General features: G+C 41.2%; 110 protein-coding genes and 1 tRNA gene (1 of these 111 running past the window's edge). 41 read left to right on the top strand and 70 right to left on the bottom strand.

The features are described from left to right. From hisIE to LZF95_RS08785, 6 genes are all read right to left on the bottom strand, one after another. On the bottom strand, positions 1 to 61 hold the beginning of the coding sequence (hisIE, locus tag LZF95_RS08810) for a bifunctional phosphoribosyl-AMP cyclohydrolase/phosphoribosyl-ATP diphosphatase HisIE (RefSeq protein WP_233754615.1). 539 nt of this gene lie to the left of the window's left edge; only the first 61 of its 600 coding nucleotides appear in the window; its start codon is at positions 59 to 61; its stop codon lies off the left edge, out of view. A gap of 190 nt (positions 62 to 251) precedes the next feature. Further along, positions 252 to 1,007, bottom strand: a complete 756-nt coding sequence (hisF, locus tag LZF95_RS08805) for an imidazole glycerol phosphate synthase subunit HisF (RefSeq protein WP_233754614.1) — start codon at positions 1,005 to 1,007, stop codon at positions 252 to 254. Between the two features lie 171 nt (positions 1,008 to 1,178). Continuing rightward, positions 1,179 to 1,895, bottom strand: coding sequence for a 1-(5-phosphoribosyl)-5-[(5-phosphoribosylamino)methylideneamino]imidazole-4-carboxamide isomerase (gene hisA / locus LZF95_RS08800; RefSeq protein WP_233754613.1), 717 nt, complete (start codon positions 1,893 to 1,895; stop codon positions 1,179 to 1,181). Positions 1,896 to 1,996: 101 nt separating this feature from the next. After that, entirely contained in the window at positions 1,997 to 2,596 is a 600-nt protein-coding gene (gene hisH / locus LZF95_RS08795; RefSeq protein WP_233754612.1) for an imidazole glycerol phosphate synthase subunit HisH, read from the bottom strand. Between the two features lie 124 nt (positions 2,597 to 2,720). Beyond that, entirely contained in the window at positions 2,721 to 3,500 is a 780-nt protein-coding gene (locus LZF95_RS08790) for a phenylalanine 4-monooxygenase (protein WP_233754611.1), read from the bottom strand. Positions 3,501 to 3,847: 347 nt separating this feature from the next. Beyond that, positions 3,848 to 4,030: a hypothetical protein gene (locus tag LZF95_RS08785; RefSeq protein ID WP_233754610.1), complete on the bottom strand. Its 183-nt coding sequence runs from the start codon at positions 4,028 to 4,030 to the stop codon at positions 3,848 to 3,850. Between the two features lie 220 nt (positions 4,031 to 4,250). Between LZF95_RS08785 and LZF95_RS08780 the strand changes: the two genes are divergently transcribed. The 5 genes from LZF95_RS08780 to LZF95_RS08760 all read left to right on the top strand — a co-directional run bounded on the left by LZF95_RS08780 (position 4,251) and on the right by LZF95_RS08760 (position 9,361). After that, positions 4,251 to 5,612, top strand: a complete 1,362-nt coding sequence (locus LZF95_RS08780) for a hypothetical protein (protein WP_233754609.1) — start codon at positions 4,251 to 4,253, stop codon at positions 5,610 to 5,612. Continuing rightward, positions 5,605 to 6,618, top strand: coding sequence for a glycosyltransferase family 2 protein (locus LZF95_RS08775; RefSeq protein ID WP_233754608.1), 1,014 nt, complete (start codon positions 5,605 to 5,607; stop codon positions 6,616 to 6,618). The genes LZF95_RS08780 and LZF95_RS08775 overlap by 8 nt, the downstream gene beginning before the upstream one ends. Before the next feature lie 110 nt (positions 6,619 to 6,728). Then, positions 6,729 to 7,004 carry a hypothetical protein gene (locus tag LZF95_RS08770; RefSeq protein ID WP_233754607.1) on the top strand — a complete coding sequence of 92 codons (276 nt, stop codon included), beginning with the start codon at positions 6,729 to 6,731 and terminating at the stop codon, positions 7,002 to 7,004. Positions 7,005 to 7,163: 159 nt separating this feature from the next. Then, positions 7,164 to 8,156, top strand: coding sequence for a BF3164 family lipoprotein (locus LZF95_RS08765; protein ID WP_233754606.1), 993 nt, complete (start codon positions 7,164 to 7,166; stop codon positions 8,154 to 8,156). A 482-nt stretch (positions 8,157 to 8,638) separates the two neighbouring features. Next, entirely contained in the window at positions 8,639 to 9,361 is a 723-nt protein-coding gene (locus LZF95_RS08760) for a 1-acyl-sn-glycerol-3-phosphate acyltransferase (RefSeq protein ID WP_306422301.1), read from the top strand. On the opposite strand, the gene LZF95_RS08755 is transcribed toward LZF95_RS08760, so the two are convergent. From LZF95_RS08755 to LZF95_RS08720, 8 genes are all read right to left on the bottom strand, one after another. After that, the gene (locus LZF95_RS08755) at positions 9,348 to 10,004 is read right to left on the bottom strand and encodes a hypothetical protein (RefSeq protein ID WP_233754605.1); all 657 of its coding nucleotides are present in this window, start codon (positions 10,002 to 10,004) and stop codon (positions 9,348 to 9,350) included. The genes LZF95_RS08760 and LZF95_RS08755 overlap by 14 nt on opposite strands. A 187-nt stretch (positions 10,005 to 10,191) precedes the next feature. Beyond that, the gene (locus tag LZF95_RS08750; protein ID WP_233754604.1) at positions 10,192 to 11,559 is read right to left on the bottom strand and encodes a pyridoxal-phosphate dependent enzyme; all 1,368 of its coding nucleotides are present in this window, start codon (positions 11,557 to 11,559) and stop codon (positions 10,192 to 10,194) included. Between the two features lie 534 nt (positions 11,560 to 12,093). Further along, a complete protein-coding gene (locus LZF95_RS08745; RefSeq protein ID WP_233754603.1) occupies positions 12,094 to 13,734 on the bottom strand; it encodes a putative ABC exporter domain-containing protein in 1,641 nt (546 codons plus the stop codon). Beyond that, a complete protein-coding gene (locus LZF95_RS08740) occupies positions 13,727 to 14,443 on the bottom strand; it encodes an ABC transporter ATP-binding protein (protein ID WP_233754602.1) in 717 nt (238 codons plus the stop codon). Before LZF95_RS08740 ends, LZF95_RS08745 begins: the two co-directional genes overlap by 8 nt. Positions 14,444 to 14,506: 63 nt before the next feature. After that, positions 14,507 to 15,433, bottom strand: coding sequence for an aspartate carbamoyltransferase catalytic subunit (locus LZF95_RS08735; protein ID WP_233754601.1), 927 nt, complete (start codon positions 15,431 to 15,433; stop codon positions 14,507 to 14,509). Positions 15,434 to 15,435: 2 nt separating this feature from the next. Next, a complete protein-coding gene (gene pyrR, locus LZF95_RS08730) occupies positions 15,436 to 15,984 on the bottom strand; it encodes a bifunctional pyr operon transcriptional regulator/uracil phosphoribosyltransferase PyrR (RefSeq protein WP_233754600.1) in 549 nt (182 codons plus the stop codon). Positions 15,985 to 16,018: 34 nt separating this feature from the next. Beyond that, on the bottom strand, positions 16,019 to 17,638 hold the full coding sequence (locus LZF95_RS08725; protein ID WP_233754599.1) for a transcriptional regulator: 1,620 nt from the start codon (positions 17,636 to 17,638) through the stop codon (positions 16,019 to 16,021). Between the two features lie 153 nt (positions 17,639 to 17,791). Further along, positions 17,792 to 18,190, bottom strand: coding sequence for an EVE domain-containing protein (locus tag LZF95_RS08720; RefSeq protein ID WP_233754598.1), 399 nt, complete (start codon positions 18,188 to 18,190; stop codon positions 17,792 to 17,794). 227 nt (positions 18,191 to 18,417) lie between these two features. Here LZF95_RS08720 and LZF95_RS08715 point away from each other — a divergent pair, with 227 nt between their 5' ends. From LZF95_RS08715 to LZF95_RS08705, 3 genes are all read left to right on the top strand, one after another. Beyond that, a complete protein-coding gene (locus LZF95_RS08715) occupies positions 18,418 to 20,130 on the top strand; it encodes a helix-hairpin-helix domain-containing protein (RefSeq protein ID WP_306422300.1) in 1,713 nt (570 codons plus the stop codon). Positions 20,131 to 20,200: 70 nt separating this feature from the next. Then, the gene (locus LZF95_RS08710; RefSeq protein ID WP_233754597.1) at positions 20,201 to 20,488 is read left to right on the top strand and encodes a hypothetical protein; all 288 of its coding nucleotides are present in this window, start codon (positions 20,201 to 20,203) and stop codon (positions 20,486 to 20,488) included. A 5-nt stretch (positions 20,489 to 20,493) separates the two neighbouring features. Then, entirely contained in the window at positions 20,494 to 21,156 is a 663-nt protein-coding gene (locus LZF95_RS08705) for a YiiX/YebB-like N1pC/P60 family cysteine hydrolase (protein WP_233754596.1), read from the top strand. Between the two features lie 318 nt (positions 21,157 to 21,474). On the opposite strand, the gene LZF95_RS08700 is transcribed toward LZF95_RS08705, so the two are convergent. The 4 genes from LZF95_RS08700 to LZF95_RS08685 form a co-directional block, all read right to left on the bottom strand. After that, a complete protein-coding gene (locus LZF95_RS08700) occupies positions 21,475 to 24,003 on the bottom strand; it encodes an ATP-dependent Clp protease ATP-binding subunit (RefSeq protein ID WP_233754595.1) in 2,529 nt (842 codons plus the stop codon). Between the two features lie 81 nt (positions 24,004 to 24,084). Beyond that, positions 24,085 to 24,711 (bottom strand): WbqC family protein, encoded by a 627-nt coding sequence (locus LZF95_RS08695; RefSeq protein WP_233754594.1) that lies wholly within the window; start codon positions 24,709 to 24,711, stop codon positions 24,085 to 24,087. A gap of 4 nt (positions 24,712 to 24,715) precedes the next feature. Continuing rightward, positions 24,716 to 25,345, bottom strand: coding sequence for an L-threonylcarbamoyladenylate synthase (locus tag LZF95_RS08690; RefSeq protein ID WP_233754593.1), 630 nt, complete (start codon positions 25,343 to 25,345; stop codon positions 24,716 to 24,718). A gap of 3 nt (positions 25,346 to 25,348) precedes the next feature. Beyond that, a complete protein-coding gene (locus LZF95_RS08685; RefSeq protein ID WP_233754592.1) occupies positions 25,349 to 25,783 on the bottom strand; it encodes a (deoxy)nucleoside triphosphate pyrophosphohydrolase in 435 nt (144 codons plus the stop codon). 85 nt (positions 25,784 to 25,868) lie between these two features. Here LZF95_RS08685 and mltG point away from each other — a divergent pair, with 85 nt between their 5' ends. The 9 genes from mltG (at position 25,869) to LZF95_RS08640 (ending at position 34,119) form a co-directional block, all read left to right on the top strand. Next, a complete protein-coding gene (gene mltG, locus LZF95_RS08680) occupies positions 25,869 to 26,912 on the top strand; it encodes an endolytic transglycosylase MltG (protein WP_233754591.1) in 1,044 nt (347 codons plus the stop codon). Position 26,913: 1 nt separating this feature from the next. Then, positions 26,914 to 27,339, top strand: coding sequence for a thioesterase family protein (locus LZF95_RS08675; protein ID WP_233754590.1), 426 nt, complete (start codon positions 26,914 to 26,916; stop codon positions 27,337 to 27,339). Then, positions 27,335 to 28,315, top strand: coding sequence for a YihY/virulence factor BrkB family protein (locus tag LZF95_RS08670; protein WP_233754678.1), 981 nt, complete (start codon positions 27,335 to 27,337; stop codon positions 28,313 to 28,315). The genes LZF95_RS08675 and LZF95_RS08670 overlap by 5 nt, the downstream gene beginning before the upstream one ends. 196 nt (positions 28,316 to 28,511) lie before the next feature. After that, positions 28,512 to 28,596, top strand: a tRNA-Ser gene (locus LZF95_RS08665). Between the two features lie 368 nt (positions 28,597 to 28,964). Further along, complete coding sequence (locus tag LZF95_RS08660) at positions 28,965 to 30,179, top strand: site-specific integrase (RefSeq protein ID WP_233754589.1); 1,215 nt, start codon at positions 28,965 to 28,967, stop codon at positions 30,177 to 30,179. A 68-nt stretch (positions 30,180 to 30,247) separates the two neighbouring features. Continuing rightward, positions 30,248 to 31,219 (top strand): RhuM family protein, encoded by a 972-nt coding sequence (rhuM, locus tag LZF95_RS08655; protein WP_233754588.1) that lies wholly within the window; start codon positions 30,248 to 30,250, stop codon positions 31,217 to 31,219. A gap of 465 nt (positions 31,220 to 31,684) precedes the next feature. Then, positions 31,685 to 32,410, top strand: a complete 726-nt coding sequence (locus LZF95_RS08650) for a hypothetical protein (RefSeq protein WP_233754587.1) — start codon at positions 31,685 to 31,687, stop codon at positions 32,408 to 32,410. A gap of 3 nt (positions 32,411 to 32,413) precedes the next feature. Beyond that, positions 32,414 to 33,094 carry a hypothetical protein gene (locus LZF95_RS08645; protein WP_233754586.1) on the top strand — a complete coding sequence of 227 codons (681 nt, stop codon included), beginning with the start codon at positions 32,414 to 32,416 and terminating at the stop codon, positions 33,092 to 33,094. 8 nt (positions 33,095 to 33,102) lie between these two features. Beyond that, positions 33,103 to 34,119, top strand: a complete 1,017-nt coding sequence (locus LZF95_RS08640) for a T9SS type A sorting domain-containing protein (protein WP_233754585.1) — start codon at positions 33,103 to 33,105, stop codon at positions 34,117 to 34,119. Positions 34,120 to 34,310: 191 nt separating this feature from the next. Here LZF95_RS08640 and mobC read toward each other — a convergent pair whose 3' ends face one another. Genes mobC through LZF95_RS08625 form a run of 3 tightly spaced genes read right to left on the bottom strand, consistent with a single transcriptional unit; the run spans position 34,311 to position 37,973 of the window. Then, positions 34,311 to 36,299, bottom strand: a complete 1,989-nt coding sequence (gene mobC, locus LZF95_RS08635) for a conjugal transfer protein MobC (RefSeq protein ID WP_233754584.1) — start codon at positions 36,297 to 36,299, stop codon at positions 34,311 to 34,313. Positions 36,300 to 36,318: 19 nt separating this feature from the next. Next, positions 36,319 to 37,605, bottom strand: a complete 1,287-nt coding sequence (locus tag LZF95_RS08630) for a relaxase/mobilization nuclease domain-containing protein (protein WP_233754583.1) — start codon at positions 37,603 to 37,605, stop codon at positions 36,319 to 36,321. Beyond that, the gene (locus LZF95_RS08625) at positions 37,590 to 37,973 is read right to left on the bottom strand and encodes a hypothetical protein (RefSeq protein ID WP_233754582.1); all 384 of its coding nucleotides are present in this window, start codon (positions 37,971 to 37,973) and stop codon (positions 37,590 to 37,592) included. The genes LZF95_RS08630 and LZF95_RS08625 overlap by 16 nt, the downstream gene beginning before the upstream one ends. A gap of 322 nt (positions 37,974 to 38,295) precedes the next feature. Here LZF95_RS08625 and LZF95_RS08620 point away from each other — a divergent pair, with 322 nt between their 5' ends. The 3 genes from LZF95_RS08620 (at position 38,296) to LZF95_RS08610 (ending at position 40,411) form a co-directional block, all read left to right on the top strand. Then, positions 38,296 to 38,583 carry a hypothetical protein gene (locus LZF95_RS08620; RefSeq protein WP_233754581.1) on the top strand — a complete coding sequence of 96 codons (288 nt, stop codon included), beginning with the start codon at positions 38,296 to 38,298 and terminating at the stop codon, positions 38,581 to 38,583. A 177-nt stretch (positions 38,584 to 38,760) separates the two neighbouring features. Further along, a complete protein-coding gene (locus LZF95_RS08615) occupies positions 38,761 to 39,525 on the top strand; it encodes a type IV toxin-antitoxin system AbiEi family antitoxin (RefSeq protein ID WP_233754580.1) in 765 nt (254 codons plus the stop codon). Beyond that, complete coding sequence (locus tag LZF95_RS08610; RefSeq protein ID WP_233754579.1) at positions 39,518 to 40,411, top strand: nucleotidyl transferase AbiEii/AbiGii toxin family protein; 894 nt, start codon at positions 39,518 to 39,520, stop codon at positions 40,409 to 40,411. The genes LZF95_RS08615 and LZF95_RS08610 overlap by 8 nt, the downstream gene beginning before the upstream one ends. Positions 40,412 to 40,702: 291 nt before the next feature. Here LZF95_RS08610 and LZF95_RS08605 read toward each other — a convergent pair whose 3' ends face one another. The 5 genes from LZF95_RS08605 to LZF95_RS08590 all read right to left on the bottom strand — a co-directional run bounded on the left by LZF95_RS08605 (position 40,703) and on the right by LZF95_RS08590 (position 44,466). Beyond that, positions 40,703 to 41,107 (bottom strand): hypothetical protein, encoded by a 405-nt coding sequence (locus LZF95_RS08605; RefSeq protein WP_233754578.1) that lies wholly within the window; start codon positions 41,105 to 41,107, stop codon positions 40,703 to 40,705. Between the two features lie 8 nt (positions 41,108 to 41,115). After that, positions 41,116 to 41,955: an RteC domain-containing protein gene (locus LZF95_RS08600; RefSeq protein WP_233754577.1), complete on the bottom strand. Its 840-nt coding sequence runs from the start codon at positions 41,953 to 41,955 to the stop codon at positions 41,116 to 41,118. Between the two features lie 78 nt (positions 41,956 to 42,033). Continuing rightward, positions 42,034 to 42,126, bottom strand: coding sequence for a hypothetical protein (locus LZF95_RS27760; RefSeq protein WP_368670769.1), 93 nt, complete (start codon positions 42,124 to 42,126; stop codon positions 42,034 to 42,036). A gap of 26 nt (positions 42,127 to 42,152) precedes the next feature. Further along, on the bottom strand, positions 42,153 to 42,884 hold the full coding sequence (locus LZF95_RS08595; RefSeq protein WP_233754576.1) for an RteC domain-containing protein: 732 nt from the start codon (positions 42,882 to 42,884) through the stop codon (positions 42,153 to 42,155). A 4-nt stretch (positions 42,885 to 42,888) separates the two neighbouring features. Then, complete coding sequence (locus LZF95_RS08590; RefSeq protein ID WP_233754575.1) at positions 42,889 to 44,466, bottom strand: terpene synthase family protein; 1,578 nt, start codon at positions 44,464 to 44,466, stop codon at positions 42,889 to 42,891. 276 nt (positions 44,467 to 44,742) lie between these two features. Here LZF95_RS08590 and LZF95_RS08585 point away from each other — a divergent pair, with 276 nt between their 5' ends. Together LZF95_RS08585 and LZF95_RS08580 are read left to right on the top strand one after the other, a co-directional pair. Next, the gene (locus LZF95_RS08585) at positions 44,743 to 45,177 is read left to right on the top strand and encodes a MauE/DoxX family redox-associated membrane protein (protein WP_233754574.1); all 435 of its coding nucleotides are present in this window, start codon (positions 44,743 to 44,745) and stop codon (positions 45,175 to 45,177) included. Between the two features lie 712 nt (positions 45,178 to 45,889). Further along, entirely contained in the window at positions 45,890 to 46,171 is a 282-nt protein-coding gene (locus tag LZF95_RS08580) for a DUF6520 family protein (protein WP_233754573.1), read from the top strand. Positions 46,172 to 46,218: 47 nt separating this feature from the next. Here LZF95_RS08580 and LZF95_RS08575 read toward each other — a convergent pair whose 3' ends face one another. From LZF95_RS08575 to LZF95_RS08565, 3 genes are all read right to left on the bottom strand, one after another. Beyond that, positions 46,219 to 47,568 (bottom strand): RagB/SusD family nutrient uptake outer membrane protein, encoded by a 1,350-nt coding sequence (locus tag LZF95_RS08575; protein WP_233754572.1) that lies wholly within the window; start codon positions 47,566 to 47,568, stop codon positions 46,219 to 46,221. Between the two features lie 279 nt (positions 47,569 to 47,847). After that, on the bottom strand, positions 47,848 to 51,069 hold the full coding sequence (locus tag LZF95_RS08570; RefSeq protein ID WP_233754571.1) for a SusC/RagA family TonB-linked outer membrane protein: 3,222 nt from the start codon (positions 51,067 to 51,069) through the stop codon (positions 47,848 to 47,850). Then, positions 51,069 to 52,463: a TlpA disulfide reductase family protein gene (locus tag LZF95_RS08565; protein WP_233754570.1), complete on the bottom strand. Its 1,395-nt coding sequence runs from the start codon at positions 52,461 to 52,463 to the stop codon at positions 51,069 to 51,071. Before LZF95_RS08565 ends, LZF95_RS08570 begins: the two co-directional genes overlap by 1 nt. 879 nt (positions 52,464 to 53,342) lie before the next feature. On the opposite strand from LZF95_RS08565, the gene LZF95_RS08560 reads away from it, so the two are divergent. The 3 genes from LZF95_RS08560 (at position 53,343) to LZF95_RS08550 (ending at position 55,829) form a co-directional block, all read left to right on the top strand. Then, positions 53,343 to 53,756, top strand: coding sequence for a helix-turn-helix domain-containing protein (locus LZF95_RS08560; protein WP_233754569.1), 414 nt, complete (start codon positions 53,343 to 53,345; stop codon positions 53,754 to 53,756). Position 53,757: 1 nt separating this feature from the next. Continuing rightward, positions 53,758 to 54,036, top strand: a complete 279-nt coding sequence (locus LZF95_RS08555; protein WP_233754568.1) for a hypothetical protein — start codon at positions 53,758 to 53,760, stop codon at positions 54,034 to 54,036. Positions 54,037 to 54,335: 299 nt separating this feature from the next. After that, complete coding sequence (locus LZF95_RS08550) at positions 54,336 to 55,829, top strand: reverse transcriptase domain-containing protein (RefSeq protein WP_233754567.1); 1,494 nt, start codon at positions 54,336 to 54,338, stop codon at positions 55,827 to 55,829. Positions 55,830 to 56,390: 561 nt separating this feature from the next. Here LZF95_RS08550 and LZF95_RS08545 read toward each other — a convergent pair. The 10 genes from LZF95_RS08545 to LZF95_RS08500 all read right to left on the bottom strand — a co-directional run bounded on the left by LZF95_RS08545 (position 56,391) and on the right by LZF95_RS08500 (position 70,654). Next, on the bottom strand, positions 56,391 to 57,173 hold the full coding sequence (locus LZF95_RS08545; protein WP_233754566.1) for a DUF6602 domain-containing protein: 783 nt from the start codon (positions 57,171 to 57,173) through the stop codon (positions 56,391 to 56,393). 92 nt (positions 57,174 to 57,265) lie between these two features. Next, positions 57,266 to 59,818: a P-loop NTPase fold protein gene (locus LZF95_RS08540; RefSeq protein WP_233754565.1), complete on the bottom strand. Its 2,553-nt coding sequence runs from the start codon at positions 59,816 to 59,818 to the stop codon at positions 57,266 to 57,268. A 50-nt stretch (positions 59,819 to 59,868) separates the two neighbouring features. Further along, complete coding sequence (locus tag LZF95_RS08535) at positions 59,869 to 61,335, bottom strand: toll/interleukin-1 receptor domain-containing protein (RefSeq protein WP_233754564.1); 1,467 nt, start codon at positions 61,333 to 61,335, stop codon at positions 59,869 to 59,871. 77 nt (positions 61,336 to 61,412) lie between these two features. Further along, entirely contained in the window at positions 61,413 to 62,141 is a 729-nt protein-coding gene (locus LZF95_RS08530; protein ID WP_233754563.1) for a DUF5131 family protein, read from the bottom strand. 6 nt (positions 62,142 to 62,147) lie between these two features. Continuing rightward, positions 62,148 to 63,269: a three-Cys-motif partner protein TcmP gene (gene tcmP / locus LZF95_RS08525; RefSeq protein WP_233754562.1), complete on the bottom strand. Its 1,122-nt coding sequence runs from the start codon at positions 63,267 to 63,269 to the stop codon at positions 62,148 to 62,150. 155 nt (positions 63,270 to 63,424) lie between these two features. Beyond that, positions 63,425 to 65,518, bottom strand: coding sequence for a hypothetical protein (locus LZF95_RS08520; protein WP_233754561.1), 2,094 nt, complete (start codon positions 65,516 to 65,518; stop codon positions 63,425 to 63,427). A 6-nt stretch (positions 65,519 to 65,524) separates the two neighbouring features. Beyond that, a complete protein-coding gene (locus LZF95_RS08515; protein ID WP_233754560.1) occupies positions 65,525 to 66,361 on the bottom strand; it encodes a hypothetical protein in 837 nt (278 codons plus the stop codon). A gap of 712 nt (positions 66,362 to 67,073) precedes the next feature. After that, a complete protein-coding gene (locus tag LZF95_RS08510) occupies positions 67,074 to 68,411 on the bottom strand; it encodes an ATP-binding protein (protein WP_233754559.1) in 1,338 nt (445 codons plus the stop codon). Between the two features lie 462 nt (positions 68,412 to 68,873). After that, positions 68,874 to 69,389, bottom strand: a complete 516-nt coding sequence (locus LZF95_RS08505; RefSeq protein WP_233754558.1) for a hypothetical protein — start codon at positions 69,387 to 69,389, stop codon at positions 68,874 to 68,876. A gap of 668 nt (positions 69,390 to 70,057) precedes the next feature. Beyond that, a complete protein-coding gene (locus tag LZF95_RS08500; protein ID WP_233754557.1) occupies positions 70,058 to 70,654 on the bottom strand; it encodes a hypothetical protein in 597 nt (198 codons plus the stop codon). Between the two features lie 90 nt (positions 70,655 to 70,744). On the opposite strand from LZF95_RS08500, the gene LZF95_RS08495 reads away from it, so the two are divergent. Further along, entirely contained in the window at positions 70,745 to 70,975 is a 231-nt protein-coding gene (locus LZF95_RS08495; RefSeq protein ID WP_233754556.1) for a hypothetical protein, read from the top strand. A gap of 238 nt (positions 70,976 to 71,213) precedes the next feature. On the opposite strand, the gene LZF95_RS08490 is transcribed toward LZF95_RS08495, so the two are convergent. The 5 genes from LZF95_RS08490 to LZF95_RS08470 form a co-directional block, all read right to left on the bottom strand. Then, the gene (locus tag LZF95_RS08490; protein WP_233754555.1) at positions 71,214 to 72,980 is read right to left on the bottom strand and encodes a PQQ-binding-like beta-propeller repeat protein; all 1,767 of its coding nucleotides are present in this window, start codon (positions 72,978 to 72,980) and stop codon (positions 71,214 to 71,216) included. A 51-nt stretch (positions 72,981 to 73,031) separates the two neighbouring features. Further along, positions 73,032 to 73,457, bottom strand: coding sequence for a lipocalin family protein (locus LZF95_RS08485; RefSeq protein ID WP_233754554.1), 426 nt, complete (start codon positions 73,455 to 73,457; stop codon positions 73,032 to 73,034). A 141-nt stretch (positions 73,458 to 73,598) separates the two neighbouring features. After that, positions 73,599 to 74,162 (bottom strand): hypothetical protein, encoded by a 564-nt coding sequence (locus tag LZF95_RS08480; RefSeq protein ID WP_233754553.1) that lies wholly within the window; start codon positions 74,160 to 74,162, stop codon positions 73,599 to 73,601. A gap of 119 nt (positions 74,163 to 74,281) precedes the next feature. Then, positions 74,282 to 75,547, bottom strand: a complete 1,266-nt coding sequence (locus LZF95_RS08475) for a hypothetical protein (RefSeq protein WP_233754552.1) — start codon at positions 75,545 to 75,547, stop codon at positions 74,282 to 74,284. A 15-nt stretch (positions 75,548 to 75,562) separates the two neighbouring features. After that, complete coding sequence (locus tag LZF95_RS08470; RefSeq protein ID WP_192350412.1) at positions 75,563 to 76,105, bottom strand: hypothetical protein; 543 nt, start codon at positions 76,103 to 76,105, stop codon at positions 75,563 to 75,565. A 196-nt stretch (positions 76,106 to 76,301) separates the two neighbouring features. Between LZF95_RS08470 and LZF95_RS08465 the strand changes: the two genes are divergently transcribed. Further along, entirely contained in the window at positions 76,302 to 76,859 is a 558-nt protein-coding gene (locus tag LZF95_RS08465; RefSeq protein WP_192350414.1) for an RNA polymerase sigma factor, read from the top strand. Then, positions 76,849 to 77,565: a tol-pal system YbgF family protein gene (locus LZF95_RS08460; protein ID WP_233754551.1), complete on the top strand. Its 717-nt coding sequence runs from the start codon at positions 76,849 to 76,851 to the stop codon at positions 77,563 to 77,565. Before LZF95_RS08465 ends, LZF95_RS08460 begins: the two co-directional genes overlap by 11 nt. Positions 77,566 to 77,580: 15 nt before the next feature. Here LZF95_RS08460 and LZF95_RS08455 read toward each other — a convergent pair whose 3' ends face one another. The 4 genes from LZF95_RS08455 to LZF95_RS08440 all read right to left on the bottom strand — a co-directional run bounded on the left by LZF95_RS08455 (position 77,581) and on the right by LZF95_RS08440 (position 83,961). Next, on the bottom strand, positions 77,581 to 80,475 hold the full coding sequence (locus tag LZF95_RS08455) for a CHAT domain-containing protein (RefSeq protein WP_233754550.1): 2,895 nt from the start codon (positions 80,473 to 80,475) through the stop codon (positions 77,581 to 77,583). A gap of 1,289 nt (positions 80,476 to 81,764) precedes the next feature. Next, the gene (locus tag LZF95_RS08450) at positions 81,765 to 82,271 is read right to left on the bottom strand and encodes a hypothetical protein (RefSeq protein WP_233754549.1); all 507 of its coding nucleotides are present in this window, start codon (positions 82,269 to 82,271) and stop codon (positions 81,765 to 81,767) included. Positions 82,272 to 83,053: 782 nt separating this feature from the next. Next, positions 83,054 to 83,350, bottom strand: a complete 297-nt coding sequence (locus LZF95_RS08445) for a putative quinol monooxygenase (RefSeq protein WP_233754548.1) — start codon at positions 83,348 to 83,350, stop codon at positions 83,054 to 83,056. A gap of 5 nt (positions 83,351 to 83,355) precedes the next feature. Then, positions 83,356 to 83,961 carry an NAD(P)H-dependent oxidoreductase gene (locus LZF95_RS08440; protein ID WP_233754547.1) on the bottom strand — a complete coding sequence of 202 codons (606 nt, stop codon included), beginning with the start codon at positions 83,959 to 83,961 and terminating at the stop codon, positions 83,356 to 83,358. 94 nt (positions 83,962 to 84,055) lie between these two features. On the opposite strand from LZF95_RS08440, the gene LZF95_RS08435 reads away from it, so the two are divergent. Continuing rightward, positions 84,056 to 84,958: a LysR family transcriptional regulator gene (locus tag LZF95_RS08435; protein ID WP_233754546.1), complete on the top strand. Its 903-nt coding sequence runs from the start codon at positions 84,056 to 84,058 to the stop codon at positions 84,956 to 84,958. 360 nt (positions 84,959 to 85,318) lie between these two features. On the opposite strand, the gene LZF95_RS08430 is transcribed toward LZF95_RS08435, so the two are convergent. From LZF95_RS08430 to LZF95_RS08380, 11 genes are all read right to left on the bottom strand, one after another. Beyond that, positions 85,319 to 87,937: an ABC transporter permease gene (locus LZF95_RS08430; protein WP_233754545.1), complete on the bottom strand. Its 2,619-nt coding sequence runs from the start codon at positions 87,935 to 87,937 to the stop codon at positions 85,319 to 85,321. Next, positions 87,937 to 88,269, bottom strand: coding sequence for a PadR family transcriptional regulator (locus tag LZF95_RS08425; RefSeq protein WP_233754544.1), 333 nt, complete (start codon positions 88,267 to 88,269; stop codon positions 87,937 to 87,939). The genes LZF95_RS08430 and LZF95_RS08425 overlap by 1 nt, the downstream gene beginning before the upstream one ends. A 756-nt stretch (positions 88,270 to 89,025) precedes the next feature. Then, positions 89,026 to 89,352 (bottom strand): antibiotic biosynthesis monooxygenase, encoded by a 327-nt coding sequence (locus tag LZF95_RS08420; protein WP_233754543.1) that lies wholly within the window; start codon positions 89,350 to 89,352, stop codon positions 89,026 to 89,028. A gap of 29 nt (positions 89,353 to 89,381) precedes the next feature. Continuing rightward, positions 89,382 to 90,176: an AraC family transcriptional regulator gene (locus LZF95_RS08415; RefSeq protein WP_233754542.1), complete on the bottom strand. Its 795-nt coding sequence runs from the start codon at positions 90,174 to 90,176 to the stop codon at positions 89,382 to 89,384. A 1-nt stretch (position 90,177) separates the two neighbouring features. Next, positions 90,178 to 90,666, bottom strand: coding sequence for a manganese efflux pump (locus tag LZF95_RS08410; RefSeq protein WP_233754541.1), 489 nt, complete (start codon positions 90,664 to 90,666; stop codon positions 90,178 to 90,180). A 69-nt stretch (positions 90,667 to 90,735) separates the two neighbouring features. Next, entirely contained in the window at positions 90,736 to 91,485 is a 750-nt protein-coding gene (locus tag LZF95_RS08405; protein WP_233754540.1) for an SDR family NAD(P)-dependent oxidoreductase, read from the bottom strand. 364 nt (positions 91,486 to 91,849) lie between these two features. Further along, positions 91,850 to 92,596, bottom strand: coding sequence for an SDR family oxidoreductase (locus tag LZF95_RS08400; RefSeq protein ID WP_233754539.1), 747 nt, complete (start codon positions 92,594 to 92,596; stop codon positions 91,850 to 91,852). A gap of 128 nt (positions 92,597 to 92,724) precedes the next feature. Further along, the gene (locus LZF95_RS08395) at positions 92,725 to 93,456 is read right to left on the bottom strand and encodes a TetR/AcrR family transcriptional regulator (RefSeq protein WP_233754538.1); all 732 of its coding nucleotides are present in this window, start codon (positions 93,454 to 93,456) and stop codon (positions 92,725 to 92,727) included. Continuing rightward, positions 93,429 to 93,764 carry a DNA-3-methyladenine glycosylase I gene (locus LZF95_RS08390; protein WP_233754537.1) on the bottom strand — a complete coding sequence of 112 codons (336 nt, stop codon included), beginning with the start codon at positions 93,762 to 93,764 and terminating at the stop codon, positions 93,429 to 93,431. Before LZF95_RS08390 ends, LZF95_RS08395 begins: the two co-directional genes overlap by 28 nt. A gap of 108 nt (positions 93,765 to 93,872) precedes the next feature. After that, on the bottom strand, positions 93,873 to 94,196 hold the full coding sequence (locus LZF95_RS08385) for a nuclear transport factor 2 family protein (RefSeq protein ID WP_233754536.1): 324 nt from the start codon (positions 94,194 to 94,196) through the stop codon (positions 93,873 to 93,875). A 21-nt stretch (positions 94,197 to 94,217) separates the two neighbouring features. Continuing rightward, complete coding sequence (locus LZF95_RS08380; RefSeq protein ID WP_233754535.1) at positions 94,218 to 95,009, bottom strand: SDR family oxidoreductase; 792 nt, start codon at positions 95,007 to 95,009, stop codon at positions 94,218 to 94,220. A gap of 126 nt (positions 95,010 to 95,135) precedes the next feature. Here LZF95_RS08380 and LZF95_RS08375 point away from each other — a divergent pair, with 126 nt between their 5' ends. Beyond that, complete coding sequence (locus tag LZF95_RS08375) at positions 95,136 to 95,507, top strand: helix-turn-helix domain-containing protein (RefSeq protein ID WP_233754534.1); 372 nt, start codon at positions 95,136 to 95,138, stop codon at positions 95,505 to 95,507. Between the two features lie 166 nt (positions 95,508 to 95,673). Here the strand turns inward: LZF95_RS08375 and LZF95_RS08370 are convergent, their stop codons facing one another. Together LZF95_RS08370 and LZF95_RS08365 are read right to left on the bottom strand one after the other, a co-directional pair. Then, positions 95,674 to 96,357, bottom strand: a complete 684-nt coding sequence (locus LZF95_RS08370; RefSeq protein WP_233754533.1) for an NAD(P)-dependent oxidoreductase — start codon at positions 96,355 to 96,357, stop codon at positions 95,674 to 95,676. 91 nt (positions 96,358 to 96,448) lie between these two features. Further along, a complete protein-coding gene (locus tag LZF95_RS08365) occupies positions 96,449 to 97,189 on the bottom strand; it encodes a flavodoxin family protein (protein WP_233754532.1) in 741 nt (246 codons plus the stop codon). 182 nt (positions 97,190 to 97,371) lie between these two features. Here LZF95_RS08365 and LZF95_RS08360 point away from each other — a divergent pair, with 182 nt between their 5' ends. The 3 genes from LZF95_RS08360 (at position 97,372) to LZF95_RS08350 (ending at position 100,316) form a co-directional block, all read left to right on the top strand. Next, positions 97,372 to 97,749: an SPW repeat protein gene (locus LZF95_RS08360; protein ID WP_233754531.1), complete on the top strand. Its 378-nt coding sequence runs from the start codon at positions 97,372 to 97,374 to the stop codon at positions 97,747 to 97,749. A gap of 275 nt (positions 97,750 to 98,024) precedes the next feature. After that, on the top strand, positions 98,025 to 99,713 hold the full coding sequence (locus LZF95_RS08355) for a thiamine pyrophosphate-dependent enzyme (protein WP_233754530.1): 1,689 nt from the start codon (positions 98,025 to 98,027) through the stop codon (positions 99,711 to 99,713). Between the two features lie 33 nt (positions 99,714 to 99,746). Beyond that, on the top strand, positions 99,747 to 100,316 hold the full coding sequence (locus LZF95_RS08350; RefSeq protein WP_233754529.1) for an HD domain-containing protein: 570 nt from the start codon (positions 99,747 to 99,749) through the stop codon (positions 100,314 to 100,316). A 16-nt stretch (positions 100,317 to 100,332) separates the two neighbouring features. On the opposite strand, the gene LZF95_RS08345 is transcribed toward LZF95_RS08350, so the two are convergent. Together LZF95_RS08345 and LZF95_RS08340 are read right to left on the bottom strand one after the other, a co-directional pair. Beyond that, positions 100,333 to 101,943 carry an FAD/NAD(P)-binding protein gene (locus LZF95_RS08345; RefSeq protein ID WP_233754528.1) on the bottom strand — a complete coding sequence of 537 codons (1,611 nt, stop codon included), beginning with the start codon at positions 101,941 to 101,943 and terminating at the stop codon, positions 100,333 to 100,335. 283 nt (positions 101,944 to 102,226) lie between these two features. Beyond that, positions 102,227 to 102,442: a dodecin family protein gene (locus LZF95_RS08340; protein ID WP_233754527.1), complete on the bottom strand. Its 216-nt coding sequence runs from the start codon at positions 102,440 to 102,442 to the stop codon at positions 102,227 to 102,229. 472 nt (positions 102,443 to 102,914) lie between these two features. Here LZF95_RS08340 and LZF95_RS08335 point away from each other — a divergent pair, with 472 nt between their 5' ends. Next, positions 102,915 to 103,325 carry a hypothetical protein gene (locus tag LZF95_RS08335; RefSeq protein ID WP_233754526.1) on the top strand — a complete coding sequence of 137 codons (411 nt, stop codon included), beginning with the start codon at positions 102,915 to 102,917 and terminating at the stop codon, positions 103,323 to 103,325. A gap of 22 nt (positions 103,326 to 103,347) precedes the next feature. Then, positions 103,348 to 103,728, top strand: a complete 381-nt coding sequence (locus tag LZF95_RS08330; RefSeq protein WP_233754525.1) for a hypothetical protein — start codon at positions 103,348 to 103,350, stop codon at positions 103,726 to 103,728. Positions 103,729 to 103,748: 20 nt separating this feature from the next. Here the strand turns inward: LZF95_RS08330 and LZF95_RS08325 are convergent, their stop codons facing one another. From LZF95_RS08325 to LZF95_RS08310, 4 genes are all read right to left on the bottom strand, one after another. Further along, positions 103,749 to 104,264 (bottom strand): CinA family protein, encoded by a 516-nt coding sequence (locus tag LZF95_RS08325; protein ID WP_233754524.1) that lies wholly within the window; start codon positions 104,262 to 104,264, stop codon positions 103,749 to 103,751. Between the two features lie 36 nt (positions 104,265 to 104,300). Next, positions 104,301 to 104,462, bottom strand: a complete 162-nt coding sequence (locus LZF95_RS08320; RefSeq protein ID WP_233754523.1) for a hypothetical protein — start codon at positions 104,460 to 104,462, stop codon at positions 104,301 to 104,303. An 11-nt stretch (positions 104,463 to 104,473) separates the two neighbouring features. Beyond that, complete coding sequence (locus LZF95_RS08315) at positions 104,474 to 105,331, bottom strand: SDR family oxidoreductase (RefSeq protein ID WP_233754522.1); 858 nt, start codon at positions 105,329 to 105,331, stop codon at positions 104,474 to 104,476. Positions 105,332 to 105,599: 268 nt separating this feature from the next. Beyond that, a complete protein-coding gene (locus LZF95_RS08310) occupies positions 105,600 to 107,786 on the bottom strand; it encodes an ATP-binding protein (protein WP_233754521.1) in 2,187 nt (728 codons plus the stop codon). A gap of 362 nt (positions 107,787 to 108,148) precedes the next feature. On the opposite strand from LZF95_RS08310, the gene LZF95_RS08305 reads away from it, so the two are divergent. Then, a complete protein-coding gene (locus tag LZF95_RS08305) occupies positions 108,149 to 109,549 on the top strand; it encodes a sigma-54 dependent transcriptional regulator (RefSeq protein ID WP_233754520.1) in 1,401 nt (466 codons plus the stop codon). A 57-nt stretch (positions 109,550 to 109,606) separates the two neighbouring features. Here the strand turns inward: LZF95_RS08305 and LZF95_RS08300 are convergent, their stop codons facing one another. From LZF95_RS08300 to LZF95_RS08290, 3 genes are all read right to left on the bottom strand, one after another. Beyond that, a complete protein-coding gene (locus LZF95_RS08300) occupies positions 109,607 to 109,981 on the bottom strand; it encodes a hypothetical protein (RefSeq protein ID WP_233754519.1) in 375 nt (124 codons plus the stop codon). Positions 109,982 to 110,056: 75 nt separating this feature from the next. Continuing rightward, positions 110,057 to 110,293 (bottom strand): hypothetical protein, encoded by a 237-nt coding sequence (locus tag LZF95_RS08295; protein WP_233754518.1) that lies wholly within the window; start codon positions 110,291 to 110,293, stop codon positions 110,057 to 110,059. Between the two features lie 271 nt (positions 110,294 to 110,564). After that, the gene (locus LZF95_RS08290) at positions 110,565 to 111,107 is read right to left on the bottom strand and encodes a ferritin-like domain-containing protein (RefSeq protein ID WP_233754517.1); all 543 of its coding nucleotides are present in this window, start codon (positions 111,105 to 111,107) and stop codon (positions 110,565 to 110,567) included. 693 nt (positions 111,108 to 111,800) lie between these two features. Between LZF95_RS08290 and LZF95_RS08285 the strand changes: the two genes are divergently transcribed. The 5 genes from LZF95_RS08285 (at position 111,801) to LZF95_RS08265 (ending at position 115,209) form a co-directional block, all read left to right on the top strand. Continuing rightward, on the top strand, positions 111,801 to 112,364 hold the full coding sequence (locus LZF95_RS08285) for an AraC family transcriptional regulator (protein WP_233754516.1): 564 nt from the start codon (positions 111,801 to 111,803) through the stop codon (positions 112,362 to 112,364). A gap of 20 nt (positions 112,365 to 112,384) precedes the next feature. Then, positions 112,385 to 112,825 carry a response regulator gene (locus LZF95_RS08280; RefSeq protein ID WP_233754515.1) on the top strand — a complete coding sequence of 147 codons (441 nt, stop codon included), beginning with the start codon at positions 112,385 to 112,387 and terminating at the stop codon, positions 112,823 to 112,825. A 793-nt stretch (positions 112,826 to 113,618) separates the two neighbouring features. Then, the gene (locus tag LZF95_RS08275) at positions 113,619 to 113,786 is read left to right on the top strand and encodes a hypothetical protein (RefSeq protein ID WP_306422299.1); all 168 of its coding nucleotides are present in this window, start codon (positions 113,619 to 113,621) and stop codon (positions 113,784 to 113,786) included. An 18-nt stretch (positions 113,787 to 113,804) separates the two neighbouring features. After that, a complete protein-coding gene (locus LZF95_RS08270; RefSeq protein WP_233754514.1) occupies positions 113,805 to 114,602 on the top strand; it encodes an SDR family oxidoreductase in 798 nt (265 codons plus the stop codon). Positions 114,603 to 114,711: 109 nt separating this feature from the next. Continuing rightward, complete coding sequence (locus tag LZF95_RS08265; protein ID WP_233754513.1) at positions 114,712 to 115,209, top strand: DUF6789 family protein; 498 nt, start codon at positions 114,712 to 114,714, stop codon at positions 115,207 to 115,209. The last annotated feature ends 134 nt before the right edge of the window (positions 115,210 to 115,343 follow it).

Genomic DNA, 115,343 nt, shown 5'->3' with positions numbered 1-115,343 from the left:
TCAACGCATCCTGCACGATTGCCGGAACCAACCCATCCATTTTTTTAAAATCTATGTTCATGTCTTTTTAACCTTTGGGGTTTCCAAAACCCCGAAGGTTTTGATTATTACTTACTATTTTATTTCTCTAAAGAGCTCAGAAATCCTTTAGAAAAATTATTAATCATTAGTTAAACCTTCGAGGAAATTTGTCAGTTCCCGATAATCGGGACAGGCTGTTCCTCCTTCCAAATAACGCCTCAAAGGTTATATCACTTTCTAACACTTATCCCTTCATTTCCCAAATAACTCTTTAACTCAGGAATTCCTATTTCTTTAAAATGAAAAATACTTGCTGCCAAAGCAGCATCAGCTTTCCCAAAGGTAAACACATCTTTAAAATGTGCCATGGTACCTGCACCACCTGAAGCAATTACCGGAATGCTGAGCGCTGATGATATCTCCGCAAGCAACTCATTGGAGAAGCCGGCCTTAGTGCCATCGTGATCCATGGAGGTCAATAAAATCTCTCCTGCACCCCGATCACACACCTCTTGCGCCCATGCTTGGGTTTTCAGCAAAGTAGCTTGTCTTCCTCCATGCGTATGCACAAAATCAATCCCGTCCACATTTCTAGTATCTATCGCCACTACAATGCATTGGGAGCCAAATTCAGCAGCCATTTCATTGATGATCTGGGGGGTTCTAACTGCTGAAGAATTAATGGAAATTTTATCTGCGCCTGCATTGAGCAGCACTTTTACGTCTTCAATGGTAGAAATCCCCCCTCCCACGGTAAATGGAATATTGATGGCCTTGGCCACTTTTGTCACCAATTCGGCCAAGGTTTTCCGCTTATCCACCGTGGCGGTGATATCCAAAAACACAAGTTCGTCCGCTCCCTCGTCTGAATAGATCTTTGCCAGCTCCACCGGATCACCTGCATCCCGTAGTTCCACGAAGTTGACACCTTTGACCGTGCGCCCTTCTTTTATGTCCAAGCAGGGAATAATTCGTTTAGTAAGCATTATTTGATTTCAACTTTATATACTTTATTATTCATTATTCGGCGTTCTTCATTCATTATTAATTGGAAAATTGCAAGATTGAAATTACTTGTCCACCGTAGCGGATTGGAAAATTAGGTTGTAATGTGCTAAAGTTGGAAAGTTTGAGATTTCTGACTTTAGCTTTCTGAATTAGACAAAAGCTGCCATTTCCCCCAACGTCACTTTTCCCTCATAATACGCCTTACCTACTATCGTCCCATACACACCGATTTTTTCCAGTTCTTCCAGATCTTTCACAGAGGAAACCCCACCACTAGCGATTAGTTTAATTCCTGGTAACTCTTTCAAAATATCCTGGTACAAATCCACCGAAGGCCCCTGAAGCAAGCCGTCTTTAGCCACATCAGTACAAATCACATAGCTGATACCTTGGGCCGCATAGTCTTTGATAAAGGGAATCAAATCCACCGTGGTAGTCTCCTCCCAACCCCCAACCGCAATCTTTCTATCCTTTGCGTCAGCTCCTAAGATGATCTTTTCTGATCCATATTTCTTGATCCAAGCTTGGAACAACCCAGCATTTTTCACTGCTATGCTTCCGCCGGTCACCTGCTTGGCTCCTAGTGCAAAAGCCTTTTCTATTTCCTCATCCGCCTGAATCCCTCCCCCAAAATCAACCTGAAGACTAGTACCGGAACTGATTCTTTGAAGTATATCCGCATTGACTATTTTCTTGGCCTTGGCCCCGTCCAGATCCACCAAATGCAGTCGTGTAATGCCTGCACCTTCAAAACGCTTGGCCATCTCCAAAGGGTCGTCATGGTATTCTTTTTTGCTGCTGTAATCGCCCTGACTGAGCCGCACGCATTTCCCTCCGATGAGGTCTATAGCTGGGATAATTTGCATTTTTTGAGATATTAGAAGCAAGATCCAAGAATCAAGGCTCCATTATTTAAGGTTTGAGTTATAATTGAACCAACTCCCCCTTTAAAAGAGGGCAGGGGGATTTATTTAAGAGAAAGGAAATTCTCCAACAACTTCTCTCCTACCAGTCCGCTTTTCTCCGGATGAGCCTGGATAGCATAAAAGTTATCCCGATGAAGAATGCCCGAGAAATCGTGGATGTAGTGCGTCTGGGCAATGGTGTATTCACTCAATTCCGCGTAGAAGCTATGCACGTAATACACAAAAGGATTTGTCGGCAAATCTTGTAAAAGCGGATTATCAGCCAAATTCTCCAGTTCGTTCCAGCCTACATGTGGCACTTTGAACTCCTGGGAATTTTCCGGCACAAAGCGCTTCACTTTCACCGGAAAGATCCCCAAACACTCCGTATCTTTTTCTTCAGAATGCTCACAAAGCAACTGTAGCCCTAGGCACACGCCCAAAAACGGCTGCTTCAAGTCTTTGATCAGCCCATCCAGTTTCCGTTCTTTCAGGTATCTCATCGCTGTGCTTGCCTCTCCCTGCCCGGGGAACACAACCTTGTCAGCTGTTCTGATCTGTTCCGGATCATCCGTCAACGTGGCGTCTGCCCCTAGCCTTTCCAAGGCATAGAGTACCGATTGTACATTGCCTGAGTTATATTTTATTACTGCTATTTTCATTTTTAGAAGACGGAAGACGGAAGACGGAAGACGGAAGTACTATTCTTCGGTCTTCAGTCTCCTGTCTTCGGTCAATTTTTATTTACTTTTCACTTTTCACCTCTTACTACTTACAACTCACCACTTACTTCTCACCATCCAACAACAGCTTATCAAGTACCTCCTCTATCTCCGGAAGCGACTCGTAAAGCTGCTCATAACTCTCAATCACAAAGTATTTATCCTGAAAGCGATCCTTCCAGTATTCCTGATTCAAAATCCTCCGTACATCGTAATCGTAATGCTTGGGCTCATTTGAAAGGCTGAATTTAGTCTCTCCTGCCGAACTTAGGATGCCCGCCCCATATATTTTTAGCGCTCCATCCTCTTTTATTAACCCAAACTCAATGGTAAACCAATAAATCCTGCTCAAAAGCTGGATCGCATAGGGATTATCGATATGCTTCAGGGCAATTCCGGAAAGCTTTTCCAGGAAGTCCACATAGGGCTGATTGGTCAGCAGCGGCATATGGGCAAAAGCATCATGGAACATATCCGGCTCTTCCAGGTAATCCAACTGCTCCATTTTTCGCAGCCAGGTCGAGGAAGGAAATCTTCGGTTGTTCAATAAGCCAAAAAACAAATCATCGTCAATCAGCCCGGGAACTACCTGCACTTCCCAGCCCGTGGTTTTTGCTAAAATCTGATTTAGCTCTTCAAAGTTGGCAATACGATCAGAGGTAAACCCCACAATCTCCACGCCTTCCAGGTAAGCTTTGGAAGCTGCTTTGGGTAGATTGGGCATCTGCCGCTCAAAGAGTATCTTCCAGACGTTAAAATCCTCAGCGGTGTAGGCTTCGTATTCCTGCCTGAGATTCTGTAATCGCGGATCGCGAAAGACCCAGTTTTTCGGTTTCGAATTCATGTTCATGGTATTTGGGTATATTCTGTACTTTCATTTTTACGTCATCGCGAGGAGGTACGACGAAGCGATCTTCTTTTTGTATAACACCAGATTACTTTGCTCCTACCGTGGCTTGTGTCTCCACAAACCACCCAATCCTTGTCAATTCCTGCTGCTTCCGGAGAAGCAGCATAGCACTAGAAACAAAAAAGCCCATTCCGCTAGGAATAGGCCTCTATCTATTTTTCACCAAAAACGCATAGTCATCCTATCCCTTCATTGAGAATGGTGATAAGAATGATGTACGAAAGTTCTTGGTGTCGGATTCATGGTCTAAATATAAGCGGCAAATCCACAAGGTCAAAACATCAGGCACTCTTATTTGCATGGGGCGGTATGCCAAAAGCCTCATAAATAATCTCTTGTTCTATCAGCGTGAGAAGCCCATTCTTAATCGGGAGATTTCGTTTTCTGATCCAGCGGGAAAGTGTTTTGACAGAAATCCCATATTCGTCTGCGACCTGCTGTCTGGTTTTGGCTTTTTGTACCATAAAAAAATTAAAAATTAAAATTGGGATATTGCTTTATGACTCAATGTAACTAAAGTAAACAGAATTTCAGGTTTTTCAAACTTATTTTATAGATATTCCTCATTATCATTCAGATAAAATTGAATTTGTCCGATTTTGTCCGATTTTGTCCGATTTTGTCCGATTTTGTCCGATTTATTAAAATATTCTTTTTCTAATTTTAGATTCAACAATTTTTCGTATGGGCAACTTCACATCCTACCGGTCAACTATTCTTTCTGACACTTGGTCTGCATCTTGGGTCAATTCCTATAATCTCATTTTAATACTATCAGGGATCACTCTCATTGCATTCCTGCCTACATTTTCAAATGATTTCCAGCTGGACTGGGACGATACCTGGCAGGTGCTGGAAAATCCACTTGTAAATGGAGCTACATTACAGGACATCAGGTACCACTTCACCCACTTTTGGCAGCAGCAATATTCTCCCGTCAATTCGGTATTCTATCTGGGGATAGCCGGGCTCTTTGGCATGGATGCCACTGCTTTTCATATCGCATGCCTTCTTGTCCATTGGGGCAGTACGGTGCTGGTCTTTTTTATCATCAAAAAACTGACTGAAGTACTCCTGCCAAACCACAATAATAAAAAGGCAATGATTTACGCCTTCTTTACGGCTCTGATATTCGCAATCCATCCCCTGCAGGTGGAATCCGTGGCCTGGATCAGCGCCTCCAAAATCGTACTGTATGGATTTTTTGCCTTGGTGGCGTTTTATAGTTATATACGTTATATCCAAACCTCCAATTGGCTATGGCTGATTGTGACCGCTATGGCTTACCTATTGGGCTTTGGCTCTAAGGAACAGGCTATTATTCTTCCGCTCAACCTAATCCTTTTCGATTATATCTTTGGCAGGTATGCAGACCTGAACTGGAAAAAGCTACTTACCTCAGGGGTAATTCTTGAAAAAATCCCTTTCTTCCTGATGGCTCTGGGATTCTGGTATTTCTCATTGATCAACAACCTAGGCACAGTAAATCCAGGTGGATATCCAGTTTATCAGAGACTGGTATTTGGCCTGTATAGTATTACCGAATACATTTTCCGGTTTCTGGCCCCCGTCAAGCTGTATTTCTTCCATCCCTTCCCGATTTCGCCAGGAGAAGCCCTGCCCTTATATTACTTTGGGTACATCCTTTTGGCGGGGATTATAGGCTACTACAACTGGGGCTACTACCGCAAAGGGAATAGACTCGTAGTAGTTGGTTTTTTGTTTTTTCTCATCAATCTACTTCTCGTACTCCATATTATCCCATTACCCCGTACTGTGATCACTGCCGATCGCTATATGTATCTCAGCATTATTGGACTAGCCTTGATTGTAATCTGGCAAGTGGATCAATGGCTCTCCACACCCAACAGACCAATAATTATAGTTGGGTGCTTTGCCTGGTTTCTTTTTTTGGGCGTGCATTCATTTTTAAGGACCGCTGACTGGAAAAACAGTGAGACCGCAAAAGCAAGTGTGAATGAAATCATAGAGAAAAAGAAAAATACACAGGAGGCAGAACCCTTTAACTTCATCGAAAATGAATGATTTTTTAGTATCCATAGTGGTTCCCTGCTACAATGAGGCTGAGAATATAGCTCCCTTACTAACACGTATAGAATCTACACTAAAAGAGTATAGCTATGAAGTGATCTTGGTCAACGATGGCAGTAAGGACGGAACGCAACTGGAAATCGAACTGTCCCACACCATTAACCCATCGGTCAGTTATATCAGCTTCTCCCGGAATTTTGGCCATCAGGCGGCTCTTAAGGCAGGGATAGACCATGCAACTGGTGATTGCATAGTCACTATAGACGCCGATCTACAAAAACCGCCGGAGGTCATCCCGAAAATGATCGCACTTTGGCTAAAAGGAAATGACATTGTCACGGCAGTCTGCAAAAATGAGGGGCAGCCTTCCCTCTTTAAAAGACTGACATCCACAGGCTATTACAGACTACTATCCTGGCTGGCTGATCATGAAGTTATGCCAAACGGAGCGGATTTCCGGCTTTTTGATAAAAAAGTGGCCGATATTATCCGGGGTGTCCAAACCCAGAACCTGTACCTAAGAGGAATATTTTCCTGGGTAGGTTACCAGCAGGCTGTCACGGAGTACCGGGAGGAAAAAAGAAAGTTTGGGGAAACCAAGTACGGGTTCTGGAAAATGCTCAACCTGGCAAGCAATGGGATCACCTCCTTTAGCATCAAGCCCCTGCGGTTTGCACTGGCAGTAGGGTTGTTCTTTGCAGGACTGGCTTTCGGATATGGTATCTATGCAATTACAATTGTCTTTCTTGGTATGACAGTGCCGGGATGGGCATCACTGGTGGCCAGTGTGGTATTCTTGTCCGGAATACAGCTAATGGTACTGGGGGTAATAGGGGAATACATCGGCAAAATGTATATGGAACTCAAGCAAAGGCCAACTTACCTCATTTCAAAAACAAACATTACTGTTCCTTCTGATACCCAAAGGGAAGGAATCCATTTTTTTAACCCAAGAGACCTACCTAACGGTAGGCAAGGAAGGAGGCAGACTATGACTTGACAAAATTGTGATTTCTCTTTCTGCTGCCGGAGCCACCAGAGAAAAACGTAGGTGAAAACGAAAAATTCACATCAACCAAAAACAAATTCTTATATTAAACTCTTAGAAAAATGAACACAAAATTCAATAAAATCGTGAAAACTGCCGCTGTGGGGATATTCTTTATGGCGCTACTAATGAATGTGAAAGTAAGCTTGACAGATCCTTTTGTAACCATTAACAATGATGTGTTTGCTCAATCTAATAGTTCTTCTGGAAGTGGGGAAGTTAAATGCTATAGCATTCTACAAGGTTTTGATGGTCAATCTGTCTCCTGTAGTCCATGCTATTTGGCTACGGGAATCCCTCCTTGGTATCATTTTGGAGGTTATTGTACACCAGCTTAAAAACATGGAATTCCTCGGCCGTAATAGAACTCGTTTTATAACGGCTGAGTATTTATCTAAATTCAATAACGTCAATTCCATCTAATGAAATCGATTGCATTACTTATTCTTTCGTGGCTATTATTAGCAAGCTGTACTAAGGATCGTTTACCCATCTTTATGCATGATAATCCTACTATTATCCACTTCAACGATACGTATAAGCTTATCGGAGAAAACACATTAGTAGAAGTACCAGGAGCTAACAACTTTTTTATATTTGATAGCTTATTAATATTCACTACTCCAGCACTTGACACATTTTATCATTCTTATTCCACAAATAATTTATGCAAAATCCGAAGTTTCATAGCCAAGGGGGAAGGGCCTAATGAACTGAAATCAATCCTCAAACCACTTTATCTTGAAAATGAGGATGATAATATAATGATTAATTTTTATACTCCAGCAAGGCAGGGAATCCTCCGGTATAACTTTACTGGATCAAACCTTAACAAAAAAGGCCATTTTCAGGATACCTTGAGTCTTGAAAATGCCACCGAAATCTATAGAGCTTATAAAATCGACGAAAGCCTAGTTTTCATTGACCGATTGGACTTTTTAGGTTTTAACCAAATTTATGAAATTTACGATTACAAGCACAATCAATCTGTCCATCTGGACACGGCAATTATCTCAAGACTTCAAGACCAAAAGGATGTTTTTTTAATGGCAACAAGTACACTTTTAAATTTTCACCAAAAAAAATACATAAGCGCTATGAGGTTTGCCGACCAGGTAAATATTTATGATCTAGAAAATCCGGAAAAGTCGCATGCTGTTTCAGTAAAAAATAACGCCACTTCTTTAATTGATGCATCTAATATGATAATGCCTCTTAAAAAAGAGTTTTACATAGATATCAGGGAAGCCAAGGGGTTGATTTTTGCACTTTATGCAAATCAGTCGCGCAAAGAATGGGCAACAGGGAACACCCCTGCTGAAATCCATGTAATCAATTGGCAAGGCAAAGCCATCTGCAAATTGATTGTAGATCAAAAACTTCTCAATATTGACATAGACTCTGGAAAACAAATTCTATATGGGTTGTCAGAAAGGCAAGAGTTGATAAGGTATGACCTTTCACAGTTGCCACACTTAAGCATCTATTGATTGAGTTACTTTTTCGGGTTCTACCCTTAAGTTAGTGGAAGATATTCGAATTTATGGGCCAATATGAAAACAGGTATAGTATCAGGATAAAGTTCAGAGCTGTTTTTCAGGGAGTGTCCTAAATAGGATATGATAAAAACTCAGACATTCCAGGGTAAAACCAGGTCCATATTTTCCATCTAGCCTATCATGGAGCATGTGCATAATAGAACCATGTCAACGCTCTCTCTTTCTTCATATCCTGAAAAAACTTGGCCAAAGGAAGAATTATCATTCCCCAATCAGAAATTATTTAGTTCTAGATTCCCCCATTTGCTTTTCACTCTTTTTCGATTCTGCAGACTCTGAGATCAAATCCAATCTCCTTCAAAAAGTTTTTAATTTTGCTAAACCTCAAAAAAACAGAGCCCCCGAACGCTCGGAGGCTCCTGCAAGCAAAGAGTGAAGATTATATTTACACCCAAAATTACCAATTTATCTGAATGATGAAAGTCATCCATGCCCTATTCACTGTTTATTCCATCATTTTATTCTTTGCACTGCTTCTGATCCTGGGGCTTTTCATTGTAATCCCGGTGAGTATCAGCCCTGCGGGAGGAAAAATATCCTTTCTGTTTATCCGTATCTGGGCAAGGATCTGGTCTTTCGGGTCAGGAATACGGTATGAATTCCATGGGCATGAAACTATTGATCGCACCCAGCCATACATTTATATTTTCAACCACCGCTCTTTTTTGGATGCTGCCATTATCCCGCTTGCCATACCGCAGCAAGTTCGGGCATTGGGAAAGAAGGAATTGTCCCAAATCCCGTTCTTTGGCTATGTAGTAGGCAAAGTAGCTATCTGGGTGGACAGAACTGATGCGGCATCCAGAAAAAAAAGCATAGCCCGGTTGGTGACTTTCCTCAATAACGGGATCTCTGCCGTAGTGGCCCCAGAGGGGACAAGGAATGACAGCGATGCCCCCTTACTGCCATTCAAATTAGGGGCTTTCAGGCTGGCTATAGAGACAGGGATTCCTATCGTACCGATTGCCTTCATAGGAGCCGATAAAATCATGAAAAAGGGCTCACTTCTGATCAGTCCCGGCAAAGTCAAAATCTATTATTCCAAACCGATTATGCCCACTAAAGCAGCATCAGTGGAAGATCTTGCAGAAAAATGCCGATCAAGACTGGAGGCTATGATCCTCACCCATGAATAGCAGTATTCTTAGGTTCTTCTTCCACCGCATCTATGGTCAGTTCCTCAAAAAGGATATAGACCGCCAGATAGGTTATCGGTACAGTGACTAGCAATCCTACCATCAGAAATAGAAATCCTGCGATATTCAGTGCCAACAATGCCAGCCCAAACAGAAAGAATTTCAGCCAGTTGGTATGCACAAGTCTCCTGCTCAGCTCCATGGAAGTCCAGAAATCAAACCCTCCATAAATCACAAATAAGAGGCTAAACATATATCCTACAAGTAAGTATATCCCTGGAACGATGAAGAGAATAAGCCCCAAAATAACCACCACAGAGCTAATCAAATTGGTGGAGACAAGATCCCACCAGTACTTAAATCCATCGAAGTAATTCTGAAAATCTACGGGCTCCCCTTGGTTTTGACGGTTTGCCACCAAATAAAACCCACATACCAGAGGGGGCGACAGAAAGATCGCATATAGAAAAGTAATATCTTCCAAATAAAGCGAGAAACAAACTTGTATAGCGGCTATCATGGCCATAAAACCTATATGAAGTAAAGCCTGGGACTTGAACATTTCCCAGGCTTTTGAAAGAATCTCCTCTATATTAAAATCTACTCCCGAATCTATGATCCGTTGAATTTTAGTTTGGTTCATTTAGTTTTTCCATTGTTATCCCTTATTAGTACTATTCAGCTTAATTTCAGTGCTCCTCAGGATACAAGACGGGAGAACGAAGTACCGCAAAGCTATAGGTAAGGTCTATTTGGTTTTCGGTCTTCCGTCTTCCCGCCTGACTAAACAGAGAGAATCATGGCTATTGGCAACAGGCAGATAAGCAAAACTACTTCGTGAAAGCTTCCAGTATATCATGCTTGGTGATGATGTGAATCTGATTTTGCACATCCCGCACCAGCACAGCTTTTTCCTTTTCCACCATGGAGGAAAGCACGTCCAGGGTACTGTCCAGTGCCACAAAATGCATGGAGTCTTCCATCACATCAGCCACTGAAGCATCTTTCAGAGATGGATTGTCTATGATTTTGGCAAGTAATTTATTGTCCGTAAGGCTCCCGACCACTTCGCCGTTTTCCATTACAGGAATCTGGGAAACACTGGTCTTGTTCATCAAACCAATAGCGTCTCTGACAGAATCAGACTTTAATGTCGAAACCAAGGTATAGGTCCCTGTTCTCTGGGAAATAATATCCCTTGCCGTGGAGAAGGTCTTGTCTTCCAGAAAACCGTGGTTCCTCATCCATTCGTCGTTATACACTTTGCCCAAGTATCTGGTGCCATGATCCGGAAGTATAATGACCATCTGGTCACCTTCTTTCAAATTATCTTTGGCCCACTCCAGCGCCCCGTGTACTGCCGAACCACATGACCATCCTACAAACAACCCCTCTTCCCTGGCCAGGCGGCGTGTCATCACAGCGGAATCCTTATCCGTCACTTTGACGAAATGGTCTATCATATCGAAGTTCACATTCTTAGGTAGAATATCCTCCCCGATTCCTTCTGTCAGGTATGGATAGACCTCCTTTTCATCGAAAATTCCAGTCTCCTTATATTTTTTGAATACGGATCCATAGGTGTCAATCCCAACTGTCACCACATTGGGATTCTGCTCTTTGAGGTATTGGGCAGCACCGCACATGGATCCGCCAGTTCCCACCCCTGCCGCATAATGCGTCACCTTGCCATCTGTATCATTCCAGATTTCTGGCCCGGTAGTCTCGTAGTGGGCGGCAGTATTGGACAGGTTGTCGTATTGGTTAGGATAAAAGGAATTCGGAATATCCTGATTTAATTTCTTCGCTACAGAGTAGTAAGACCTAGGATCATCAGGGGAAACGTTAGTTGGGCACACGATCACCTCTGCCCCTACTGCTTTCAGAATATCGATTTTCTCTTTGGATTGCTTATCTGCCATCGTGAAAATACACTTATAACCTTTTGCGACAGCTGCCAACGCCAGTCCCATTCCAGTATTCCCACTTGTTCCTTCTATGATTGTCCCTCCCGGCTTCAATATCCCGGATTTCTCCGCATCCTCCACCATTTTGATCGCCATACGGTCCTTCATGGAGTTGCCGGGATTGAAGTACTCCACCTTCACGAGTACCTCTCCCTTGATATGTTTAGCAAGCTTGTTTAGGCGGATCATCGGGGTATTGCCGATGGTATCAATTATTGAATTATAGATCATATCTGGTCATATTTGGTTATCAAAAATACAGGATTTTTCTTGGGTATGCGACTGGGAGAAAGTTAAAACAGAATAAAATTCGGCTTCACTAATGAAAAGCTGAAAAGATGGCAGGCTATTTTCAAAGGTTTTATTAACCCATTACTACTTATTTGGTTCAAGTCTTCAGACTTGGACCCTAAGTATTGCAGTCTCCAGACTGCCTTTTCAAGTTAACAGGTCTATTTTAAGTTTAGCAGTCTGAAGACTGTATTGAATCCCGGCAAAGTCAGGAAGACCTTGCGCTAAAGTTGGTCATTCAATTCCATATTTCCGTGAGTGAGACACTCCCGGAGGCTTTGGAGGTTTACACAGAGGACATTATTCAGGTTTTCTAAGCAGCCTCCTGATAATCTTCTAACCGTCCTGCAACAGGCAGGCTTGGACCTTAGATAATTAAGTCTTTCGACTTCTAACATCATTTATTAATGAGCAGTCTGAAGACTGCACTGCATAGCGGTGCTTTCTTTGCGCTCTTTGTGGCTAAAAAAAAACTTACACCTCTTTAAATTCCAGCCGCTTCAGCACATCCAATGTCACATGCATCAGGATCGCCGCTACGAAAAACAGCCCAAAAGTACCTCCGAAGAGTGCCCAGACAAACTGCTTGGATATTATAAACGCAATTACACTGAACGCAAAGGAAGGCACAAAACCAAAAAGGACAATCCCCCCGATGATGAAGGGCTTGATCAGCTTTCTATCCCAGCCCTCATCCAAAGAAATCTGCGGAATAATATTGATACCAAAACCCACCAAATAAATCTCTATAGTTGCAAAAAGAAACAGGGGAATGATAAACCAATTTAGTCCCGCAATCAAGACAGAAGGCACTATCAGCGCAATGCAAAACAATGTGATCTGCAAGATATCCAGCTTGATCATATTCCAGAACTTGGAAGCCCAACTCGCAGGAACCAGTATGAAAAAAGGTTTCTTCAGATCGCCTACATTCGCCCTGCCTATGCCCGCAAAGAAGTAGATGAACAGCATAATCAGCAGATATCCGTAGAGGAAATAGTGTGAAAACCAATCGAATACGGAAAGTATAGCCAATACGATCCCCACAGCCACCATGATCAGGGAATACAGACCAAACAGGGGATGAAAATCCTGTCTGGAGCTATGCACGTAATTTCTCCAATAAAACGCCTTAGCCCCGGTACCAAAGTCAGGAAGGGCTAATTTCTTCTTGGTATTGAGGCTATAGGAGCTTTCTCCAACCTGCTTCTTACCCTTTACTTTCTCCAGCTTTTCCTCGTTAGATTTGGTCGCTTCCAGTACATCTTCATAATAATATCCGGCAAATCGGATGACAAGCTTGAGAATCACAAAAAACGCTATGCCATACAGCAGGATAAACCCCACAGACAAAACAACATTGTCGTGGGCAAGATAGCTTCCTATTCCCCTACTCCATCCTACTAGAGGGAAGAAATCAAACCATGGGGATGAAATCCAAGCAAACATCCCCTGCCAAAACTTATCTGCCAAAAGACCTGGAACAATGATCATTCCCGCCAGCAATATCGCCAAAACAATCACGCCGGACCGGATATACTCCATCACGTCATACTTGGTATTGAGGGTGTAAACCAGAAACTTGATGGGAGACAGGATAAAAAAGAACAAGGCTACCGCAAGTATCAGAAATGTGAAATTGGCCACTGTCAGATCAAAGGTCTCATACGCCTGACTGGACGCATAAGCCACGAAGATGAGCGCTCCGCCCAAGGAAGGCAATATCGACCTTCCCATGTAATAAATCAGGATATTCTCAGGCTTGACGGGAGATGTAAACAGCAGATTGACATCAGCCATCTTAAAGAAGCTGACATTGTTTTTCGTGGCGCGGAACAACTGATAGATCAAAAAGACCAAGGCGAGCAACGTTACCGCCCCAATTACATTTTGCATGGCAAAATTCACCTCTGGAAGACCGTTCATATCCAATTCAGGAATATCCTGGGAAGGAGTGCTGTCACCCCGGCTTTTCATGCGTATGAAATACATGAAGAAAATATACCCGGCGATCCCGGCATAGGGCAAAAGTCTGAGTGGATTCCTGAGTATCAGTTTGATATTATTGATCAGGATGAGAATATCCTTCCTGAGCAACAGTCGGATTTCATTCATCTTTGGTCATTTCTAAAAATAGATCTTCAAGTGTGGTACCTTCTTCCTGTACAAACTGGAGCTTGAGATTGGCTATGGTGTCATTGCCGACTATATTCCCATTTTTTAAAATCAGGATCCGGTCGGCGATGGATTCCACGCTGTCAATCAGATGCGTGCTGACCAGAATAGTTTTACCAGCTTCTTTCAGTTCCCGGAAAATCTTTTTGGTGTTTTTGATTGCCTTGGGATCCAGTCCGATCATGGGTTCATCAAAGAACAAGACCTGTGGATCCGGCAATAAGGCACAGCATATTGAGACTTTTTGACGCATTCCCTTGGATAAGTCCCGTCCCAGTTTATCCTTTTTATCCGTCAACTCATAGAGTTCCAGGTATTCATCTGATTTTTCCCTCCACTCTTTCACACCGTATGCCTGGGCTACAAACTGCATGTGCTCCTGTACGGTGAGCAAGTCATACACATATGGAGTTTCCGGAATGTAGCTGAAAAGACGCTTTGCCTCCACACTCAGATGGTCGTATCCCCCGAGGGTGATTTCTCCGGATGTTTTGCGAAGCAGCCCCACTATACACTTCATGGTAGTACTCTTCCCCGCCCCGTTCGGCCCAAGCAAGCCCACGACCTCTCCTCCCTGCAGTTCGAATGAAATATCGTTGACAGCGTTCTGCTTGTCATAGGTTTTTACCAGATTGATGACGCTTAGCATAAAAATAGATTTGAAATTTTAAGTGAGAAAATCTGAAATCCCAAATTTGAAACTTCAAATAGATTACCCTTTTGTCCCCGCCAGCAAGTATAGTACTGCCATTCTCACGGCCACGCCGTTTTGCACCTGGTCTAAGATAATCGAATGTTCGGAATCAGCCACGTCAGAATTCAGTTCCACCCCCCGGTTGATCGGCCCTGGGTGCATGATTACTATTTCCTTATCCAGCTGGTTCAGTAGCTTCTTATTGATTCCGTAATAAAGGGAATATTCACGCAAGCTCGGGAAATATTTGATCTGCTGCCTTTCGAGTTGGATTCTCAGTACGTTCGCCACGTCGCACCACTGAAGTGCTTTTTTCACATCCAATTCCACTTTTACCCCGAGGCTCTCAATGTATTTTGGCAGAAGTGTGATCGGTCCGCAGACCATGACTTCGGCTCCTAACTTTTGCAGGCAAAAAATATTGGATAATGCTACTCGGGAATGAAGGATATCCCCGATGATGGCCACTTTTTTTCCCGCTACGTCACCCAGCTTTTCCTTGATTGAATAAGAATCCAGCAATGCCTGGGTAGGATGCTCATGGGTGCCGTCCCCGGCGTTCACGATATTCGCATTTACGTTTCGCGCAAGGAAGTGAGGGGCGCCAGGACTTGAGTGTCGCATGACCACCATGTCCACTTTCATGGAAAGGATATTGTTTACGGTATCCACCAATGTCTCCCCTTTTTTCACAGAACTATTTGAAGATGAAAAATTCACCACATCGGCAGAAAGCCTTTTTTCTGCCAGCTCGAAGGAAAGCCGGGTACGGGTGGAATTCTCAAAAAACACGTTGGCAATGGTAATATCGCGAAGTGAAGGCACTTTTTTGATCGGCCTATTGATCACCTCTTTGAAATTTGCCGCAGTATCAAGAATAAGTTGTAGATCCTCCTCTGTAAGGTTTTTGATCCCGAGTAGGTGTTTTGTACTGAGTTGCGACATGGTTATGGCTTAACTTTCTCTGTGATCCAAATTGCATCTTTTTCATTCCCCTTGTCTGCCCATTCCACGAGCACATATTGGCTCTCCAACGTGTGAACACGAACCCCATAATAATCCGGCATTATGGGATAGTCGCGGGTGAGTTTGCGATCTACCAGCACCATGAGTTCTACTTTCTGCGGTCTGCCAAATGCGATCATCGCATCCATGGCCGCACGTACAGACCTGCCTTTGTAGAGCACGTCATCGACCAGGATCACTTTTTTGCCTTCTACCAGAAAATTGATTTTGGTTTCGTTTGCTTTGAGGGGAAAATCTCTCCTGCGAAAATCGTCCCGGTGAAAAGTAGCATCCAGATATCCTGAAGGAACGCTCACACCAGAAATCTCTTTCAAAAGCTGAACGATCTTATCCAATAAAATCGGACCTCTAGGCTGCAGGCCCAAAAGTACGGTATTCTCAAAATCGTCGTGATTTTCTATCAATTGATGACAGAATCGTCTGAGTATGATCTCAATCTGTCCTTCGTCTAAGACAAGCCTTTTTTGCATGGGGTAGATTTGAGGGTAAATATAAAAAGAAAATCTAGTCTGGGAGTTGTTCTGGCTTATACAAATCCCCGTCCACCACAATTTTGGTGACAAAGTAAACCTCACGAACCTCATCCCCTCCTCCTTCTTTGACAAATCTGATCCGCTGTGTCCCTGTAAGCAAAAAGTACCTGTCGTACCAGTGGATCAACCTCAGGCTCTCCATGTTGGTATTCTGTATGCGCTCATTTTCGTTGACCAAGCCCAGTTCAAACTCGTAATTTTCAAAGATTTTCTCCCCCTTTCTGAAAAAGCTCAACTTGATGAGCTCATTCTCCACATAGCTATGGTAAACATCATCACCCACCACGGCTATTTCTCCAAAAGCCTCCGGATAAGTGGTCACCAGTTCGTGATAAGTGCTGGAATTGTCCCAGAGCACTTGACCGGACTTGGCCACTTTGGCAAAATGCGCAGATACATACCTATACTCAGGGGTAGTCTGATACCTGCCAGCCATAGGAAAACGGTTGGTCAGGTAGGGATCATTGAACATCTGGGTCCCCATCCTACTCCATCGGTCATACCGATACCCTCCATATGAGTTCATCCCATTCTGATATCCAGAACGACTGTTTGACACGGTGTAATGATCAAAATACAGATAATAGGCATCCGGACTTTGGCGGACTTCGCGAATTGAATACACATTTTTGATTCCGGGAATCTTCTCTTTCTCCAGTTCTTTCAGCACTTCTTTATCCCTTTTTGCTTTGTTCTTTTCGTTGAGGTAATTGTAAAAATTAGGAAAATCCTCCAAGGTATAAAGCTTAAAGTCATACTCCCCAAATTCGTTGATATCCATGATATACATTCCTTGATAGGCATTTCTGCGTTCCAACCCAAACGCGCCCAACATTGCCTCTTGATAATTGCCTACGGGCACCAGTATGCCGTCCATAATTTCCTGACCTGGATCTGCAAACTTGTCAACTTTTATTTCCTGAATGACATTTCCTGTCATGTCATAGGTGTTGACGAGCAAGTCCCTGTTTCTGTAAGCTCCCTTTCTGCTCAACACCACCTTTAGTGACCTTGTTTCGGGCATTTTTCTGATTTGAAGGATCTGGGTGTTGTTCCCATAGATTCCCTGTAGCGTATGAACACTTTTTGTCAACAGATCATAAATCTGCAAAACCGGTCTGCTGTCCGTCGTTCCCATAAAAATGGCCTTTTGGTCTTGTACCAGAAATTCAACCAGTTCCATATCCAGGACATTATCCACTGCAAATTCAACCCCTTGCCTGGTCTCCAAATCAATCTGCAAAAGGTACTTACTGGAGTTGGTCGTAAAGCCTCTTGTAAACAGCGCAAACAACATGTTATTATCCGTATCATATCCCAGCAGATCATATCCATCTTTGACCGGAAACTCTACTACTCCTTCCACGGAATTCAAACTGGAATCGGAAACAAAATATTGAAAAACCTGCTTGGAGCCCAGCCCCTTCCCCGGTAAAGAGCGGAAGGAAACCAGACCAGATTCTGAATCCATCATTTCGAATAGAGGATCATTTAGCTCAGAGGCCACCTCGAAACGCTCAATAAACCTGAGCTGCGCAAAAGCACCCTCCACAAGGATAAAAAGAAAAAGGAAGAGGAAAACATTTTTCATATGTTTACAATTGAATTTTAAAGGTCTTATAGCCTGTCCCGAATTTGGTTCGGGAGAATCTCGCATAGTGAATAACCACTCCTCAGTGTGTCGTTTTCGACACGTCTGCCTGTCCGGTAGGCAGGCCCGCCTACCAGACAGGCAGGCTCGATTTCATGAACCCATCTTTAGCAGTATATCAAACTCTTCTTTACCTACCGGAAGCACAGACAAGCGGGATTGCTTCAGCATGGGCAAGGAGGAAAGTCTATCCTCCGCTTTTATTTCTGCCAGGGAAATAGGATTTTTCAAGGTTCTCTTCACCTTCAGTTTGACTGCTGTCCAGTCTTCATTCCCGGGTTCAGGAAACTGCTCCTGACTCACTTCAGCGATCCCTACTATGGCCTTTTCCTTGCCGCTATGGTAAAAGAACACCAAGTCACCCAGCTGCATTTCCCTTAAAAAATTCCTAGCCTGATAATTTCTCACACCGTCCCATATATCTTCATTTTTGCCTACGAAATCATCCCAGGAATACGATCCTGGCTCAGATTTTACCATCCAGTACTTCATACATTCATTGATTATAAAATTATATACGCAAACGCTTCTCAAAAGGTAAACACAATCCCCCGAATCAAAAACCCAAGAAATGGAATGAATGCCACTCCTATCCAATGCATTAACCTCCAACAGCAAATTGAAAATCGGATTTCAATTTTAAGTTAAGCCATAGTACATTAAATTGAAACTTTATTTAAAGACATCTGTCTGAATTCGTTCACATAACCATAGGAATTTTGGATCACAAGACACTTCTGAAAAAGATAAAACTCAGTATTCAGCTGATGGAACTTCACGATGAAAACCCCTTCAAAATCCGAAGCTATCAAAGTGCGCTCATCAGCTTAGAGCGGGGAGATCAGGACATCATGGTGCTGAGCGAGCAAGAACTTGCCGCAATTCAGGGAGTTGGGAAAAGCATGCTGGAAGCCATACAACAGCTTAAGGAAACTGACACCTTCCCCATGCTTGAGGAATTGCTGGCAAAAACACCTGAGGGAATCCTGGAAGTGCTTCAGATCAAAGGCTTGGGGCCAAAAAAAATAAAAACTCTCTGGACTGAATTGGGGATTACCTCCACCCATGAATTGATGGAAGCCTGCCAGTCTGGAAAGGTGGCCAAAATCAAGGGTTTCGGGGAAAAAACCCAGAATACAATTATAGAGAACCTGGAGTTTACAGCTTCCAATTCGGGCAAGTGGCTTTATGCTGACATAGCACCGATGATTTCCCAGCTGGAAGAAACGCTGCGGGTCTATATGTCAGAAGCCACTTTGGACATTGTAGGAGATTTTGCCAGGAGACTGGAAATCATCACAGAAGCGGAGTTCCTCATAGCCGGGGATGAATTAGCCCCTGTGAAATCCAACATCAGGTCTATGGAATCCATAGAATGGAATCTACGCGAATCAGGCCCCAGGGTACTTCGAGGCAACCTGAAAGACATCGATTTGAAAATCAGCGTCCATTTTTGCGCCAAAGAAGATTATCTATGGAAAAAGCTGTCTCTTATCGCGGCTCCATTACACCTGGAATCCTTAGTGGATGAACAGGAAAGTGTGGCAAAAAAGCTGTTCAAAAAAGACTATGCCAGCGAAGAGGAATTTTTCAGCATCAACAAGCTCCAGTTTATCCCCGTGGAGATGCGTGAGGGATTTGGAGAGATTGAGATGGCCAAGGAAAATAAAATCCCTGACTTGCTGACCGAAAAAGACCTGAAGGGCATAATTCACAATCACTCCACCTACAGTGACGGCAAGCACAGCCTGAGACAAATGGCTGAATATTGCAGAGAATTGGGATATGGCTATCTAGGCATCTCGGATCACAGTAAAACCGCTTTCTACGCCGGTGGTTTGACGGAGGACCAAATTAATAAGCAGCACCAAGAGATCGACGCACTAAATAAAGAAATGTCTCCTTTCCGTATTTTCAAAGGAATAGAAAGCGATATACTTTCGGATGGCAAACTTGATTATGCCCCGGAAGTGCTGGCAAGTTTTGACTTCATTGTATCGTCAGTCCACTCCATATTGAACATGGACATCAGACGGGCAACAGCCCGATTGATCACGGCAATAGAAAACCCTTATACCACTATTTTAGGACATCCCACTGGCAGATTGCTGCTTAGAAGACAAGGCTACCCTATTGACCATAGAGCGATTGTTGATGCCTGCGCTGCCAATAATGTGGTCATAGAAATCAATGCCAATCCCTGGCGCCTGGATCTGGACTGGAGATGGGTCCGGTATGCCATGGATCAAGGTGTGATGCTCTCCATCAATCCTGATGCTCATGCCATGGAAGGTTATTCGGACATGAAGTATGGTGTGCTCGTTGGAAGAAAGGGCGGACTTACCGCGGAGATGACCTTAAACGCAATGAACGTCGATGAAATAAGTAGATATTTCAATTCAAGACTGGAGAAAATAAAGAGCAAAAAGTAAAAGCTATCGCCGTAGGTAACTAGACAGGAATAAGTCTTGTATCTTGCCTCCCTATTTAGATTGAGATATAATGAAATGGACTGAGCACTCCGAAAAGACACTACTCCAACGTTCTTTTTTATTTGGGATTACCGGCATAGTATTGTGCCTTCTTGCCCTTGCCAACTTATACTTCAGCGTATTGGAAGCGCCCATGGGACCATTGAACGGCGTGGGCATGGCGCTGCAATTAGTTGGCTTAAGCCTGGCAGTACTCGTGATCCGAAAGCGGAAACTTGCTCCCGAAATCAAAGAAAAAGCCAAGAAGATGATTTTGATCCTGGCAGTGAGTCTTATGTTTTTTATTTTATCGATATGATTCCAATGGCTTTTAAGCAGGTTCTCTTAATATCCTTATTGGCTTTCACGCTTATTTCTTTGTCTTCCTGCCAGTCTAAAGTTGAGTTTAGCTGGCAGGAAGGAGATATACTTTTTCAGGATGGAGATTGTGGTGATTTCTGCGATGCGATCCGTGCGGTGACATCAGGATATGAAGGAAGGGATTTTTCACATAATGGGTTTCTCCTCTTGGAAAACAATAACTGGTATGTACTGGAGGCAATCTCAAAAGGCGTATCCAAAACTCCTCTTGACAGCTTTCTAAACCGTCATCTGGATACTGAAGGTAAGCCAAAAGTAATGGTGGGCAGACTGAAACCTGAATACCAGCATCTAATCCCGTCGGCACTACAAGAAGCCCAAAAACTTCTAGGAAAACCTTATGATTCCGAATTTGACTTGCTTAATGACTCCTACTATTGCTCAGAACTCATCCACTTATCTCTCCAACAAGCCAATAACGGAGTTCCTGTATTCGAAACACCCCCAATGACATTCAAAGATCCGGATTCCAATGAGTTTTTCCCGATCTGGGTATCCTATTACGATAAGCTTGGCAAAGCCATTCCGGAAGGAATGCCAGGGCTTAATCCGGGAGGAATGTCGCAGGATGCGGCTCTTGAGATGGTTTATGATTTTCAAAAATAAACTTCCGCCGGTGCTGATGGTTCATCTTGCCAAAGGCAAGACCGGTAAATGCCCAGAATGCAATTCTGGGTTAACTAGGCAATATAGGTAAGGGAGTGCCAACGGCACGATTGGTATTTATATCCACATGATCTTTTAGTACTGATCGTGCCGTTGGCACTCTAGGATCTCACATTTATCTAGCACCCCGAATTTCGCTTCGCTGTATTCGGGGTTGGTACGGTGAATGCCCTTGGCAATCTTGTAATCAATAGCAACAACATCAAAAAAAAGCCCCAAACTCAATGCCTGGGGCCTCTAACTAGTTCAGCTAACTTTTTACTCTTCAGCTTTTTCTTTCTTTTTCACTGCGATGGTCAGTTCTGTGCCCTCACCTGAATAATCTGCGGTGATCACATCTCCCTCAGAAAGATCTCCCTTGAGGATTTCCTCCGCAATCGCATCCTCCAGGTATTTCTGGATAGCTCTGTTCAGAGGTCTTGCACCATATTGCTGGTCATACCCCTTCTCGGCCAAGAATTCCTTTGCCTTATCTGTAAGCTCTATTTTATAGCCCAGATCTGTGATTCTGGAAAACAACTTGCCTAAGCTGATATCGATGATCTTAAAGATATGTTCTTGACTAAGTGAATTAAACACTACCACGTCATCCAGCCTGTTTAAGAACTCAGGGCTAAACGCTTTTTTCAAAGCAGACTGAATGGTTGACTTCATCACCTCATCCATATTGTCAGTTCTCGACTGGCTGGCAAACCCTATTCCGGCTCCGAAATCTTTCAGATCCCTCACCCCAATGTTGGAGGTCATGATGATTATGGTATTTCTAAAATCCACTTTTCGACCCAAACCATCCGTCAAAATCCCATCATCCAATACTTGCAGAAGGATATTGAACACATCTGGGTGAGCCTTCTCTATCTCATCAAGCAACACTACAGAGTAAGGCTTTCTTCTGACTTTCTCTGTCAACTGTCCGCCTTCTTCATAACCTACATAGCCTGGAGGCGCTCCTACCAATCTGGACACGGAGAACTTTTCCATGTACTCAGACATATCTATTCTGATCAGAGAATCATCCTTGTCAAAGAGGTAAGTCGCAAGCATCTTGGCCAACTCCGTTTTCCCAACTCCCGTAGGGCCTAGGAAGATAAAGGAACCTATCGGCTTTTTAGGATCTTTCAAGCCAACCCTGGTTCTTTGGATAGCCTTAGTCAGCTTCTTGATCGCCTCATCCTGTCCGATTACCTTACCCGAAAGCTCCGTATTCATACCCAGCAATTTCACACCTTCATTCTGCGCTATTCTCTTCGCAGGAACACCTGTCATCATGGCGATTACCTCCGCCACGTGGTCCTCATCGACAGTGTATCTCTTTGATTTACTTTCCTCTTCCCACTTGTTTTTGGCAGTCTCTAATTGCTCAAGCAATTTTTTCTCCTTATCTCTCAGTTGAGCGGCTTCCTCGTATTTCTGGGATTTCACCACACGGTTTTTCTCAGTCTTGATATCCTCCACCTCAGCTTCAAGCTTCAGGATTTCTTCAGGTACATGAATATTGTTGATATGGACTCTAGCTCCCGCCTCGTCCAAAATATCTATGGCTTTATCCGGTAGGAATCGGTCAGAAATATATCGGTCAGAAAGTTTCACACAAGCAACAATAGCCTCATCGGTATAATTGACATTGTGATGATCCTCGTACTTATCCTTAATATTATTTAGGATCTGTACAGTCTCCTCAGGGGTGGTGGCATCTACCATCACCATCTGGAATCTTCTTGCCAGAGCCCCATCTTTCTCAATGTACTGGCGATACTCATCCAAAGTGGTAGCTCCTATACATTGGATTTCTCCACGAGCCAAGGCCGGCTTGAACATATTTGACGCATCCAAGGAACCCGAAGCCCCACCTGCACCTACGATGGTATGCAGCTCATCGATGAACAGGATCACATTTGGGGACTTTTCCAGTTCGTTCATCACGGCCTTCATTCTCTCTTCAAATTGTCCCCTATATTTCGTGCCTGCTACCAAGGAAGCCAAATCCAGGGTAACTACCCGTTTATTGAACAATACCCGTGAAACCTTTTTCTGGATAATCCTGAGAGCCAAGCCCTCGGCAATCGCTGTCTTACCCACGCCAGGCTCACCGATCAAGATCGGATTGTTTTTCTTTCTTCTGGAAAGAATCTGAGCCACGCGCTCGATTTCCTTCTCACGACCGATTATTGGGTCCAGCTTATCATCCTCGGCCATTTTGGTCAGATCCCTACCAAAATTATCCAAAACGGGAGTTCGGGACTTCTCGGCGCCGGGCTTAGATGTTCCGGAGCTTCCGCTCGAAGAACCAAAAAGCTTGGAACCATCGTCATCTCCATCCTCAGCCTCAGCTCTGGAACGAGGCGAACTGTCCGATGACATTTCCAGCATCTCCTTTACCGAATCGTAATTGATTTCAAATTTGTTGAGTATCTGAGTGGCAATATTGTCTTCATCCCTCAAAATCGAAAGAAGCAAATGCTCCGTCCCGATCAGTTGACTTTTGAATATTTTAGCTTCCAAATACGTGATTTTCAACACCTTCTCCGACTGTCTGGTCAGAGGGATATTGGCCATATTTTTTACGTTGTGATTTGCGGTACCTTTCACGGCCCGTTCTATCGCATTACGCAACTCATCCATTGGCACTCCCAATTTCTTAAGAATGGAAACAGCAACACCTTCACCCTCGCGAATCATCCCCAATAAGAGGTGCTCTGTGCCAATGTAATCATGTCCCAGGCGAAGAGCTTCTTCGCGGCTAAGAGAGATCACCTCTTTGACTCTGTTCGAAAATTTTGCTTCCATTGAATTCCTATATGATTGTTTAATAATCCTGTACGTATGTTACCGAATTTGTTTTGAAAACACAATCCTTTTATAGATTGTTCATTGTTTTTTTACAGACTTTAATACTATTCCTTTCGATGCTGGCCCTTCACAAAACAACAAATCCAGAATGCTCAGGTTAGGATCAAAGTCTAAGCCAAAAAGTTGGAAATAGGGTGTTGCTTTATAGTAATCCCGCTCTGAAAAAGGCACTGGGGGCACCAGTTGCCCTCTTATATCATCAGACCAAGAATCAACCCTACTGTTATCAAACACCCGCATCTTGACAGGCATCCCCAAAAGCCTGAGACATATTGTCAGTATTTGCCAGTTCAATTCCCACAAACTCTCCGTTTTTTTGTGAAACATCTGTTCGAAATAAGGAAAATAATATTCGAAAAAAGGTGCTTTCCCGTAAGCACTCTGAATACTTCTAAGATGAATATTGATCCAGTTTTGGGTATAATCGATCTTGATATCTTTCTGTGGAAGTCTCGGTCTCCGTCCTTGGATAGGTACACTGAGCGTCCCTACCTTATTGGCGAGCCGTATTTGGGTGCGGTTGAAAAAGGACTGCCTTTGATAAGTTTCCTCCGGGAAAAACAGGAGCTCATCTGCTCCGGATATAGCCGCAAAAAACTCCAGGTTTGGAAAATAATGCAGGTCCACTGCGATGATTTTTGCCATGTGACTATTCCAGATTCTCCAGTTTGCCCAAACCTTCTCTAAGCACTTCTACTTCATAGCCCGTGCAATCCAATACGGTAGAAGCTATATTCTGCCCATATCCCCCATCTATCACCACATCGACCAGATGTTGGTATTTTTCGAAAATCAATTCCGGATCGGTACTGTATTCTATCACTTCATCTTCGTCATTGATGGAAGTGGTGAGTATGGGATGCCCCAGTTCTTCCACCAGCATCCTAGGCACATTATGGTCCGGCACCCTGATCCCCAGTGTTTTCTTTTTGCTGTGCAGAATCTTCGGGACCTGATTACTAGCTTCCAAAATAAAGGTAAAGGGGCCTGGCAATCCTTTTTTCATCATCTTGAAAACCGGCTTACTGATCACCTTGGTAAACTGGGAAATATTACTCAGGTCAGCACAGATAATAGAGAAATTATGCTTTTTAGGGTTGATCCCCTTGATTTTGCATATCCGCTCTACAGCACGTACGTTCATGATATCACAGCCCATACCATAGACCGTATCTGTAGGATAGATCACCACGCCACCATCACGAAGCGTGGCGGCGATTTTTCTGATCTTGTCCTGGTCTGGGTTTTCCTCATATAGTCGGATCAATTCAGCGGGCATATCTTAAGTTTCTTTGGTGTAATCAACTAGTTGTTTTTGAATATTGTTCCATTTACCCAGCAATTCCTCCACAATAGGCATATCCGCCGGCGCCCATTCCAAAGTCATCAATTCTTCCTTTCCCGACCATTTTACCGCTTGGTGCTCTGTCAAAGTAAGCTCACCACCTGCCCAACAGCAAATAAATGGAAGCAGATGGATGAGTGTTCCGGGTGTGTAGGAATACTCAGATGGATCCATGGGGCGCACAATATCGATGCTTATACCCAATTCCTCCCTGACCTCTCTGTTCAAGCATTCCTCAGGACTCTCACCCTCTTCAATTTTACCGCCGGGAAATTCCCATAGACCGGGAAGCGGCATAGTCGAAGATCGCTGGGCACAAAGCACTTTCTGGCCCGAAAAAAGCACGGCGCAGGTGACCAATAGTACTCCCATGGCATTATTTTTTTGCCAGAAAGGTATCATTCACTTCCCTCTGGCACAAACTCCAACTTAGATTTTCCCTATTTTTGTCCCTTGTATGCAAAGCGATAAAAGAAAAAACATCTACCTCGTGCTGATCATTGCGGTATCAGTGACCGCGATTTCCATGAGTTTTTATTTCTATCAGGTATTTTTCAGCCCGAATGTGCTGATAGATTCTGACCAGAATTACATGCTGAAGATAGGAAGCAATGACACTTATAAGACTGTCGCAAACAGGCTATATGATGATCAAGTCGTAAATGATTTGGTAAGCTTTAGCTTCGTGGCAAAGATCCTGGACTATCAGGAAGCGGTGAAACCAGGGCTCTACACCCTCACTCCTAAAATGACCAATCTTGAACTGGTCAGACTATTACGCTCCGGCAGACAGACCCCCGTCCGCATCACTTTCAACAACGTGAGAACCAAGGAGGACCTGGCAGAAAAGATCACCGCCAACCTAGAGATCACCAGCGATCAGTTTCTTGACCTGATTCAAGATTCTGTCTATATACGGAAATTTGATTTTGAGGAAGAGACGATCATGAGCATGTTCATCCCCAATACTTATGAGCTGTGGTGGAATACCAGTCCAGAGGCACTTTTTGACCGCATGTATAGGGAATACAACAGTTTCTGGACAGATACTCGCAGACAAAAAGCAAGTTTACTTGGCCTAAACCCAAAAGAAACAAGCACCCTGGCAAGCATAGTGCAGGCAGAAAGCCAGAAGGCGGACGAGCGTCCAAAAATCGCCGGTGTCTATCTGAATAGATTGAGGCTGAATATGCCGCTTCAGGCTGATCCTACCCTAGTATTCGCCTTAGGGGATTTTGAACTGAAGCGGGTTCTCAACATACACAAAGAAACCGACAGCCCATACAACACCTATATGTATGCCGGCCTTCCTCCTGGCCCTATCAATCTTCCCGACATCAACTCATTGGACGCTGTGCTAAACGCGGAAAATCACGATTACCTATATTTCTGTGCTAAGGAGGATTTTTCCGGATACCATGCCTTTGCCGTCACACTTGCGCAGCATACTGCTAACGCGAGGAGATATCAGGCAGCCCTAAATGCCGCTCAAATATATTGACATGTACACTGCCCAGACCCAAATCAGAGTAAGGTACGCAGAGACTGACCAGATGAGCTATGTCTATTATGGCAACTATGCGATGTACTTCGAAGTGGCCAGGGTGGAAGCCATGCGCAGCGTGGGGTTTAGCTACAGGGAAATGGAGGAAGAAGGAGTGATGATGCCCGTACTGGAAAGTCATTTTCGCTATATAAAACCGGGCAAATACGATGAACTGCTCACCATCAAGACCCGGATTCCCTCACTGCCCGGAGCCCGGATCCGATTTGAATATGAGGTGTTCAATGAACATGGGGAGCTGATCACAGAAGGCTGGACTATTCTCACCTTCCTCAAAAAAGACAACCATCGTCCCACCAGACCTCCGCATAATTTATTAGCTTTATTGGAAGGGTATTTTCAAGATGTAGGACAACGTGATTAAAACAAAAATCCTTAGGTTAGAAGTCAGGCTGCTATGGCAAGCCAGAAAGCTAAAGAAAATCCATTTCGGAGACCCCGACAAAAACCTATATGATCTGGGTAGGATTTTTTTGCTCCAGCTGAGAAAAGACGACATTTTAGAGCGGGCCGGATCGATGGCTTTCAGCTATACCATAGCACTCTTCCCCATGATTCTTTTTCTGCTCAACCTTATCCCCTATTTACAGGACATTTTCCCCTATATCACTACGGAGAACATCCTCACCTTCACCCAGGAGATCCTGCCAGAGGAAATCTACACCCAATCTGAAGGGACGATCATGGATATTGTGTCCAAGCCGAGACAAAGCCTGCTTTCTTTGGGTTTCTTCTTTGCCCTCTTTGCTTCCACCCAAGGTGTGGTCTCCATGATGAACTCCTTTAACTCCGTGTATCAGACCAAAGACAACAGAGGCTTTTTTCAAAGCAGAGGCATAGCTGTCAGTATCGTGCTTATACTTGCCCTGACAGTAATTACGGCTAGTTTGGTAATGATCGTGGGCGGGGTCATCATCCGGCGCCTAGATGAGTTGCAAGTGTTCAACTCAGGGTTTATGTATTTCTTGTTCTCCAGTCTGAAGTTCCTCATCCTACTGTTTATGTTTTACATCACTACAGCGTTTATTTTTAGGTTTGCCCCTGCCGTTCACGATAAGTGGAAATTCTTTTCTGAAGGGGCCAAGTTGGCCGGACTGTTGATTACAGTAGGATTCTATGGCTTCACGTTTTACCTGAACAATTTCGCCAGCTACAACAGGCTCTACGGCTCCATCGGAACATTGATCGCTTTGATGCTATGGCTACTTATCACATCGATCATCATCCTGGTATGTTTTGAGGTAAATGTGAGTTTGGACCTGATAGAAGAAAAGAAAAAACGGGAGGGAAATGGAATTGAGGAGTTGGTCCGTGAAGAAAAAAGAGCTGTTCCTGAATAACTCCGCCCCAACTTTTCGGGGAGTCCATAGGATCTGAGAAGTTATTTTAACATTCAATACACAAATTCTATGCAGAGCAGAAAATTAAATCAAAAACAATCAGGAAGTTAGCATAAAAATCCGGTTTAGGTTTTGCAAAAGTTTACTTTTCTCCTACTTTTGCAATCCAAATCAGGCACAAACCTAAGAACGACCTAGAGGAATGGCAGAGCGGTCGAATGCGGCGGTCTTGAAAACCGTTGTACCGAGAGGTACCGGGGGTTCGAATCCCTCTTCCTCTGCTGAGTACCTTGTTGAAAAAGTCAACAAGCTTCTTGAAAAAAGATTTATTAAGTCACTTCAAGAAAGAATAAAAGCGCAAAGCACTGATAATCAGTACATTAAAAATCAGATTTTCGCTTTATTCAACTCATCAGATTCAAAAAAAGCCTGTAAAGAAATTCTTTACAGGCTTTTTTTATGGTCAAAAACCCGTAAAATCTTCACAATTGCCTGTAATTCCAGTGCGTCATTCGTGTAGTCCTCTACCTGAAAAAAAAAGACGCACTGGGAGCATTATATTATTTTGATTATCAACATGTTCAATAAGTGAACATCTTGTGATTTAGAGCTTGTATTCCGAATTTTATTCAACCTAACTAACCAAATCATGTTAGAAAAAAGCTTCGGATTGCTCTTCTTTTTGAAACAGTCCAAAAAATCCACAAAAAAAGAGAGGTATGTTTACCTCAGAATTACCGTCGATGGGATTTCCAAAGAAATTTCTACCAAGAGACTTTGGAACCCTTCAAGATGGAATGGTTCAGCCGGAAGAGCCGAAGGGAACAAAGAGGACAGCAGGACATTAAACGCATTCCTGGATACACTTTCCTATAAAACGCTACAGGCGAAAAAACAACTGATTGAATCGGACAGAGAAGTCACTGCAGAAGCTTTAAAGAATGTCCTTCTTGGAGTCGGTGAGAAGAAAAAGATGATACTGGAGATTTTCAGGGAGCATAATGAACAAGTCGAAGCGTTATTGGGAAAAGAATTTGCTCCCGGTACCCTGCAGCGATACAGAACCTCATTGGATCATACCCGCTCATTTATCCAATGGAAATATGGAGCGGATGACATGGACATCCAACTTCTGGATTATGAATTTATCTCAGGATATTCTTTTTGGCTAAGGTCGGTACAGAACTGCAGTCACAATACCACAGTGAAATACCTTTCCAATTTTAAAAAGATTGTACTGATCTGCATAAAAAACGGATGGTTGATCAGAAATCCATTTGTTCAGTTCAAGATGGTCAAAAAGGAAGTCAATCGGGACTTTCTATCATGGATTGAAATCCAAAAGATATCTGAAAAACAATTCGCAACTGAACGGCTCAACCATGTGAGGGATATTTTTCTATTCAGCTGCTATACTGGCCTTGCCTACATTGATGTCAAAAACCTTAGAAAAAATCAAATAGCAACAGGTATTGACGGAGAGCAATGGATCTATACTCAGAGGCAAAAAACGGACTCTCCTACCCGTTTGCCCTTATTGCCAAAAGCTTTGGAGCTTATTAAAAAGTATAGAGACCACCCTCAATGTAAGGAAGGAACTCATGTATTGCCAGTATTGAGCAACCAAAAGATGAATTCGTATCTGAAGGAAATCGCTGACGTATGTGAGATCAATAAACCGCTCACCTTTCATATTGCACGGCACACATTTGCAACTACCATTACCTTGGCCAATGGAGTACCTATCGAAACCGTATCAAAAATGCTCGGTCACAAATCCCTTAAACAGACGCAGCATTATGCCAAAATCCTGGATACGAAGATAAGTTTTGACATGAAGGCTTTAAGGGAGAAGCTTCAATGAGTCCTAACTGACTTCTCTTTGAATGAAGAGCCAGAAACCCACAAATGAAACTTAAATTGAACCGAACAATGGAAAATCAAATCGAAATATATCAAGCCGCAAATGGACAGACTCAAATTGAGGTAAAGTTTGAACAGGAAACAGTATGGCTAAATCAAAAGCAAATGGCTGAGCTTTTTGGTAAGGACGTAAGAACAATAAATGAACATATCAAAACAATTTATAATAGTCAGGAATTGGAAAAGGAACCAACTATCCGGAATTTCCGGATAGTTCAACTGGAGGGTAAAAGGAAAATTGAACGAAATATCGATCACTTCAATCTCGACATGATCATATCAGTTGGCTATAGAGTAAATTCAAAAAATGGTATAAAATTCCGTCAATGGGCAACCCAACGGCTCAAAGACTTCCTTGTCCAGGGCTATGCTATTAATGAGAGTAGACTTTCTCAGAAGCAACAAGAAGTTCAAACCCTTAAAGACGGAATCCGGATCTTAAGCCGTGCGATTGAGCAAAAAGCTCAAGATCAAAATTTGGACTGGCTTAATCAATTTGCAAAAGGGCTTGAGTTGCTTGATGATTATGATCACGAGAACCTGGATAAAAAAGGGTTAACTAAAAGACAGGCAAATTATCCAGAGTTGGCTGATTACAAAGAAGTAATTCAGGCAATGAAATCAGAATTTGAGTCTGGAGTGTTTGGGAAAGAAAAAGATGGAAGCTTTGAAAGTGCAATTTCGCAGATTAGTAAAGGATTTGGAGAAGAGGATTTCTATCCGACCCTGGAAGAAAAAGCCGCAACGCTCCTATACCTGATCGTCAAAAATCACGGCTTTGTTGACGGCAACAAACGGATTGCCGCAGCATGCTTTCTTCTCTTTTTGCAGTCAAACGGTTTGTTGCATAACGAGGAGGGAATTTCAATCATCAGCAATGATGCCTTGGCAAGCTTGACCTTGTTCATCGCTTCAAGTAAACCGGAAGAAATGGAGACGGTAAAGAAATTGGTGATTAGTGTGTTGAATAGGAATTACTAATTTCTCCAAATCATACTATTATTGGGGTCATATTCAGTCTGACCCTTCCTTTTTGGTTGATATAAAAACACTTCTTCAAAGAATCGATAAACTATCCAATATTCCAAGATAAGATTAGCAATCTCCAAAAATGGTAATTTTCAAGTTTATTAGCTTTTGATTTGAGAGAGGAGTTTATAAAACAATAAAGGCATATTTTTCAAAGAAACATTCTTTCTCACTCCTGTCTCAACAAACGTCCATTTTTTAGACTCCATGGGGGATAGATTATAGTTTGGACACTTTCCTGTTTTTGAATCTGCGCTTAGTACACCCAAAACGAAATATCTCAAAGCCTCAATTCGTGATAATGAGCACTTTTTTGGATTTAGTTATCAAATGCACCCCTAATTATTAACATTTGATATCTTGATTCTATAGTCAAACTTATAATTTAGCACTTCGAAACACTAAACCCTTAATTATATGAAACTAAAAAAACACAGTTTAAAGTCATTTCTAATTCTTGCTGTTTCTTTAATCTACCTCCAGCCCTGTTTTTCCCAAACCTCAAAGTCCCAGAAATGGGAAGTCGGGGCAGATCTATTGTCCCTATTCGATAAAAACCAACTGCCAGATTATTCCCTCTTCTCCACACGGAAAATCGGTGAAAAGGGATTCTCGTTGAGAAGTAGATTAGGTTTTGACATGGATTTCTATAAACCAAAATTAAAAAATAGTAACCAGATTGATGAAGTTCAGAATTACAATTATTTAGTTGTACTCGGGATTGAACGTGATTTTGCAAACTTTCAAGTAGGGAATGGAATGTCCTTGTATTGGGCAGCTGATGTAGGCTTCAACCAATTATTAACTAGAAAACATCAAACCAAATTCATCAGTCCGGAGAATTATATTTTTGATTATAGTGATTACAGATCCAATAATTACCATTTAAATGGCTCCTTTGGAATTATTCAATCAATAACAGAAAGACTTTCACTAAGACTTGAATCTAGCATATCCTATCACCTAGAAGATAACATAGGTATTGACTATTACCTACCTATTGAACCTAATCAGCCTCTTCCACCAAAAAAACAATTAATAGAAGATGCGAAAAAATCAAATGCCACAGGAAGATATAGATATTCTAATAACTATTTATCTCTTATCCCATTCAATCAATTACTCCTAACGATCAAATTTTAAACTATGAAATCAAAATTACATTTTATAGCCATTCTTTTTTTCTACATTTCCAATTTTAATGTGGATACTCTTGCTCAAACTATATCGCTTTCCCCTGTTTCAACCAAAGTATGGGCAGGGGAAACAGTTGAATACACACGATCCTCAATTTCAGGATGTAATGATTATGGTTGGACAGCTTCTTTAGGTGTATTTCCAGATTTCCAAGATGCTCAATCTATTATAACCTCTGCTACTAAAGTTAAAGTAAAGTGGAATATGACAAACTTGCCAGATGCGGCCATAAATGTCAGTTGCGGGGGAGGGGCTAATGGCTCTGTATCAAATATAAGGATTTTATCTCTGGTTAATTTCAACCCAGGTGGAATGAGCGGACCTTCACAAAGCGTCCAATTCTGCTCTAAGCCAACAGCGTGGTATGGTATTGCACCAGCAATAATACCAAATTCCGAATCACCGGGGAATCCTCCAAAAGTTGCTTCCGGTTATGAGTGGACAATTCCACCTGGTTGGACAGGTCCTAATGGAGCAACAGGAACCTTTCGAATTGATGAGCCTACTGCAAGTTCTATTCAACTTACACCTGGAAACTGTGCAGGTGGAGAAATTAAGGTCAGAGCATATACTGATACCGAAGGCAAAGGTACACCTCACTATAGCAACTATAGCATACCCTATATGTAACGAGGGTAATGCCGGCGATAACGACTTCTACAACGGAATTCAAATGTGGAGTTCCTTTCACCGCCTCTATACCTTCTTTGTCATGTGCAGGGTCATACTCTTGGAGCGTCCCTGCGGGATGGCAGGTTCAAGGTTCGGGGAGAAGTGTTACAATCATACCTGCTAAAGATAGTGGGAACATATCGGTAACAGCAAATTTATCGGGATCATGCGGATCACATACGGCAACCAAGCAAATCGAAGTAGAAAATGATATCCAAGCAATAATCGGGCAAGACAATGGGGCTTGCGGAACCACATTTTCTGTGGGGGCATTGCCGGCAGGATCATCAGTTTCCTGGACTTATAGCAGTAATCTACAGAGAATCAACCCTGGAAGTAGCTCTACACTTCAGGTAGTGCCAACTAACCCTTCCAGTTACTCTCCAGGTTGGGTAAAGTCCACCGTGACTAATCCAAACGGGTGTAATTTCGAAAAGATCAGGAACATTTGGGTAGGAATCCCTGGTTTGCCGAGTACTTCATTTCAAAGTTTCAATGTGTATGGCGGTGGGACTTTTACAGCTCCTTCTTTTGCAGGTGTGTACACCGGTTATACGTGGACTGTATCAAATTCTTTGACGGTTGTATCAGGTGGTGGTACGAATGACAATACAATTACTGTAAGCATTAACCCCAATCAAACCTTTGGGGATATTTTTGTAAGGGCTAGAAACGGCTGCGGAAGTTCACAACAACCCTCACAGATCCGTGTAAACAGAATACAATCCTTTAACTATTCGGCCTATCCAAACCCGGTAATAAATGAACTTACAATTGAGGCGGAGAAGATTGATACTACCTCAAGAGAACTGCAGCCATTCGAGGTTAAGGTTTATGATGAATCAGGAAATGAAGTTTTCACGCGTAAAATGGAAGACAAAATAAACAAAATCCCAGTTCTTGGATTTAAGAGAGGATTTTACTATCTCCACATAATCAGCGAAGAAGGTATAATCAGGAAGAAAATAAAAATAGAGAAATAGATAATTAATCCATAAAACCTAAAGTCTAGCAATTAAAAAGTTACACTTTAGGTTCCTTACTCATGTCTCTATGATTTTTCATGAAATTTTTAAAAGATCCTATACTAGTATTTTGAAGGTAATGCGGAGAGTATTCTAATATTATTAACTATCAAGACAGGAATTACCGCAGGAGATGACGTTGTCTTTTCTCACCCCTTCCTAATCACCAAATGCCTCTGCCCTGGATCATTCAATAGCCTACTCATTTCAGAAAGGATAATATCCTGCACATCCTGCTTGATCTGAAGGTAGTTTCTCTGCACAATAGTGCTACTTATCTTTCGGATTTCAGGTATGGGAACATAGTTATCCTGCTCCTTTTTTAGGGCATTGTGGTCGTTGATGATCTCCGAATGAAAAGCTTTCAGAGTCATTTTACAGTCCGGATTATCAGCTACCATACCGACAAATCCACCTGAGGAAAGGGAGGAAATAGTAGATGGAGGAACGGCTGATTCCAGCTGTTTTGATTTGCTGATTGAAGTGTCTGCACTGTTGATCGAAAGACTCTGTCTGTCCTGCATGATCTTCCCTATCCTATCCGATAATTGTTTGGCAGAATCCCCCGTCACCTGTCCCGAAACAATGTTACCAACTATCCCCATGATCACATCTGCAAGCTCCCGCCCATAGTCTTTCCGCAGCTGGCTGAGATCCTGAATACCTAAAGTGGTTGCTACTTTATTGCTCCGGGCAGTGGCAATCAAACTGTCCATACCATTTAAATAGATGGTCGGAAACTCATCGAAAATCAGACTGCTTTTTAGCTTTCCCTTTTGGTTTACCAGCTTCACCAGACGGTTTACATACAGTGAAAGTACGGCTCCATAAATCTGGATTTTCTGGGGATTGTTGCCCATACAAACCAACTTTGGTTCCTTGGGGTTATTGATATCCAGTGTAAAATCATTGCCGGAAAGCACATAGTATAACTGTGCTGAGGACAGCCGCGCCATGGATATTTTGGCTGAAGCTATCTGTCCTTCCAGCTGCTCCATTACATCATTCAGGTAGGCATTCACAAAGGGATTGATCAAGACATCAATATCCTTTTCCGTTCTTAAAACCGTGAACAATTCATCGTAATCTGCCTGCATCAATTCAATGACATGGGGTAAAGTACAGAATTCCCCATCATTGTATTTGCTCAAAAACCAGATGATGGCAGTCAGAAAATTGATCGGTGATTCCACAAAAAAGTCTCCTTGCTTTTTGATCCACTCTCGGTTCAGACCCATCAAAATAGTCCGTGCCGATTCCGCCGCATCGGTAATATCCAACATGGTTTCCGGTGCCAAAGGATTGCAGCGGTGACTCCGGGTGAGGTCATCAAAATTGATCACATATAACTCGGGAACCACTTTATAACTAGCCTTATTTTTCAACCAAGTATTGTAAACTATGGATGACAGATCATCGAATTTGAAGTCATACACAAACATGGAAAACCCTTTTTTGATATGCTGTGTAATCACATGGCGGATGACAAAATAGCTTTTCCCTGACCCCGGTGTCCCAAGTACCATCAGGCCACGAAAGGGATTGATGATATTGATCCAGCTGTTTCTGAGCCTTCCTTTCAAATTATATTTTGCAGGTAGATTTACCGAGAATTCATTCTCAATCAGCCGTTCTTCCTGCGGGAACGTTTCATTTTCTGTATTAAAAATATCGCTGCTGAGTTTGTCATGTATAATTCTGGATAGCTTGGTTCCTCCCGAAAGTATGCATAAAAAACCGACTGAGGTCAATGACATGTAAGCAGTCGAAACCCATTCCAATGGAGCTTGCCAGCTCATTATCGCATAGCTTCCAAAATAAATTCCCAGACCTAATACACCGTATACAAAAGCTGTTTTTGAACTCAAATTCTCACTCTTTCTACCCTTAATTCCCAACAGGGAAATCCCAAGCATCGCCAATGCAATCAACTTCGAAGCATGGAAATCCAGAAACAGACCCGTCCCGGAAATATTCCTCAGCACACTATCCGTCAGATCCCAAACCAAACCCCAATCCTTGAATGTAGCATAGCAATAGTAGTAAAAATGAAGTCCTAAAACTCCGACACCCATCAACCGGGTCATATCCAAAATCTTGCGTAAACCCTGTTCGTTTTCCCCTGTCTGCATTCCCATCTTCCCTTGGTTTAAATACTTACTTTGTTACTTTTTTCTTCCTCTTCCGCTTCTTTTTCCGCCACTCAAAAGGCAGGTAGCTATAGGTTTCTTCAGGCGAAACCACTGTTTCCAACAGACCCCTCGAATCGTTTAATGCATGTTGTGTTTGTCCGATCTCTCCTATCGTAATTGTTTGCTGACCCTCTTGCTTACCCCCCATTTGCCTGCCTGCCTTTGTAAGTAATTCCGGTCTAAACCCACTCTTTTCTGATCGAATAGCTGTTCTATCCATCAACCCTTTTGCGCTATAATTCTTCCCCAATGCACTTCCGTTAAAGACACATTTGGTTCTATGATCGACAAAGGTGATCCCATATAATCTCCCCTCTAGATTCTCTCTTTTTACAGTAGCGATCCCCTGCTTTTCTAGGTTTTTAATCACCTCATCTAAACTCTTTCCCGACATCTTCACCAGCGTTAAATCAATGGCTGAGCGGGTGGATTTAAGTTGTTTTTTACGCTTCATTTCATTGGATTTGAATTTGGATTCAATGGAATTCAGTGTTGCTTTGAAATAAAAACTACTTGCTTTGATCGGCACCCCGACCTTGTTTCCCTGATCATCCATCACCCGATAAACCAATCCCCTGTTTTTGAAAATCCGTGATTCTTCTCTTCCCCTATCGGCAACTATCCTGTATTGGCTCAGTACTGCGTTCAGCTCTGGCAGGGAAGTGAATCTGTAGTTTTTAAGCACATGCTGAAGCACATTTCCTATTGCCCGTTTGGTTTCAGATTTACCATAGTCCAGTCTGGAAATGGCAACTGGTTTGGCGATAAAAAGTCCCTGTTTCTGGGACTCGGCTGGTACCAGTCCAAACTCCATCTCGATAGCTTTTCGGGTCGGTTCAGACTTGAGTTTACCGATATTATGCAAGGGAATCCGCTTGCCGTCGAGCTCAATATTCGTCGTCACAATATGCAGATGTGGGTGGCCTGCATCGGTATGTTTATAGACCAGGTAAGGCTGGTTTTCAAAGCCGATCCCACGAATATATTCCTTGGTAACCTCTTGTAATTTCTCTTTTTCAAAGTCCTCGCCGGGGGCAAAATTCAAAGAAATATGGACTGCATTTACCGACGCTCTGGAGTTAAGACTTGCCAATTTGAGCAGGTATTTCAGGCGCAAATCAGCAGTCTGATCCGCATTTTTCATGGGGTAATTCTGGGCTAAAAGCAATTCAGCCACACCCTCCTTCACCTTATTTTCATTGTAGTGAAACGGTCGTCTCAAAGACTTGCTGGTCTTTATGATTGCAACCATTTCTCCACGGTTTGATCAACAAATCTGTTCACTCGCTTCAGTGATTCTTGGATGCTTTGCTCCAATTTCTCAACCTGGAAACGGTTGGAATTTATTTCATCATCATTAGCCGTATTCATCTTTTTAGCCAACTGGTTATAGTTGGTGGCAAGGCCATGGAGATCCCGCTTCAGTGTAGTCAACTCTTTTAAAAGTTCCTGAATCCCGGTATCCCGATACCTGCCAATCACCACCTTTTTGAGCAATATCCTTCTGGAATAATCACTTAAACTATCGTGAACGGTCCCCCCAAAATTTGCCTTTAGCTTCAGCAATTCACGGTCAGTCAATCGGATATGCAGCCATTTGTTTCTCTTGTTTTCTTCCATCTTCGCAGTTCATTTTCACTGTTCAACATCTTTACAAACTCAAACCCCACGACTTCGGAGTTAGGGGTTTCAAGATCCGGTTGTGATACAACCGTACATCTTGCCGATTTCGGAGGACACAGGAAATCCCGTTAGCTTTTAGAATGATTCTGATACATTGAGAAAATCATCTTTGGCATTACAATTCTTCCCATCGGGTGATACAAGTATAAAAAGTGATGGAATCATTTACCTATCCTGATCAATTTCTAAATAGGCTCAAATCATTGGATCAGAGTAGCTTTAGCCATGAAATTATTCTACATCTAAAATCAATGAAGCTATGGCTATCTCATCACTTGAAACAATCTACGATACACTCCTTGCCGTACCCGGAATGCACGACACGGTAAAAATCGATCTGAAAATTCCCCGCAAAACCGTATTGCTCTTAACTGAAGTAATTACAAGAGGTATGGAACAAAAATCAGAATCAGGAAATCCTGCAATCCTGATTTCCAAAGAGTCAGAAGAGGAACTGAATACCATTATCGCGGAGAGTCTGGAAAAAGCAGGATTGACTATCCTAAGTTCCAAACTCAAAAATTTAACAAAATCGTATGAGGGTTGATCACACTGAAAATATATTTTACTGGCGATTATGGAAATCGCCTCATGAATATCTGAATTTTGCCCTTACTTTTGTTTAAAAAAGTACTATTTTACAAACTATTAGTTTTTATATTTGAAAGAAAACAAACACCCAATTTCAATGGTTTAGGAAATACTAAAAAAACACACTATTAGTTTGGAAAATGAGCAAAAAATAATCCGCCTACTTAATTCACAACCCCCAGGAGTTGTTTTTTTAAGCTCATGGTTAACTGAAAACGGATATTCCACCCAATTGCTCAATCGATATAAAAAAAGTAATTGGATATATTCAGTTGGCACAGGAGCCTGGATGCGAAAAGGAGATCAACCTACCTATCAAGGAGCAATATATGCATTGCAGCAACAGGCAAATCTGAATATCCATCCTGGAGGTAAGACTGCCTTATCTCTATTGGGAAAAACCCATTATTTGGAACTATTAACAAAACAAATAACGCTGTTCGGGGGAGGCGAAGAAAAATTACCGGCTTGGTTTTTAAAATACAATTGGGGTGTAAATGTAAACTACTTCAGCTCCTCCTTTCTTCCTTCCAGCATAGGATTACAAACTGTGGAACAAGGAGCATTTAGTCTTTCAATATCCAACCCCGTTAGGGCTTTAATGGAATGCCTCTTCCTAACACCCAAAAAGCAAGATATCATCGAGTGTTACGAATTGATGGAAGGCTTGAACAACCTAAGACCGAAGCAGGTAAATGAACTTTTGGAAGCTTGTACATCAGTAAAAGTGAACCGACTGTTCCTATATATGGCAGAAAAAGCGGGGCACGATTGGTTTAAATATATAAATCTTGAAAAAATAGACCTTGGGAGAGGAAAACGATCACTGGTTAAGGATGGTGTCTATATATCCAAATATCAAATCACTGTCCCCAGACCGTTAGAGAATCATGAGTAAATATAAGAAACAAGTCTCCTTATTGTTACAGGTATTGCCAGAAGTGGCAAAGGAGCCGATTTTTGCGCTACATGGAGGTACAGCTATCAATCTATTTGTCCGGGACATGCCTAGATTGTCTGTAGATATTGATTTAACGTACATTCCAGTGGAGGACCGCGAGGAATCCTTTAAAAACATTATTGAAAGACTAGACCATATAAAAATAAAACTGGAAAAAATTCTTCCAGAAGCAACAGTTACCCTTAATGAGGAAACATTGAAACTTCAGGTCACGACCAGAAACGCACAGATAAAATTGGAAGTGAACCAAATTAACAGAGGGATCATGAATGAAACTGTAATGTTAACTCTCTGCGAAAAGACGCAAGAGGAGTATGATGCTTTTTGTGCCATACCAGTGGTTTCAATAGGGCAATTGTATGGCGGGAAAATTTGCGCTGCATTAGACCGCCAGCATCCTAGAGATTTATTTGATATAAAATACCTCTTGGAAAATGAAGGATTTACAGAGGAAATCAAAAAGGGCTTCCTATTGTTCCTTTTATGCAGTAACCGACCCTTACACGAAATGCTTCAGCCCAATTTTATTGACCAAAGGGAAACCTTTTCCAATCAATTTGAAGGCATGAGTACTGAATCCTTTTCCTATGAAGATTTTGAAGATACCAGGGAGAAATTAGTAGAAATTATCCACCAAAATTTAAATGCTAAAGACAAAGAGTTCCTAGTGAGTTTTGGAGTTGGAACTCCGAATTGGGATATTCATAATTTTGAACATTTCCCTGCTGTACAATGGAAATTACAGAACCTTGAAAAGCTAAAAAATAAAAATCCAGAGAAGTTTGAAAATCTTCTTGCGTTACTAAAAAAAGTATTGGATTAATTAAAAAAGAAGTCGCAAGGGATAAGATAAATCTATTGCCTTTTTGTCAAAAAATAGACAATGATAAAATCTATTTTCACCCAAGCTGAATTCGAAATACTTTTCTTGAAAACCGCATCCCACAAATCTCCAAAGTAAGTGTGAAACACACTGATCAGAGAGAGCCTGAAAAAGGCCGCCATGATTGAACTGAGTTGTCACAGCGCTATTGATCAGAAGAGCCAATTTATTCCAGGTTAAAGCTCAAAAAACTTCTGATGTCTAAGTATCATTCCAGCGATCAAATCTGCCTTATCCCACGCAACTCATGGACGCAAGGGAATGAATTTTTGGGATGGGGCAGATCTTCTTGCTGCCAAAGCCCTGTTCCGCCGGAACAAGGAAGTGGGCTGTAGGTTCTGACTCAATTCTTTCAGTCTGTTTATCCCTGTTATTCTTCTCTTTACCAATATCCTTGACTAACGCATACCAAAAAATTAAAATCAACATCCCCAGAATCAACATTGGAATACTCAAAAGCATTAGGAACCCTTCAAAAGTTGATATCAAGACTGCTTTGCTATACCTGGAAAAATGCTGCAACCCACCGGGACCCCGTCTGTAAAATCTCCTACGCTTAATCCATACCCGCAGCGCAAAACCTCCTCCCAACAGACAAATACCTACCGCTAATATAAATACATCTTCCCAAAACATAATTTGTCCTATTGATAACCCATATCCGTATCATCCATGCGCTTCACCAGGCTTTCCTTCAGACTGTCCAAAAAAATAGTCCTGTTTTTCTTTCTGCCACGCATGCTCTGAAAGGTGCGATAGAAATTCCCTACCTGTACATTGAACAGGGACTCCATCAGGGAAATGATTGCCTTCACATCACTCTTGCCATGATTTACTGCTCCCCTGGAATGCAACGCATAAGCCAACTCGATCAAGCTGGATTTTGAATCGGTCCATTCATGCACGGAAACCTCACTCCCTACAGCATCACTACCCATTTCCAGCTTATGGATAATTTTGCGGATATGGTCGGTCAGGCTTTCATAGGCCATAATCTTAGCCAGCTTGCTGCTGTTGACCGTGGAAAATGATGGGTCAAAATCAAAGGAATAGTCACGGATCAGTGACACAGGCATGGAATTCCTCATAAAGAGTTTCTCATCCTGATCACTCTTCCCCAGTTGGTAATAAATGTATAGCTGGTGATTCCTGACAAAGAACTCCTGGATCTGATCCAACACATGGGGGAAATAGCTTTTGATCTGCTCTTTTTTGCCAATTGGCTTTTTCGCCTCTATATAAGTAAGCTCTGAGTAGAAAATCAATTCCTTATAGAGCAATGGCTTGTACTCCTTGAAAAACAGGATCTCTTCTTCCCCATCACGGAATGTATAGCCTGCCATAAATTCCTTCATCCGGATCAATATCGCATTGATCACCTGACAACATCGCTCGGCTTTTTGTATCTCGTTTGAAGTCTCCTTCGCCACCTCTTTCAGCGATAACTCCATCTCCCCAAAAAGCCTTTCTACAAATGCTTTCATATCCTCCTTGGTTTAGTTTCCAGAACACCTCCTGCTCTCAATCAAGAAGCGTCCTGATCATTGGTTCATATCATTCGCTCATTCATTATCTTCATATTCTGCTATAAAAGATTCCAGGCTACTCTTACACCTGTCCAAAAAAAATGTCTTGCTGTTCCGTCTGCCCCGGATTTCTTCAAATGTTTTATAGTATCCTTTTAGCTCTTTGCCAAAAAAAAACCAAATGCCTTTGCCAGCTCAGCTACTGTAATGCTCCCATGATTGACAACCGTAGTGGTTTTAAGTGCATAGATGAGTTCCACCAACTCCACTTTTGAACCCGTCCAAAGTATAGATGTCTGCTGATTAGGCACCGACGGTTTTTCAACTTCCCCTTGGACATCTCTGACTTTCTTGGACAAATAATTCATCAATTTTTCCATTGCTTTTAGCCGTGCAAAATGAAGGGTATATACAGTACAAAAACTAGAATCTATGGTATGGCGGAATAAGTCGGGATATATCAGTGGCGCTTCTGAGCCGCGCAGGAAATAAACTCTATCCAGATAGGATTTGCCCATTATCAGGTAATTATTCAGTGCAGCATAGCGTTGGAAATACTTTTTAACTTCTTCCATCTTACCTGAGTAAAAAAAGTCATCCGATTGATTCACAATTCCAAGCCTTTCTGATTCGATTTGAAAAAGCTCCGAGAAAAAATGGGATCTGGACAGAAACTCTGTCATGTAAACCTTGAAGAACTCAATTTCCTCTTCCTCATCCAGAAATTCCAGTTCTTTTATACCTTCCTTAAGTTCCTGGATAGTTTTGTCCACCAGATAAAAAGAAGACTCTATCATCACCAGCGGATTTGTATCTGAGATGGGGAATTTTGCCAACTCAATATCCAGCTTATTCAAATACCGTTTTGCAAGTTCAATACTCTCCATAATTTTATTCTTCTTTGTTAAACAATCTGTGATAGCGTGAAGTATCGTACAATGACCAGCTCGCTGCGCCTGAAATTTTAAACTCTATCTGCTTAAGTAACTCCTGCTCGGTAGAACTTGCGCTTTTTCTAAAGACCTCCGCTTGCTTAGTGAATTCGAGAAGCGTTTGTCGGTGATATTCGACAATTTCCTCCCGGGCCCGATCTTCCTTTACCTGTTCATGATGGATCTTCAAAATCATCAGATTATGAAAATCCCCAAGCTTTTTTTCTTTTTCATAGGAGAACAGGTCATTTGTAATGAAAATCAATTTGGCAGCTAACGCCCTGATAGCTTCTGATTTGGTAAATGAACCTTTGATCTCGCTGTAATCACAATCCATTGCCAAAGGTGTCAAGGATATGGAGAGCTGCCCTCCAGAGAAAAATGGCCGTTGGATAAGATAATCTTCCATTGTGGGAATAACTTTACGATCTCTGTTTTCCGCCTCCCAGGTATTGGACTTTAGGTATAGTTGGATCTCATTCCTCAGGTAATCCAAATAGCTTTCGTCATAGTTGACCAGCTTGGGCAGCTTCATCCATAGCTCATAAAAAGCATTCCTGTAGGCCATTATGGATTTTGGCAGAATCATGCAGTTATCTCCCTCAAGTACTCCGTAGAACCCACAGGAAATTTCTCCCCATACTTCAGCCTTGATCCCTTCAGGCAACTGATCAGTAAAATCATCCATGGCAAACAGCAGTGCGTACAAGCGGGCTATCCAAGTCAACTTCTCCCAACTTGCATCAGGATATAGCCTTGCCGACAGCCAAGTCAACCTTAATTCCTTATACTTATTCTCCTGTTTGGTTCCCGAGAAAAGCCGGTGGATAACACCCCCCCAAACCAATGCCTGGGCATCCAGTTTATCCACCTCATCATGAATCCTCGACCCAAAAGGATACTTCAAATTGCTTTTATAGTACCGGATTATTCTTTTCAGCTTGGCCTCTGCGTACTCTTTGTTATTGTGTCGTGTTATTGTTTTGCGGTCAACCCCCAGTAGATCTGCCAGCTGTTTTTGGGTAAGTACAGACTCAAATCCCGGATAATGTTTGTTCAATGCTGTTCTGGCCTGCTCAAAAGGCAACAAGGATACTACCTGCCACTTTTCCTCCCTATAGCGAAATAGGCGGTACAATTCTTCAGACAGCTCCTCAAACTGGGGGTGTTTTTCCAGGATTAAATTGGCGTTCTTATAGGGTAAGCGGGTAAATCTTGCCTGCTGCAACACCTTGAATTCAAATCTGCTGGGGAGTTGGTTGGCGTAAGACTCCATTTCCACACAAACATCCCCTTGCACATACAATCTTTCCAATTTTCCTAAATAAAATTTACCTACCATTCCCTGAAGGATAAATCTTGATTCGATTTCTATTGCTCCTGATTTAAGCAACACCCCTCCCGGCTTGGAACTGCCTATCTCAAAATAGGGAGATAGCATAGTGTATTCCTCTTCCGATACCTTCTTCAAGTAATCCAAAAGAGGTTTGAGATGAACAGGAGACCAATCCATATCAATTATCATAACCAATTTCATTTAAGTTAAAAAAAATGGCGGCTCAATATTTACTGGATCTAACAGCTAAAGTCCACGCCATAAATGCTCTCCCCATAAACACTCCCTGCAAAAGAGAAACTTACCGAGGACTATAAGATAAGTTTATGTTTTTCATAAAACCTAGAAAATCAACAAATTATTCAACTCCTAGGCTAAAATTGGGACAATGTCCCATAAAATATTTTTTTTTCACAGCTGTGAAGCCGGTATCCGGTCTAGTACCGAGCTTTAAGAAACGCTAGAAATAGCCTGATTATGATTGCAAAATTGAGTGATAGATTATCAATCCTATTGATCCTTGTATGGACCTATACGGGTCTGGATAAGCTGATCCGCTGGGAGACTAGCAGAAAGGCATTCCACAACCAGACCTTTCCTGCAGAACTTGCAGAAGTATTGGCCTTTGCAGTGCCGTTTGTAGAATTGCTGATTGCCCTGCTCCTGCTCTTTTCGGTCAGCAGATGGTGGGGATACCTCTCAAGTATCCTCCTCCTCACCGTCTTCACCACGTACGTGGGGCTTATCTGGGTGGGAGCATTCCCCCGAGTCCCGTGCAACTGTGCAGGGATTTTGGAGAGCTTGGGATGGGCAGAGCACTTCTGGATGAATCTGGGGTTTATCGGGGTGGCAGGATATGGATTGTGGGCAGAAAAAATAAAGAATATAGAAAGTCAGAAAGCTGAAGTATGAAAGCTGAGATGACCGGTGATAGGTTAAAGAAGTTTAGGGTTAAAAGTTAAAGGTTAAAGGTTAAGCTGGACAGCGCAATAATAATTCAATTGATTTGAATCCAAAATCCTGTAGAAAAAAGCCTGCCGTAGGTAGGCCTGGTCGGTAGCCTAGGGTGGAGACCTGAGGAACGAAGGGCGTAACCCTAGGTCAAAAAAGACCAAAGGCCGTTTCCCCTCGGACATGAGATACAGTGATAAGAAGAAAGCTTGTCCCGAGGAGGTCTGCAGCGTTTGTGAATTTTCGGATTAGAAATCCTACGGTTTGGGATTGGGATTACAAATCACAATCAGCACAATCGCTGTTCACCAGGTATAAACAAAAAAGCCCAAGGCGAATACCTCAGGCTTTTCACAGGTTGTTAAGCTTTAATTACTATAGAAACATATCGCTTCTACGATACAAATTTAACCAATTAACCTAATTAAGCACTAAACCAAAACATGAAGTAGAAAAACGGGCAGGGACATTGGTCAGACCCCCACCCAAAAAATAGCATAAAACAACTGGGATACCCATTTCTCTTAATGGCTTGGGCTAAGAGACAAGCCAATGCCGATGAACATCCCGAGGGAGAAGCCGAAAACCCCAATCAGAGTAGGCACTTTAACCCGCCCGGAATGGGCACCTAAACGTTTTCCCTGTTTTTGATTGTTAAAAAACAGGACACTATATGAAGAAGCTCGAGGGCAAGTTGCCCCTAATCGCGTTTGTTGTAGCTGCCTTCGCGGCAGTTGCTTTTACCTCTCCGAATGAACTACCTGGTAATTCCACCATGGTCTGGGCAGAGGACCCTTCAAATCCCGATACCTATATTGATGTCACAGATATTGTAAATCAAAACCAGTATCGATGTGAAGCCTCCTCTCTGGAATGTAGAGTAACATTTACAGATGATGATCCCATCAATGGAGAAAAGACTGTTTTGCAAACCGGTGAGTTTGTAGAACTTTAACTCTAACTATACTTACCCAAGGCCGATATACCTTGGGTATTTATTTTTTAACGTTGGTTTTGTTCTATTCCGCTTCGTAGGATTTCCTGGTCAGGAATAGGATAAACATAGGCAGCGCTGGTTGGCTCTAGGTTATAAATTATACCACCCACATCCCGTTGGACGCTTTTAGCCCATATGGCTTCCTGATTCAGTCTTCTCAGATCAGACCAGCGTGTCCCTCTTCCTACCAGTTCCTTTCTTCTCTCCAAAAGAATCCTTGCGAGTAATTCCTCCCCCTCCAAGTCCAGTATTTCCCTATATGAATCGTCTTCATATCTGAGGGATAACAACTCTCCCAGCCAAGATTTTGCTCTCCCCTCATCCCCTAGCCGTAGGTTTGATTCTGAAGCAATCAAAAGATTCTCTCCCACCGTAAGCCCTCCAAAGAATGTAGATGAACCGGTATGATGCCCGGTCAGCCGATGGTTTCCATCAGCATTGGTCTGAAAATAATACCGAAATCTCAAGTCTGCCGAATCATAACTTTCAACCAGCCCATTATCCACGGTAAACAATTGGGAAAACATCACTGATGTACTCTGAAGCTGAGTATAATAAATGGTCTCGGCGTTAAAGAGGGAGAAAGGTAAGGATATACCTGAGTCAATGTCATTGAAATCCATCCGTTCTGTATAGAAATCCAAAGCAATTTCTGCCGACTGTGCTGCCGCGGCATAATCAAATACGGACAGCTGAACCCTTGCCAATAGGCTTGCAGCAGCAGCTTTATTAGGACGGGTTTTATACTCCACATAATCAGGCAAATAATCCAATGCAGTTTCTAAATCTTCTATTATTCTGGTATAGCTTTTCTGAAGATTTGCCCTTTCTGATGGCAGGTTTATATCAGGATCGTCTCTTAGTACTATGCCCAAAAGCTGTTCATTTCCTCCTTCCAACTGATAGGGAGGCGCAAATGTCTGCAACAATTGATTATAAGCCATGGATCTATAGAACAAGGCGGCTCCTTCCAATTCATAGTAGTATTTGTCCCTCTCTCCGGTGTACTTTCCCAAGGCGTCCAAAGCCACATTACTGTAAAAAACAGCTTCATATGGCTGATTCCAATCTGTGGATGTTCCTGTGGGAAACAGTTCTTCTGACCAGGTATAAGCTCCCTGTTCCGTAACACTTGCACCCGTAAATGCTTCCTCTGTCATGCTGAATTCATCCGCAGCCAGTAAGGGGATAAATCCCTGAAAGTTGAACACCACGTTGTTGTCCAAGAGGTATTGCACATCTTCCAAGGTTCGAGGCACCAACAAACTTTGATCCGGCTTGGGGTCTAGGTAACTGTCGCAGGAACAAAACATCCAGCTAAATACAGTAATTAGTAGTAAGTTATAATTTTTCATATATAGTATGATTTTAAATGATTATCCGCAACCATGCCTGTAACCAAAATCTTTGCTCACCGGGTCGGTAGATCGAAGACGGGTGACCGAAGTGGTCTTGATTCTAGAGTTTACCATTATTATAAGGTTTAGATCCCTGCTGGCAGGAAAGCGCATAATCACATTATTGTTAAAAAAGGGGCCGGGGTAAACCTCCGGCAGGCCGGTAATCATCAGAGGGAACCACCCCTCACCTTATGAAGAAAGCTTATGGCCTTTTCCCTTTATTCCAGTTTATAGTTAGAAATCAAATTGAAGTCCTGCCGCAATACTTCTCAGGGGTTTGGCAAAACCGAAATCAGGATCCAACCCGCTTTCGGTAGCCTTCCAGATCATTCCCAGATTATTGGCATAAAGGAATAGCCCCGCATTTCGTATACCGGAAAGAAATCCCCGTGACTTGCCAAACTGATAGCCCAACCGGATATCCTGGAGCCGGATATGATCACCCTTCTCCACCAGAGATGAATTGTTTCTATAAAATTGATCCCGGAAAGAATCTCTTGCCGACGGCATAGCAGGTATTTGGGTAGTGAGCTCATCACCTGGATTTCTCCACCTCAAGGCAAAATCACTGTGACCACCCCTGCCCAGTAAAATAGGATCGTATTGCACGGATTCCCTTCGGAAGAAATAGCCAAACCTGTAACTGATATTCACCGAAAGACTGAATCCCTTCCATGCAAAATCATTTCTGATCGCTCCAAAGGAGGTAGGCCTGGCCGGGCCATGGTAGATTATGCTCTCCAAATCCGCCGAGTTGATCAGCTCCCTGTAGTCCTCACTGGGCTGTCCGTCCAGCATCCCCAATGGATTGCCGTTTTCTGGATTGAGCCCGGCCCATTCCAGGCTGTAAACCCCGAATAGAGGCCTTCCTTCTATTGGGTAATATTCCCCACCCCTTCCTGCCATACTGTAATTGATCAGGTTGTTTATAGACACCTCGGATTCATAGCGGGTCACTTCTTCTTTCAATCCGGAGATCAAAAAGGTCGTGGACCAAGCGAACTGTCTCTGGATATTTTTGGTACTCAGCGTGAGATCATACCCCAGCGTCCGGGTGGATGCGTTGTTTCCCCGAAACGTAGTGATCCCCGATGAAGGAGCGTAAGGCGACTCCCCGATCAGATCAAGTCCTTCCTTTTTATACAATTCCAGACTTCCTGCTATCCGGCCTCCCTTGGACTCAAAATCCATCCCAAGGTTGGAGATCTTGATTCTTTCCCAGCGCAGATCTGCATTGGGAGCATTCCTGATCAACGCATAGCTGGCAGGGATAAACGAGTTGAAGGAAATCAACTGTGCCGTGGTAAATGCTGTGAGGCTTCTGTCCACATTGCCATTGTATCCGTAACTGAATCTCAGCTTCAGGTATGCAAGTTTATCCCAGCTGTAAAAATCCTCTTCAGACAGCGTCCATCCTGCCCCGGCAGACCACAAGGGCACTGCACGCTGATTGGTCCGTACCCCAAATAAATTCGAGGCATCCCTTCTCACACTTGCCGTCAGCAGATACCTGTCCCGGTACGTTACCGACGCATTGGCAAAGGCGGCATAAAAGCGATCCGTCAGTTCTGATATATTGTCCACATACGGCACTCTGGCGGTGCTTCTTGGATTGGTGTAGCGGGGGAAAGGATTGATATAATCAACAGGCTGAACTGCGGACAGCTCGGGATTATAGCCGTAGTAGCGGTTGGAAAAGTTCATCGCATGAAGGGACTTCAGTTCCGCGCCAAGGAGACCATCTACTTCAAAATCCACTCCCAGATTTTCATGATAATCCAATAGCATTCTGGCCGAATGACTCTGCGACTTGCTTTTCCGTACATCATAAATAGCCCCATTGGGAATGACATAGGCTAGGTTTCCTCCTTCATCCGCCTGGGTATATAAATTGATCAGGTTACGGGCAAAGTAGCTGTCTTCCGTATTGAGTGTTTTGTTAAAGCCCTGATTTTCCCAATACTGATACAAGGCCGAAATTCCCAGCGCATTGCTCAGCTTGTACTTGCTTGCCAGATTGATCCTCCAGTCATTTCGGGCGGACTCAGCCACACTTTTTCCATACTCCTCCAAAGGCCTAAAAGCCCAATCCAATAATCCCCCGGTTTCGGCCTCCCGTTTGAAAATGGAATTGTACTCCCGGTAAACTTCCAGCGGATTTCCTGCTTCATCAGCCAGTCTGGCATAGGGATACATCGCTGTGGTGGAAGAAAAAACCAGGTCACTTGGACTCAGCTGTGCATCCTCTCTGGTCGCTCTCGTACCGTAAAAGCCAAGATCCACCGTGAGCTTATCATCGAGGAGGGAAAAGTTGTTTTTCAGGTCCAGCGTAATCCGCTGATTTGAATTGCCCTGAATTTCTTCCCTGTTTCGGTCATAGCCCAGTCCCACACGGTATCCGTGGATCTTACTCCCTCCGGAAATACCCAGGCTGTACTGCTGGTTCAGCTGGGGCTGGTATAGATAGCGCTCCAGGTCATTTCTCTGATCATAGCTTCTAAACTGCGCCAGTCTGCTTTGTGCTTCCTGCTCTGAGATCATCCCCTCCCTTTCCATAAAAAGCGTCTCCACTACCGGAGTCACCACCGGACGGTTGGCATTGGTCAACGTACTGTTGTAAAAACCGCTTTCAAAAAGCTGGGTTTCCACATCGATGTAATCATTTACTGAAAGGTTAGGGGCAAGAAAAGGATCAGTGGGCTCGATCCAGTTGGTGTTGGCCATCAGGCTCACCCGCATGGGCTCTTGGGTTCTCCCGGATTTGGTGGTGATCACGATCACGCCATTTCCTGCCTGTGCACCCCAGATAGAAGCGGCAGCCGCATCTTTCAGAACGGTGATGGACGCCACATCATTGGGGTTGATGTCTTCCAGACTTCCGTCAAAGGGAAAGTTGTCGATCACAATCAGCGGCTGGTTGAACCTGCCCAGTGTGCTTCTCCCACGGATGGAAATAGGATCCCTTGCCGAATCCCCCGTGCGGTTGAAGACCAAACCCGGGGTCACATCCTCCAGCCTGTCCAGAATATTGGAACTCACCCTACGCTCCACCAGCTCCTGATCCACCTGTACAAAGGAACCCGATGCCCTGGATCTCGGGATTTCCTGATAGCCTGTTGCCAGGATCTCTACTTCCCCCAGCTCCAGGTCTGCCGGAGCCATGCGGACCACCAGTGGGTCTGAGACAGGAACACGGATATCCACCGATGTCTTACCATACCCCATAAAACTAAACTCTAGCGTATAATCTCCGGGATCAAGCTGCAACCTGAATTCTCCTTCATTGTCCGTTACGATTCCATTTGTCTTTCCGGCTACCCGCACCGCCACCCCGGGCAGCCCCAAATCGGATTCTGAATCGAGTACCTTGCCCGACACTTCCAAACGGGTCTGTGCCTTTATCTGCTGCACCCCCATCCCTAGGAGGACCAGTAATAGTAGTATAGTTCTTTGCATCAGTGTGTGGGATTAATTTTAGTAAGAATCAAAACAGGAATCTCCTCCTCCCGCCGCACCAGATCAAGTCCGACTTTGCGGAAAGCGGCAGTAAGTTCTTCCACCTTGGAGAAATTGCCCTCCAGCCGGATATCGATGGGATATTCTATGCCAGTCTTATCAATCAGCGGATAAGGCGAGCGCTGGAGAAAGTAGAGGTTCATCTGGTAGATCAGCCCGGTAAGCAAGGACTTTTGAAGGTCGGCTTCATATGGCCTTACCCGGTAGTGTTTTTTATCCGCTTCCGAGGGCGGGTAGCGAAATCCTTCCTGCTGCACAAGGGCGAGCACTGTCCTTTTCCTTGGCTGCACCTCCGCTTTGATATGGGGGAAGTAGCGCTTCAGATCCTGGCGCATGAGCGCGTATTGATCCACTCCCGGCGGAGCGATGAGTTCATAGCCAAATACCTTATCCCCCTTCTCCATCCAGGCGATATAGTCCAGTCCGGATTTTCTGCTGTCGAGCTCCTCTTCATCAAAACCTTCGGCAATGATCCTGTTGCTGGAAAAGAAATTGGCCAGATCCCTGCCCGTGTATGCTTGTCGGTAAAGCTTGATAAGGGGGGAGTTTACCATCAGGATATGGGCACCATCCTCCCGGGAATCCAAGGTGGAACCGGGCACCCCTGGTATATAGGAGGTGAGGGCAGATTGGTAGCGGATGTTTTTATTGGGGATATGGCTGTTTCCGCTGATCAGTCTTTCATCCATATCCAGCGAAACCTGCTGGTCCACCTTGGTACGGAAATCAGCGGTGCCGTCTGCAAGCAGTTCACTGATATGCTCTGCGGTGAAATCTTGTGCCCCGGTGATGGCCACCACTTCGCCATGTGGATCTATAATCACCAAGTGCGGAAAGGTGACATGTGGAAATATTTTTCTGAGCCTATTATCCGCTACGATCAGCGGGAAACCCAACTGCTGCAGTACAGGGCGCAGCTTCATGGACTCAATTACTTCCTCTCTTGGCTGGTAAGTAATCGGGAGAATCTGTAAGCTATCCTCAAATTGCCGCTGCAGCTTATCCAGCTCGGGGAGAAAGCCAGAACTGGCCGTACACCAGGTAGCCCAGAACTGAAACACCAGGTACTTCCCTTCAAAGTCCTCCAGTTTGAGTTTATCCGAATCGTACTGCAATACATCCGAGAACTCGATCCCCTCAGGCATCTGGTCGCCAATGGACAAAGTATCGGAGCGGGTGACCCCGCCCCGATGGGTGCCTCCTTGTTCAGGGGAGACGTGGGGCTGCGACCTATGAAGAAAATCCGCCCCGGGTGAATCAGCAACTTGTGCCGTTAGTGTGCTTGTGGGAAGACATAGCAGTCCCACTAAGCAGATGAGTATGTTTTTTTTCATGAGATTTATAATTGTTTTTTAATGGCCTCATGGAATGCCTTCAACTGAGATAGAATTAGACATAGCTATCCTGCTTCAGGCATTTCATGTGCTTTTTGTTTTAAGCTGGAAGACCGAAGACCGAAGAAAGTGGTCAGTAGGCAGTCGCAGTCTTCAGGTCATTTCGACGAGGTACGAGGAGAAATCTCAGTCCCAATAGGCAGTCTCAGTGTTCAGAAGGGAAGTGCGAGAGATCAAAGCTCAAAGCTGAAAGCACTATCACGAACGCTTGATTCATGACTCTTGACTCTAGCTTCTTGCCTCTTGGCTCTTCTACCCTCTTGATACTAGCTACCTGATACTTGATACTATCTAGACACAAGAATCCCACCTCAGTCTATCCGACCAACCAGCATTAATTAATAATAAGATGTAATGTGTCAGCTCTACCAGCTATCCATAGCTTGCTGACGTGCGTATGCAGTAACCGATCTGCTCAGGGATGTGCACCTCCCCTTAATCGGTCTTAAAAGTAATCCTATCTCAGATCGGATTCTTGGGCTTCAGGGGATACAGGCGATCTGATGCGATAATGCCCTGTTCCACTGGGAATAGATTAATAGGTAGAGAGCAAGCTTTATCCTCTTGAAAACTAAGCACACCTAAGTGATTCCTCTGAAAGAAAATCCAACTATATTTACGTATGTGACTGGTTTGGGACATTTACTGTCTAACTTTTCTTGATGAAAATCCTGATTTATACGCTCTGTAAGCAGAATGTTTGCTATATTGAACTAAGTTTCAGCTATGAACAAATATTGGAATATCAATTCTCTCGAAAGGGGTTTTAAAACTGTAAACAAGAGGTATTTGACCTAATTCACTCTATAGACGCCTAATATGGAACAACCACAGAGAATAATGCGAATACTCAGAGAATCCAACGAATACTCCCAAGAATATGTGGCGAATGTTCTGAACATTAACCAAAAAACCTATTCAAGTTTGGAATCTGGAAAGTCCAAATTAACGGTAGATCGAATTCAACAACTAGCCGACCTCTACCAAGTGAAACCAGACTATTTCTTGGCAGAGGACCTTCCTGTGATAAATTTCAATAATACTGGCCCAAAAAGTAATAGCAACAGTGGTTACATTAATACTTATATTAATGAGAAAAGTGCTGATGCGTTCTATGAAAGATTGCTCTTGGAAAAAGACCTGCAATTAAAAGAAAAGGAATCTCAAATCTCCTTATTAAAAGAGATGATTGAAATTTTAAAAAGTAAAATTGACAACCTTATATCGAAATAAAATGACAAGTGCTGGAATTATAATTAATACTCTTCTATTAGATAAAAATCTAGACCTTTCTGAGGTTGCAAAAGGTTCTCATATTCCTAAGGAAGATCTTGTGGCAACAATAGATGGTAAAAAGAGGTTAACAATCGAAAATGCGGTTAAGCTTAGTAAATTCTTTGAAATTCCTGCAGAATTTTTCTTTACTGAAAGCGCATTAGTCAATCACAATAATGTTGGGGAAAGAAGTAATAGCAATAGTGGCTTCATAAGCACTTATAACAATAATGACTGATAATCAACTAGCTAAAACAAATTGACCCGCTGATAGAAGATATATGAAAGGTTCCTCAAACTACGCTCATTAGGTATTAAAATTTAGAAGATTTTGAAAAACACTAGATATTTTCAATTAAATTGTTATTACTAATCTGCTCTTATGGAGCTAACGGATTGCACTACAGCCCATTTGAAAATCATTTGAGCAAGGTATGGTTGTTTTACTTAAAAATGACTATTAATTAAGAGCTTACTTTTAATTGTGTATTCCGTGGATTTGCCTTGCTTCGGCAGGGCAATTTTGTTTTATTAATTATGGAAAAATTTCTTCTTAAGGACATAGAAAAGCAAGCAAAAGAATTATGTGAAAAATATAATTCTTATCACAATTTTATTCATTTGTCAATTGCCCGAAAAAACAAGAATTATATAGTACCTACTTCTAAAGATGTGAGGATTCCTCTAGAGTGGAAAAAAGACAAAAAGTATAATCCATTTTATGTTTATAAACGAAAAAAACAGATAGCAAAAGCAGTGAGCCAAAAAATTTTAAAAGGCACGTACGTTCCAAACAAACCCATAACTAAGGAAATTCCCAAACCTAATGGCGGTAAAAGATTAATAAGTATATATCAAATTCAAGATTCCGCAGTATCAGATCGGTTTTACCATAACTTATTAAGCAAAAACAAACACAGATTCAGTTCGTTGACATATGCTTACAGAAACGATCGAAATATACACTATGCCATACAGGATATTGCGAATGAATTAAAGCAAGTACCACGAATTTTTGTTGCAGAGTTTGATTTTAGTGATTTCTTTGGTTCTATAAATCATAAATACTTATATACTCAATTAGATGAAAATGCATTTTTGTGGAGTGAAATGGATATGAAAATAATAAAGGCATTCTTGTCTGATCGAGATAAAGGAATCCCATTAGGAACATCAATTTCTCTTTTTTTAGCTAATGTGGTATGCTGGAAACTTGATCGTGCATTGGAAGATCTAGGCGTTCGATTCGCAAGATATGCTGATGACACTATAATTTGGTCAAAAGAATATTCAAAAATATCAACAGCATTCGAAGTTATAAACAATTTTGCTATTGAGGCAGGAATAGCTATTAACTACAATAAGTCAGATGGCATTTCTTTACTTCAAAGCAAAAATATTAGCTCTGAATTTTTAAATACAAAGGAATTTGTCGAATTCTTAGGTTATAAGATCTCAACAGATAAAATCAGTATTAAAGACAGATCAATCACTAAAATAAAAAAGCAAATCACTTACCTCTTATATAAGAATCTCCTTCAACCGCTCAAGCCCTCTGAAGTCCATTCTCGAAATTTTCCTGAAAACGGAATTGATAAGAATTTCTTAAGTGCTATAATGGAGATTAGAAGATATTTATATGGAAATTTAACTGAGTCATCTTTAAAAAAATATATTAATGGCACATTTAAAGTACTAAGATTTAAGGGAATCATGAGCTTCTATCCTTTAATCAATGACATTGAACAACTTCAAAATCTTGATAAATGGTTACTTTGTATGATTTCGAGTACTTTAAATAGACGTCAAAAAGAATTAAAAACAATTAATCCTAGTTGGAACAATAGACAATTTCCATTTAACCGCCCTACAGATGTTCTTTTAGAAGAATGTAGAATTACTTTAGTAACAGGAAGAAAAGGCTTACTTAAAATCCCTAGCTTTCTTCGAATTCACAATGCGATTCAAATAGGTTTGAAAAATGAAGGTATTGAGCGAGTTATGAATCCACATTCAGGTTATTACGAATAGTTTTAATGGTTCTACCCTTAAGTTAGTGGAAAACACAAATCCTAGTTGGTATAAATAAGGAATGCTATCGAGTTAATCCCGTTTAAAGGCTCAAATAATAGCATTCCTTTTAAAGTATCTACTGTTGCTCGTACTTGTTTGGGTCTGTCTTCCATTAAATTCGTGGTAGAACCGTTTTAATCAATTGGTGAAATTTCAAATATCAATATCTTTTAATTACAAAGTCTGCTTCCTAAAAAAGAAAAACATTATGATTATAATATTCCAAAAACTCCATATGCGGATGAAATTTCCGGGGAAGTATATTTTTTTATTTATATTGGAGTAATGAAATCGTTAAATTCACTTTTCTTAATCTTATCAAGTAACTTATCCGAAAACTTAATTTGATAATCAGGAGTAATCATTAGCCCTCTGTCAAAAGCTTCATCTTGAAGTACATTTAAGCAAAGTCCATTTGCCGGGTTAGTCCGGTGCTCAACTCCTGATGACCATGGAATGATATTTGCCGGATTTACCTTTCTCTATACTGATTATCTTTTTCTATTTATAACAAGTATTTTAAACAAAATTTACATTTCGAAATGGAGCATTTCTTAGATATGGGGTAGCATTTAGCCAAGCTCCATCTATATTATCACAAGCTTGTTGTAACATTAAAAATAACATCAAAATACTACCATTTAAGCAATCCGACATGGTATAAATACCTCTAGCCGGTTCATTTTGCCTTCTTAAGGTTAATGGAGTGTTATCTAGCACAATAAAACCTTTATTAAGAATAAAGACACCGTCTAATGCTGTACCCGGTGTTTTTAATCTGTTTTTTTGAGTCCAACTTGGAAAGGAAACTCCAAATTTACGATGGCTATTTAATATCCATCCATGTACGGTGTTAATTTGTGCAGGGCCATTGTATGCAACAATATAATTCAGAATCTTAGGAGGTACCCACCCAGCTTGGAATGATCTTTCTACATTCGGAATCAGTAATTTAGCATTATGAGCTGCTTCTAACGATTGATTAATTGCATTACTAATTAAAATGGATTTGACTTCAATTGTAGCAATTACTGATTCCGCTAAAAAACCAGATATCCCACCTCCGAAATCTAACTTTGGATAATTTTTCTTATAAATAACAATATCAAATTGATTCCTTGGCTCACGAGGTTGGGAATTTGAATCTATTATTTCCCCTGTTCCAATTGCAACGTTTGCGCTTAAGTGACCTTCTAGAAATTCTTTTATGAATGTCTCACGTGGAGTACCCCTATGAAGTGTATGTCCAGAATTTGCAGGAATTTGAGCAATTGAAAATAAATTATTTTCAATTGCAGCCATATGAGATTTTAGCATTGAATGTATATTGAAGTCAATTATCGTTTTTAATACCTTTAACAGGTTTTTTGGGGGGGCATAATGCCTTAACAATATCAAATAGAAGTTATACCTTTATTAACTAAACTTTCAAAATTAAACTCAACAGGTGAGAACCCTGCATTTTCTAACTTTCTGTAAAAATCCACAAATTCAGATTTCGTACTTTCAGAGGTATTTTCAGAAGCTCTAACGATTCCTAAAAGTTCTTCTTTGTCTATAAAAATTTGTTCAAACACCATATTAGATATTGAGTACTTATTTTCATCATGCATTGAATTCTGAATAATTGATTTCAAAAAGGCGGAAAGATCACATATAAATAATGCTCTTTTCAATATGGCAATAGAGTCATCTACCAAATAGCCAAAATCATCATCATTTGCCTTACCATCATCTTTATTGAATTCCCTAATTCCCCAAAACATCCAAACTACTTTTTCACTTAAGCCATGATTAGAATTAACTAGTTCTTTAAAGTACCCCACCTGTATTTGGGAAAACTCTCTTATTGTCCCATAATCTTCAATTTTTCTATTTCTCTTTATTTCAAAAATTAATTGATTCAAGAAGAAAAGCGAATTTTCATAATTACTAAACAATCCTTTTATAAATTTTTGATATTTAGTAGAATAATTGGCATACAATTTCTTTAAATCACCTGGATAGTCAGATAATTTATCAATAAGAATTTGATACGGAAACGCCGTAACACCTTCATCCTCTGTATAACGTGATGCTAATTGAAATAAAATATTCAGATAATTCTCGAATTCCTGTTTAGACGAAAATCTATCAACTATTAAAAATCTTTTAATAAGCTTTTCCCCTAGTCCACGATTATAGGAATCCTTTACAAAGGTGCCCAATTGTTTAATACCCCCCTTCAAGGCAAACTTAAATTGCCGTTCGGAGAGATCCATTTTACCTAAAAAATATTTGAAATAAATCCCAAAAGCAGCAGGATTAGTAACTGAATTTTCTCCCTTCTGTTTAGAGCTGAAAGGCCCAGAAAATAAATGTGAAAACAAATTGAAAATTAGAAAGGCATCAGAATTAGAAAAATCGCTGCCACATGCCGTTTTCAAAACCTGAGTAAAAGCTACATGACTACCCTCTTCATTAATACTAATCTTTAAAAAAAGTCTTTCTTTATATGCAGCAGCGACTTGCTTTTTTATCAGGAAAAGCTCTTTATGCTCATATAAAGCATCATATACACCCGGATATTTAAACTTTAACAATTCAAGAAAAAAGAATTCCTTAAAAACGATTTCATCTTTAATAAGGGGGTAAGAAATAATCAATGAATTAACAAATCGAGTAACTCCTCTCGCATTTTCAAATATACCTTGAAGTGACTGTTCATATTCTAGTTCAAAATAATGAGGTAAAATATCATGGTCAAGTTCATTATAGTCTGAATCATCCAAAATTAATTTCAATCGATCTTTTAAAACATCGTAGACTTTATCAATTTCAATTTTAGGAAGTGGAACTTCAAGTTGGAAGATTTTTTCCAAATAAACATCCTTATAACTAAGATTTATCTTTTCTAATGAAGTAATAGCATATTCTCTGTCAAAAGCTACCACATAATAAAATTTAGAAAAATTGACTGTATTACGAATAATTCTAAATATATCCCATACTTCTAATGGTTGAAGACGATCCAAATCATCAATAAACACGATTATTTTACGGTCAAGCTTCTGTAAAATTAATTCTATCCTCTCCCTCTCATTAATCGCTTGACCAAAAATAAAATGAGAAAAAAGATGCATCCTTCCTACCAGAGAAGTCATTCCAGGCTCTAATTTTGTAATTTTTTTTAAATAGGATAACAAAACAGCGGACAACGTAGGTTCTACTTCAGCCAACTTTTCGATTAATTGTTCGAGAAAGATTCCCGCAAGATCTGCCTTGTTATCAAAAGACCATGGATCGAATTGAATTTTAATGATTAGATCATCATTACCGTATTTATTTAATCCATTAGATATTAAGTTTATAAAGGAAGTCTTCCCACTTCCATATGGTCCATTGACACTAATTGCAAACGAAGAGTTAGTAGAAGAACGTACGATCAAGTCAGCGATCCTATTAGCTGTAACTTTTCTATTATAAAAATCATCCGCTTCGTAAAGTATAGGATCATCACCTATAAATCCAGAAGTTTGAATTTCGTAAATTTTCTTATTAGGTTTCTTTGAAATAAGAAAATTATAGATAGAGCAAATTAAAGACACAAAATAAGTCAAAACAAAAACATCTATGTACCCAATAAAAGGAAGAATCTTCAAGCAAGTAATCACCCAAATATCACTAAACCTAAAAGCAAGTAAAATTGGAAGTATAATTTTAAAAAGACTTATTTGAAAAGTAATCTCTGACTTTCGATAAAGAAAATACCCTAGCAATCCAGAAGTAACAAGAAAATAAGAATCAGTAAAATAACCCGAAGGAATCTTAGAGAGAACTTTATCAACAATTATCCAATTAACTAAATTAGAAATTGGATATTGAAAAACATATAAAGTTCCGAATAAAATGAATTCGAAAACTATGAATTTCTTTATACTCCACTTTGAAAATAATTGAGATCTCAATTCTGTTTTGCTTTGGTACTAAAAAATTAAATCATTATTCTTTTGAGAATTTACTTTTCAACTCCAATTTTTTCAGGATCGATAACCTGATAAATAGCTAAAATCCTATCCCATCTACCTGGAATGCCATACTGTCGAGACGCATTTGGGTCAGATTTCATTTCATTTAATTTCTTCTTAAATCCTTCCACATTATCAAAACCAAAGAGATTCTTCACCTTCTCAAAGTGCCTACTTGAAATCATTCGATACAGAATTTCAATTTTACCTACTTCTCTATACCTAGCTTGGTCAAAATATATGTAGAGACATGGAAACCAGTACTTTGAATTTAATTCTGCTACATAGTGACATAAAAGATCAGCTTCAACCAACTCTTGTTTAGACACTTCCTTAGTTATCCTTGAAGTAAATAAATGACCAAGTGGGGAAGGATAGCTTTGCTGTTCAGCATGCTGATAATATTGAGCTAAATCTTCATTTGATTTAGAAAGAAAATAGGTAAAATATTTTCCTTCATTATTGTAATTCTCTCTATCCTTTGTAAAGTATAATGAAGAAAATAAATTCTCTAACAGGTCATATGATCTATATTTCAAACTCAATGCTACCATGTATAGAAAAAACTCATGAATTGCTATTAAAAATCCCTCATATTGATACGCATAATGAGACCCACTTCCTTTATTGTTCAAAAGGAGTGTCATCTTCTCAAAAAAAGAAACTATTAAATCAAATTCAAACTTTATTTCTGAACGAATGACTTTCTGAAAAAATAAAATAAAATCATTCCTTATCGGTGTATACTTATTTACAAAGGAGACAAGAGCTTTCCCTGCATCTGACATTAAATTGCCTTCTCTTGAAATTTCCAATTGACTTATTTCCTCAAAAACACTGTCCAGAAATTCCTGAATAAATCCGTTAAGTCTTTCTGGATGGCGATCTAATTGGTATTCCAATCTTTTTAACGCTATTGAAGTTTTATAGGTATTAACAGCCTCATCAAATAAATACTTAGGAGGACGACCTAAAGCTGGTTTTGAAATTGAAGGTCTTTGAAAAAGATTCCTTAAAAGTTCTTCATAATTCATTTCAAAAGTACTTTCATCAGAGAGATCAAAGTACAGCCTGCTTTCAAGATATATAGGTAGGATAGCGTTTCCATCATCATCTTTCTCAGCGACAATTGGAATAAATTTCTCTTGATCACTTTTTTTATATATACCTGGGGTAATGATTGCGGTTTCTGTTCCTACACCTCCCTTCCTTTCATTTGCTTTTTCAACGTATGTTTTATCGCATACTATAAGGACTTTTTGAATTTCCAAGTCCGAAACCATCGTTTCCATAAACTTATGTAGGTCATGGCCCGGTTTCAAATCCCATTTGTCTAATTTCACATCTACCCCATCAGAAACGAGTCTATTTGCAAGACGAATAGTCCAATCTTGATGATCAGGGTTAGTTTGACTGTATGAAATAAAAACTTTTATTGACGAGGGTATATTATCCATTTATAAGGTTTAGTTTTATATTCAGAGTTTGCACTAATTACTTTAAAAGTCAAAGCCAAAAGAAATAGAGTTCTATACTAAATAAACCTTTCCAATTCCACCTCAGGCATCTCATCATAAGTCTGACCATTAAGCTCTCTTCCAGCCTTCTTCTTGTTTTTACCTCCCCATTGTTTAAAGAAGAATGCCACTTTTGATTTCTCGCATTGTTCCTGAATATCCAATACCCAATCAGGATCCATAGGCCTGGCCTTGTGTCCGCTCTCACCTCCTACGATCACCCAGTCGATACCTTGGAGATTGAGTTTTGGCAGTGGACCTATTAAGGGCTCAAGAGACAAGAATTTGACTCTTGCTCTGGTAGTCCTCAAAAAATCAATTCTGTCTATGACCCGTTCATCTTCTACCGAGACTCCCATCCAAATATTGTGAGACCAAGTAAGTTTGTCATGGATCTTAGCCAATCGATCAGCCCGCTTAGTAAGCACCTGAAAAACATGCTGTGGATTCTCATTCATCACTTTGAACACACGCTGAATAAAATCCAGCGGCACGTCTTTGTGAAAAAGATCAGACATGGAGTTCACAAAGACTACTTTTGCTTTTTTCCATGTATATGGAATGCTCAGCGTTTCTTCATGAATTCGGACTTTCTTAAAGCCATCTTTGTACTTCTCCACTCCCATGGCCTTCAGTCGCTTGGTCATCACCTCGGCATAGCAGAATTTACATCCTGCGGAGATCTTCGTACAGCCAGTCACCGGATTCCAGGTGAGCTCAGTCCATTCAATTGATGTTTGTGCCATATTAGGTTAAATTAGTTGAATAGAAATTCGATCAGATCTTTCACAAAAATCGCGATAATTGATGTAATAAGAGTTTTTTCTGACTTTCTTCCCGTCATTTGATGTCACAATAATTTTGTTTTGAGTGGCAAAAGCTTTCAAAACTTCTACCGCATGAGTTGGTCTAAATCCTTGGTGAAGTGTAGCCACATAAATTTCGGCATTTGTTCTGGGTTCTTTCAAAAACGACAGGAGAAATACTTCTAATTTATTTACTCTATAAGATGCAGATGGGCTGAAGAGTGTGGGTAGATCAGGGTCCTTATAGCTCCAGCCACGTCCTTCCTCCTGGTCAATTTCCCATTTGGCATCAAGCATTTTCTCAAAACCATAGATGTGACTAGTGAAGAAGAATAAGCAAAAAAACTGATTTTTATCTCTGGTGATAATAAAGGAATCTACGTAGTATTCATTCTCTAAGAAATCCCGAAAGGCTGTTTTCAGGTTTTCAATAAAATCAATTCCTGTATGGGAATTTGGCCATTTTTCACGTGGCACAATGTCTTCAATAAACGAATGGAGAGCGGTAGGCGTACCTCTCTTTTCAAAACGAAACATATGCTGAGTAGGGAGGAAAAGAAGCACCTCCGCTTTTTTCGTTTCAAGAATTGAATGAATTTGGGAAGCCCTTACCTCGCTATAGCCATATGGATCAATAAATACAAAGGACTTAGAATTTTTCACAATTGAAATTTGCCTGACAACTAGGGGCAAAGCTTGAACATAATCTATGTTTTTGAATCGAAGATCACCTAGGAATGAATAGTGAAGTTTTCTTTCTTCAATGATGGATTTGACTTTTTCAGTCTTTTCGAGTTTGTAATCGTTGAAAATACAATCGACTTTAATAGTCTTTTGTCCTTCATTTTGATTTCGGAAATAGACATCTTTGATGGCCTTCAAAAAAATGATAGGACTACCCTCACCCCCATTTGCATAGACACCTTCGCCGCAGAATAAGTCAAAGAGTTGAACTCTATCAAAGGCCTGAGACCTACTCAGGATGTTCAGGTACTTTTTGATATAGAGGTTCAGAAGTCTGACTTTAACTTCTGAATGTTCAAACATTGTATGTTGTGATTCTTTCATCCTATTTGATTAAATCTAACTATCATCCATACTGTTAGTAATAACTACTTCCAGAAGCAGACTTCCTTGAGTATCTGGAAATTACCCCAACTCTCCATATCTTTTAAGAAAAGGTAGCTGACTTATTCGTCTAAACTCCAGTTGCTAGGCTTTTTCTATTCATCCTTTTTCAAATGTTCTGGAAATTCTATGCTCTTCTTATAATTCTCAATATTTGAGAAATTATGATTTTTATCGTACCACTTTTTAAATGTAATTGCAGTAAAAATAAATATGAGAGCAACAATTATATTACCTACAATAAAATCTGATTCAAGCTTCCTATATTTAATAATAGCTGAGTCGATCTTCCAATTGCTATTCCACAATAATGCAGTGATACTAAATACAAACCCAACCAACCATCCTATCAACTCATAATTCGTTCTCTGCCTCCATCTTGCTAGCTGTTGATTAATATAGTATTTTCTGTCTCGAATCAGTAGAATTTTTATGTCTCTCTGTCGTTCTTGTTCAATTTTGTCTAGCCTAACTTGAAGTTCATTAATTTGTTGATCCTTAGATGTTGTTGTTTGTTGGGTAATTTTGGTTTCAATTTCTAACTTATCCTTCTTCTCTTTAAGTTCTTGCCTTGCTTTGTCTAAATTACTTATCTGTTTCTCGAATTTCTTAAATAGTTGGTCAAGCTTTTGAATTCTCTGGTTTTCTTCTTGAGCTTGTTTGTCCGCTTCTTGTTTGATTCTATTTGCAAATTCCTGTTCATTTACCTTCGCTAATGAATTTAAAGCAGAAATATCGGTTAGTTGTCGATGTGATATTCTCGATGAAATCAATAACACATCTTTATCAGTAATTTTATCACCACCATATTTTTGGATGTTTTCGTCCAATTCCTTAATAATACTTGCTTTAGGCAGAGTGCTATTTAAGGTAAAAGCCACTAAGGAAGACAAGCCTATTTCTACTAACTCATTTGAATTAATTGACTTTGACAAATTTGGATTGGCTAACCATAGAATATTCAAAAGTTCATCAGCTCTAATAATTTCAGGCTGGCTATCATTGCTGTTTGATCTCAAGTCTTTAAGATCCTCAGAATCATGTGATATAGAGTTATTTACGAACCAGCAATTAACTTTTTCAAATTCCTTAATCTTCTTTGTCCTTTTATCGCGTACATAGTATAGTGCTGTGGCGTCATGTAATGCTGCATAATGGGATGAACGAAATTTTTTATACCCTTCATACTCTTTACTAAATTTTGCTAAGTTCCTATACTTATCTGTATTAGGCAAAATAAGGATATCTCTTTGCAAAAGTGAATCCTCAATATTATCAACAATTCTTTCTAAGTCATTTCTACTTAGTTTTCTTCTTTCACAAGCATTATAAATATCCTCTGGATTTATTCTTTTAGATAACACTGAAGTCGAGTAATGCTCTGCTTTTTTTGAAATCAAATATTTTGTTTCTTCAATAGTTTCCTTAAGAACAGTAAACTTATACCCTAAATCCCTACAAACATTCATAAGTTTATTGCATGAATGAGTTGACTCTGGTGTATTCAAATCAATTAGACTAATAATAAAATTAGTATCAAAAACTAATTCAACTTCCTGATTATTATTTTCGGTTTTACACTCAAGATAACTAGATATTATAGACCCAAGATAGATATTCTTAATTATATCATAAACATCTGGAATTTTTCTAAAAAACTCTACAAACTGCGCCTCTATTGTATAATCCTTACCATTTAATGGCTGGTTGTTTGCTAAATACTTAGATATTGAAATCTTGTTTTTATCAATAAAGTCTAAAATTGTCGACTTTTCTTTTACTTCTAAATTATTAAGCTTTAAAAAATCAATATACAATTTTTCCAGGCTCTCAACTTCTCGTTTGCTTGATTGTATATTTTCCTCAAACTCTTCAAAGAAGAAGTTTTTTAAAGAAAATGCACCATCATTGTATAGTTGGAAGTTAATATCTTCTATAGTATTAACTTCATTAGCGATCTGTTGTAAGATTACTTTTAGTACTGGCAAGGGAAAGTCTATTCCATATAGTTCATTTGACACATCATGTATTTCCTTTATTGACTTCCCACTTAGAATTCCTTTAGAATTAAGTTTATAAAGGGATCTTTTGATTAATGGTACGAACGGGTCGATTGGCCCTTGAATAAGTGTGCCAGTATTCCTTATATGTGCCAGAAGACTGTATGTAATTGCTCTATTTTCGTTCATCTTTTTTTAAACTTCAATTTCTAGCTCTTTGGCAATTGGTTTAATAAAATTTTTAAGATCCTCAATCAGCTTTGTTAAATTAGAGTCCTCGATAATGAGTTCACAGCCGTCCTTGGTCTTTCCATTCCGGTGCACTAAATCATGGCGTTTCAGTACGTGTTTTTGCATAGTTCCAATGCTGGGAAAATCAATTTCAAAGGTCGCTATATACATACTCCTGACTGATGGGAGGTTATGAAATATCGTGTCAAGAATAACTTTTTTAACATTCAATTCTAGCTGTTCTAGCTGATCAAAGACCTCTCTTAATTCGAATTTCCTAATTTTAAACTCTGGGTGATTCTTTACAAATGACCGGAAATACATTTTGTTATCAAATACAAGCTTTAGAAATACATCAGAAAGAAAGGTTTCCATACAACCGATAAGACCAATGAAAATTTGTCTGTTAAGTATTTTCTTCAACTCATCTCCTTCATTTTGGAGTTGACTAAGGTTTAAAAGTTGATCTATTTCGGAAAGAAAGGTTTTGTAGGTATTTCGACTCTCAGTTATTGCATCAAATTGATCATTAATATAGTCATATTCAGCCTCCATTTCCCATGGAGCCAGAAACACTTTATTGTCGTCGTCTAGTCGATCGATCTTACTTAATATTTTGGATGGAGAATCATCAGAGAATTCTACTATATAACAATAAACAAGTCCTTCATTACTTTCATCTGTGCTAATCTGCCACTCTAATTCCATTAAATCGTCATATGAAATTCCAAGAAGTTTAGCAAGATGACGATCACCTGCTTGCTCTTGCATTTCCATCATCCATTCTTTGGCCTTTCCCATATTCTATTTTTTTAAGAGTGGAGGTTTAAAAGTTGTTTAATTAATATCTGCATTTAAATATCCCAATCTCGGCGTAATCATATTGCTAGTGGTGACTGGATTGGATTTGTAATTCCACCCTAATATCATTGACAATTTGCTTTCTTACCTCACCCCTCCCTCTCCTTAAAGAGGAGGCGCTTGGCTCTGCTATTATTTTACTATCTGATCAGAATAAAGTGGGTTCCGGATTTAAGCCCAGAAGGATGCTATAAAAGTTGGCTGTTCTACCTACCTCCTCCCACCCTCCTCCTTGAAGAGGAGGCGCTTGGCTCTGCTCCAGATGGGCTAAAGAGTAAGATGAAGGTTGGTTGTTTTCAAAAACTAAAAGGCTTACGCAAGAAAAGGAAAAAAATGATACCATCCCAGCCCGCTGCCTGGCCTCTTCGCTAAAAATGTCCACCGGACATTTTCTTAACAGTCGATCCTAGGGTATTTTTTTGGGAAAATGGGAGGAAAAGTGAAGGAAATGCGGTGTTTTTCGGTTGGTCAGCGGAATTATCTGCATCGCCCTGTGCCATTTTGCAGATAAAAACAGAAAGTGAGTCATATGATCCTTTTCCAGATCTGTGATGTGAGCGATTGGCTTGGCGCCTTTGCCATTTTTCCCTTATATGGGTTGTTCCAATCAAATTGTCTCACTCCCCGGCCAATTCGGCCAATTAATGGCCAATTATTCTAGCGTATACTTAGACCCTCTTCCTTTAAGGGTTGGTGATTTAAATATGCCAAGTTCAACTAATCTTGATAATTCGTCTGTAGCAGTTGTTTTGCCAATATCATTCAACGCTTGATAATCACTGTTCGTGATTTTTCCTTTCTCTTTGGTAAATAACACTCCCTTAACCTGCCTCTCATTCAAGCCAAGGCTAAACAAATACTCTTCGTGGTAAATATCCTTTCTAAACTCAACCCAAAAATCTGATCCTTCAAAAAAGTATTTAGGTTTAGGCAGACCGGCTGCCAAGCATTTTTCAGTCATCTTAGAAATGCCCCTTCCCCAAGATTCAATATATCCACTTCGAAACAAGGTGTTGGCTATGTCAGGATTGTAAGGTCTCGATGCGTGATAGCCCAGTAGATTACTTATAGTCCAGTTTTCCGGAAGTTGACCATCATTCCAAATCATAATCCTGTCTTTGAAGACCTTGATCTGAATGGAAATACCACCAGAATAATCTTTGTGAGCCACAGCATTAAGCAACGCTTCTCTGATGGCTTCTCTCGGATATTCGTAAGTTTCTACACGAGAAATCCCCTCATAACTAATTATAGCCCTAATGTATTTGGTAAAGAGCAAATTCATCGTATGCTCTATTTGCTCAAACAAATTCCCGCGCACTTCATCCTGAAATATCAAATCAGCCTCATTCTCAAAAAAACCTATTTTGATGTAAGCACCCGTTACGTATTTCTCCGGTTTAGGGTGAAAGAGAAGAACGGCTGCCTGTTTGAGCATTTTTTCATCTTCCAAATAAAGTTGCAGGCTTTCCAGTAACTCTTGGTTTGTTCCGTCTAAATCTTCAGGCTCCAATCGTTTGCTCTTAGCAGCTTTCTTTCGGAAAAAATCAAAGGTGTCATTTTTCAAGTCGTCCGCAGTAACATAGGGAACAGGCACACCATCCCACCTTTTACCTTGTCGTTGCAGTAAAAATTTAGCCAAAGCAGCTCCTTTCAATTCTTGTAATGTGCTCCCTGAACGGTAATAGTATTTACCTCTCAAACTAATAGGAAAAGGGTATGGCTCTACTACAATCTCTAAATAGTCATTTCCTCTTTCTGTGCGAAGATTAACATCTACCAACAATCCGAGAAGATCTCTTACCTGATTGGGAATATCTTCCAAAAGTTTTTTGGCATTTACCAAGTGTTTGGCATTGCCATCATCATCTCTGCCTATAAACAAAATACCACCCTGTGCATTGGCAAAACCGCAGACCCATTTAAAATAATCATTATGCCAAGACTCTTTCCATTCGGTATTTTGATGTTCTTTGTTTCGGTGGCTCATTGGCTGAAACTTTCAGTGATAATAATTTGATGATGTAAGGATTTAACTCTTACAATTTTTCGCTCAAATTCCTTTTCAGCTTCTTCACTTATTAATGGATAGCATGGAGTATCTCAATGACTTTTCCCAAAATGATGGCAGGTTTTGATGGAAACTTTTTTATGCCCGTTGAAACTTGAGTTGTTTACACTATGCTCGATTTCATCCGTGAAGATGATCATGCCGCAATAGCATAAGGCAGATGCAGAATGGTAGCCACATCGCGAAGGGCATATATCCCCTGTCCTATCTGTGGTTCATTTTCGAAAGCGATCATAGTTTAGTCTCTAAAGATACGATTTTGGGGGTTTGGTAGGCTGCCTTTGGTGAAAAATGGGACGGAGGTTGGCGGAAATCGGATCATCAATCAGCAAATCCTGTCCCGCTTACGTTATGTACCCAAGAATCAGATGTATTCTAAATTCAGAACAAGAAAAACCTTATTCCAACCTGTACTTTTCGAATTGTATTGAAGCCTGCAAACGCAGTGAAATTTTCACTAATAAGGTACCCGCCATTTACTCCTGCACCAATAATTGTTTTCTTGGAGGTAATCAAATGATATCCTCCCCCATTAAATCTGTTATCAATGTAATTCTGATACGTATTTTCTGAACCAGCGGAAAGTTCTACATCTAATAAAAACTTTTCCTTTACCCTCCTACCATAACCTAAATCTACAGTAATGAAATATTCACCAGTCCCAGCTTGGGTTTTCCCATGGTTAGGCAATTGCTCCGAGACTAATTTCCCCCTTGTATCTGCAAATTGATAGGTCATTCCCAGTTTGAAGAAGTTATCTGTATTATCCAAATAAGACAATTCTATATTCATGGATCCTGTGGTTGCTCCCGCTAATCCAATCCCGATTTTTTGCCCAAAAGAACTATGGAAGGCCAACATTATTGGAATTAATACAGCAAAAAATTTAAATCTCATGAGTTAATATCTTTATTTTCTCAATGTCTTTACAATCCGTTCCTGATTGATCACTCCCGATAGCGCTTTACCGGGAGCGATAGGCTCTGCTATCATTTTACTATCGGATTCAGAATTAAGTGGTTTCCGGATTTAAGCCCGGAAGGATGATAAAAGTTGGCTGTTCTACCTACCTCCTCCCACCCTCCTCCTTGAAGAGGAGGCGCTTGGCTCTGCTCCAGATGGGCTAAAGAGTAAGATGAAGGTTGGTTGTTTTCAAAAACTAAAAGGCTTACGCAAGAAAAGGAAAAAAATGATACCATCCCAGCCCGCTGCCTGGCCTCTTCGCTAAAAATGTCCACCGGACATTTTCTTAACAGTCGATCCTAGGGCATTTTTTTGGGAAAATGGGAGGAAAAGTGAAGGAAATGCGGTGTTTTTCGGTTGGTCAGCGGAATTTTCTGCATCTTTCTGTGCAATTCTCTAGATAAAAAAAGAAAGGGAGTCATGGGATAATGAGTGTACTACTAATCAAAACCAGAGATTCAATGAACCTCCGTATACTTCTTGTCGCGATTCATCGTGAAGACCCGTACTGCCGTCCCGAGAATCAGGATTCGGTGGTGTGAGACCTGTGCGCCGTGGCGTAGGCGCACCTCGCTAACCTAAGGATTGGCGAGGCCGTCTACTCAATTGTACTCCATCTTTCTGTTATTCAGATAGTAGCTAGCAATCTTGCTGGTTACATAAAATGAAGAACATATTGAGGTGTTAACAATTATTTGTTCGTTTGCTAATTCGTTCCAATAACTAACCTCTTCATGACTGCTATCATAGAAAATTGCGGTTCTAGAATAAACTGAAGGAGGTGGGGGAGGCATATCAGTTGGCGGAATTTCTCCTTTTTTAGTTTTCCTTCTTTTGGGAGTTCTGTATACAAATTTCTCAAGCTGATTCCCAACTATTAGATATTGCTCACCAAACTTGAATATTTGGTCACAATTTCCGCCGAATTGTCTTACAAAAATGGTTTTTGATTTTAGATTCCCTTTAACGATAGAATCGATCTCAATTAGGACATTATATCCTTGGTTACGTTGATCCCACATTTCGTTCACTTCAGGGTTAAATCCGATATTTTTGATGGCATGACCTATTACCACAAAGTCAACCTCATTCATCATTTGTTTTGCTGATAGACTGTCAAGTGGAAAGCAAGTGCATGCAATAACACGTTCGCCAACACCTATAAATAATATAATTAAGAAAATATTTTTCAGTCTCATAAATCAGCTTTCCTGCACTACACCTGCGGTAGTTTCAAGAGCAGCCGGAAAGAGGTAACTTTTTAGGTCATTCATAAACTCTTATTAATCATGAAAAAAAAGGAAAACCTCATCCAGACTGCCTGTTCTAATGTAGCAGGTTTTGTCGAACTACTGGCCAAGTTTGAACAAAAAGTTGTTGTTGCAGGCAAAAGCAAAAACACGCTCTCCAACTATGCCAGACATCTAGCCAAACTTGCTATCCACTTCAATGAACTGCCCACCGAAGTTGACCCCCCTTGGCGTAGTCACATTGCTCGTGGCACTGGGTGGGATTTGTAATTCCACCCTGATATCCATACCAGTTTGTAATTGGCTTTCCTACCTCACCCCTCCCTCTCCTTGAAGAGAGGGCGATCGGCCCTCCTCCAGAGGGCCCCAGTGTCCAGGTCTTCCCGGTTTGAATTTATCACATCCCCACCCGGCACTGAAAAAACCTCCTCAGGAGTTCGGAGTTCATCTTCGCATTGAGCACCATGACGCTAAATACCTTGCTGAAAACAAGCCATAAACCAAGACCCTACAAATAAATGCTCAATTCATCGCCTTTTGAATTTTGCTTGACCAACACCTTGCCATTGAGGCTAAAATAAATGTTCTCCTTTTGTTTAAAGTTTACCTGCTCTAAGAGACTAAAATCACGCTTGCCGATTTTGGTAAAACTGTTTGAGTTTGCCAACCAGACTTCCTCATCTCCTATCACATATTCTTCCACGTTAGCCAAATCAAGCGTTTGGCGGAGCTTTCCAGTTTGATCAAGTATGGCTACGCCTTTGGTGCCAAATAGCATTATACCTTCTGCATAAAACTGACTGTGCACCAGTTTTCCCACGCCCATATCTTTGGATTTCATATAAGCAATTTCCTCACCTGTGGATGCATCGAGCAGATACACACCCGCGGAGACCACATCCACAATTCTTCCATCCTGAACCATGAAAGGATTGAAATCTTGGCTTATGTCTGCACTATTTTTGGCATTATTTGTTTCAAAAATCACCTCTCCGGAGCGGGTATCTATTGCTACAATTTTGGTGCGGTTCAAATTTCCGCGCATCTTGATATAAAATAGTCCATCTGCATAATCATCGTGCAGTGGCGTCCAGGAAGCATTGCTGATTTTTGGGTTTTCCACTACTATTTGGTCTTCCTCCAAATCAATTCCCAGAAAACCTCTATCTCCAGTTCCCGAATTTAGCTGACCTTTAGCATTCATAGTGGTATAATGACAGAGTAACCCCTGCTCGTCAAAAATTAACTTACGGACTGTTTTTCTATCATATTTTCCAGAGCCAGAGTCATTTCCCTGATCACCATTGACCATTTTGTCCATAGCCATAAGCGCACCTATTCCTTTGGAAGCAGTCCTAACGGAACTGGATCTACTCTTAACATCCCCGTCTCTTTCTTTCCCATTCTTCAAGTCGATTAGAGTCAACCCCAAATAAGGCAAGACAAGGGTTTCTCCGGTGATTTGAGCATAGCCCGGGACAAATTCCCCGTGATACTCCACGCTCCACTCCAAGGCACCCGACCGCAAATCAATAGCCTGCACCTCTGGTATCGAGGTGAGGTAGTCCAGCCCACTTTCCGAATTCGGAACTTTTATAGCCAACAGCAATTCTCCTTCATCTGCCAATAGCACTTCGCCGATGCCTCCGGTTACCTCTGGCTGTACCCAAAGTACTTCACCCGATTCAATACTGACCGCAACCAAGCCTTCCTTGCCATTGAAAGCTATCGCCCCCAGTTCAGGTATATAATGCACCAATCTTTCCAGCACTTTATTCCCAGAATACACATTATCTAAACTATGTCGTTGATGGATACGCTGACTACCAGCTACATCCATCCCATAGGTGCTGTGGATACTCAGGATCTTTTCAGCAAGTGAAATACCCAGATTCAGCTGATCAGTTTCCCAAAGAAGATCTCCGCTTGCGAGGTCAAAGACTTTGATAGCCGTATCTTCCTTTCGATAGTCAACCGTTAGAAATACTTCTTCATTTCCAAAGAGAAAACTCCCACTCCCCTCCGCTATCGTACTTCCGCCCATGAATTGGTTCCATTTGAACTTATAGTTTCCTTCAAGGCTTTTTGAAAAGGTTTCCAAATTCCAAACCTCGTATCGGTTTTCATTTTCCAGCACCATATACTTATCGTCCCAGGAAAAATCAACACGCTCCGGAACGAAGCCAAGATTAATCACCTTATCAGTAGCAAGCTGTGCTATGGCTCCTTGATAAAAAAACAATACGCCAATAACAATAAGTTGTATCTTTTTCATTTTAATAACTATTATCAGGTTATCCTTTGTAACTAGTATTTGCGTTTGTTATTACGCTACCTTTTTATAGACTACATACATTCTATGTTCAGAGTCAGCCCTCAGCTGTACTCCTACCTTCATTGTATCGCCTTCTATACTGAGAATATGCCAAACAATACTTCTTTCGCCCATGGTCAAGGTCAGGCTATCACCTTCCAGTTGCCATGAAAACTCCCGTTCGCTTGCCTCACATGCTTCATTGTTTTTAACTTCTTTGGCCTTATTCCCCTCCATAAATACGGTGTGGTCTTTGCAGTCTTCAGAAGCATGTTTGTGGGGGTTGAGCCAACCTGTGCCATTATCCCCCATCAAGGTTCCTTCTTTTTCCCATGAGCCAATCAGGTCCTCGGGTTGTATCGTAGGGCTTTGTGCCAACGCAAATCCACAGCATAGCGCCATACCGATTATCGAAAGCAGTATTTTATTGATTTTCATTCAATTATGTTTTTATAAATGTTATTATCCAGTTTACTAATGGGAGTCCCGGTCACCCTATTAGGTTAGATTGGTTTCCGGGGTTGTCCATGTATTCCATTAGTCCAGCTCAAGATCACTGCTACGAGCCAGGTTTATGATTCAGGGGGCAGCTATAGTGATCTTGCCGCTAGCTTCTACTTCTTCCCCGGTGGTGGAAGCTTCAAATACCCCGTCAAAATTCAGCGTAAAAGACGCTACAGTGGCCTCATCCCCAAAAACGGTGATGTCGTGCTCCTGATAGTCCTCTAGCGTAAAGGTGCATTCGACAGAGGCATAGCGAAGCTCTTCAGCCCATTTACCAAAGTTCATCACGGAGGTAAACTCCTTTCCGCTTTTCACTACAGATGTAGGTTTATTATTGTCATCCAAAAGAATACCGAACACCACCTGCGCTTTACCTGTTTCCTGTACCATCACATTGACGGTATTTTGCCCAGCTTCATCATTATACTGGACAAAGGAAACCGCATTGTAAATTCCAGAGTTTTCTTTGGGCACTTCTCCAGCTAGTATTTCCCCTCCGGTTATGGATATATCATAAGAATGGGCAGATGTCGTTGGTAGTGGGTTTTCATCAGGCTCCTCACTGCCACATCCTACATGGATGAGCATCCCTATCACCAAGAGAAAATTCAACCCGGTTTTTTTGACTAATAAGTTCATGGTTAGTTATTTAAGTAGTGTTTTCGAAAGAATATTGGTACTGAGGGACAAAGAATTTAGACTTTCCAGTCCAGCGAAAGGCATTTCTTCCGCTGAACTGTTTGGTCTAGATACTCATATCAATTCCTGCCATTACCCCAGCCTAGCTCACCTCCTACCACGTTTGTGTAGGTGATATTGCTAAGGCTTAGGTTTGGAAGTTCAGGTTCGTTTACACTTGCACCGGTATAGGCATAGAAAGCAAAATTTGGCAAGTCTTTGAAGGTAGTATTTGAAACAGATACCCTTGGGTTGGCATGCATATAAATTGCACCTGAATTGGAGAGGTTTCCCACCGGAAAATCTCCTTTGGCGTATTCGATTATCGCATGATCTATGCTGTTATTATCCTGCGTATGCCCAAAATAAATCCCTCCCCAGTTGGTTCCGTTTTCAGCGGTTAGTAGCACTGGTTCTGTAGCTGTTCCTTGTACCTCCAAGCTTACATTGTCTCCGGAAACCTGTAGATACCCGCTACTCTTGAACTGCATTTCCACCCCTGCTTCAATGGTCAAATGAGCTTCATCACTCACTAAGATCCTACCATCTACCAGGTAGGGAACATCAAGTTTCTGTAAGCTTATTTCCATGTCATCAAGCGTTCCATGATCAGTGGTGATGTTTATAAAATCTGAGGAATTCCCTGTGTAAGTAGATGTGTTGTCGAAAACATCTGCCATCACAGCAGATACTTTCACGGGAACACCCTCATTTCCAGAAATAGTCAAATTGGAAGTTGCCACGGTTGCATTCGGCTCAATTCTGTGAAAGTCCAAACCGATACTTCCTCCGTTGCTAATTTCTACATGGTTAAGGGTAAGCGCTTGTGGAGTAGTACCCGAAACACCCCTTATAGCTAAGCTTCCTTCGTAGATTGGTGAAGATCCCGTAAGGTTTTGGGACCCCGCATATTCTATCACCGTGTGTTCGATGAGGTTGTTTGGGTTATGGGCTTCGGTCAGGTATATTCCTCTCCAGAAACCCTTCTGCGCAGAGGTTCCCGTCAAAACAACCGGTTCCTGAGCAGTTCCTTGTATTTCGAAGAGACTATTGTCAAGATCAACATAAAGTCCTGCATGGTTCTCAAAGGCGATGACCACCCCAGGCTGAATTTGTAGGCTACCCTCCACCCGGGCCCAACATTCAACAATATAATCCACCGGTCGGTCAGGGTCGTTGATCAATACCTGATCTGTATTGAAATAGTCACAGTCCAGCACAATCGGAGGCAGTATCTCTTCTACCGGATCTACCTCTTCATTGCTTTCGCATGAAAACAGGGCTATAAACAACACTGCGACTACAGCATAGCGTAGCTTATTGATAAACAAAGTGTAAGTTTTCATAATATTTATAATTTATTAGTTGATTTTAAATAGATAGCCTACATGAAGACCTATAAATCCAAGCCCACTTCCTGACAGAGCAAATCCTTGATAGCGGATAGAAAGATCTATATCCCCTAATAGGTATCCCACAGTGGCCGCATAGGCTAAAGAGGTGGAGGAGGCACTTCCTCCAAAATCTCCCATGCCCATAAATGATCCTTTGAGTGAAGAGCTGTTGATGGATAGGCCGAGCTGAGGCTCCAGATAGATTTTTTCCAGATGATGACGATATCCTGCCAGAAGAGGGACGATCCCCAAAGACCCCTTGAGACCTGCGGCGTAACTTTCTTTGAGACCAAATCTGGAATATCCTGTGCTGAAGGTCAGCTCTGCGTCAGGGTTAAGACTGTAGAGTCCCTTAAAAGCTACCCCGACTCCTACACCATAGACCTCCGAAAAATCACCAATGGGCAGTCCGGCCATGACTCCTGCATTCAGGTGGAGATCTCCTTCCTGCGCATAAGTGGTACTGGTAAAGGCGAGCAAAAAAGCGCCAATGATCATTAACTTTTTCATACTGAAATTGATTTGATTTAAATAATATTGATGTGTGGTTTTTGTAAAAGCCTCGATCGATGTATTTTTTCAGCGGAGAAGTTTTACAAGAACCTTTCAACTACTTCATGTGAAAAGGAGGAAAAAGTAAACACTCGGTAGAAAAAAATGTAGTTTTGTCAACTTAGGGTTTACTTTTTAACTGATTGAGCTATTAATGAATAAAGAGGAACGTTTCGTACAGGACATCCGGAGTGGGGATAAGAGAAAACTGGATGAAATCTATTCTGAAAACAAACCCCATTTTCTTGCGTTTGCGAGAAAATACCGGCTCCAGGATGATGTGATCAGAGATATTTATCAGGAAAGCATCATTGTCTTCTACGAAAACATACTTGGCGGAAAGCTGACAACCTTACAGAGTAGCATCAAAACTTACCTCTTCGCAATCGGAAAATACAAGCTGATTGAGCACCTCAGAAAGTCAGAAAAACACGAAACGGTACCTTTTGACCAAAGTGGGATACTTGATGAATTTTCTCTTGCCGAATTGCCGGGTGAGAATGAAGCGGACGAACAGACGCTTCTTATCAAATCAGGCTATAAGCAGCTTGGAACAAAATGCAGGGATATCTTGCGTTTGTTTTACTACGAGGAAAAAAAACTTGACGAAATCCAGCAACAGCTTGGATATGATTCTAAGGACACGGTCAAGAGCCAGAAATCCAGGTGTGTTAAACAATTAAGAAAATTAGTAGGGGTATATGAAAAGTGACAGGGATATATTGATCGATGGGTATTTCGAAAAGACCCTTACAGCCTTGCAACAAACCGAGTTTGACCGGTTAATGCTGGAGGATTCTTCGTTTGCGGAGGAAGTAGCCTTCCATCGTAAACTGAAAGCAGCCATCCGGATGGAAGAACGGGAGAATCTCAAGGCCAGGTTTGATACAATCGATGCTACCCCAAGCCCATCCTACCGATGGTGGTACGCAGCTGCTGCTGTGTTGGCACTGATGGCTATGGGCTGGTGGATTAGTAGTCAGATCCCACAACAGCCTAAGGATTTATATTATGCATATTTTGAACCTTACCCCAATACCGTGGAGCCTCTTGTAAGAAGTGATGCCGGACAAAAAGGTCTTTCAGCACAGGCTTTTCACCTCTATGAGGAAGGGGAATACGCTAAAGCCGGTGCTGCTTTCGGAAGGCTGTATCAAGAAAGTAACAAAGAACAGGATCTATTCTATCAGGCTATTTCGCTGATGGCCGCCGGAAAGACTACCGAAGCCCTCCCGCTGTTGGAACAGCAGGAATGGACAGCTGGCAGTTCCTACTTTGAAGCTTCCCAATGGTATCTAGCCTTAGCTTATCTGAAGGAGAAACAGCTTTCCCAAGCAAAAATCCACCTGGAAAAGGTGCGTGATGCCGAAGGTTTCCTATCGTCTCAGGCAACTAAATTATTGAAAGAACTGGATTAGTCACCAGCTTTTAGTTCATAAAGCCTGTCTTCTACGGTAGAAGAATCCAGCTGCCAGCAGCAGCAGAAAGGCAATGCCAAGAATAGCCCAGTATTGACCTGGCAGTATCCACTTTCCAGCCGGAGAAAGTCCTTCTACATTGCCGTTGAGGACAAATCCCGCCCAATAGAAAGGATGTCGCTTCATGGGGTGATCCACCAGAAATTGCCTTTTGGCTTCTGCAAGTGCTTCTTCCTTAGAGCTACCTTTATCCAAAAAATCATAGAAAGAACGCATCAAGGTGGCAGTTTCTTCATCAGGCACCTGCCACAAACTATAAATCGAGGCTTTTACACCTGCATAAGTAAGTGCCCGTGACAGACTCATCATTCCTTCTCCGGCCTGTAATGTACCAATTCCGGTATTGCAGGCACTCAGTACCACCAGATCAGCAGGAAAACGCATATTGTATAGCTCCGAATAGGACATATTTTCCCCATCCTGAAAGAATATCCCTGAACTTTCATAATTCAGTTTGTCCATCACCGCATGGGTAGCAAAATGATACACCTGAAAAGAACCTATAGCATTGAGAAACTCATCCTTATTGGCCTGATCACGATGGAAAACCTCACCTCCCAAACGATCCACAATGTAATGGGCTTCGGAAAGTGCGCCTTCCAGGTAAGTCAATCGACTTCGGATTACAGGAATAGTTTCTACCGTATTAAGGAAAGATTTCGGGTACTCGGGCACAAATGCTGCTACGGCCCGGGAACTTGATTTCCCAGCATTCGCATATTGCTGTAAGCCCCACAGCTTAAAGGAGTTGGAATAGCTAATAGCGTAATCCTCAACCAATAAACCGGACTTGTCAGCTTTTTCCAGGCTTTCGAAGGCCAGAAAATTAAGCTTACTGTCTGGAATGACGACTAGCTTACTGATGGATTCCCCTTCAAGGTTCAAGGGGTGGACCAGCAGTTCGTAGAGTTGTCTGGAAAGTGCCGCCGCCCCAGATTGGATGGTTTGAATTTGTTCATGATAGGCCTCCATGAGCTCAAGCACTGTTTTTTTTTCGCCCAGATCCACCACACGTGTTTTCTCAGCGCTGACTACAAAAGCGAAAAGTTTTGTATCTGTGGCCAGGTACCTGACAATTGCCCTATCGTCTGAGAGTTGGTTTTGAATCAACTCAAGATTGATTCCCCCTGTGAAAAAATCAAAATAGCTCGTATCGTAGGAGGATATGCTGGCTTCATTGGCCTGGAGTTCTGCTTCCAACTGACGTATTTCGTTCTGTGAAGAAGTAACATTTTGTTGCTGAAGCTGTACTAAAGAATACCTTAACTGATTGTGCTTTAGCAACAAGCTGTCCGGAACGGCCAAGTATTGTTGGTATTTGGATTCAAACTCCCGCCACAGCAATTGGGAGGAGTTGTTTTCCACCCGGATCAATAGACTATCCACATCAGGCTTCTCCAATTGCAGATGTAGTGAAATCAAGCCTTCATGAATATTACCGGAAGTCATGTTCAGGCTGGGGTTGTAAGCCCCTTTTTGATAATAGTCCTGAAAAATAAGCGCAGCTACGTCAAAGAGATGGTAACTGATCAGGCCCAACTCCCGCTCACCCGTGCACTCAAATTGGTTTCGGTAAACGTTGGCAGCTTCTTTTACCGCATTGATATAATATACACTGTTTCGCTCGGCAAAGTCCTGCACATTGACGACCATCACGTCATCTATTTCCTCAGCGAGCAATAGCGAAAAAGCCTGCTTCACGATTTGCTCTGCTTGACCAAAATCATCCATTTGCTGCAGGATATCCGCTTTTTTCAAGGACAGGTTTAGCAGGTTGACTTCCCGGATGTCATGATTCCTACCGATCTGCAGGGCTTTATCCAGCGCAAGAAGTGCTTTATCAAGCTCATTTGAGGAAAACAACCAGAATTTACAATAATCCGCATAGCTCAGCATTTCATAGTAATAATTATCATACCTGATGCTTTTTTGCAGTGCCATATCCAAAAGCTGGATTTTCTTTTGAATTTCAGTACTATTCTCATAATCATCCAAGATAGCTGCTGTATTGAGAATGCTGCTGATCAGGTAATTGGAATATTGTATCTGGCTTTCCCGTGGAAGATCCTGAAAAAATCCGTTCAATGAATCTAAATGAGCGAGTGCCGATTGACCGTCGTCAGCCAAATCATAATAGAGAATGTTGATCCGGTGCCGGTTGACATGATGCATTAGCTGAGGTTTAATGGTAGCCTTAAACCCGGACTTTCCAAAGGATTCCTCGCTCACCCACTGGTCAAACTGCTCGTTCACTGATTCAATTAATTCCTTGGCAGCCGCCTTGTCACCATAGGTGCGGTATTGCCTCATGAGATTCCCATAGATGGTTATCAGGTAACTTTTGTCCACATCGGGATCTGATTCCCAGAGGGATTTCGCTTTGAGGTAACATTCCTTGCGTTGGGTGAAAAAGCCGGTTTCCGCATACATTGTACCCAGATTGTTATAAGCCAAAGCCAAACTGGACACATCCAATTCCTCCGGAGGCAAAGACTCGTAAAGGCTGATAGACTTTTTGTAAACCCGGATTGCCTCATGATAGTCTTTATTCTTGTCGTGCAAGTAAGCAATGTCGTAAACAAAATCTGCCTTGTCAGCAGTGCCAATCTGAGACGCTATCAATTGATATCCCTCCAATGCCTGCTGCAAGGAACTTGCCCAATCACCAGAATTGGCATAATCATGATAGGCCTCGGTAAACAGTTCTTTCAGATAATCAACATGGCCATCAGAAGCGAGTAGTTTGCTATTTTCCAGGGCTTTTTCAAATTCCTGCCGGGACTTTGTATAATTCTGTTGACCGGAATAGTGCAAGCCGGAAGCTCTGTGAAACTTACTTTGAAAGAGCAAGAAATCTTGGTGATCCTTTCCCAGTTGATTTGACAGCTGTTGGAAAACCCCGGCAGCCTCAAGGTATTGCCGGGATAAAAAGAGGCTATCTCCAAGAGAACTTTGACCGTGGAGTGAATCCCTCGAATTTTGCTTACATAAGGTATGATTGAGGGTTAAAAAAAGGCAAATAAAAAGTGCTAGTGATGTTTTACTGTCAATAAACATGGCGTGTATTTAATCAATTGAAGCCAGCCTCTATGTTTCACTCTGGGTTCGGTTTTAATGCTAGGGGCAGTTACCTGATCTGCAATTCTATTCAGGAATTTTAAGTATTTGGGTTAGTTTAGGGCACAATATTGGGTGCATATCTATGTTGGAACCCTTGAAACAAACATTTAAAAGCCAGAAATCAAAAAGAATTAGGTAGTAATAAAGTCATTCTTCTTTAAAATGTAGGATTCGTGAGTCACGATAAAGCGATAGATACAAGCTTTTCTTTAGTAAAGTGTAAGGCTAACGTGTTTGTATACTCTCGAATAGCCCCCAACAATTCCGCACCCGAACTCTTGTAAGCAGGATATTTCTCAAAGGCTGCTTCTGCTTCGTTGATAACGAACTCATTCCAGGCTTACTATTTTATAATTGGTTCGTCAATGACGAACCAATTTTATTTAATCCTTCATCCTCTTCTAGTTTAGCTCCACTTTCAGTCCACTTTTCTTCTCCAAGGCAGCGATGAAAAGTCGATGCTGAGTCGAAGTACAAGAACCTTTGGTTATACATACTTCGCATGTAAGCCATGCAGAGAGTAAGCATATGCACTAGCACGCTCCTCTCTAGCCACTGGCAGGCATCCCGCCATAGCTTCTGCTCTATAGCCCTGCCTCAGTTACTGGCAGTCCGATACTTCTACCTTCCAATTCCTACAAATCTGCGATGTTTCTTCGATACCAGATTGGATTTGCATCGTTGGAGCACCGAAGGTGCATTGTACATCCTCCATATAAACCTAATAGCAAAGCTTATAGAACTCCCAAGGCAGTACCTATCTGCTACTGTGAATCTCTGGTATGCCTATGGAGAAACAAGGGAGCATCAAGGGAGAAATATTTAGTGACCTCAACGTATTAGTATATTGGCAGCTAGCCTTGGTGTGAATGGGTTCCCTTCCCACTATTCTGAACTCCGTCAATTCACCGGATCAAAACTAGGCGGTAAAATCATTATACTGTTCTCTGCTTTTATTGTCAGCATATTGCTGCGGATAGATGACCAACCGGCTATTAGAAGCAAAGTGTCTTTCAAGTTTAGCCGGTAAATTGTCCAGTATTCCCAAATAAGAAGTAGCGCCTTTTCGGGCAGAAACTAATACAAATAGCAGTTGTATTTCGTGAAAGCACCAGAAAATCCTCCCATTCTGAGAATATTTCCACTGTAATTGCTGCGGTAAGTTTTGCCGTGAGGAATACCTTTTCAACGGAATTCCGGGTAGCTTCATGGCAATAGATTAGAATAGGAATACTTAGTTCCTGAGCCAGATTAGCCAGTTTAGTTACCCACAAACCGAAACCGTTTTCATGTTCTGTCAAAGGTGGCGCAGCAATAACGATTCTTTTGTGCAAAACCAAAGGTCTTTCCAAATGACAAATAAAAGTGGACTTGTCTGTGTTACTCAATATCCTGTCCATTTTTTCACCAATGAATTTTTCGATAAATCTAAGGTGGGCGTAGTTTCTTCTCAGTACCCTCTGAAGTTCAATTGGACGCTGGGTGAAGTTTGCCTGCCCTAAAATCTGGCCCAAGGCTAAAATCATTCTCAGAATGATTTATTAACGCCTTTTCCTACCCTCATATCTTTACCAATTTGCAATTGGCTTATTTGCCTCACCCCTGTCCCGATACGCTGTGCTATCGGGACAGGCTCTCTCCTGAAGAGAGAGGGTGATCGGCTCTGCTATCATTTCACTATATGATTCAGAATAAAGTGGGGTTCCGGATTTATGCCCGGAAGGATGCTATAAAAGTTGGCGTAGTTCTCAGATCCTGTCAGCCTCGGTACCTTGAGAGCCTCAGGTGATAAAGAACAGTGACAAGAAAAGGAATAAAATGATACCATCCCAGCCCGCTGCCTGGCCTCTTCGCTAAAAATGCCCGCCGCGGCGGGCATTTTCTTAACAGTCGATCCTAGGGTATTTATTGGGTGAAAGACAGAAAGTTATCCACATTTTAGGTGGAATAACCGAGAATTGTTGGGATTGGGGACGGACAGTGGCGGATCAGTTCCATAAGTACTCACGTAACAGGAATCGATGTTTCATTTTTTGGTAGGCGCTCACCACATCAACGTTACCACTAGATCAGCACAAGGTGTTTTGATAGCTGCCCTCCCGAAGCTTCGGAACCATCGGAAGGCCTAGCCATTGAATTCCAGTAGTCCTCCATCCATTTCAAAGCATTCAGACCCGTTGGGTCTGATTCAAGTCACACCGTCCCGGCAGCTTGGCTAAAGAGTGGATTAGAGAAGCGAAACTTTCAATTTCACCCAAAACCCGCCCGTTCGCCAAAATGCTTGTTGGTGGCTGTTTTTCTTGTCCTGTTATCCCTTCTCAATTTTTTGAGTCAAATAAACCGTTGGTTTTTCTGCCAATTTTTCATCTGCCAATTTCCCAAATTCCCTGATATAAAGCTGCTCGTTGTGCAGATCTAATCCTTGTTGGTTTTTCCATATCTCATAAAAGACAAAAATATTTTTGTCCTCAATACTCTGGTGTAAATCATATTGGATGCAAGCAGTTTCCTTTCTGCTTTGGATTACCAAATCTCCCAACACCTGTGCTACTTCTTCGGTATGTTCAGGTTTGCTTTTGATGATTGCTGTTAAATAAACTTTCATTTCGGTTATTTTTTAAGTGGTTCAAAAGTTCGCTTCAGGTGAGCGATATAATTGTTGTGATACGCTTCAAAACGCTTTGGAGTCAATCCTTTGACGATATCATAAAAATGAAAGCCTTCTAATTTTGTCAAGCCTACAAACTTCATCGCAATATGAAAGCCAAACAAAACGCCTGTATCTACAGCGGTCTGACCCATCAACTCATCTTTCAGGGTAAACGCACCTTCGGGAGCATTCCAGCTTGATGTAATCATGTACTGTTTGCCTTGTAGCAAGCCACCTGTCCCGTAGTTGATTTCTGGATTGGTACGGGAGCGTCCATCACTTTTATAAATCTTACCGCGTCCATTTTGAAAAACCAAATCAACATATTGTTTCAGTTTGTATGGAACTTGAAACCACCAAATGGGTGTATGGACGACGATCACGTCTGCCCATGTGAAATTCTCTACTTCCTGCTGTATATCGAAGTCGTCGCCTGTGTTAGTAATCCTGACTTCAAAACCGTTTTCCTCCAGAAAATCGCCCGTCCATTCAGCCAATAACTTATTGAACAAACCTTTCGATTCGTCAAATACTTGTCCACCGTTGATAATGAATACTTTTGCCATCCTGTTTTGTTTATTATGATTGGGAAGCAAAGGTATTTCGCACAGTCATCTAATAAAAATAATGTAAATTTGACTAAACTATAATAATTATTATATGCAGGCAAATCTTGAATGGTTCAGAACATTTCGGGCGATCTATGAATCAGGCACAATGAGCGGTGCTGCCAAACAACTTTATGTCTCGCAACCGGGTGTGGGATTACATCTCAATGCGTTAGAATCTTATACAGGCTTTCCTTTATTTGAGCGTACAGCCCGAAAAATGATACCGACTGAAAAAGGCCAGCTGCTGTATCAGCAAATGTTGAATTCGCTCTTGTGTCTGGAAGATATTGAAACTCGGTTCCAGCGGAAGTCGGGTGATGAAAGGGCAACTGTAGGCGTAGGAATGTGCGTGGAAACATTCCAACAGGCGTTGGAAAAACATATCCCTTGTCTTGAATTTAATTTAATAATGCAGTTTGGAAGCAATAAGCAATTGATCCAGTCTTTGGAGCACGGTTCAGTGGACTTGATATTGACTACTTGTGTCACCAATGGAAACGGTTTGGTTTACACGCCATTTACCACGGAAAGATATATACTCATCGCAGGCAGAAACACAGATATTTCACAATTTCAGATTTTCTTAAAGGGAAATAAAAACATAGACGAAATCAAGGAATGGATGAAATCCCAACTTTGGTACAGCACCGCAGCGGATATGAGCGTTTTGAACCTGTTTTGGGACAATAATTTCGGTGAACTCCCGGGCTTTGTACCCAATTATATCGTCCCAAATAAGTTTTCCATTATCAGGTGTCTGTCAGAGGGGAATGGTCTTGCTGTTTTACCTGATTTCTTGTGTAAGGAAGCAATGGGCAACCATAAAATCCAGAAAATCTGGGAAGGTTATAATCCCATTGAAAATACGCTGTACTTCGGTAAACGTAAGCAGTCCCTTTTTATGAATGAGATAGAGTCTATAGAGAAAATGCTGGTTGATGAGTTTCAATAGTTTGTTTTGAAGGTATGGTTTCTCTATCTGGTCAGACAAGCGAATCTTCACTCGGCGTAGTCAACCCCTCGTCTCCGGATTTAAGCCCGGATGGGTGTCTTGTCCCAGAATAGGTTTACACAAAACGTAAACTATGGAAAGACGAAAAAAGAAGATGGGAACTAGTGGTTCTTTAAGTCAGTGTGCCCATAGCGACCTTTTGCTCATATACACGGATCTCTTTTTTTAATGCCCGGCATCTGACTTTTCATTTTTTTAGTCAAATCCTCTATATGCTCAGTAAGCTTATCCTTTTTTTGTACCCATACCTTAGAGCTACGAAATTTTAAAATTTGAGAAATCAAGCTGAAGATTTCCTGATCACTCGCGGTTCAGCACTTCAGCTGGATTGGTTCGGGCTACCTTCAGTGTCTGGGAAAGGATCATCAGCAAAGCCAACAGCAACACGGCAAAACTGCCCAGCAACATTTCCGGCAATTGAAGCGGAAGGGAATTGGGAATCTGCGGAAGCATAATCCTATCGAAAAACAGGTAGGTCGCCGGAACAGATATACCCGCCGCAAACGCCAATAATACCAGAAAACCCCTGCTTAACAGCAAGATCAGTCCTACTTCTGACGAACCCATTACTTTGCGCACGCTTACTTCTTTCAGCCTCAATTCTGTAGTAAAGACCACCATGCCCAAAAGGCCGATAGAAGCGATACAGATGACCAAAAGTGACAAAAACCCTCCCGCCTTCACACTTGCCTGCAATCCCTTGAAACCATCCTGAATTTGTTGGTTGTAGAACTGTGCTTCAAAAGGATGTACAGGGTCCAGTTTTTTCCAGATCGCTTCCAACTTAGCATAGGTAGCAGGAAGATCCTGTGATTGGATTTTGACATTGAGGTAATTGGCCTCAGCATTGGCATAGCGCATAATCACTTCCTTTCCGGTCTGGTTGCTTGCCTTCCCGTATTCAAAATTCCCTATCACCCCGACAATGGCAAGTTCCTTTCCATCTACCTGAACCGTCTGTCCAACTGCGTCGGACACCTTACCTTCGGCAATATTGAAACGCCTGATTACTTCCTCGTTGACGATCACTTCCGTCTCCAGTGAATCCACAAGTTTGGGATGGAAGTTCCTTCCTGCCAGAAAAGTATGGCTGTGCATAGTCAGGTAATGTTCATCCACTTTATTGAAATAAACTGTAGAAGAATCCAGGGGATCATTGGGGTTTTTCATAGAAACTCCATTATAATGCCCAATACCGGAAACCAGCATGGACTGGGAGATCTCCTGCACCTCAGAAAGCTCATTGAGTTCATTTCTGAGCAATTGAGCGTCATTACCCTGCAACTTTATATTCAGAATATTCTCCGTGCTGAATCCGAGGTCAAAATGGATAAAGTGCTTGTACTGCTTGAATATGATGAGGGTGGAAGTAATGGCAATAATTGATATGCTGTATTGGAATACCGTGAGTATTTTTCGCATAGAAAACCCCTTGAGTGCCGGTGTTGCCAACCTATTTTTAAAGGCTACAATGGCATTGATCCGGGAAAAAGAAACTGCCGGAACCAACCCTGCCAGTATCCCTATCATGATGGCAAAGCCGATAAAGCACAACACCAGCATAGGAGACAACTCAAGCTTCAGTAGTTGCTGCAGGGAATCTTCCATGCTTAAGAAATGCGGTCTGATAAAAATAAAAAGGATAAATGAAAGGACTAAAGCCAAAAGGGAAATGAGAATGGATTCAATGACAAACTGTCCCACGATCTGACTTTTAAAGGCACCGATTGTCTTCCTGATTCCCACTTCTTTGGTTCTGCTTAATGACCGTGCCACCGAAAGATTGGTATAATTAAAGCATGCGGACAATAAAAGGACTACCGTAAGTGCGATAAATATCCTCAGCAGGGTTTTGCCAAAGGTCGGGCCGATCTGATTCCCCATATTCTCCCCTATCATGATATCGCCAAGGGGTTGAAGATCAAGCTCGATATGGGTATTTTCTACTGTCTTGTCTTTCATGGCACTAAACTTATCCAATGATGACTTTACTCCAGTTGGATCAACCCCTTCATTCAACAGCACGTAAGACCATGTATTATAGACATTATCCCACTTCATTAAGTCCAGATTGTCCCTGTCTAAAGCATCCAAAGTGCTTAGCGAACCGAGCACTTCAAATTTAAAGTGGGAGAAAATAGGCGGATCTTTCAAGATCCCCGCTACTATATATTCATTTTCGTCCCGGACTATCGCTCTGCCTAGCGCATCTGAAGTGCCAAATAACTTGTTTGCAGCAGATTCTGTAACCACTATTTGGAAAGGATCCTTAAGAGCAGTTGCAGGATTTCCCTGCAACAGATCAAAGGAAAATACCTCGAAAAAGGACTCTCCTGTCCAGTACCCGGATAAAGGAATAACCTTCTCATTTATTTCAAAATCCGCAGATAGACCATTTCTGAGTATGGCCACATCCTTCACTCCATTGACATGATCCTTTAAAGAAAATCCGGCATTTAGGGAGCTGGTGGCAAAGAACGTTGTATTTGGATCCACCCGACTGATCAATCGATGAATTCTGTCGTGATTGTCATGGAAGCGATCGTAGGAAAACACATCCAGCAGCATGGCGATCATCAGCAGGCCTACGGACATGCTGACACCCAGACCAAAAATATTTATACCGGAAAACAATTTATTACGGACAATATTCCGTCGGGAGGTTTTGATGTACGAGCCAAGCATAATCATGTTGATCAATAAGTTTAACAGATGGAGTTTGCGTAAGGTATAGGGACGGAAAAACTTCAGGACATCAAGCACATAGATAAACCTGGCACGCCTAGCTCCCTTGTTTTTGAGGTTTCTTTCAAAGTATTCGTTCAGATCTCCCTGAAGATCTTCCAGCAGCTCAGGCTTGCAGTACCAGCCTAAGAACTGCTCTGCCCATTTTGGAGGGCCCGGGATTTTCTTTTTCATTATATCCCCTTTAAACTAAAATGAGGTATCCTATTCCAAAGCTCATCACGAACCTCTTTTGTTCTTATCAAAGCCGCTTTTCCTGTATTGGTCACCTGATAAAACCGCTTCCGTTTGCCTCCACGAGTCTTGGTGGCTTCTCCCAACTGACTGTCCACCATTCCTTTTTCTTCCAGACGATGGAGTACAGCGTGCACTACACCCAGTTTGACCGACCTACCGGTAACTTTTTCGAGCTCGTCACAGACAGCCACACTGTACGCCTCATCGATCAGTGTCGCAATAGTCAATAAAACGAGTTCCTCAAATTCTCCCAGATTTGTTCCTTTCATAGATCCTCTTACTTTTAGAGTTTGGACAGGGGATTAATTACTTAAATGTATGTAAAATGCATATCCTCGGATATTACCAGATGTATGCCATACTAAAAAACCTGCTTTACGGGCGATTTTTAAAGCATACGCAGATTTATAGCGGACAGTTTTGACCGCCAGCGGTCAAGGTTGCCTTTACTTTCGGATTAAAAATTGTGGTATAATCCTTCCCTCCTGCGATCAGGATGGCCAATAGTGATTTTTAAAAACAGTAAAGAAGTTAAAAGAATCTGAACAGTATTCCGAAGCAGCTGCCTCCTCTATGGCAAGGATAGATAGTATGTACTTTTAAAAGAAAATGTTTTTGCTTTCTCGATTCGTTTCAATCATATAATTCCGTCATCATGGGATCAGCATAATCTAATACAGCTGCTTGGAGGGTAAATCAATTGCTCTATTCCGTCTCGTGTTTTGCATTCTCTTAGGACTAATCATGTTTTCTAAACCAAGAAGTAGAGGCAGTGGCTCAAAGTCCTATACTAATCACTACAATAGCTTTGTCCCACTTAAGAAGAAGAGGTCACGAATCTATCCTTTCCTATTACCTCAAATCGCAGCCAACAATCCAGTGATCCGCTACCGATTCATCGAGAAGAGCCGTACGTACGGGGTGACCTGTGCTCCGTGGCGTAGGCGAACCTCGCCCACTTAATGGCTGGCCAGGCCGTCTATTTGATTGGCGGCGGTTTTAGGGGCAGGCCATACATAAGAGCTTTAGTTTGATGGCAGAAAAGTTTCCACAACTTCATACATTCCAGGCTCAAACTTGGCTATTTCTAAAGCTTCTTCTAAATAAGGTGACGCAGTAGGATTATTTCGCATATTTTGATAATCTTCAGTACTTTTCCACTGCGCATACATCGTAACCTTTGTGCCATCAATACTCTTATGCAAACTTGATGAAATAAATCCAGTTACTTTTTTTACGCTATTTTCTGTTGCCAATGTCAATAAATCAACTAATCTCTGTTGATTAGCTGGATTAACAGTGAATACATTTATTAGGGTCAAAAAATTCGCTTCTTTAGATATTGTGGTCATATTTTTCGTTTTGTTGTTTAGTTGCAGTTTTATATTTCCGATGGACTTACCCCAAATTCTGCCTTAAATGATTTAGAAAAATGAGAAAAGTTTATAAATCCAGCGTCTATATAAGAGTCAGATGGTTTTTTACCTTTTGTGGCAATTAGATAATATGCTAAATCCAATCGTTTTTTTATCAACCATTTATTAGGCGTTATTCCGAAGATGGATTGAAAATCTCTTTTGAATGTTGAAAGACTTCTGCCTGTCAATGCAGCAAACTGTTCCAATGGAATATTGTGCATATAATTTTTGTTCATATAGGCTTCAATATCCAATTTAAAATCGTCATTGAATTTGAACAAAATATTTTGCATTCGGTTATCCTTTATAAGGATTTCAATCAATTCCCATGTTTTGAAACGAGCCAAATTATCGGTTAACATATCAGGGTTTTCGAAATAGGGCAACATAGAATCTAAATACCCCTTTAAGAAATCGTTTTTAAAAACTGAGAAATTCGGTTCGCCAATATAATTCCCTTTAGGTTCAATCTTAAATTCTTTGGCATATTCAAATAATGTTTCTGACGGAAGAAAGATGCTTATGGCTATGAAAGGTTTATTATCGTTAGGTATTTTCTGGGTTCTTACCAATTGATTTTTTGAGATAAAACCTATTTCGTCTTGTTTAAAATTTAATGATTTATTTCCATCATTTACCACCATCGTTCCGTTAATGACAAAAACCAATGCGTGATCTGGAACAAACGGATCGTAGTCTGCTGTCTCTTGACCAACGCAAGAAAACATAATATTCTTTCGGGTTCTGCTCTCTAACATTTTATTCGGTTTCCTTTAATTGATTGTAATAAATTGCAGCTCGCTCTTTCGAAAAATAATCAATCCCTGCGAATACTGTACCCAACAAGATTAAAGCGATTGCAACTGCTTGTCCATGTATATTCTTAACGAAATAAAGTAATCCTAAAGCCACTAAGAAGCTCACCAAACTTATTGCAAGGGACATGGGATATAAGTACTGAAAATCTTCTACACGCTGGATTTCTGATTGATGAAATTCAGTTGGGTTGTTGTCATATTGGGCTTGTAAAGTTTCTATTTTCTTTGTATTCGAATAAACCATATTTGACCCAATAGAAAGGAAAATAAATCCCGTAACAGCTAAAGGAAGTAATAAAGCTTTAGCAGCAGGTGTGTTTCCCAAATAATAAAATAATAGGGAGGCCATGATCAAAAAAATGCCAAAGCCTAAAATAAATTTAGCCTCGAAAATCTCACCATGGTACCAATTAAATGTACTTTGTATCATCTTGAAGTTGTTTGAAAAGTAATTAGCCACTCCATTTCCAGAGTAGCTAATTTACGTTATTTTAATGATTTATCGTGCAGTATAACCACCATCCACGGGTAGAATAACCCCTGTCATAAACGGACATTCATCTGATGATAAGAAATAAATAGCGTTGGCAATATCTTCTACTGTACCTGTTCTTTTCATTGGGTGTATAGTACCCAGTTCTTCGGCCGTCATACTTCCAGAAGCAATCACATCATTTAGAATATCTGTTAAAATGGAACCCGGAGCAACAGCGTTGATTGTAATGCCCGAAGTTGCATGTTCTACTGCGGCACCTTTTGTCATACCTACTACGGCGTGTTTTGTGGCGCCGTATTCACCACCGTATTCAATTCCGTTTAGCCCCGCAATAGATGCTAAGTTTACAATTTTGCCTTTAGTGGGTTGCTTCAGCATTTGCAAAATTCCGTAACGCATTCCCCAATACAATCCCATTACATTCGTTTCGATCATGTCTCTCATATTGTTTTTGGAGGTATGAGCAAAGAATTTTGGTTCTCCTGCGATACCGGAATTATTCACTAATACATCCACGGAGCCATACTTCTCTACTGTGTCTGAAATTAATTTTTCAACTTGATCCTCATTTGTTACATCGACTTTATAAACAGTCGCTTCAAACCCTAATTGTTTAAACTCCTCCATGAACTTATTCGCCTTTTCTTCACTTCTTGAAGTCGTTACGATATTAAAACCATTCTGAGCAAATTTTAAAGCTGTTGCCTTACCGATACCTGCTGTACCACCTGTGATAATTACTGTCTTTTTCATTTTTAATTTTGATTAAATACTTGTTTAACTTGTTGGTACAAAACTACATCGGGCAAATTCTTTCAGATGTTCTCTAAAGTTCAAATTTGTTTGCTGAAAGAATCTGTATTTGGAAAAAGTATAAAACACAACAGTTTGAACTTTACAACACAATATTTTGGTTGACAGGTTTGATTTTAGCAAAGTGAAAAAACAAATTCCATTACGAATTGCATTTATAATAGTAAGTAGGGTTTAAAAATAAAGCGGTTTGATTAGGTTTTATTCGTAATGTAATGTTGTGTAATCTGGTTGGTTTTATGTCATCTAAAAATGAACAAGCCCGAAACTACGTTTCAGGCTTGTTTAACAATTGTTCGCAAAACTATGCTAATTGGTTCATTGCATTAAATGCTCCTATTCTTGCTGTTTCAGCAAAGAAACCATTGCGTAAATCAACGGCTACACCAACAGGAATTTCAAATTGGTCTTCTTTGAAGCCTTTTAAAAATCCTGCTGCAACATCTGTTACAGGCATTCCGTATTTTTTGCCGTTAAGTTCTTCGGAAAATGGCGTGTCCACCAAAGGCGGTAACAATTCAAACACTTTTACACTTGTATTTTTCAACTCGTGGCGTAAAACTTGTGTGTAAGAACGGAACGCTGCTTTGCTATCTGAATACGTTGGAATAGCAATCCAAGGTGTCAATGCAACTGCTGATGTAACGTTTACGACAGCACTTTCAGATTGATTTTTCAAAACGGGCAACAATTTCTCTGTCAAGCGAATTGGCGAAAAATAATTGGTTTCAAATTCAGCGATTGCCTTTGTGCGTGCATCTACATTTTCACCAAGCGTATAAGCATAAGCAAAGCCTGCATTATTGATAAGCACACTCAAATCATTGTATTTAATATTAATTTCGTTAACCAAACGATTTACGTCATTTTCGTTTGTAACGTCTGCTTGAATGGCAATTGTGTTTGGCAATTTTGCGTGTGCCTCGTCCAATCTTTGTTTATTTCTGCCGATGATGATCACTTTGTTATCGGCACTTAATAATTTGGCTATCTCAAAGCCAATTCCCGAACTTCCTCCTGTAATGAGGATTATTTTTCCTGTTGTCTGCATTTTACTTAAATTATGATGTTATTAAAAGCACTCGCTTTTTATATTCAATTTTGAGTAGAGTGCGTTAAACTCAAAATTGAGTCTCTTTCTATAAATATACCAATCGGTATATTTATAGTTAAATTTTTTTATTTTTCTTTTTTCTTGTCAACTGCAATGTTGTAAACTATATCTTTTATTGTTTCCAAAACGATGTCTAAAAACGCAGGATTTTTGATGCTTTGCGCAACAAAAATTCCGCCTTCGACCAACGCAATAATGGACAATGCGGTTTGTTCAATTACTACGTCTCTACGAAATTCACCTGCCGAAATTCCTTTTTTGATAATTGTTGCGATGTCTTTTTTCCATTGCAACAATTCGGCAGAAACCGCTTTGCGAAAATCCTCGTGTGTGTCGTCTGCTTCTGTTCCTGTGTTTAGCAACGGACAACCGCCTTTCGGGAAAATGTGGTTGTTCTTGCTGTTGAAAATAACCGCAAAAACCAGCAATTTTTCGGTGTAAGTTTTTGCCGCATTTATTCGTGATGAAATTGCGCTTTCACGAATTTTAGCGTTGTGATAAAAAGCGGCTAACGCAACTTCTTCCTTATCTTTGAAATTTCCGTAGATACTGCCTTTCGTCAGTCCTGTTGCTTCTGTCAAGTCTGCCATTGACGTGCCGACATAACCTTTCATATTGAAAATCGGTGCGGTCTTTTCAATTATGAACTGTCGTGTTCGTTCTGACTTTGATAATGTTTCGTTCATCTCGAGGGCAAAGATAAATAAAAATACCGAACGGTATATTTTTTTTGTAAAAAAAAATGTCTGGTAGTTTTTTGACTGAATTTCTATCTGATTGTGCGGTCGGTTAGCCATTTTTCAAATGAACCGAACTCTTTTTGTAAAACAAGCATTGTTTTCGCGTTTTCTATGGCGGCATTTACTTTCAGTTTGTTGCGTATAATTCCTGTATTTGCCAACAGGCGCTCTCTGTCTGCTTCTGTATAGGCAGCAACTTGCCTGATATTAAAATTGCTGTAAGCAGTTCTAAACGATTGCTCTTTTTTCAAAATCGTTTCCCAACTCAGTCCGGCCTGATTGATTTCTAAAATCAACCTGCCAAATAATTCATCGACATCGTGGATGGGGAAGCCATAGCTGTTATCGTGATAGTTTTTGTGCAAAGCCTTTTTTTTCTTCGGATTGCATATTTATTATAGCTGTGCAATAACTCATAAAATCGTTTTATGTTTTAAAGAGGGTGAATGAAAAACATGCACCCTCTTTTAGTGTTATCCGGTAACTTTCAGGTAATCGATGAGATTATTCTTCAACGTGAAATGAAACTGCAAAACTGCCGGGCTTCCGGGAAAGGTGCCAGATACCTCCGCAGATAAGACACTTGAAGTACCTTCTTCGGTATATTTAAGCGGTTTCATCACGGATTGGTATTTTTTGTTTGTTTCTTCTAAGATACCTTGAATTTCTGCTCTTCCGGTGTACGGCTTGCCTTCTTCCAGCATTATCCCGTTTTCAGAAAAGCAATTTGCAGATGCTGCGCTGTCAAAATTGTTTTGGGCATTTATAAAATCTGTTACTACTGTTGGTAAATTCATTTTTCTAAGTTTTTAAGATGATTAAATTGTTGGTACTGTGCCACCATCCATTACAAAATTGGTCCCGGTTAAATAAGCGGCTCTTGGTGATACCAAAAAGCCAATGAACTCCGCCACCTCCTGTGGTTCGGCAGGCCTTCCAAAAGGTATTCCACCCAAAGCATCCATTACACCTTGCCGCGCTTCTTCTACAGTACTATTCGCATTTCTTGCAATTTCGCCAAGCCAGGCTTTCGATGCTGTCGTGTTGATCCATCCTGGCGAAACAGTGAGCACACGAACCCCTTTTGGCGTCACTTCATTTGATAGGCTTTTACTGTAATTGATCAAAGCTGCCTTTGAAGCCGCATAGGGTAATGTAGAATCGTATAAGGGTAGTTTACCCTGGATAGAGGCAATGTGAATGATAACACCACTCTTTCGTTCAATCATTTGTGGTAAAAATCCCCTGTCCAGTCTTACAGGAGCAAGCAAATTAGCTTGTAGGGTTGATTCCCAATCTTCATCGGTCAGTGCGGCAAAACCGCCCGCTGGAGTCACTGAAGAACCTAGATTGTTTATCAAAATGTCCAGCCTGCCATAAGTTGAAAGCACTTCGCTGACTAATTTTTGGCCATCTTCTGCCTTGCTTAAATCGGAAGGAATGAAATGCATATTACTGTTTTCTTTTTCAGGAGCGTTTCGTGCAGTAACAATAACTGTTGCCCCCGCTTGTAAAAGCCTTTCTGCTATTGCTCTTCCTGTGCCTTTTGTGCCACCTGTTACCAAGGTTATTTTGCCTGATAGCTCATTGTTGAAATTTAATTGTTCCATTTGTATAAAATATTTAGGGCAAAATTGGTGCGTACAAATGGTTGGCACAAGTACGGAATATCGAATTGCATAGGGTTAAATTTTTCCCCTATTGTACAATCTGGAACATTGAACTAAATTTACCTTATGAAAGATAGAAAAATTCCATTGAACCTGAATTGTGGTTTGGATTTAATTGGCGAAGTGCTTTATGGCAAATGGAAAATCCGTCTGTTATGGTTCATTAATGAAGGTCATAAACGGCCAAGTGAATTGCAGCGAAAAATACCAGAGGCTTCACGCAGAGTTCTAAATATTCAATTAAAAGAGCTCGAAGAGCATGAGTTAATTTCAAAAATCATTTATCCTGTTGTTCCGCCAAAAGTTGAATACAGTTTAACAGATTTTGGCAAAACACTTATTCCTGTAATTTCTGCGTTGGGAAATTGGGGAGATAAAAATGAAAAGCGTTTGCGGAATGTAATTATGAAACAGTCAAGAAATTTGTCAGCCGAATAAATTTGTTGTTTGTTTATCGGGTCGTATGAAGGATTGTGCGGTTGGTTAGCCTTGCAGGTAAAGTTTTGCGCGTCGAGTAGTCAAGGGGATTTCACCCCGAGCCTCTCACAGAACCGTACGCGATAGTCTCCCATCATACGTCTCTTCTTATTCAAATTCATTCCTTTTAATTCAAATATCCAACATACCAGTGGTAAAACAGACTTGGATATTGATCCCGAACCCTGTCCAGCCATTTATGAGCATTTGTCAGATTGTTTCGATACCGTTTGTAGCGATACCTTGCCCATCTTACCAGTTTTATACGCAAGATATAAAACACTTTGGAATGGTCTTCCTTGCACGCAATCGGCACTAATAGTTCGCCTTGAGCGTTTTTAAAATCCCATTTTTTATCCAGTAAGTCTGTAGGAGAGCGATTTAGATTCTGATAGATAACGCCGCCGGAATCCGTATAATAGCCTTCTCCATAGAGACTCATGCTCGACGCAAGGATCAGTTTCTGAACTGGATTCCTGATAAGAGACTCAAGCAGCACTGAGGTTCCGATATTATTTACATCGTGTAATTCCTGGATTTGATCCATTGACTTGCCATCGCTGCCTATCGCTGCTAGATGGACAACCATATCTGCCTTCTTCACAAGAGGTTCTACTGTAAACACATCCCTGATGTCCCCTACTATCAATTCAACATCTTTGTGAATCCTATGTGGTCTCTCGGCATCCAGTCCATGAACATGGGGAGACAGATTATCCAGCACCGTCACTTTATAGCCGTGCGAAATCAATTCATTGCAGAGATGGATCCCCATAAATCCAGCGCCTCCGGTGATAAGGATATTTTGCATATACTTTGAGGAAGATTAATTATGATCGTCTGTAATTAGGCTAAAGAATGCCAAGAGCAAGGAGGCTTTTATCTATATCGAACACCAATGACTATTCCCCACCCCCTGGCTTCCTGAATGCCCATCTTTCACCCTTTTCCCATGCATCAGACGAGTTGCCATAAGCCGGATAACCTCCCTGTTTTTTAAGGGCAGAAGCTAAATGCATTAAGTTATAGGTCATAAAAGTCACACTTCTGTTTGTGAAATCAGAATCAAAGCCTTTTGGAGGATCAATCGCCTCACCCTGCCATTCGGTATCCCCATAACTTGGCCCTGGCCCCACCTCGCCGATCCACCCGCAGTCCGCCTGTGGCGGAATGGTAAATCCTAAATGCTGTAAGGAATATAGGATACCCATAGCACTATGCTTGATCCCATCTTCATTCCCCGTGATGAGGCAGCCCCCTACTTTTCCATAATAGATATATTGACCTTTAGAATTTGTCTTGCTGCTCATTCCGTCCAGTCTTTCAATCAATTTTTTGGCTACGGAAGATTGCTGCCCTAGCCATATTGGTGCTGCTATGATCAATATATCTGCCTGAAGTACCCGCTCAAACAGCACTGGCCATTCGTCCGTTTCCCATCCGTATTCAGTCATATCCGGAGATTCTCCTGGGGGAACTTCATGGTCTATAAATCTTATATAATCAACTGTAACATTCTCCCTCTTCATGATACCCGAGGACAAATCTATCAGCTTGGAAGTATGACTAGGAAGCGGGGATTTTTTTAGGGTACAGTTGACGATAAGGGCGCGTAATCCACTGAAATCAATTTTATCCTCCATAATATATTTGTTAACTAAAATAATGGCCTTTCATCTTTCTACTTATGTCAGAAGGTGATTTACCATATCCAAACCCTAAGCCAGTATGTATTGATGCCGTACCTCCCGATAAGAGTATAATCAAGAAAGGATCAAATTTTGAAAAAGATCACGAGCTAACTATCAAAAAACAACCGCTACTTATGAACTTGATCAGCCCGAAAATTCACGCCTATTTGGATTATAGTATCGCTGCGATTTTAATCGGGATACCTTGGATATTTGGATTTACGATGAATGGCCCGGAAATGTGGATCCCTGTAATCATTGGACTTATCACATTGACATACAGTATTTTCACACGGTTTAAAGAAGAGCATTTTGGGATAATTCCCTTAAGGGTACATGTGATCAGCGATGTGATCTTGGGTGCTTTCCTTGCTAGCAGCCCCTGGATCGCCGGCTTTACCAAAACCTCAGCAATCCCGCATTTGGTAATGGGTGTCCTGATCTGTGCGATAGCAGTGCTCACTGACGTCCCCCAAAAATCTGACGAGGAAAAAGGAAAAAAGCTCGAATAATACACGCTATAACATACCTGACCAGGGTTTCTTTTGATTAAAAAAATTCACGAACCGTTACATATTTTACACAGTAGCTTCCCGTATAGACAGTTCTCCTGCTCAACTCTTCAAACTATATTTTAGCAAAACTGATCACAATACATGCCACGGCATATTTAGCCTACTTCCAATAAAATCCCCTCCGGCCCGGCCCCAAAGGAACGGATGTTGAATTCTCTACTGTCTATTCACTTAAACCAACCCCAAACTTGCTCCAACAAACCAACCTAAGAATGAAAGAAACAGATGAGAAAATCCATTCAAAAATGAACACAGCGGATGTTTTAGTCCAGAAGCTTATAGACTGGGATGTAAAGTTTATTTTTGGAATAATCGGTGACCGTATAAACCCTATAGTGGAAGCCCTAAGAAAACGCCAACAGCATCTCCGATTTATAACTGTCCGCCATGAAGAATCCGCGGCATTTATGGCCAGTGGCTATGCGAAATATACAGGCAAATTAGGGGTGTGTTTAGCTACCTCTGGGCCGGGGGTAATCCATCTGATGAACGGGTTATATGATGCATATAAAGATCATGTACCTGTCTTGGCAATCACCGGTGCTCCGGTGCAGGATCTGGAAGGCACCGACTACACCCAGGAAGTAAATGTAAGTTCACTGATGCAGGAAGTCACTACGTATAGTCAGGTAATCACCGGGCCTAAACAAGCGGAAAGCATTGTAGATCTTGCCATCAGAGCCGCATTAAATGAAGCAGGGGTGTCCCATCTGAATTTTGCCAAAGACACTCAGGAAATTAAGAAAAAGGAAGATGAGCAAACCAAAGAGGGAAACGAAAAACTCAAAGGCTCCCAAAGTTACCAGCCACGGGTAGAAGTTCCTGGTGAGGAAGCTCTGAATTCCGCGGCAGAGATAATCAACTCAGGAAAAAAGATAGGTATTCTGGCTGGCTGTGGGGCACGCACAGCTCGTGAAGAGGTATTGAGCCTTGCCAAACTGCTCGGTGCTCCAGTTACCACAGCCTTGCTGGGAAAAGGTGTGATCCCTGACGATTCACCGTACAGCACTGGAGGGATAGGACATCTGGGAACCCTCCCGTCCAAAGAGTGGATGCAGGAATGTGATGTTTTAGTGATTCTGGGGAGTAATATGCCTTACCTCGAATACTATCCAAAAACTGCCAAAGCCATACAGGTAGATCATAATCCCAAACGAATAGGATTGAGATATCCAGCTGCAGTTGGTCTTACAGGTGATGTTGCCGCTACTGTCAAGGCTCTCCTTCCAAAATTGGATAGAAAAGAAGATCAAAGCTTCCTGAACAAGTATCAAAAAAACATGGAGGAATGGCGAAAAACATTGGAAAAAGTAGAAGAGGGAGAGAGTGAGTTGATCAGGCCTCAGTATTTGGTGGCGGAAGTGGGAAGGCAGCTGCAGGATGACGCGACAGTGTCCATAGACACAGGGGCACATACTGTCTTCACCGCCCGTCATTGGGAAATGAAAAAAGACCAACAACTTGCAGTCTCAGGTAATCTCGCCTCCATGGCTCCAGGCCTTCCCTATGCCCTTGCGGCACAATTGGCCTTCCCAGACAGGCAATGTGTGGCTATGGTGGGAGATGGGGGCTTTTCCATGCTTATGGCCGAAATGGCCACGGCAGTGAGATACAAATTGCCCGTGAAAGTGATCATATTCAAAAACAACCAGCTTTCCCAAGATGTATATGAGCAAAAAGCCGCCGGAACGGAAGTTTATGGGGGAGACCTCACGCCTATAGACTTTGTGAAAATAGCCGAAGCATGTGGAGCAGAAGGATATACGTGTAGCCAAAAAAACCAACTTCATGGCATTTTACAGCAAGCCTTGTCCACAAGTAGTCCCGCTGTCATAGAGGTCAACATAGATCCTGATCAGGCCCCATCCGCACCTCACCACATTTTGGAGAATAAATTTTAATACAGCCAAACAGATCCTAGGATGCTTTCAGCTATGCAAGCAAACACAATACTGGAGCAAGTACGGAGGTTCGCTGATGAAGCTCACGGAGATCAGTTACGTAAATACACCAAAGAACCCTACATAGTACATCCGGAAAGAGTAATGAAAATCTGCCTGGAATACACTGACCATTTGCCTATAGCAGCTGCGGCTCTTCTTCATGACGTACTGGAGGACACCGAGGTAAACCCACTAGAAATGCAAGGTTTTCTTAAAACTGTGATGCATCCTGAGGAAGCCAGCTATACGGTGAAACTGGTCATAGAATTGACGGATGTATATACCAAGGAAGCTTATCCGCACTGGAACCGTGACACCAGGAAACAAAAAGAACTGGAAAGGTTACAAAAAACAAGTCCCAATGCCCAAACAATCAAGTATGCGGATATTCTGGATAACTGTAAAGAAATAGTAGCCAATGATATTTCCTTTGCCCCGAAATACCTGCAAGAGTGTCGCAGTATTCTGAAGACAGCCATACGAGGAAACAAAGAACTTCGGAAGTTTGCCATGGAAACGCTGACTCAGGAAAAAGACAACTTACAAAAGAGAAAAACCTAAAAAGCAACTTAATAGATCAATGCGGTTTCAGTTCATCCTTCCCAAAGCTTTCTTGTGATATGCTAAAAATAGCTGCATCACTCAAGACATAAGGATTATAAACTCCTGATGTATTAATGTAAATATTCGAGTGTTTTTCGTACTTGGTCTGATAGCAAGATGCCCTGAACATTCCCCGTATCAAATCGCCGGTCACTAACGTATCGTTGCCAAGCCGGAAAAAAACAATTCTGGCTTCAGCCAAAGCCAGGATTTTCCAGATATATAGAGGTGGGACTTTTAGGTTTAGCCAATCAAGCCTCTCTTTGTATTTTAACATAAACTCTCCATAAAAATCATCAGAAAAACCCTTCTTTTTTTCTATTCTGGAAATTACCGTACTGGCTTTTCTCCATATCTCTGAAAGGAAAAAGGCATGTCTTGGAGGTTGTCCCTCAATAGAATTCTTTAGGTTTTCGAGTGTCATCTCATGAAAATCCGTATGATTTGTAGTATCTGGCTCAAGAAGATTATACAAATAAAAATCAAGAATATCCCCTGACTTTGTAAGATATCCCATACCATCCAGCAGCAAAATTTCTTGAATAAGATAATGATAGATATCCTGCTGAAAGTTTATCTTGAATTTACTGGCTTTCTCCAGCAACACAGACTCCCAGCCAGCAGTAAGCGACTTAAATTCCATGGGAGGTGGCTTCACGTAGGAATCAGTCAGTACCGGAAGGCCAATAGGGAAGATCGGAAAAATGGACATGGGTTCATTCCCGCTTTTAATGTAAACCAGTTTTCCTCCCTTAATTCCAAATTTCCCACCCCTTCCTTCGGTAATTGAAAACAGGCAATCATAAAAATATTCATTAACGGCAGAAATCAACACCTGATCAGTTAATCGTATCGCTTTAAATGCATCACAGTTTCTCTTTGGGTTTCCATAATAGCTGGCGGTACGGGAACTAGCGGCAAACACAATAAGAGGCTTTTCATCTGCAAGTTTTTCCAAAGGATAAGGTTCCAACCCTATCTTTACTTCCTTAAACTCCATATTCACGGGTTTGGTGTCAAATCCCTTTTTCACCACAATAGACCCATTTTCACCATTAACACCACCAACTTCAGCTCTATGAAAATATAAGTGGACATGCGAAGGCATGGCTTCCTGGAGTTCCAATAACATCTCCTCAAGATATCTTCCTAGAACTCTCTTGGCTACCCAATCAGAGGGTACAGCTTCCAAGTTTCGTTTTTTCAACTTATGGTTGAGCCATTTGAAAAAACCTAGATGAGCCGGAATCTTGATTTGGGTTTGTTCCCAATGCGATTGTATCAAGTCAATCTTCCCTACCGGACATAAGGCCAGCTTAAACGCTGGCTGTTCTACGGAAAATTCCTTGCCTTCGGCGAAACACCCTCTTTTATCAAACCAGTGAATGTCAAGATCATAATGAGGATCGGACCGATAATGGTCAATCATGTTTAAGACGTGAAAAAAACCAATAACACCTCCGCCTACTATGGCTACATTGATGGATTTGTCTGTTCTTAATAATTTTATTTCAGATTCATTTTCTACAGGCCCTTGGCTCCCTGACTGGACATCTAAAATGAATTTCCCCGTCCACACGCTCATTATTCCCCCTTATTTTTTGTTTATCTTTTTCTTGAAATATACCAGCAAGACGTAATTGCACAACTCTAAAAACCAAACGTTTATTTCTTGGACTTTTACAGCTGATTGTATGCAAATTAAAAAGAGAAGACCTGGGGCTGTGTTCAACAAATTGGCACTCCGATACAAAATTGAAATAATCAACAATGTATAATTCAACAAGTACTAATCCAGAACTTTCTCCCAGGACTCCTCAGATCTTGGTTGGTGGATTTTGTTAAAATTTATCCCCTGATTCTAATTTTTAATCAGTTGGAGTTTTTTCATCTACTCTAAACGATACCTTACAGTTTATCCCGTAAGATATATTCCCATCATTCACATGAGCCTTTATATTACTGATATTGACAGAATCAATGTTCTTGATGGTTTTTGAGGCTTCAGAAACCGCATTATTTATTGCGTCCTCTATACTATTATCTGATGTAGCTATAAGCTCAATGACTTTGACTATTTTCATAATTCTATTATTTACTATTTCCAAAATAATTTACTGTCTATAAAAACACCAAGACCGAGCCAAATCCAGAACCAGTCTTATCTCTTAAAATTCGAACACGCTCTCTACATGGTATAGTTATATGGACACTAAAAATCCCCATAGTGTTACTTTTACAATCCACGTCCGGTATTAATAAAAGTGGTGTACAGCACACTTAATGCTCTAATTAGCCCTAACATTTTTGGTATATACATTGTCTTTATAGGCATACACAAACAACACTTATCATGGGACTAGAACTTATTATTTTTGTAATTTTAGTTTTTGCGATCGTTGCTATAGGAATAGGCTACTTTGTTAAAAAGAAGAAACAAGGCAAGTAGCGGTTTCGTAAGCTCTACTATCCCCCTATACATCAAAAGACATGCTCCTTAACATAAAAAACATATTCAATAAAGGTTCGGCATGATTAAAGCATCGCTAGAAGAACATGAACAAGCAGGAATCCAAATTATATTATAGATTATCAGAGGCACAAGGAATTTATTACATCGGGATAGGTGTGGTAATCATGTTATATTCCTTAACTTCTAACCAATCGGATGAATACCTCATTTTACAGTGTAACTCGGCTTTGGTGGGCAGCTTAATCGTGGGGATAGGATGCGCTCTGTTTATTGGCAAAAAATATCCCAATGTGCCCTCTCCTATCTGTATAATAGGTCTGGCAAGCGCCGGTTCCATCTTTATCACTCAAGTAAATGATGCTTTGGCCGGGCAGTCCGCAGTTATTCAAAGCCTGGATTTAGCCATAGAACTGACCTTTATAGGACTGTGGATTTACTTGATCTACTGGAAATGGATAAACCGGAAGTTTTCAAAATTAAATACTGACGATTGATTTGTGGTCACAAACAACTCCCATGAAATACAGCAAATTAATGGACTACAGCGTACTACTAAAAATTCAAAGTATTTACTTTCTAGGGACTGGAATCTGGCCATTGGTTTCCATATCTACCTTTCTGGATATCACCGGGCCAAAAAATGATCTATGGCTGGTCAAAGTGGTGGGGATCCTAATTTCTGTGATAGGATTTGTATTATTGGTCGCGTCTTTTGACAAAAAAAGAAATCACCCGATTATCTTGCTGGCAATAGCCTCTTCAGCAGCACTGGGACTAGTAGATATTGTATTTTTCGTATCCAATACCATACCTGCTATATACTTATTGGATGCAGTGGCGGAGTTTATCCTTATACTCTTATGGGCATGGAACATCCGTACACGTAGGAAACTATAACTTTTACTTGTTGTAAAATTTCATTTCACCCCAAACTTAGATAAAATACTATCTGCGCAGAGTTGAACCAAAGAAGAGGCGTATTCTTGCTGAGCTTCGAGCTGATTTGATTTAGAAGTTGTTAGTTTTTCTGTAAGGACTATTTCACTGTTTAGACAAAAACAACCATACGCAAACAATTCTGTGATTCCTTTCTCAGGTATGGGAGCGGCAAATCCCGTGATACTTAAACTTAGGTCAGAACTGAATTTCCTACTTACCTGACGTGCCATATTTTCAGCTATCTGTCTGGATACTCCATCCAGCCCTATACAGTTATCATCCAGGATATAAAGTTGCTTTCTTTTTTGAATACAATTGTATGTGGTAATTCCCCCACAAAAAAACATACCGGCATTCTCGCAGGTACTCAACATCAACTGCATCATCCCAGCGGTGACACTTTCAGCTACAGAGATCCTAAAACTATGATCCAGGCAGTAATCACGGATGATATTAAGCGCATCTTGGGTCTTTTCTTCGCCGATTATATTCATAATATCAACTATTCTTTATACTTCTTAAAGCCGGATTCAATCTTCTTTTTGTTCTTTACCTGACTTAGTAGTAAGATATTCTTCCTGAGGACTTTCATCCGGGACATTCTTTTTTTTCTTATTTGTCCCAAACGGTGTGACCTTGATGTTGTCCTTGTCTATCTTCTTTTCAAAGTTGCTTTCTTTTTTGTTAGACATAATGTATTCAGTTAAGTATTAATGATTTCTCCTCCATTGGGGTGAATAAACTGCCCGGTAATGTAGCTTGACTGATCGGATGCTAGAAAAAGGAAGCTAGGCGCAACTTCAGAAGGCTCTCCCGCGCGGTTGAGCGGCACGTTTTGTCCAAAAGTAGCGACATCTTCCTTACTGAATGTGGCTGGAATCAATGGAGTCCAAATCGGTCCTGGTGCCACCCCATTGACCCGAATTCCTCTATGGGCCAAATTGGCGGATAAGGATCTGGTAAAACTCACTATCGCTCCTTTAGTGGAGGAATAATCTATCAGCTGGCCGTTTCCCTGATAGGCAGTGACTGAAGAAGTATTGATAATAGTACAGCCTTTGCCCATATGGGGCAAGGCTTCCCTGCTTAGGTAGAAATAGGGATAAATATTGGTTTCAAAAGTCCTATGAAGCTGCTCGTCAGTTATATCCATGAGGCTTTCCTGTGGAAACTGCATAGCAGCATTGTTAATCAAAATATCCAATTTCCCAAACTCCTCTATTGTCCTTGCTATAATGGTTTTGCAATGACTGCTATTGGAGACATCTCCATTGACAAGTAAGGCTTTTCTACCCCGTTTTTCCACTTCTCCCTTAGTAAACCCAGCATCCTCGTCTTCACCATAATAAGAAATAACCAAGTCAGCGCCTTCTTCGGCAAATAAAACAGCGATAGCTCTTCCTATCCCGCTGTCCCCTCCGGTAATGATCGCCACTTTGTCTTTAAGGATCCCGGAACCTTTATATCCTTCTTTGATAAATTCAGGGAAGGGATACATTTTGTACTCCTTCCCTGGTTGCCGCTTCTGGGTTTGCCCTCTTCGTCCCGTATTTTCTGACATAGAGTAGTAAGGTTTGGTGGTGTTAGTTGGTCTAATAAATAAAGGGCAGTACTCTTTTGCCATATAGGATTGAACCAGATTAGCCAAATAGTACTGTATCAAAGTTAGCCACTTAAATAAAGGAGACGTTACACAATTATGATGATTACTTTCAAAATTCCAATCTATAAAACGCATTCTGACCCATCCCAGCGGGACAGTTGAAACAGGGAAATCCCTGATGTCAGAATGAAAATTCCATTTATCAACCCAGACTTCTTAGGGTAGGTCAATTGTGCAAAGCCACCGCTACTACTCCAGTAGGTATAATAAAAGTAAACTTGGCCCCATCTCCAGGAACCGCATATGCAGAAATAACTCCCCCGTGATTTTCGACCACTTTCTTACAGATAGCCAGTCCTATACCTGAGCCTTCGAAGTACTTCTTATCGTGTAGCCTGTTGAAGATTACAAAAATACGCTCTGCATGAATGGGATCGAATCCCATCCCGTTATCCTTTACGGATATTTTTAATAAATTTGAACTATTGATAGAAGTGAAAAGAGCCTTTTCCTGTTGAGTAAGTTCTTCGGTAAAAATATCAATAATGGTCTTTTGATCAGGCTTGCCAAACTTAAGTGCATTCTCGATTAGATTGGTGAAAAGCTGCCGCATCTGGGAAGGGATCACAGAAGCCTCTGGCAGTATTGCAACATTTACCTCGGCTCCCATTTCCCCTATTTTCAAACTCAGTTCATCCAAAACTGTATCCACAATATTGTTCAGAGGCGTTACCTCAAATTTTTTGTCTTCATGTGAGACACGGGAAAACTTCAACAGATCCAAAATCAAAAGCTGCATTCTGCTGGCCGAGCGCTTTATCCTGCCTAGGTAGTCCTCACTTTTTTCTGTCAAACTTAGTTCCGGAAGGCTCTTAAGCATAGAAATCAACGTGAGTATCTTCCGTATCGGTTCCTGAAGATCATGGCTGGCTATATGGTTGAATGATTCCAATTCGGCATTGCTTCTAAACAATTCCTTGTTTTTGTTTTCAAGATCCCGGTTGATGGCCGCCTCTACAGAGACATCTTTCAGCGTTACCACCAGAACCCTCATAGCCCCATCTTCAAAAAATTCACGGCTCAAGCCCAAATATTTTATTGTACCGTAACGGTCTTGAACTCTAATGGTATCTTTCAGTCTCCCGGCATAATCCAAGTCAGGATCTGTCCATGCACAAGCAGCTTCCTTATCCTCCTCTAGTACATGTGATAAAAGTATGTTTTTGGAAGCTGTGAATGAATCCGGAGCAAAACCCAGCAATCGGAACAAATTATCCGAAAACATCTGCCTGCCTGTATCAATAAAATGTGAATAGTACCCTATTGAAGCAATTGATTCCACATGTTTAAACAGTCGGTTCTGCAATGATAAACTGGCATTTAGCTCTTGGAGCTTTCCCTGTGAAGAGATTTCAGCCGTGACATCCTTGGTCACAAAAACAGCTATTCTTCCACGTTCATCATTTCTTACCAGGCCCAGCATACGGACATTCTTTACTGTTCCGTCAGGAAGTATTATCCTTGCACTGGTTTCCAATGCGTTTTTTATCAGTGTAAGTGATTTCAAAGTAGATAAGACCTGTTCCCTGTCCGAGGGATAAATCCTACCAAGGTACATTTTGAAAGAAGGGGGGGCACCCGTATCAGTATGTCCCAAAATCCGGTACAAGTTGGTTGAAAAGACCAACCTCTTCTCCTCAAAACTATAGTAGGCATGGCCCATACCTGCCATTTTCTCTATATGTTCAAAGACATCGTTGTTTATGCGGTTTTGTAATATCGCCTTATCACAATTATCAAATTCTGCCGTCACTTTCCTTGCATGAAGGATGAGGAATATTGCCAAGAACAGCAGCAAAAGTATGGAAGTCCAAAAGCAAATATTGTAAAATAAAACGAGATGCTTGAGTTCTTCTGATAAAGCTTCATCCTCCAGCCTGATCCAATTGGAAATAAATGCTGAAACACCAAATTCCCTCAAATCGGCGTATAAAGTAAGCAAATCCTCTTCCGCGCCTGACCGCAGACCTAAAGTCATTAAATTTTGGTACTCTTTCAGGTAAGCTATTGATTTTGCCTGAAGACTATCAAAGTATGGTTCTTCAAGAAGTGTCGCTTTTTTTGAGGAGACTAAATGGGAAAAATGAAATTGGATAGTGGTGACTGTACTTACATATTGATCCACTACCTGGGTATAGGAATCTGGCTCTTGCTCATGAAGGATGCCCTCCAGCTTTTCGAATTCCACCAAAAGATGGGAAAGGTCCTGAATCAGCCGCTGGCTTTTAGCAGCTTGATCGCGCTCTCTTTCTACTGTGAAATGCCGTAAAAAGCCCATAGCAAGAACGGTCAGAATCACTATCAGTGTCGTCAGAAGAGAGTTAAAGTGTAATTTCTTTGAGCGCTTTAACATAGCAATAGATGGTAGAGGCGTTTGAAATTATCCCGCGCAGACCCCTTTGTTTACCTTCCTTTCAAAAGGGCAACAAGAATAATGCAATGATTCAGATGAATAGGATATAAGCGATTAATCCAATCTATAACAACCGTTCCCCCGGATTGTTTATTCTCTTCAATCTATCATTTCCACAATGGCGATGTTAAAGTGGGTTTAAGTGCTTTAAAACAACCATTTGTGAAACTGTCGCCGCTGCAGCCAAAGCAGATAGCATCTTCACCTTGAAATTATGTAACGATCCGTGTAATTCCTGTAACAGAATGGAACCAACAAATGGATAGCTTTAGGAAAACAAACCACTAACTATACAACATCTTATGAAACATATTCTTGTCGTGGACAATCAGATTGCCAATTGCGAACTATTGTCAAAATTTTTAACCAAAAAAAACTTCACAGTAGCCACCACCACCAAAGGCAACCACGCTTTGCAGATGCTACGGCAAAATAAATACGACCTAATATTAGCAGAGTACAGTCTTCCTGACACCCAAGGCAACGACTTTTTTGACGAAGTCCATAAGATGGATCCCACGGCCAACATGATTTTGATGGGAAAAGAAGTGAACCTGAAAAATGTGGTGACCCTGATCCAAAAAGGGGCGAGGAATTTCATCTCAAAACCGTTAAACCCGGATGAGCTTCTTGATGCGTTGCAAAAGGCTGGAAATGGTACAAACTATAAAATCCCTACTAAACCTAGCCCACCCCAAAAGACTAAACCAACTCCGGCTTCTTCTGACCGGGTAACAGGAAATAGCAAAAAAGCACGCGCTATCATAGAACAGGTAGAGCGCGTAGGCCCCACAAATTTTTCCGTGATCATCCAAGGAGAAACAGGCACGGGCAAGGAGTCACTTGCCCATCTGATCCACCAGAAAAGTATGCGAAAAGACGGCCCTTTTGTAGCGGTGGACTGCGGTTGTCTCTCTCGGGAATTAGCGGGAAGTGAACTTTTTGGACATGAAAAAGGGTCTTTTACGGGGGCCGCATTTCAAAAAGTCGGCTTTTTCGAGCAAGCTGACGGAGGAACGATCTTCCTGGACGAGATTGCCAATCTTCCGATGGATATCCAAACTGCCCTTCTTCGAGCGCTTCAGGAAAAAGTGATCAGGAAAATAGGTGGGACAAAAGAGATTCCCGTGGATGTAAGGATCATAGCAGCTACTAATGAGAACCTATCTGAAAAGTCGGAAACGGCGAATTTCCGAGAGGATCTCTATTTCAGGCTATGCGAATATACCCTTGATGTCCCTTCCCTGAGAGAGCGCCCTGAAGATATCCCCTTGTTCTTAGACTTCTTTTTAGAGGAGACCAGCAGAGAACTGCAAAGACCCAAAGCTAGGTTCTGCAAAGAAGCCACTGCGCTATTGGAAGAATATGACTGGCCTGGAAATATACGTGAGCTTAGAAACGTCATAAGAAGAGCCACTTTATTTGCTGATTCAGAAAATCTAATAAGCCTGGATTCTCTCCCGTCAAGAATCAGTAACTATAGGGATTCGCTCTATGACACGGATGAATCCAGGGCTGATGAAGAATCTTCACCGGTGAGGAATAAGGGAGATTTGAAATCCACTGCACTGAAAGCTGAATCTAGGAGAATAATGGAGGTTCTGGAGAAAGTAAGATACAATAAAACCAGAGCTGCCGAGGTGTTGAACATCCATCGGAAAACACTCTATGTAAAACTTAAGCTTCTCAACATTCCTTGTTGAGAAGAAAGTACGAGTACTTTGCGGCAGTCAGAAAAAAAGTAGCGCAGAAGTTCTGCACTATTTTTTTGGTTCTTCTTGAGGCCAGGCCGGCTCGGTGTTAGGAGGAAAATCCCGCTCACGATCAGGCTGGTAAGGCTCATCGATTTCTCTTCGAGGCTCTTCTTCTGGTACTGGTATTTCTTCCTCATCGGGAAGATATTCCTCCTCTTCAGGTATATCAGGATCAGGAAGGATTTCGGGTTCGTTCGGTCTTGGGACAACTTCCCCCGGGGGATACACTTGATCCTTTAGAACTATATCTGAATCCCAAGCTCTATCTATGTACATACCTATTTTACCCGCTAGGATAGAAAGGCCATAATTTCTCTGGCCTAGAAAGCCAGGAGTCAGGGATCGGAAACCCATCTCGGACACTTGAATAATATTTTCCATAAGACAATGAGTTAAATGTACAGGAACACCCTGAGAGGATATCCCCGTACTTATTAAGTGGATAAAGGCCTGCTTTTAGCTTTCCTTATCAGAACCTTCTGTTTTCACAATTTTATTATAGATCCCCAAAAGCAAAAATGGAGCGGCCCATTGCCCTACAAACAAGGCTAAGTGATCTTGTTTGCAAACCTTTAAACATAAGGAGGCTCCCATTGCTGAAAGTGATGACCATAAGAATACATCTGATGGTACTTTAGCTGTTTGCGACTCAATAGTTTTAGCAACTTTTCCTTCTCTTTGGTCTGTGTTCATCGTATAGTTTATTTAGTGGTTAATATATAGTGGTTAATAAAATTACAACATCTGAAATGGTTCCAAACACTGTTCCTAGTGATTGATAGTTTAAAGAAAAGTGAATTATCTAGAATTATGGATCGCACAAGGCGATTATACGAATTTTGAAAATTGCATACATTAGGATAATTATATAAGCAAACTGTGTCAGTCTTTTCACAGTCTGTTACTTTTCTTATCAAAAAAGGTGAAATCAAAACCACCTTCTATCAATCACGATTTTTCAGATCTATTCTTGTAAAGCCTTTTCGTTGATTTCTGATTCAGCCAATTTAGTCAATTTTTTATCAGTCTTCTTTTCTTCCTCCAACGTCTGAGCTAGTACCCGAGCACATTCGGTGTGTTCCATTTTCTTGGCAAGCTCTACCAAAGAACCATAGGAAGCAATTTCATAATGCTCCACTTTTTGACAAGCAATGATGATTCCTGCGTCTCTAACCATTGTATCTGATTTAGTGTCTTCTACTATAGTGGTCGCCTCGGCAAGTAAGCCTTCCATTGCCTCGCATTTTTTTGCCTGGGCTCTTTCATCTAGAAGTCGGAATACTTTTTCCAATCTATTAACGTGTTCTTCTGTCTCCTCTAGGTGAGACCCAATGGCTTTTGACAATTTAAGAGAGGTGGATGCATCCTTCATTTTAGGAAGAGCCTTGACAAGTTGCTTTTCAGCCCAATAGATATCCTTTAGTTCCTGCAAAAACAATTTGTGAAACTTTGAATTCTTCATTTGCTTAGATGAAGCAGCTGAAGCTGTCGGTGTTTTAGTAGTCATAATCTGTAAGTGGTTTGATTGAAGTTTAATATTATTATTACTTAATTCTGCCATTAACTTGCCAAATCCTAAAACAGCTTATCAACGGCAAAAGAGAAGGGTTAAAAACTTTCTTTGCGGCCAAATCGTGACTTTAATTCCCACATATGTTACAGCAAAAAGACACTCATCTATAAATGGCAATATCCGCTAATTCCAGCTAGTTGAAGAAAGAAGAAGCTAAGACATATCAAACATCCATAGTAAGAAAATAAGAGAAGACGAGCTATAAGCTGTAGAGATAGATTCCCTATATGTGGAAAAACTACGCAAAAAACAAAAAACCACTTAATGCAATTGTACAGATAATTAAAAAATAATAAGTATTAATAGATCTTTTCAAAGATGACACGCTCTATGACACTAACAAAATCCATTCAATAGAACAAAAGAACTCATCCATTACTTTCAGCCTTATTTGCCTTGGATAATTCACAAACAAAATTAAAATCAACTTCAAATACTTTTTTCAAGGTATAAAAACCCGATTCCAGTTGGATTGCTCTGATGAAGTGGATCGACCATCCCTGACCGAATGACATAAATGCCATATCTTACCCAATTAATCCAATTAAAGTTTGGCACATTTGGTGGGTCAATCAAAGTTCTATAGGGAATTTCGGTTGGTTTAGGGTTTTTAATAGTCGTTGAGATATGAAATTAGTGTTGGGTTTTCAAATTCATACGGTAATAAAGCAAGTAGTTGAGAGAGAATTAAAAGATTTAGACATTAAGTATAAATATCATAATTCCTCGCATATAGAGCTACTTGAGGAGATTCCAAGTACACTATATCAAAAGCTAAAAAACAGCCTTGGAGAATACGGCATACATTTAAAAGAAACGCCACGTGACCAGTTTATCCAGAAAGTAAAAGACTCTGTGATAGAAATAGTCTATGGAGACACATACCAGACTGTAAACACATCAAATCTAATTGCTGAAAAATTAAATTTAAGTTACGGTTATATTGCGAACACATTTTCCGCTCATACCTTAAATACATTAGAAAATTATATTATTCTTCAAAAGATAGAAAGGGCAAAGGCTATGATATTAAGCGATGAATATACGCTTACCGAAATAGCATATAAATTAAATTATAGTAGTGTAGGGCATTTATCGAGTCAATTCAAGAAAATAACCGGACTCACATCCACCACTTTCCTGAGAATAGTAAAACAAAAAAACTCATTGTTGACAAGCTATGATGATTAATCTTCTAACTATAGAAAATCATGAAGCAGATCAATATACTTTTGGCAGATGATGACGATGATGACCGGTTGTTTTTTATTGAAGCGATCGAACAATTAGATTTAGCTATTTCCCTGGATTGGGTAGTAAATGGAGTAGAATTACTTACCTACTTAAAGAGACCTGACACCCTACTGCCAGAGCTCATCTTCTTGGATCTGAATATGCCAATCAAAGGGGGCATCGAATGCCTTGTGGAAATACGGAGGACGGAGATTTTGAAGAACCTGTCAGTGGCTATATATTCTACTTCGAATGCACAAAAAGACATAGATGATTGCCTGATCCATGGCGCAAACATATACATAAAGAAACCCTCCGATTTTGAAATCCTCAAATCCATTATTTACAAGGCAATCACTAGAAACCATCAATACCACAGTACTGGATTGAGCAAGGACAATTTTCTGATGGTCATATAATTTTCAATAGAAGCAATCTATCCCGTATCAAGGACCAGTCTTAATATCTGGGCAGCGATCGTGATGCTTGATTATGTGGTTAACTTGTGTTAGCCATCAAGCCTTCAAGGTTTTTACCAGAGCGATGGGAATCCCCACCTGTAGGAGTATCCCGGATTTACCGATCGTGCCGTTGGGACTCATGAAAAACCAGTGTCTTCACCCTGGGAAAATGAAGCAGGATATTGGGGAAGCCAAAAGCTGATTCATACAAATTCCCACAGAACGCTATCGGGTGAATCACGAACGATCAACCACAGACAAGATTACCCTAGGCGACACCTAGCCGTTACAGCTTGTGCGTTTTATGCCACATCTTTTTGTTTTTGCCCTAGGATCCGGGGCTTATAAAAATGTAAGATGTATTCGATCTCATGAAGGAGAACTTAGGAGTATGCGGCAAAATACAACTAGTCAATTAATAAGAAAAACGCACTTTAGCTCTAAATAAAGTAGAAAACACCTCAAAATAAGCACTTCGTAAGATAGTATCTTCTGGGTATTCGCAGAGGAAGTTCTTCCCAGACGCTAATAATCGCTTTCAATCAAATCCAATACCTGGCTTGGTGGCAACCGCTTTGTTTATACATCCACACCATCCACAAGTTAAATCGAAGGATATAGGCTTCATGCAATGGGGTTATCACCGTGCGAGTTACCGTATAATCATTAAACAGCATAGAAATGAAAGCAGCAGTTTTTCACAGTCCCGGAAACATACAGGTAGATACTGTAGAAGACCCAAAGTTAGAAAATGACCGAGATGTTATCTATAGACAAATTGTTTGACCTGGTGCAGAATAATAAAGTAGTCTTAGAAGACATCATCTCCCACACTTTGCCATTATCCGAAGCCGCAAAAGGCTACGGGCTTTTTGACAAAAAAGAAGATGATTGCGTCAAAGTAGTCTTAAAACCATAACCGAAAAACTATAAAATCATGAAAACTAAAACAACATATGCACTCATAACAGGAGCAACAAGTGGAATAGGCTATGAATTAGCTCTACTTTTTGCCAAAAATGGATACAACCTCATTATTGTATCCCGTGACCTGAACGAATTACAAGCCAAAGCAATAGAATTTAAAGACTATGGAGTAGATGTAAAGACCATTCAGGCTGACCTATTTGACACAGACGCAGCCTTTGCGATCTGCGAACAAACAGAAGCCATGGGGATGGATATAGAGATCTTGATCAACGATGCAGCCCAGGGACTTTATGGAAAATTTGAAGACACCGACATCAGACGTGAACTGGATATTATAAATCTAAACATCTCCTCGCTGGTAATTCTTACCAAGCATTTTGTAAAGAAAATGATTGCCAAAAAATCAGGGAAAATACTCAACATCTCATCTATCGCGGGAAAAGCGCCCGGCCCATGGCAATCTGTATATCATGGCACCAAAGCTTTTGTCTTGTCATTCTCCGAAGCGATCCGCCATGAGGTTCAGGACAAAAATGTAACCGTCACTGCCCTACTCCCGGGAGCTACAGATACTGATTTCTTTAACAAGGCCGATATGAACGAAAGTAAGATTGTACAGGATAAAGACAAATTATCCGATCCAAAAGATGTGGCACGAGACGGATACGAAGCCTTAATGAACAATGATGACAAGGTGGTCTCTGGTTTCAAAAACAAGGTAAGCTCCACAATGGCCAACATCACACCCGATGACCAACTTGCCAAACAATTTGACGAGCAGCAAAAACCCGTTGATGAAGATTAAAGTCATACTCTTCTGACAGAAGGATTGTGCATTAAAAAAACATGCTAAAGGAAAAATCCAAATCGGCTTTGCCTTATTTCCAACGAACCATTAAACCCCAGACCCTGAAATGGACTTTACCCACTTTATGATCACCATCCTTTCCGGCATAGCCGGCACTGTAGTCATGACCTGTACAATGTATCTCTATACTATCCTCACAGGGAAATTCACCAAGGTAATCCACTTGCTTGGCAGCATGCTCACTGGGGACGAAAACTTCAGAAAACCGGGAAAAAATTCATTAATTGTAGGGATTCTAGGCCATTTTGGAGTGGGCGTTATTTTCTCCTTCGGCTATTTTCTGCTGTGGAACTGGGGGACTTTCAGGATTAACTTCCAAGATTCCGTACTTATCGGTGCGGCCAGCGGAATAGTGGCGATCATCGTATGGAAGGCATATTTATCCTTACATAATTACCCGCCCAAAATCTCCCAGGCCAACTATTTTATGGCATTGTTCTTAGCTCATGTCATCTTTGGTATAGTTAGCGTAAATGTATTTCAACTTATTGCCGATAATCCTGAACTGTGGTACCAGCTGCAGGACGAAGCAAAGGTTCTGTAATAAATTCAGAAGTTTTTCTGTTAACTGATCTACATTCAAATACCGGGGACATATCTCTACAATCGTACTCAGGACCGGACTGAACTAAATAGTCACAGTAAGAATTAAAGGGTTTGATCCAGTAGGAACGCTGC

Source organism: Algoriphagus sp. AGSA1 (genome assembly GCF_021390545.1).
Classification (GTDB): Bacteria; Bacteroidota; Bacteroidia; order Cytophagales; family Cyclobacteriaceae; genus Algoriphagus.
This window is presented reverse-complemented; position numbering and strand designations above follow the sequence as displayed.

Coding starts and splice junctions, on each gene's coding strand:
- LZF95_RS08530 (WP_233754563.1), bottom strand. CDS start 62,141: ATGGCACAAACATCAATTGAATGGACTGAGCTCACCTGGAATCCGGTG.
- LZF95_RS08520 (WP_233754561.1), bottom strand. CDS start 65,518: ATGAACGAAAATAGAGCAATTACATACAGTCTTCTGGCACATATAAGG.
- LZF95_RS08640 (WP_233754585.1), top strand. CDS start 33,103: ATGCCGGCGATAACGACTTCTACAACGGAATTCAAATGTGGAGTTCCT.
- LZF95_RS08275 (WP_306422299.1), top strand. CDS start 113,619: ATGACCGAGATGTTATCTATAGACAAATTGTTTGACCTGGTGCAGAAT.
- LZF95_RS08570 (WP_233754571.1), bottom strand. CDS start 51,069: ATGCAAAGAACTATACTACTATTACTGGTCCTCCTAGGGATGGGGGTG.
- LZF95_RS08465 (WP_192350414.1), top strand. CDS start 76,302: ATGAATAAAGAGGAACGTTTCGTACAGGACATCCGGAGTGGGGATAAG.
- LZF95_RS08285 (WP_233754516.1), top strand. CDS start 111,801: ATGAAATTAGTGTTGGGTTTTCAAATTCATACGGTAATAAAGCAAGTA.
- LZF95_RS08555 (WP_233754568.1), top strand. CDS start 53,758: ATGACAAGTGCTGGAATTATAATTAATACTCTTCTATTAGATAAAAAT.
- LZF95_RS08300 (WP_233754519.1), bottom strand. CDS start 109,981: ATGGAAAATATTATTCAAGTGTCCGAGATGGGTTTCCGATCCCTGACT.
- LZF95_RS08310 (WP_233754521.1), bottom strand. CDS start 107,786: ATGTTAAAGCGCTCAAAGAAATTACACTTTAACTCTCTTCTGACGACA.
- LZF95_RS08425 (WP_233754544.1), bottom strand. CDS start 88,269: ATGAAAGGAACAAATCTGGGAGAATTTGAGGAACTCGTTTTATTGACT.
- LZF95_RS08705 (WP_233754596.1), top strand. CDS start 20,494: ATGGCTTTTAAGCAGGTTCTCTTAATATCCTTATTGGCTTTCACGCTT.
- LZF95_RS08565 (WP_233754570.1), bottom strand. CDS start 52,463: ATGAAAAAAAACATACTCATCTGCTTAGTGGGACTGCTATGTCTTCCC.
- LZF95_RS08505 (WP_233754558.1), bottom strand. CDS start 69,389: ATGAGATTTAAATTTTTTGCTGTATTAATTCCAATAATGTTGGCCTTC.
- LZF95_RS08515 (WP_233754560.1), bottom strand. CDS start 66,361: ATGGGAAAGGCCAAAGAATGGATGATGGAAATGCAAGAGCAAGCAGGT.
- LZF95_RS08630 (WP_233754583.1), bottom strand. CDS start 37,605: ATGGTTGCAATCATAAAGACCAGCAAGTCTTTGAGACGACCGTTTCAC.
- LZF95_RS08740 (WP_233754602.1), bottom strand. CDS start 14,443: ATGCTAAGCGTCATCAATCTGGTAAAAACCTATGACAAGCAGAACGCT.
- LZF95_RS08595 (WP_233754576.1), bottom strand. CDS start 42,884: ATGGAGAGTATTGAACTTGCAAAACGGTATTTGAATAAGCTGGATATT.
- LZF95_RS08330 (WP_233754525.1), top strand. CDS start 103,348: ATGAAATACAGCAAATTAATGGACTACAGCGTACTACTAAAAATTCAA.
- LZF95_RS08690 (WP_233754593.1), bottom strand. CDS start 25,345: ATGCCCGCTGAATTGATCCGACTATATGAGGAAAACCCAGACCAGGAC.
- LZF95_RS08340 (WP_233754527.1), bottom strand. CDS start 102,442: ATGAAAATAGTCAAAGTCATTGAGCTTATAGCTACATCAGATAATAGT.
- LZF95_RS08725 (WP_233754599.1), bottom strand. CDS start 17,638: ATGAAAAATGTTTTCCTCTTCCTTTTTCTTTTTATCCTTGTGGAGGGT.
- LZF95_RS08270 (WP_233754514.1), top strand. CDS start 113,805: ATGAAAACTAAAACAACATATGCACTCATAACAGGAGCAACAAGTGGA.
- LZF95_RS08395 (WP_233754538.1), bottom strand. CDS start 93,456: ATGGCTAACCGACCGCACAATCAGATAGAAATTCAGTCAAAAAACTAC.
- LZF95_RS08315 (WP_233754522.1), bottom strand. CDS start 105,331: ATGTCAGAAAATACGGGACGAAGAGGGCAAACCCAGAAGCGGCAACCA.
- LZF95_RS08440 (WP_233754547.1), bottom strand. CDS start 83,961: ATGGCAAAAGTATTCATTATCAACGGTGGACAAGTATTTGACGAATCG.
- LZF95_RS08305 (WP_233754520.1), top strand. CDS start 108,149: ATGAAACATATTCTTGTCGTGGACAATCAGATTGCCAATTGCGAACTA.
- LZF95_RS08430 (WP_233754545.1), bottom strand. CDS start 87,937: ATGAAAAAGAAAATCCCGGGCCCTCCAAAATGGGCAGAGCAGTTCTTA.
- LZF95_RS08485 (WP_233754554.1), bottom strand. CDS start 73,457: ATGAAAATCAATAAAATACTGCTTTCGATAATCGGTATGGCGCTATGC.
- LZF95_RS08605 (WP_233754578.1), bottom strand. CDS start 41,107: ATGTTTTGGGAAGATGTATTTATATTAGCGGTAGGTATTTGTCTGTTG.
- LZF95_RS08370 (WP_233754533.1), bottom strand. CDS start 96,357: ATGCAAAATATCCTTATCACCGGAGGCGCTGGATTTATGGGGATCCAT.
- LZF95_RS08790 (WP_233754611.1), bottom strand. CDS start 3,500: ATGAATTCGAAACCGAAAAACTGGGTCTTTCGCGATCCGCGATTACAG.
- LZF95_RS08480 (WP_233754553.1), bottom strand. CDS start 74,162: ATGAACTTATTAGTCAAAAAAACCGGGTTGAATTTTCTCTTGGTGATA.
- LZF95_RS08560 (WP_233754569.1), top strand. CDS start 53,343: ATGGAACAACCACAGAGAATAATGCGAATACTCAGAGAATCCAACGAA.
- LZF95_RS08585 (WP_233754574.1), top strand. CDS start 44,743: ATGATTGCAAAATTGAGTGATAGATTATCAATCCTATTGATCCTTGTA.
- LZF95_RS08685 (WP_233754592.1), bottom strand. CDS start 25,783: ATGGGAGTACTATTGGTCACCTGCGCCGTGCTTTTTTCGGGCCAGAAA.
- LZF95_RS08495 (WP_233754556.1), top strand. CDS start 70,745: ATGAAAAAAAAGGAAAACCTCATCCAGACTGCCTGTTCTAATGTAGCA.
- tcmP (WP_233754562.1), bottom strand. CDS start 63,269: ATGAAAGAATCACAACATACAATGTTTGAACATTCAGAAGTTAAAGTC.
- LZF95_RS08265 (WP_233754513.1), top strand. CDS start 114,712: ATGGACTTTACCCACTTTATGATCACCATCCTTTCCGGCATAGCCGGC.
- LZF95_RS08650 (WP_233754587.1), top strand. CDS start 31,685: ATGAAACTAAAAAAACACAGTTTAAAGTCATTTCTAATTCTTGCTGTT.
- LZF95_RS08625 (WP_233754582.1), bottom strand. CDS start 37,973: ATGGAAGAAAACAAGAGAAACAAATGGCTGCATATCCGATTGACTGAC.
- LZF95_RS08290 (WP_233754517.1), bottom strand. CDS start 111,107: ATGACTACTAAAACACCGACAGCTTCAGCTGCTTCATCTAAGCAAATG.
- hisF (WP_233754614.1), bottom strand. CDS start 1,007: ATGCTTACTAAACGAATTATTCCCTGCTTGGACATAAAAGAAGGGCGC.
- pyrR (WP_233754600.1), bottom strand. CDS start 15,984: ATGCAAAAAAGGCTTGTCTTAGACGAAGGACAGATTGAGATCATACTC.
- LZF95_RS08450 (WP_233754549.1), bottom strand. CDS start 82,271: ATGATTTTAGCCTTGGGCCAGATTTTAGGGCAGGCAAACTTCACCCAG.
- LZF95_RS08545 (WP_233754566.1), bottom strand. CDS start 57,173: ATGGCTGCAATTGAAAATAATTTATTTTCAATTGCTCAAATTCCTGCA.
- LZF95_RS08375 (WP_233754534.1), top strand. CDS start 95,136: ATGAAAGATAGAAAAATTCCATTGAACCTGAATTGTGGTTTGGATTTA.
- LZF95_RS08470 (WP_192350412.1), bottom strand. CDS start 76,105: ATGAAAAAGTTAATGATCATTGGCGCTTTTTTGCTCGCCTTTACCAGT.
- LZF95_RS08765 (WP_233754606.1), top strand. CDS start 7,164: ATGCATGATAATCCTACTATTATCCACTTCAACGATACGTATAAGCTT.
- LZF95_RS08400 (WP_233754539.1), bottom strand. CDS start 92,596: ATGCAGACAACAGGAAAAATAATCCTCATTACAGGAGGAAGTTCGGGA.
- LZF95_RS08385 (WP_233754536.1), bottom strand. CDS start 94,196: ATGAATTTACCAACAGTAGTAACAGATTTTATAAATGCCCAAAACAAT.
- LZF95_RS08435 (WP_233754546.1), top strand. CDS start 84,056: ATGCAGGCAAATCTTGAATGGTTCAGAACATTTCGGGCGATCTATGAA.
- LZF95_RS08675 (WP_233754590.1), top strand. CDS start 26,914: ATGTACACTGCCCAGACCCAAATCAGAGTAAGGTACGCAGAGACTGAC.
- LZF95_RS08490 (WP_233754555.1), bottom strand. CDS start 72,980: ATGAAAAAGATACAACTTATTGTTATTGGCGTATTGTTTTTTTATCAA.
- LZF95_RS08280 (WP_233754515.1), top strand. CDS start 112,385: ATGAAGCAGATCAATATACTTTTGGCAGATGATGACGATGATGACCGG.
- LZF95_RS08335 (WP_233754526.1), top strand. CDS start 102,915: ATGAACAAGCAGGAATCCAAATTATATTATAGATTATCAGAGGCACAA.
- LZF95_RS08750 (WP_233754604.1), bottom strand. CDS start 11,559: ATGATCTATAATTCAATAATTGATACCATCGGCAATACCCCGATGATC.
- LZF95_RS08700 (WP_233754595.1), bottom strand. CDS start 24,003: ATGGAAGCAAAATTTTCGAACAGAGTCAAAGAGGTGATCTCTCTTAGC.
- LZF95_RS08780 (WP_233754609.1), top strand. CDS start 4,251: ATGGGCAACTTCACATCCTACCGGTCAACTATTCTTTCTGACACTTGG.
- LZF95_RS08745 (WP_233754603.1), bottom strand. CDS start 13,734: ATGAATGAAATCCGACTGTTGCTCAGGAAGGATATTCTCATCCTGATC.
- LZF95_RS08320 (WP_233754523.1), bottom strand. CDS start 104,462: ATGTCTAACAAAAAAGAAAGCAACTTTGAAAAGAAGATAGACAAGGAC.
- LZF95_RS08405 (WP_233754540.1), bottom strand. CDS start 91,485: ATGAAAAAGACAGTAATTATCACAGGTGGTACAGCAGGTATCGGTAAG.
- LZF95_RS08475 (WP_233754552.1), bottom strand. CDS start 75,547: ATGAAAACTTACACTTTGTTTATCAATAAGCTACGCTATGCTGTAGTC.
- LZF95_RS08535 (WP_233754564.1), bottom strand. CDS start 61,335: ATGGATAATATACCCTCGTCAATAAAAGTTTTTATTTCATACAGTCAA.
- LZF95_RS08445 (WP_233754548.1), bottom strand. CDS start 83,350: ATGAAAGTTTATTTAACAGCAATCATCAAAAGCAAACCTGAACATACC.
- LZF95_RS08415 (WP_233754542.1), bottom strand. CDS start 90,176: ATGTTAGAGAGCAGAACCCGAAAGAATATTATGTTTTCTTGCGTTGGT.
- LZF95_RS08760 (WP_306422301.1), top strand. CDS start 8,639: ATGATGAAAGTCATCCATGCCCTATTCACTGTTTATTCCATCATTTTA.
- LZF95_RS08295 (WP_233754518.1), bottom strand. CDS start 110,293: ATGAACACAGACCAAAGAGAAGGAAAAGTTGCTAAAACTATTGAGTCG.
- LZF95_RS08720 (WP_233754598.1), bottom strand. CDS start 18,190: ATGAAGTACTGGATGGTAAAATCTGAGCCAGGATCGTATTCCTGGGAT.
- LZF95_RS08550 (WP_233754567.1), top strand. CDS start 54,336: ATGGAAAAATTTCTTCTTAAGGACATAGAAAAGCAAGCAAAAGAATTA.
- LZF95_RS08620 (WP_233754581.1), top strand. CDS start 38,296: ATGGCTATCTCATCACTTGAAACAATCTACGATACACTCCTTGCCGTA.
- LZF95_RS08345 (WP_233754528.1), bottom strand. CDS start 101,943: ATGAGCGTGTGGACGGGGAAATTCATTTTAGATGTCCAGTCAGGGAGC.
- LZF95_RS08785 (WP_233754610.1), bottom strand. CDS start 4,030: ATGGTACAAAAAGCCAAAACCAGACAGCAGGTCGCAGACGAATATGGG.
- mltG (WP_233754591.1), top strand. CDS start 25,869: ATGCAAAGCGATAAAAGAAAAAACATCTACCTCGTGCTGATCATTGCG.
- LZF95_RS08770 (WP_233754607.1), top strand. CDS start 6,729: ATGAACACAAAATTCAATAAAATCGTGAAAACTGCCGCTGTGGGGATA.
- LZF95_RS08610 (WP_233754579.1), top strand. CDS start 39,518: ATGAGTAAATATAAGAAACAAGTCTCCTTATTGTTACAGGTATTGCCA.
- LZF95_RS08660 (WP_233754589.1), top strand. CDS start 28,965: ATGTTAGAAAAAAGCTTCGGATTGCTCTTCTTTTTGAAACAGTCCAAA.
- LZF95_RS08600 (WP_233754577.1), bottom strand. CDS start 41,955: ATGAAAGCATTTGTAGAAAGGCTTTTTGGGGAGATGGAGTTATCGCTG.
- LZF95_RS08695 (WP_233754594.1), bottom strand. CDS start 24,711: ATGGCAAAAATCATCGCAGTGGACCTGCATTATTTTCCAAACCTGGAG.
- LZF95_RS08710 (WP_233754597.1), top strand. CDS start 20,201: ATGAAATGGACTGAGCACTCCGAAAAGACACTACTCCAACGTTCTTTT.
- LZF95_RS08580 (WP_233754573.1), top strand. CDS start 45,890: ATGAAGAAGCTCGAGGGCAAGTTGCCCCTAATCGCGTTTGTTGTAGCT.
- LZF95_RS08500 (WP_233754557.1), bottom strand. CDS start 70,654: ATGAGACTGAAAAATATTTTCTTAATTATATTATTTATAGGTGTTGGC.
- LZF95_RS08590 (WP_233754575.1), bottom strand. CDS start 44,466: ATGAAATTGGTTATGATAATTGATATGGATTGGTCTCCTGTTCATCTC.
- LZF95_RS08350 (WP_233754529.1), top strand. CDS start 99,747: ATGCAAGCAAACACAATACTGGAGCAAGTACGGAGGTTCGCTGATGAA.
- LZF95_RS08420 (WP_233754543.1), bottom strand. CDS start 89,352: ATGACCACAATATCTAAAGAAGCGAATTTTTTGACCCTAATAAATGTA.
- rhuM (WP_233754588.1), top strand. CDS start 30,248: ATGGAAAATCAAATCGAAATATATCAAGCCGCAAATGGACAGACTCAA.
- LZF95_RS08360 (WP_233754531.1), top strand. CDS start 97,372: ATGAACTTGATCAGCCCGAAAATTCACGCCTATTTGGATTATAGTATC.
- mobC (WP_233754584.1), bottom strand. CDS start 36,299: ATGGGAATGCAGACAGGGGAAAACGAACAGGGTTTACGCAAGATTTTG.
- LZF95_RS08775 (WP_233754608.1), top strand. CDS start 5,605: ATGAATGATTTTTTAGTATCCATAGTGGTTCCCTGCTACAATGAGGCT.
- LZF95_RS08325 (WP_233754524.1), bottom strand. CDS start 104,264: ATGAATATAATCGGCGAAGAAAAGACCCAAGATGCGCTTAATATCATC.
- LZF95_RS08410 (WP_233754541.1), bottom strand. CDS start 90,666: ATGATACAAAGTACATTTAATTGGTACCATGGTGAGATTTTCGAGGCT.
- LZF95_RS08755 (WP_233754605.1), bottom strand. CDS start 10,004: ATGAACCAAACTAAAATTCAACGGATCATAGATTCGGGAGTAGATTTT.
- LZF95_RS08355 (WP_233754530.1), top strand. CDS start 98,025: ATGAAAGAAACAGATGAGAAAATCCATTCAAAAATGAACACAGCGGAT.
- LZF95_RS08735 (WP_233754601.1), bottom strand. CDS start 15,433: ATGTCGCAACTCAGTACAAAACACCTACTCGGGATCAAAAACCTTACA.
- LZF95_RS08460 (WP_233754551.1), top strand. CDS start 76,849: ATGAAAAGTGACAGGGATATATTGATCGATGGGTATTTCGAAAAGACC.
- hisA (WP_233754613.1), bottom strand. CDS start 1,895: ATGCAAATTATCCCAGCTATAGACCTCATCGGAGGGAAATGCGTGCGG.
- LZF95_RS08365 (WP_233754532.1), bottom strand. CDS start 97,189: ATGGAGGATAAAATTGATTTCAGTGGATTACGCGCCCTTATCGTCAAC.
- LZF95_RS08575 (WP_233754572.1), bottom strand. CDS start 47,568: ATGAAAAATTATAACTTACTACTAATTACTGTATTTAGCTGGATGTTT.
- hisH (WP_233754612.1), bottom strand. CDS start 2,596: ATGAAAATAGCAGTAATAAAATATAACTCAGGCAATGTACAATCGGTA.
- LZF95_RS08380 (WP_233754535.1), bottom strand. CDS start 95,009: ATGGAACAATTAAATTTCAACAATGAGCTATCAGGCAAAATAACCTTG.
- LZF95_RS08645 (WP_233754586.1), top strand. CDS start 32,414: ATGAAATCAAAATTACATTTTATAGCCATTCTTTTTTTCTACATTTCC.
- LZF95_RS08510 (WP_233754559.1), bottom strand. CDS start 68,411: ATGAGCCACCGAAACAAAGAACATCAAAATACCGAATGGAAAGAGTCT.